Below are 112,032 nucleotides of genomic sequence, written 5' to 3'. Positions count from 1 at the left end.
CGTCAGCACATGCCCATGCGTGCCGGGGCTGAAGCGGAAACCATGCACGCTGCCTGCAGGCAACACGACATAGGCGGGGGGTACCAGCGCGAAACGCGCCCCATCCAATGTCACTTCGGCATGGCCCGCGCTAACGATAAGTACCTGAATACCGCGTTCGTGGCGATGGGGCGAAATTTCCCAATCATGCAGGCTGGAGCGCTCCGCAATCGTCTCAATATGCGCAAAACCGGCGGGAGACGGCGCATGGCTCTCGCCAAAGAGGCCATAGACGGGGATGGCGGGGGATGTTTTGCGCATGTCCGAAAAGTGCCAATAGAATGACCGACCCATCCCTTTTCGCAAAGACGGCCCGATGTCAATATCCCGGTCAATTGGCCTGATGATCAAATGTCGGCCAAGTGTGGAATATGGGAGATATGTCATGAAGACTCAGGTCGCCATTATTGGCGCCGGGCCTGCCGGTTTGTTGCTGGGCCATTTGCTGAAATCCGAAGGCGTCGATTGCGTGGTGCTGGAACGCCAGACCGGTGACTATGTGCTGGGCCGCATCCGCGCGGGCGTTTTGGAACAGATCACCGTGCAATTGATGGAGCGCCTTGGTCTGGACGGCCGCCTCAAGGCCGAGGGCCTCGTTGAGGAAGGCTTCAACCTAGCCGATGGCGAACGCCTGATCCGTATCGATGTCGCCAACCTGACGGGCAAAACCGTTGTGGTCTATGGTCAGACCGAGATCACCAAGGACCTGATGGATGCGGCCGCGCCGCGCGGGCTTGAGGTGATCTATCAGGCGGGTGACGTTGCGCTGCATGATATCGAATCCGATGCGCCTTATGTCACCTATACGAAGGATGGCGCGGATCATCGCATCGACGCCCGCTTCATCATCGGCTGCGACGGTTTCCACGGCCCCAGCCGCAAGGCGATTCCCGCCAGCGTTGCGCGGGAATATGAACGCGTCTATCCTTTCGGCTGGCTGGGCATTCTGGCCGATGTGCCGCCGTGCAACCACGAACTGATCTATGCCAACCACGAGCGCGGCTTTGCCCTTGCCTCGATGCGTTCGCACACGCGCAGCCGTTATTATGTCGACGTGCCGCTGACCGAAAAGATCGAGGATTGGTCGGACGATCGCATCTGGGACGAACTGGCAATCCGCCTTGGCCCGGATGCGGCGGCCAATATCACCCGCGGGCCGTCGATTGAAAAGTCCATCGCCCCGCTGCGGTCCTATGTGTTCGAGCCAATGCGCCATGGCAGCCTGTTGCTGTGCGGTGACGCGGCCCATATCGTGCCGCCGACCGGGGCCAAGGGGCTGAACCTTGCCGCATCCGACGTGCATTATGCGGCCGAGGCTTTGACGGCCTATTTCCGCCGCGCCGACAAGGATGCGGTGATCGGCTATTCGGCCAAAGCGCTGGCCCGCGTGTGGAAATCGGAACGTTTCAGCTGGACGCTGACCAAGCTGATGCACCGTTTCCCCGATGACGGGCCGTTCGAACGGGCGATGCAGGTGGCCGAACTGGACTATATCAGCACCAGCAAGGCGGCGCAGACCAGTATTGCCGAAAATTACGTCGGGCTGCCGGTCTGATGATGCTGGTGTAATGTCAGAGTGGGCGGGAGGGAAACCTTCCGCCCTTACAATTTCCAGTTGAAGTTGAGATTGGCATAGGTGCGGCTCGGTTGGGCCGCGCTGCCCGGACCAAGGCGCATGTCATAGCCGGTTTCCACCGACAGCGCCGAATTCTTGCCCAGCAGTTTGAGCCGCGCCACCGCCCCCGCATCGTGGCGCGCCGCCGGCGCAAAATCATCCAGCGTGCCCAGATCGCCCCGCGCCACCATGCCCAGCGCCAGCGCCGAATTGAGTTGATAGAACGCGCTGGAACTATAGCTGAAGCGCATGGGGTTCTGATTGATCAGCGATTTGTTGCCCTTTACGTCCACCTGAACATCGACCGGCCCGGACATGTGGCGCAGTTTCAGGTTGGCGGCCAAGTTGCGCGAATCGGCAAAACGCTGCTGAACAGCCACCGCAACCCGTTTGGCATTGCCCAGATCATATTTGCCCAGATCCTGAAACTTGACGCCCGGATCGGGGAACATGTTGTTTTTGCCATGCGACACGCCGTTGACGACGATATCGCGGCCATTGGCGGCCCCCGGCATCCAGCTTTCGACCGAAAATCCGGTATATTGTCCCGTGGCGGCAATGTTCATGGCCAAGGCCGTGTCCAGCATGCGCTCAACTTCGGGCGCCATCTCCTCGCCGATTTGGGCCGCCGTTTCGCCAGGCTCCAATTCCAGGCGCATATCCATCGTTTCGCGCAGAGCGACGGGCCATTCGATCAACGGGGACGGGACATCCACATCCTGCGCACACGCAGGCCCCGCGGCCAGAGCCACGCCAAGGCAAAGCGGAACGAGGGCAAGGTGATGATGCATCGTCATGTCAGTGCGGGGCCGTGAACAAAATCCAGACTTGGCCGCAGTATAGCGAATATTGGCGGCCATAATAGCCATGCGATGCTGGCTTTCCATGCAACTCATCCCTATTTCGACCGGGTTAGGAAAGAGAGAATCGCATGGCAACGCATAACACTCGCATGCTCATCATTGGTTCGGGGCCGGCCGGGCTGACCGCCGCCATCTATGGCGCGCGCGCCGGTTTGAACCCCATCGTGGTGCAGGGCCTGCAACCGGGCGGGCAATTGACGATCACCACCGATGTCGAAAACTATCCCGGTTTCCGTGAAGCGGTGCAGGGCCCCTGGCTGGTTCAGGAAATGCAGGCACAGGCCGAACATGTCGGCACGCGCATGATGTGGGACACGATTGTCGATATCGACTTGTCGGGCCCTCCGTTCCGCGCGATTGGCGATTCGGGCGATGTTTACGAAGGCGACACGCTGGTCATCTGCACCGGGGCGCAGGCCAAGTGGCTGGGCACCAAGGGCGAGCAGGAATTTTCGGGCAAGGGCGTTTCGGCCTGCGCCACCTGCGACGGTTTTTTCTATCGCGGCAAGAAGGTCGTGGTGATCGGCGGCGGCAATACGGCGGTCGAGGAAGCGCTGTACCTGACCAACCATTCGCAGGACGTGACGTTGATCCACCGCCGCGATTCCTTGCGCGCGGAAAAAATCCTCCAGGAGCGCCTGTTCGCCCATCCCAACATCAAGGTTCTGTGGAACAAGGAAGTTGAGGAATTCATCGGTGATGCCGCCATTGGCGGGGCGGGCCTGACGGGGCTTGCTTTGGTCGACACAGTGACGGGTGAAAAGTCGGTGGAACCGGCACAGGGCGCCTTTGTCGCCATCGGCCATGCACCGGCCACCGAATTGTTCAAGGGCAAGCTGGAACTGGACGACAGCGGCTATATCGTGGTCCAACCCGGCACGCCCAAGACCGCGATCCCTGGCGTGTTCGCGGCGGGCGACGTTATGGATCATACCTATCGTCAGGCCGTCACCGCGGCGGGTACGGGCTGCATGGCGGCGCTGGATGCGGAGCGCTTTGTCGGCGCGCTGGATTTTGCGGCGCAGGCCAAGGCGGACGCCTGATAAAAGAGGGGCGGCGGGATCAACCGCCGCCCTTTTTTTACGCCGCCTGCATCGCGGCGATGATGTGATCCATCAACCATTGCCTTGCATGGGGCTCGACAAAGGAATGGCTGGCCCCGTCGCATCGGGCAAGACGCGGATCTTTGCCATCCCACACCCCGGCAAAGGCTTGCGCGGTGGAATCATTGCCCGCCAGCAGCAGGTGGACCGGCCCATCAAAATTGGCCAACCCATCGCTCATTTGCCGCACCAGAGGCGCGGGCGGCGGGGCAGGGCGCGCCAAACGCAGCAGCGAGCCAAACAGGCTGCCTAGCGATACTTTGCCCGTCAGCAGGCGCATCACCGCATCGGTACTGAGCAGACGCTTTTTGTAATGCGCGCGCAGCGCCTGCACCGATGGCCCGGCGCTGTCTTCCTCAAACGTCCATGGGTTGGACAGGATCAACCCATCGACCCCCGCCCCGCCCGACAGCATCAGGGCGCTGGCCGCATCGCAATTGCCCAGCGCGATGATGCGCGTCATCGACGGCACGGCGGCGCGAAAGGCGGCAAGGGCGGCGGAAATATCGGGGGTGGAGGATTTGAAGCCGCCATTGGTCCCGGTGCTGTCGCCCACGCCGCGCCGGTCGAAACGGAACGCGGCATAGCCTTGGGCCACCACGCTCTCGGCAATCCGGGCGTGGCTGCCCCATGCGCCGGAACGGATTTCATTGCCGCCCGATACGATCAGCAATCCGGTCGTGGGCACGCCTTCAGGCATTTCGAGCGTGGCGCAAAGCATCGCCCCTTCGCAGGGGAAGGAAAGCATTTGGCGCGTCATGCCCATTCTCCCTGTGCCACGCCAACCGCGATCACAGCGGCCAGAGCATCGGCCTGTGACGCATCTTCGCCCGGTTCGGGGCGCATCCATAATCCGGGGCCGCCCAGCATATCCTGCGTGATGGTTTGCACATTGGGACGGGCATCCGCAACGATCCCACCAAATTCGCTCAGGAAATCAGGCCCCAGCCGGTATCCGGCCAGTTCCAGCCCCTTGACCCGCCCGTGTTCGAGCAGGCTGTCCTGTGTCTCACTGCGGCCCGCTTCGCGCGAGGCAAGGATGCGGGCGCGGAGCATCTGGCGCAACTGGCTGGCCCCGGCGAGGGGGGCGTAATGCCAGCCCGGAACATCGCGTGGCGCGGCAAGAGCGCCGCCGCGAATGGCCAGCATATGTGTTGCGCCGAAATGACGCGCCGCGCCTTCCATGGCGGCCTGCCAATCGCTGGGCGTTTGCTCCTCAAGCGGCAGGCCGCTTTCATTCAGACCCGGAAGATCGGGCAGAAAGCAGGCAATCCCGCTGGCGGATAAACGCCGCATCACCTCGACGGTGAAACGTCGCATCTTGTTGCCTTCGTCGAACAAGGCCGGGACGATCAGCAGGCGCGCCTTCTCGTCCCCGTCGGGCCTGTGCGTTAAGGCCCATTCCTGCACCGCGCCGCCGCCAGGCAGTGGGCAGGACCATTGTGCCATTTCCTGCAACATGTGTCCTTACATGGGTTATACCGCCTTGCGCCGCGCCGAAACGAATTCCAGCAACGAGCCATAGTCGGAGAGCATATCGCCATCGACATCTTCATCCTCGACGATGATGCCCAGACGATCCTCTATTTCGGTAAGCAGCCCGGCCACCGCCATCGAATCCAGTTCGGGCAAGTGGCCAAACAGGCCGGTTTGCGCTGTGAAAGCATCGGCCTGACCCGGCTTCAGCCCCAGAACATCACTCAGGATGGCGCGGAGCATTTGATCGGTATCGTTTTGCATAGGGATCCTACTGGGTGTTCCTGTTGGGTTGACGCAACATGCCCCGGTAGCCTCCTGCAAGGCCTGCCTCAAGCCTTGCCTTGCTAGCGCCAATTGGTTTCAAAATTCTCTAGGACGATCAGGCGCGGTTAAGGGCGCGGCGCAAAAGCGATTTTCCAATGGCTTTCCATTGGCCGATCCGCGCCGGATTATAGGCGGTGATGCGGTAACGCGGGCGCGATTCTTCCATCCAGTCGCGCTTATAGGGATCATCGCCCGTGCCGAAATCAACGGTATGGACGCGGTCGCCATCGATGACCCGTTCGAACAACGCCGCCGACAGGCTGGTTCCGGGCGAAATCACCTTGGCCGCCTCGACATAGGCCAGCTTGTGAATATAGGCGGCGGCGTTTTCAACCGTCCACATTTGCGCGGCGACCGGCTGGTTCAGGCCCTCGATCTCGCCATAGGCGACGCCCATGCGCAGGCGGCCCGCTTTGCCTTCCTCTTGCGCGAAATGGCGCAGCAGGGCGGGTGAACCTTCCTCCGGTTTCCAGCTTTGCGCATAGACCGTTTCGTAATCGTCCCACGCTTGGGCGGAGAAATCGTCGTAGAGGGTAATCGAAACCTTCTTCGCCTTGCGCTTTAACGTGGTGCGCAAGGGGCCGGGGCGCGAGGCCATATATTCGGCGTAGGTCCGCCCGTTGACCTTCAGGATATGGTTGGTGTCGCACTCCACCCGTTCGACGATCCAGCCCGCCCGCGACAGGGCCGCGCACAGCAGGCTGGCTTCGCCCCCTTCATCGGGCACAGGCCAAAGGGTGATCCGCCCCGCCTTTGCCCGCAGATCGCGCGTCAAAGCGGACAGCAGCGCCAGCCCATCGCCGCCCGCCGTCACGCGCGGCCGTACCGTAAAGGCGTACCAGTTCGACAATGGCCCCAGCCCATCCTCGCGCCGGGCCAGAGGCAGCACCGCCATCGCATCGCCATTACGTGCCACGGCCAGCAAGGGCTTCACCCCACCCAGTTGTTCGAGCGCGGTAAACCATTCCAGCCGATCAAACGGACCGGGAGCCTGCGGCGCGCGCAGCCAGTCGCAAAGCGCAATATCGCCTTGCAGTTCGTTAAGGTTAGCATGATAGCTGAGCCGGGTCACAAGCCTGTCCGAAGTCGGGAAAATCCATGGTCACGCACAGTCATTCGCTTGAAACCGCCCCTTTGCCGCTGGATCATCTGGCGATCCGGGGCAGGGGGGATGATCCTGCGCTGGTGCTGCGTGACGGTGTTCTTAGCTACAAGGCTTTAACAGAGCGTGTCGGTGCGATGGCATCGTGGCTGACGGGGCGGGCGCAAAAGGGCGACCGCATCGCCACATGGGCGGCCAAGGGTGAGCTGACTTGTCTGATGCCTCTGGCCGCGGCGCGGGCGGGCATGGTGCATGTGCCGATCAATCCCTTGCTCAAGCGGGCGCAGGTGGCGCATATTCTGGCCGACAGCGGCGCGGTGTTGTTGATCGCCACGCCCGCGCGGCTGGCCACACTGGAGCCGGGCGATGCGCCTTGCCCGGTGCTGGGCGAGAGCGAGGCGGTGGAGGAGAACAGGGCTTTTTCCCCCATGGCGCCGTCGCAGGCCGATCCCGATGAACTGGCCGCGATCCTTTATACCAGCGGTTCGACCGGGCGGCCCAAGGGGGTGATGCTGTCCCACGCCAATATGTGGCTGGGGGCGCAAAGCGTGGCGACCTATCTGGACCTGCGGCCCGATGATCGGGCGCTGGCCGTCCTGCCGCTCAGTTTCGATTATGGACAGAATCAGTTGCTCTCGCACTGGTATGCGGGTGGCAGTGCGGTGCCGCTGGATTACCTGATGCCGCGTGATGTGGTGAAGGCCATCGATCGGCATGATGTGACGACACTGGCCTGTGTTCCGCCGCTCTGGGTGCAATTGACCGAATTGGAATGGCCAACCCATGTGGCGGCCAAACTGCGGCGGCTGACCAACAGCGGGGGGGCGTTGACGGTCGATCTGGTGCATCGGCTGCGCGCAATTTTCCCCGATGCGCGCCTGTTTGCCATGTATGGCCTGACCGAGGCTTTCCGCTCGACCTTCCTTGATCCCGATTTGATCGACACCCATCCCACCAGCATGGGCAAGGCGATCCCGCATGCCGAAATCCTGGTTATCAATGATGAAGGCATGATTGCCGCCGATGATGAGGAAGGCGAGCTGGTGCATTGCGGCCCCTTGGTTGCACAGGGTTATTGGCAGGATGCGGCGCGCACCGCCGAACGTTACAAGCCTGCGCCCGCCGGTTCGGCCTATGGCGGCATGGCGGTGTGGAGCGGTGACCGCGTAAGGCGTGACCGCGATGGCCTGCTCTATTTCGTCGGACGCCGCGATGCGATGATCAAGACGGCGGGCAACCGTATCAGCCCGCAAGAGGTTGAAGACGCCGCCATTGCCACCGGATTGGTGGCCGAAGCGGTGGCCTTGGGCATTCCCGATGTGCGTTTGGGCCATGCGGTGCATTTGATCGTTCGCGCGGCGCCGGGTGCGGAAAACCCGGCGGAAGAATTGCCGCGCCGCCTCAAGGGCGATCTGCCCAATTTTATGCAGCCTTCGGTGATCCACTGGAAGGATGCCATGCCCATCAGCCCCAATGGAAAATTGGATCGCGCAGGATTGTATCAGGAAATGCTGGACTGGAAGATCGCCGTCGAATTGGAATCCTCGCGGGAGCATGACGCATGAAGCCTTTGGGGCCAATTCCGGCGGGCTTTGTGGCGCGCGATGGTATTCTGACGATTGATGGAGCCAAGGTCACCGAACTGGTGGCGCAAAGCGGGGGGGCGACGCCGCTGTTTGTCTATTCGGGCGCGATGTTGCGCGCGCGGGTGGCGGAATTGCGCGCGGCCATGCCCGAACGGCTGGCCATCCACTATGCGATGAAGGCCAATCCTTTTGCACCCGTATTGCGTTTGATGGGCGAATTGGTCGACGGGTTTGACATTGCCAGCGGCGGCGAATTGGGCATGGCGCTTAACGCCGGGCTGGACCCGTCGCGCATCAGCTTTGCCGGACCGGGCAAGCGCGACATGGAATTGCAGGCCGCCATCATGCGCGGCGTGACGCTCAACCTTGAATCCGAGGGCGAGGCGCAGCGGGCGCTCAATATTGCCGAAAGGATCGGTAAAACGCCCCGGCTGGCCATCCGTGTGAACCCTGATTTTGGCCTTGCGGGGTCGGGCATGAAAATGGGCGGCGGGGCCAAACCCTTTGGCATTGACGCCGAACGTGTGCCTGCCCTTGCCCGATTGATTGTCGAATCGGGGGCGGAGTGGCGCGGTTTTCACATCTTTGCCGGATCACAATCGCTCAATTCCGACGCTGTCATCGAAACGCAGGCGCAAACCATCGCTCTGGCCGCAAGGCTGGCAGAGGAAGCGGGCGTGGGGCTGCCGCATTGCAATCTGGGCGGGGGGATGGGCATTCCGTACTTCCCCGGCGACACGCCCGTTGATGCAAACCGGATTGGTGAGGCGCTGGGCCAACAGTTCGACAACTTGCCCGATGTTCTTGGCGAAACGCAATTCTGCGTGGAATTGGGCCGCTATCTGGTGGGCGAGGCGGGGGTTTACCTGACCCGTATCGTCGATCGCAAGATCAGCCATGGTGAGGTCTATCTGGTCACTGATGGCGGTTTGCATCACCAATTGGCGGCCAGCGGCAATTTCGGCACGGTCGTCCGCCGCAATTACCCCGTTGCCATCGCCACCCAATTCGGCCGCGAATCGGTCGAGGAGGCCAGCGTTGTGGGTTGCCTCTGCACCCCTCTGGATCGTTTGGCCGACAAGGCGGGCTTTCCCCATGCTGATGTGGGCGATCTGGTCGCGGTGTTCTGTGCGGGCGCCTATGGGGCCAGCGCCAGCCCTTCGGCCTTTCTGGGACAGGGGCCAGCGCGCGAGATGTTGCTATAGGTCTTGATACCTAGCATTTCCGGGGTTTGTTTTACCTCTTTGGCGATTATCCGCCTGAATTGTTTCCTGCCAAGTCTTGCCAAAGTTCTCGCAAGACTTGGCAAGAATCGGCGCTGTTAAGATATTTCCCACAATTGTCCCCTTCTGGGACCACTATCCAAAAAGCCCCGTATTCCCGCGGTTCGTGCCACAATGGCTAACCGGATCTTTACCCTTCTTGCCCATACCGCACCTTGAACTGCCGTACCTTCCATCAGGAATAGATCTTGTTGGGCAATCGGACGGCGCCGTCGAGGAAAAGGACCATGTCGAGCAAGAGTTTTGCAACGCTGCTTGGCGGAGCTGCGCTGGCCAGCGTCGCCATGGCGGGCTGCGCCGACGCCAGAACCGCCCCGCGTTTGCCCTCCGCCAATTTTGTGGCGCTTCAGGAAGGGCCGGGCGAGGATTACGTGATCGGCCCGATGGACGAGCTGACCGTGTTCGTCTGGCGCAACCCTGAGCTGGGCGCGCGCGTACAGGTCCGTCCCGACGGCCGTATCACCACGCCGCTGATCGCGGACCTGCCCGCCACGGGCAAGACGCCCAGCATGTTGGCGCAGGACATCCAGCTTCAGCTGAGCCAATATATTCAGGATCCGCTGGTCTCGGTCATCGTCAACCGCTTTGCGGGCACCTTTTCCGAACAGATCCGCATTGTTGGCGCCACCGGGCGCCCCGCCTCGATCCCCTATCGCGCGAACATGACCATCTTGGACGCGATGATTGCGGTGGGCGGCATGAATGAATTTGCCGCCGGCAACCGTTCGAAGCTCGTTCGCTTCGACAAGGCAACCGGCAAGCAGAAAGAATTTTCGCTGCGCCTTGGTGACCTTTTCAAGAAGGGTGACTCCAAGGCCAACGTGATGCTGATGCCGGGCGATGTGATCATCATCCCCGAAAGCATCTTCTAAGCAGGGGGCCGTCAGATGAATACGCTTCTGGAAGATTTCCGGGCTACGCTGCACAGTATCTGGCAACGTCGCTGGCTTGCGCTCGCTGTGGCGTGGGTGGTGTGCGTGCTGGGCTGGCTGGGCGTTTCGATGGTGCCCAACACCTACGAATCGCGCGCACGCATTTTCGTGCAGATTTACGATCCGCTGGCAACGCAGGTCGGCATCAATGACACCGACCGCAAGGCCGCCATCGACAAGGTGCGCGACTCGCTGACCGGCACGCTCAATCTGGAACGCGTGATCCGCTCGACCCGTCTGGGTGAGAGCATCACCACGCGCAAGCAGATGGACGGGGCCGTTGCGGGTCTGGGCAAGGCCATCAAGATCAACGCCGATCAGGACAATCTGTTCACGATCACCGCGCGTTCGGCCTCGATGCGCTTTTCCGATGGCGAAAACGCCCGCCTGTCGCGCGATATCGTCCAGAAGCTGATCGACATTTTCCGCGAGGAAAACCAGAACGGTGGTCAGGGCGAAATGAGGCAGACGCTTCAGTTCCTCGACCAGCAGCTGGCCAACCGTCAGGGTGAGCTTCAGGCCGCCGAACAGCGCCGTCTGGCCTTTGAATCACAGCATCCCGAACTGGCGCAGGGCGGCGTTTCGCTGATCCAGCGTCTGGAACAGAGCCGCGCCTCGATCCGTGGCCTGGACGCCGACATTGCCGCTGCGCAAAGCTCGCTTGCCGCCATTCAGGCCCAGGTGGCCAGCACGCCCCAGACCGTGGCCGTCAATGGCCCGACCGGCGGCCTGCGTGGTCAACTGGCTCAGGTTCAGTCGGATCTGGCGATGATGCGCGCACGCGGTCTGACCGAAAACCACCCCGACGTGATCACCGCCCGCAACCAGATCGTCTCGCTGCGCCAACAGGTGAAGGCGGAAGGCAATTCGGGCGCCGTATCGGGCACGCCGAACCCGGCCTATGCCTCGCTGGAATCGATCCGCGCCGAGCGGCAAGCCAACCTGCAATCGTTGCAGGCCCGCCGCGCCGCCGCCGAGGGGGAAATCGCCCAGATCACCTCGCAGCAGTTCACCAATCCCGAACTGATGCAGGAAGCCCAGAACATCAGCCGCGACTATGACGTGCTGAAAAGCCAGTATGACAAGATGCTGACCGACCGCGAAAACCTGCGCCTCAAGGGTCAGGTCGTCTCGGCCCGCGGCACGGCCAAGGTTGACGTTCTGGATCCGCCGGTTCTGCCGCGCGCGCCTGCTGCGCCCAATCGTCCGCTGCTGCTGATGATTGTTCTGGCCGGCGGCATTGTGGCCGGTATCGGTGTGGCTTTTGCCGCTGGCGAGCTGCAGTCGAGCTTCTCGACCACCAGCAAGCTGGAGCGTTCGACGGGGCTGCCGGTGCTGGGCGCCATTTCGCAAACGCTGACCGCCGAGGGCGCCGCGACCAAGGCTCGCCGCACCCGCAACTTCTATGCTGCATCGGTGGCGTTGGGCGGTGTGTTTGCCCTCTTGCTGGCGATGGAGTTCATCCAGCGCGGCACGATCGCCTGAGGAGGATGACATGAACGAACCTCTCAAGAATCAGGACTATCCGCAAAAGCCGGAAGACACGCACAGTTCGCTGATCCAGCGCGCCATGCAGGCCTTTGATCGCGGCCAGTTCGTACCGCCCTCGGGCCCGGCCGATCTGGTGCCGCCTTCGCTGACCCCGCAGGCTCCGGCCCCGCAGGCATACATGCCCCCGGTGCAGGCCCCGGTTCAGCCCGCAGCCCCGGTGAACCCGCAAGCGCCAGTAAGTCCGCAAGCCTATGCCCCGGCGCCCATCGTGGCCCCGGTGGCCCCGCCGCCCCAGTATGGCGCGCCGGTTTATGGCGAGCAGGCCCCGGCCTATGCCCCGCAACCGGCGGCACCCGCACCGGCATTCCACCGCATCAATCACCAGCGCCTTGCTCTGGAAGGTTTCGCGGTGCCCGGCGGCGCGGCCAATGCACAGGTCGAAGAATTCCGCATCGTCAAGCGCCAGCTCCTCGAACAGATCGAGGATCTGCGCCGTCAGGGTGCGGGCGTCGAGGCCCAGTCGATCCTGATCACCTCGGCTCTGCCCGAAGAAGGCAAGACTTTCGTGGCGATCAACCTTGCCATGTCGATTGCCGCGGAAAAGGATACTGAAGTCGTGCTGGTCGATCTCGACATGGCGCGTTCCTCCGTACTCTCGACGCTGGGGCTGCCCGGTGGTCCAGGGCTGGTCGACGCGATTGCCGACCCGCGCATCGATGTGCGCGATCTGGTGATCAAGACCGATCTGGGCGGGCTTTCGGTGCTGCCGGGCGGTCGTCCGACGGCCTCGGATTCCGAATATCTGGCCTCGGCCCGTGCAAAGGCGGTCATTGCCCGCCTGATCGAAGGCCATCCCAACCGCGTTGTCGTGTTCGATACGCCGCCGGTTCTGGCCGCCGCTCTGGCGGTCGAAGTGGCCAAGCTCTCGGCCCAGACCGTGCTGGTGGTAAAGGCGGAAAAGACTTCGGGCAGCTCGGTGCAGGACGCCGCCAGCCTGTTGTCGGCCGGCTGCCCCAATGTGCAGGCGCTGCTTAACGGGGTGCAATTCAGCCCCAGCGGCCGTCGCTTTGGCACCTATCACAACTATCGCGGGTAATTGATCATGCGGGCGATGGCTCATCAGATTTCTGTTCTGGCGCTGGGGGCGGTTCTTGCGGTTATGCCGCAGGCCGTCGCCGCCCAGCCTCGGCAGACCGCATCACAGACGCAAGGTCTCAATGATGCGGCGGCGCAGGCCATTGCCCCCAATCTTGGCGACAATACGGTGTTGACCACGGGCGACACCAACCGCGACAATGGCGCACAGGCCGTCATTCAACAGGACGAGGCGATCGGGGCCAATCCCTACACGCCCTTTTCCTATGACAATGACGTCACCTATACGCAGGCCGATGGGTTGCGCACCAATGCCACCAACCGCCGCGAAACGCCGGCCGACCGCGCAGGTCGCTATTACGGCGCGGCCTATAGCAGCGGCGATCTGGCGGCGGCGGCCTATTCGGACGATGATTACAATTCGACGCGCGGCAAAACCACGATGAAGCCACGCCGCCTTGGCGTGTTCGATCAGGGCACCGTGGACAAGCGCCGTCTGGCCATCCGCCCCTATATCGAGGCCGCACAGGTGGTTCAGGCCAATCTGGGTTCGCGCAGCGGGCTGGCGTATAATGACGATGTCGTCACCTATTCGACGATTGCCGCGGGTGCGGACGCCACGATCAACGGACGCAACAATCAGGGCGTAATTTCCGCTCGTTACGAGCGCCGCTTTACGTGGAACCGTAAAAGCAACACCGATGGCCTGACGGGTATCGCGCGCATGTCATCCTCGATCGTGCCCAATGCGCTGCGCGTCGATTATGGCGGCTTTGCCAACCGGACCTATGTTTCGGAAACCGGCGCGGCCTTTGGCACATCGGCGGTGGGGGCGGATTCGCTGACCCAGGTTTACTCGCTCTATGCCGGGCCGACGCTGGCCACGCAAAAGGGCGATGTGGCGATGACCGCGCATTATCACGCGGGCTACACCTCGCTCAATTCGCAAGGCAATGTGACCGCCAATGGCGCCACGGCCGGGGTCGACCGTCTGGACCATTCCACGGTGCAGGAAGGCCGTCTGGCCATCGGCAACCGTCCGGGTGAGGGGCTTCCCGTCGGGCTGGGCGCGGACGCGGGCATCTATCAGGAAGACGTCTCGAACCTGACCCAGCGGGTCAGCGACAAGCATGTGCGCGGGTCGATCACGATCCCGGTGACCGAAGACGTCTCGCTGGTGGGCGGCGCGGGTTACGAACATGTCCGCGTGTCGGCGCGCAATGCGAAATATGACAGTGCGGGCAATGTGATCGTCGATTCCAACGGCCGCTTTGTCACCGATTATTCCACGGGTCGTCAGATTGCCTTCGACACCGAAGGTCTGATCTGGGACGCGGGCGTCGTGTGGCGTCCCAGCCGTCGCACCAATGTCGAATTCCACGTCGGCGACCGTTATGGCCGGTTCGGCGGCTATGGCTTCATCAATTATCAGCCCGACGATCATTCCAGCTTCAATCTGGTGGTCTATCAGGGCGTGACGGGTTTTGGCGGTGCGCTGACCAATTCGCTCTTCAACCTGCCCACGCAATTTTCCACCGTGCGCGATGCGATCACCGGCAACCTGTCCAGCTGCGTTGCGGCGGCCACATCGGGCAATTGCCTTGCCGGGTCCATCGGCTCGGTCAATTCGACGGTCTATCGTGGCAACGGCTTCTCGGCGGGTTACTCGTTTGACCACAGCCGCCTGCGCGGCGGTATCGGCTTTGGCTATGAACGCCGCCAGTACATCACCGCGCCCAACACCATCCTGGCCAACATCAACGGCAAGGTGGACCAATATTACTGGGTCTCGACCTATCTGGGCTATCACGTGACGCCGCGTTCCACGTTTGGCGCCACGCTGGACGGGTACAAGTATGTCAGCGGCATCAACACCACGCAGGGTGACATCAACGCCGTTCGCGCGGTGGCCCTTTATCAATATTACCTTTCGCGCCATCTTACGACGACCGCATCACTGGCCATGGACGGGATCACCCGTGAAAAGGCCGCTGACCTGTGGAGTGCCTCGGCGGCACTTGGTATGCGTTACACTTTCTGATCCCACTGGGGAGAGCAAGAATGTTCGATAATTTCTATGGTTTCACCGGGCGTCCTTTTCAGCTCACTCCGGACCCGGCATTTTATTTTGAAAGCCTGACCCATCGCAAGGCTTTGTCCTATCTGGGCTATGGTCTGGCGCAGGGCGAAGGTTTCATCGTCATCACCGGCGAGGTGGGCGCGGGCAAATCGACGCTGGTGGCGCATCTGATGGCCACGATCGACCGCAACCGCCTGACTGCGGCGCAGATCGTCACCAGCCGTTTGGACAGCGGCGAACTGGTGCATGTCGTGGCGCAGGCCTTCGGGCTGAGCGTGCCGGGGCAGGACAAGGCGAGCGCATTGGGCGCGATTGAAAAGTTCCTGCATGATGAGGCGCGCGCGGGTCGCCGTTGCCTGTTGGTGGTGGACGAATCGCAGAACCTCGCGCTGGGCGCTCTCGAAGAATTGCGCATGCTCTCCAATTTCCAGTTGGGCAGCCATCCTCTGCTCCAGATCCTGTTGCTGGGTCAGCCGGAATTCCGTGAAAGCCTGCAAGGCCACCCCGGCCTTGAACAATTGCGCCAGCGCGTGATCGCGGCCCATCATCTCGACGCGATGGAGCCGGGCGAGATGGAGCCTTACATCATGCACCGCCTGCGTCTGGTGGGCTGGAATGGCAATCCGACCTTTGAACCGCGCGTGTTCGCCGAGTTGTACACCGCGACCGGGGGCGTGCCGCGCCGGATCAACCAGATCGTCAACCGCCTGCTGATCCTTGGTGCGGTGGAGCAGCGCCAGCATATCGATGGCGTGATGCTGGCACAGGTTCTGGCCGAACTGACCGCCGATGGCGGCTTGCAGATCGCGCCCGCACCGGCCCAGCCGGGCGAAGGCCTTGCCGTGGCGCAGGGCATGGCCCTGCCTACCACGCCGCAGGCACAGGCCCCCGCCCAATTCGCCGTCGAAGGCCTTTCGCACCTTCAGGCCGCATTGGCCCAGCGTGACAGCCAGATCGCCGAGTTGCAGCAGGCCGTGATCGAACTGGCCAATCAGGGCGACACGTCGGGGCTCGAAGGCGCGGATTCCGCGCACAAGGCCGCCATCGAGGTGATGCAGGAACGTCTGGCCAAGCTGGAAAGCCGTCTGGTCGAACAGGATCGCACGATCCGTCACACGCTGACCATGTTGATCGAATGGATCGAGCGGGACGAGGCACAGCGCGTCGCGGCATGACATCTCTGCCGCGCAGCGGTGGATAGGTACGCGGGCGTCAGCAGGAGATAGGAAAATGGTGGCTCAGGCGCCGCTGGTAAAGGCCAAGCTGCTCAACGGCTTTTCGGTCGATGTTGAGGATTGGTTTCAGGTTGGCGCCTTTGAAAAGGTGATCGATCCGGCCGACTGGGACGGTCTGGCCTGCCGGGTCGATGTCAACACCAACCGCCTTTTGGATATGTGCGAAGATCTGGGTGTGAAGGCGACGTTCTTCACGCTGGGCTGGGTGGCCAAACGCCACCCGGCGCTGATGCGCCGCATCGTCGAAAACGGGCATGAATTGGCCAGCCATGGTTGGGCCCATGCCCGCGTGTTCACGATGGATGCCGCCGGCTTTGCCGCCGACATTGGCGATGCGCGCAAGGCGTTGGAGGATGCCTCCGGCGCGCGCGTCATCGGCTATCGCGCGCCCAGTTTTTCCATCGACACCCGCACCCCATGGGCGCATGAAATCCTGGCAGAGCAGGGCTATCTCTATTCCAGCAGCGTGGCCCCGATTGCGCATGACCATTACGGTTGGCGCGAGGCGCCCCGATTTGCTTTCCGCCCGGTGGCGGGGGCCGATCTGATCGAAATTCCGGTCACCACGGTCGAGGCGATGGGGCGGCGCATGGCGGCGGGCGGCGGCGGTTTCTTCCGCGTATTGCCCTATGCGTTCAGCCAATGGGCAATGCGCCGCGTCAATGAACAGGACGAACGCCCGATCATTTTTTACTTTCACCCGTGGGAAGTGGACACCGACCAGCCCCGCGTTGCCCATGCCCCGCTGAAAAGTCGCCTGCGTCATTATACAAATATTGACGGGATGGAGGCTAAATTGCGGCGAATGCTCAAGGAATTCGCGTGGGGTCGTATGGATAACGTCGCAGCAACCGAAGGTCTGAGGGTGGTGGAGTTCGAGCGGTGAACGCGCCGTTCCGCGTGGACATGGACCTGCGGGTCGCTCTGGCCGATCTGAACGATCCACAAATGGCGCGCTCGGTCGAAGGCTTTGTCGCCGCTCACCCAGAAAGCACGCCCTTTCATCGGCCCGTCTGGTTGAATGCCGTGGCGCGCGGGACGGGCAATGACGCGCTGGCGCTGATCCTGACCCGCTGCGGCGAGGTGGAGGCCTATCTGCCGCTGACCCAGGTTCATTCGCCAATTTTTGGCCGCGTGCTGGCGTCCAGCGGTTTTGCCGTGGGCGGGGGCGTTCTGGCCGCGCCCGATGTCGATCCCGCGCCTTTGTTCGCCGCGGTGGAGGAATTGGCCCTGCGTCAATCCACGCCCTCGGTTGAACTGCGCGGCGGCCCTTTGCCCGAAACCCGCGCCGGATGGACGATCAAACGCGAAAGCCATTGCGGTTTCATCCGTCCTCTGGCCGATAGCGACGAGGCCGAATTGACCACCATCCCGCGCAAACAACGCGCCGAGGTGCGCAAAAGTCTGGCGGGCGAATTGACGGTGGAAACCGGGACCGGTCCCGCCGACCGCGACGCCCATTATGGCGTCTATGCGCAAAGCGTGCGCAATCTGGGCACGCCCGTTTTTCCGCGCGCTTTATTCGATGCGGTGCTGGACCTCTTTGGCGAGGATGCCGACATCCTGACCATCCGCCACGAAGGCGCGCCGGTGGCCAGCGTCCTTTCGGTCTATCACCATGGCGCGGTCATGCCCTATTGGGGCGGCGGCACGTGGGATGCGCGGCGGCTGCGGGCCAATGACCGCATGTATTACGAACTGATGCTGCACGCCCGTCGCCGGGGATGCACTCATTTCGATTTCGGGCGCAGCAAGACGAACAGCGGCGCCTATGATTTCAAACGCAACTGGGGTTTTGAGCCGCAGCCTTTGTCCTATGGCGTATGGACCGCGCCCGGCGCGCCCAAACGCGATGCGGACCCGACCAGCGCGACCCATTCGCGCCGGATCGACATGTGGAAAAAGCTGCCCTTGCCGGTCGCCAATCTGATCGGTCCGTGGATCGCAAGGGGGCTGGGATGAGCAACGAAATCCTGTTCCTGTCCCACCGCATCCCTTTTCCGCCCAATCGGGGGGACAAGATCCGCTCGCACCATATTTTGCGGCGTCTGGCCCGGATGGCGCCGGTGCATGTCGGGTGCTTTGCCGATGATCACGCCGATCTGGCCGAAGAGGTTGAACTGGCCTCGCTCTCGCATTCCTATCGGTTGGTGCGCCGGACAAAGCCGCTGGTGCTGGCCGGAATTCAGGCCATCAAGAAGCGCGAGCCGATCAGCCTGACGGCTTTTCGCGATGAAAATATGACGAAATACGTTCGTCAGACATTGGCGAGCGGGCGCATCGGCACGATCTATGTCTTTTCGGGCCAGATGGGCCAATATGTGCCCGACGACTTTACGGGCCGCGTCATCATGGATTTCGTCGATGTCGATTCGGCCAAATTCGAAGCCTATGCCGCCAAATCGCACGGGCCGATGGGCTGGGTCCACGGGCGCGAGGCACGCCTTCTGGCCGCAGAGGAAGCGCGTTTGGCCGCCATGGCCGATTACAGCCTGTTGATCAGCCGCGCCGAGGCGGACCTCTTTGCCCAGAGGTTAGGCGCATCGGCCCGTCATGCGCGGATCGAGGTTTTGGGCAATGGCATCGATTCCGATTACTTTGACCCGCTTCAGGTCGGCCCCGAATGCCAGTTGGCGGAAAAGGGCGGGCCGCGTCTGATCTTTACCGGACAGATGGATTATCATCCCAATGTGGCCGCCGTGATCCGCGTCGCGCGCCTTATTCTGCCGCTGGTTCAGGCGCGTCATCCGGAGGCGACGTTCCATATCGTCGGGCGCAACCCCACCGATGCGGTCAAGGCGTTGAATGCCATGGCGGGCGTCCGTGTCTGGGGCCGGGTGGATGATATTCGCCCATGGCTCAAGGCGGCCGATATGGCGCTGGTCCCGCTGGATATCGCGCGCGGGGTTCAGAACAAGGTGCTGGAGGCCATGGCGATGGAATTGCCTGTCGTGCTGACTTCGGCGGCGGCCAATGGCATTCACGCGGTGGCCGGGCACCATTTCGCCGTGGCCGACAGCGACGAGGCCTTGGCCGCACAAGTCAACCGATTGGCCGATACGCCGCATCTGGGCAAGGCGATGGGTATTGATGCACGCCGTCTGGTTGTGGAGCGCGCCAGTTGGCAAAGCACGCTGGCGCCTTTGTCCGCCATGCTGTCCCAGCCGCCGCGCCGGTGGCGCGATGCGGCGTGAGCCTTGCGGTACCTGAACTGACCCGACCGGCGCGCGCCATGCCTTTGGCGTGGCGTGAAGGGGTGATCCGTCTGGCCTGCCTCTGGGCGGGGCTGGTCGCGCTGTTCCGGGGCGATTGGGCGGCGATGGGGCATCAGTGGTGGGATTCCTCCACCTATAATCACATCCTGATGGTGCCGGCCATTCTGGTCTGGCTGGTGTCGCAGCGATTGCCTGATCTGTTCCGCCTGCCGGTGGCGCTGTGGCGGGGCGGGTTGTGGATGATGGGGGGGGCGCTGCTGCTCTGGGCGCTGGGGGCTTTGGCCGGTGTGGCGCAGGTGACGCAGATCGCCGCTGTTGCCATGCTGATCGCGGCGGTGCCTTTGATGCTGGGCGAAAGGGCGGCGCTGGGGCTGTTGTTTCCGCTGACCTATATGGGGTTTCTGGTGCCGTTTGGCGATGAAGCCATCCCCATGCTGCAAACCGTGACGGCCAAGATCACCATCGCCCTTGTCCATATCAGCGGGATCAAGGCGCAGATCGATGGCGTGTTCATCGCTACACCCGCCGGCCTGTTCGAAGTGGCCGAGGCATGTTCGGGCGTCAAATTTCTGGTCGCCATGATTGCCTTTGGCGCTCTGGCGGCACATGTCTGTTTCGTTTCGTGGGCGCGGCGCGCCGGGTTCATGGCCCTGTGCATAGTCGCGCCCATTCTGGCCAATGGTGTGCGGGCGTGGGGCACGGTCTATCTTGCGCAAATCTATGGCGCAGAGATTGCGGGCGGGGTCGATCATATCATCTATGGTTGGTTCTTCTTTGCTGCGGTAATTGCCGGGGTGATTGCGCTGGGCTGGCGGTTTTTTGACCGGGCGGCGGGCGCGCCTATGCTGGACGTGGATGCGGTCATGGCGCTGCGTCTGCCGCAATGGCGTGGGATCTCGGCCAAGGCTTGCTTTGGGGCGCTGGGGTTGATGGTGCTGGCGGCACAGGGTTGGGTGATGGCGGCGGACCGGCTTGCCGCGCCTTTGCCTGCACAGATTGCCCTGCCAGAGGTCGCCGGATGGCATCGGGTCGATTACGCCCCTCGCCATGTGTGGGAACCGCGCGCGGGCGGGGCCGATCATCGCCTGCTGGGCCGCTATGCCGATGCGCAGGGGCATGAGGTGGATGTGTTCTTCGCCCTCTATGCCGCGCAAGGTCCGGGCAAGAAGGCGGGCGGATTTGGCGAAGGGGCGCTGCGCCCGGATACGGGATGGTCGTGGCAATCGCCCGGGCCGGATGTGCCGGATGCGCGCAGCGACCGTTTGCTGGCGGGCGGGCCGACCGAGCGTTTGACGCAAACCAGTTACAAGACCGGTGATCTGGTAACGGGCAGCAATGCGCGCCTGAAACTGGCCAATATCGTGGATCGGTTGTTGTTGCGGCGGCGGGCAACCATGATGCTGATCCTGTCGGCCGAAGAAGGCGGGCCGTTCAAGGCCGCCGATTCCATCTCCGCTTTCCGCGCCAGTGCGGGGCCGATCGGTGATTGGATGGACGCGGTGGCACGGGGTTTGTAAGGCCCGGTCAAGAGTTGCAGGCAAAGTCGTTTAAGGGGTTCACATATGTGTGGTTTTGCCGGGATCTTTCATCTGGAAACCCCCAAGCCGGTTGATCCGGCTCGGGTGGAGCGGATGTGCGATGCCATTGCCCATCGCGGGCCGGATGGCTTTGGCGTGTGGACCGCGCCGGGCATAGGCATGGGCCATCGCCGCCTGTCCATCATCGACATTGCCGGTTCGCCCCAACCGATGGCGTCCACCGATGGGCGCGCGATGCTGTTGTTTAACGGCGAGATCTATAATTACCGCGAATTGCGCGCCGAACTGGCGGCGCAGGGGGCGGTTTTCCATACAGACGGCGACAGCGAGGTGATCCTTGCCGCCTATCAGCGTTGGGGCGCCGATTGCGTGTCGCGCCTGTCGGGCATGTTTGCCTTTGCCATCTATGATCTGGACCAGCGCTCGCTCTTGCTGGTGCGTGACCGGCTGGGGGTCAAACCGCTGTTTCTGGCCGAATTGTCGGATGGCAGTTTGATCTTTGGGTCGGAATTGAAGGCCTTGATGGCGCATCCGGCCCTGCGGCGCGAAGTGGATCCGCTGGCGGTCGAGGACTATCTGACCTGGGGTTATGTGCCCGATCATCGCTCGATGTTGCGCGGGGTTGAGAAATTGCCCGCCGGGCATCTGATGATCCTCAAGCATGGCGCGCCCAAGCCTGCGCCCCGGCAATGGTGGGATGTCAGTTTTGCCGAAAGGCGTAAGGGCAGCGCGGCGGACTTGTCGGCTGAACTGATCCATTTGATGCGCGATGCCGTGACCAGCCGGATGGTGGCCGATGTGCCCTTGGGGGCGTTTCTGTCGGGCGGAGTCGATTCCTCCTCGGTCGTCGCGCTGATGGCCGAGGCGAGTTCGTCGCCGGTCAAGACATGCTCGATCGGTTTTGACGTCAAGGCGCTGGACGAAAGCGACTATGCGCGACGGATTGCCGAGCAATTCGGCACCGATCATCAAAGCCGCATCGTATCGCCCAATGATTTCGAGGCGGTCGATCATCTGACCACCATGTTCGACGAACCCTTTGCGGACGCCAGCGCGCTGCCGACATGGCGCGTGTGCCAATTGGCGCGCGAAACGGTGACGGTGGCCCTGTCGGGTGACGGCGCGGACGAAGCCTTTGCCGGATACCGCCGCCATGTGTTTCAGCATGGCGAGGACCGGGTGAGGGGGATGATCCCCGATGGATTGCGCCGGGGCCTGTTCGGAACATTGGGCGGCATCTATCCCAAGGCGGATTGGGCGCCGCGTCCGCTGCGGGCGAAAACCACGCTGCTCAACCTCGCACGGTCGAGTGAGGAGGCCTATACCGACGCGGTCAGCGTGACGGGGCCTGCGTTGCGGGACCGGCTCTATACCGAGGAATATCGGCGTTTGCGGGGCGACTATCGGGCCGAGCAGGCGTTTCTGGACTGTATGGCGCGGGCACCGGCACGATCCGGGCTGGACCGGGCGCAATATGCAGATCTCAAATTCTGGCTGCCGGGCGACATCCTGACCAAGGTGGACCGGGCCAGCATGGCGGTCAGTCTGGAAGCGCGTGAGCCTTTGCTCGACCACCGATTGATCGAATTTGCCGCCAGCCTTCCGGAGAATCTGCGAGTCAAAGGTGGGCAGGGCAAGTGGCTGCTTAAAGATTCGATGCGGCGTTATCTGCCTGATGACATTCTGTTTCGGCCCAAACAGGGATTCGTTACCCCCATTGCGCAATGGTTGCGCGGACCACTTGCCGCAGAAGCGAGAAAAATTGCTGCACAAGCGAAAGATGGTGGAGGGGCGCTAGGGCGCACCGGATGGTTAAATCCCATTAACCTTCATGAAATAGCAGAAGCGCACATTTCCGGGGTTTCTGACCACTCAAGACTGTTGTGGCAGTTGTTGATGCTGGACAGGTCGCTTGTCCATCTGGGCATTGCCTGATACGCTCTGCTTTCGGAGCAAAGATTAACTAAAAACTTTTTGTTTCATTTTGAAACACCTTTCTGTAAAAAGGCTTTGCATTCCGTGGTTTAGCATGCCTAAACTTCGCCCGGTACTAGAGAGCGGTGAAAGACGAGGTTGCGCTTCGTTAACCGTGATCAGAAAGGGTCGTGACGACAATGGACCGGATGACCGGTGAAATGGGAAATTTGCCTCCTTACGGTGAAAGCGGAGGCAATCGTGGCATCTTCTTTCCCGAGGATCCCACGCAGGCAGCCCTAAATCGCCTGGCCGTTCCAGAGGCATTGACCGATCTGGAACAGCTTGACGTCTTGTATGACGATCAGGCCAGTACGATCTGGACCTTTATGAGCCCGACAGGACGCCCCAGCTTCACGCCCTCGCTGTTGCGGGATTTTGAAAGCTGGCAGGATCTGATTGCCGGCAATTTCGGCCCTGACAAGATCCCGCTGCGCTTTCTGGTTCTGGGCAGCCGGACGCCCGGCGTATTCGGGTTTGGCGGCGATCTGGAACTGTTTCAGGGCATGATCCGGTCACAGGACCGCGAAGGTCTGGCCGCTTATGGCCATCGCTGTGTTGCCATTCTGGATCGTAACCGTCGCGCACTCGAATTGCCCATCGTCACGATCGGGCTGGTGCAGGGGCAGGCGCTGGGCGGCGGTTTTGAGGCGGTGCTCTCGTTTGATTATCTGGTGGCGGAAAAGGGCGCGACCTTTGGTTTGCCAGAGGTGATGTTCGGCCTGTTCCCCGGCATGGGCGCCCATGCGATCCTGTCGCGCAAGCTGGGCACGGCTGCGGCACAGCGCATCATCCTGTCCAACCGCACCTATAGCGCCGAGGAAATGTATGATCTGGGCGTGGTGACGCATCTGGCCGAGCGGGGCGAGGGTGTGGCCTATGTTCAGGATTTCATCGCCAAGAATCAGCGTCGCCATGGCGGTCTGGTGGCCGCGCAAAAGGCGATCCGTCGCGCGGCACCTCTGGATCTTGCCGAATTGAACGACATCGTCGATCTGTGGGCAGAGGCCGCATTGGGTCTGTCGGAGAGCGATCTCAAGCTGATGTCGCGTCTGGCCGGGGCGCAGGCGCGCAACCATTCGGCGGCGGCCTGAATTGGGCGTTAGGGGGCGCTTATGCGGCGCCCCTTATTCTTCGGGCCTTATTCTTCGCCGTGGCCCTTGGCCATGTAATCCTGGCTCTGCATTTCGGTCAGTCGGCTGATCGTACGATCAAATTCAAAGCTGCCGGTGTCGGATTCCTTGTCGCCCGAATCATACAAACGGTCGAGAGGTGCGTCGGCGGTCACGAACAATTTGACCTTATGTTCGTACAGCGCGTCGATCAGCGTAACAAAGCGCGCCGCTTCGTTGCGGGTTTCCTTGCCTAGCCGGGGAATGCCGACCAGAATGACCGTATGATAGGCCCGCGCCACGGTCAGATAGTCTGACGCCCCGCGCGCCTCGCCACACAGCTTTTTAAAGCTGAATACGGCCACGCCCTTCAGGCTCTTGGGCACATGCAGCAGGCGCCCGCCGCCAACATCCAGATCCGCCGAGGGCACATTGCGCGCATCTTCTGGCGGAAAATCGGTCAGGCGGAAGAAAACTTCACGCACACGTTCGGTCGCCGGCAGGCCCAATGGGCTGTGCCAGCTGCGGATACCGGCCAGACGTTCCAGCCGGTAATCGACCGGACCATTTAGCGTCAGCACATCCAGCTCTCCCTCGATCAGCGCGATGAAGGGCAGGAAATGCTCACGATTGAGGCCGTTTTTGTACAATTCGGACGGAGCGCGGTTGCTAGTGGTGACGAGCGTCAAATTGTGATCGTGGATCAAGGCGGTGAACAACCGGCTCATGATCATCGCGTCGGCCGAATTGTTGACCACCATTTCGTCAAAGGCCAGCACGCGCAGGCCCTCAGCAATGCGGGTGGCGACCTGCGGGATGGGGTCGCCGGTTTCGCCCTGACGGACCTCGCGCATGATCGCGTGGACTTCCTGCATAAAGGCATGGAAATGCACGCGGCGCTTTTCGGTGATGTTCAGCGTGTCGTGGAACAGGTCCATCAGCATCGATTTGCCGCGCCCGACGCCGCCCCACATGTAAAGCCCGCGCGCGCGCGTCGGTTTGCGGCCCAGCAATCGTCCAAAGAAACCGCCACCGGCAGGCGCCGCTTCCAATTCCTGTTGCAGGACATTGAGTCGTTCCGCCGCGGCCGCCTGTTCCCGATCGACGCGCAATTCATGGGTATGGATGAGCGCGCGATAACGCTCGATCACAGTCGCAGGCTTGGCCATCGTAACGTCTTCAAACTTTCAATCGCAGGTGATGCGGGCCAGAATATCGCCGTCGCCATCAACCCGCGTGGTCAAGGGCATCGAGCGATAGATACCGCCTTCACGCTTCATTTCCGGGCCGGTGCCCTGCCAATGCAGTTTGCGGCCCGCGTCGGTCGTCTCTGCATAGGCGTAAAGCGGAATATCTTCAATCTGCGTCAATTTTTCCCCGGCGGGCGAGCGCAGATAGGAGCTTTCGCGCGGGTTGAAATAATACCAGCCCTGATCATGCAGCCCTTTATGGTCTGTATAGGCCAGAATGACGCGCAAGGGGCGCGAGCAGGCGTTCTGGACAAAGATCTGGCGGCGGGCCTGAGCCGACGCTTCCCCGGCCCCAAGGGCAAGGGAGGCGAGTGCGGCAGAGAAGGCAAGGGCATTACGAAACATTGCGATTTCCCGTGGATCAGGATTCTAAGGGGCGACCGTTTACCAATCGCTAACCCAGTCATACGGGGCGTTACAAGGGAATGCACGTAAAGTGGATGCAAAAAAGCGCCCCCAGTCGAGACTGGCGGCGCTTTCCTGATTCGCGTCAAGAGATCAGACGTGGCGTTCGGCCTGCATCTTCTTGATTTCGGCAATGGCGCGGGCGGGCGAAAGGCCCTTGGGGCACACATTGGCGCAGTTCATGATCGTGTGGCAACGATACAGGCGGAACGGATCTTCCAGTTCGTCCAGACGCTCACCCGTGAATTCGTCGCGGCTGTCGGCCAGCCAGCGATAGGCCTGAAGCAGGATCGCCGGGCCAAGGAACTTGTCGCTGTTCCACCAGTACGAAGGGCACGAGGTCGAGCAGCAGGCGCACAGAATGCACTCATACAGACCGTCGAGCTTTTCGCGCTGTTCGGGCGACTGCAGGCGTTCCTTGCCCGAAGGCGTGGTCGAAACGGTCTGAAGCCACGGACGGATCGAGGCATATTGCGCATAGAAATGCGTAAAGTCAGGGACGAGGTCCTTGATCACTTCCATATGCGGCAGCGGCGTGATGCGCACATTGCCCGAAAGATCTTCGATGGCCGTGGTGCAGGCAAGGCCATTGCGACCATTGATGTTCATCGCGCAGGAACCGCAAATGCCTTCACGGCACGAACGGCGGAACGTCAGCGTCGAGTCGACTTCGTTCTTGATCTTGAGCAGCGCGTCCAGCACCATCGGGCCGCATGCGTCGAGATCGATCTCGAACGTGTCATAACGCGGGTTTTCGCCGCTGTCGGGGTCGTAGCGGTACACGGTGAATTTCTTCACCTTGGCCGCGCCCTCTGCCTTATGGACGACGCCATTCTTGCTGATCTTGCTATTGGCGGGGAGGGAGAACTGGGCCATTTTCCGCTGCTTCCATCTCTGAACACGATTCTGTTAGGGGCTATGAGCCCCCGCTCCGTAGGGGCGCATAGCCCCCTGCTTGCCCGCCTGTCTAGTGTCTTGTGGGCCATGAGCAAGCATAGATTTTTGCACTGCGGCGAAAGTCGCAGACTCTGCCTCTCTTGACCACCCATCCCAAAAGCAAAAAGCCGGAGAGCGTTTGGGCTCTCCGGCTTGATGTCATCGGCAAGATGCTTTGGGCTTATTCGCCAAAAGTACGCTGCCACCAACCGCGACGCGGCGTTGCGGAACCTTCGTCGTCACCGCCAGCGGCAGCAGGTTCCGAAACCGGCTCTGCGGCAGGCGCTTCAACAGCGGTTTGCGCCACAGGAGCCTCAGCCACCGGGGCGTCGGCAGGAGCGGTCTCGACCTTCTTCTTGCGCACGCGCTTGGGCTTGGCCGGGGCTGCTTCTGCCGCAGCTTCCGTCGGAGCGGCTTCGGCAGGTGCTGCTTCCACCTTCTTCTTGCGCACGCGCTTGGGCTTGGCGGGGGCTTCTTCGGCCACCGCTTCGACCGGCGTTGCTTCTGCCGCCACGGCTTGCGCCGGCGCTGCTTCTGCGGTTTCCGCCGGCGCGGCCTTTTTGCGGCGTACGCGCTTGGGCTTGGCAGGCGCTTCTTCAGCGATCGCCTCGACCGGCGCGGCTTCAACGGGGGCTTCGGCCTTGGGGGCTTCGACCACCGGTTCGGCCACAGGGGCCACGTCAGCGGGCGCTTCAACCACAGGGGTCACTTCGGCGGGCGCATCTTCGTCGCCTGCTTCACCCTGTTCTTCGCTCACGCCTTCTTCGCCTTCACCGCGGTTGCGGCTGCGCCGACGCTTGCGACGACGACGCTTGCGCGGTCCTTCTTCGCCCGCTTCGACCGGAGCTTCGGCATCGCCTTCTTCACCCTCGTCGGCTTCTTCGCCTTCGCTGGTTTCGGCCTGACTTTCTTCGCCCGTGCCTTCTTCACGACGGTCACGACCACGGCCGCGGCGACGCTTGCGACGCTTGCGACGGGTTTCGGCGCTTTCGTTCGCGCCTTCGCCGCCGGTTTCGCCTTCGGCTTCCTCGGCTTCTTCCTCGATCTCGTCCTCGAAATCCTCTTCCGGCAGATCGTCAAGGTCTTCTTCAAGGATCAGCGGTTCGAACTTGGGCACGAATTCGTTGCGCGGACCCGACGAGACGACGCGCATCTTGGCGCCTTCATTCTCGCCTTCGGGGATCACTTCGACCACGACGCCGTAACGGTTTTCGATCTCGCCCAGATCAAGGCGCTTGGCATTGAGGACGTAAACCGCCGCTTCCTGGCTGGCGAAGAGCGTGATGACCGTGCCCTTGCCCTTGGCCGCTTCTTCCTCGATCAGGCGCAGCGCCGACAGGCCCGCCGAACCCGCCGTGCGGACCAGACCGGTGCCATCGCAATGCGGGCAAGAACGGGTCGTGGCTTCCAGAACGCCGGTGCGCAGACGCTGGCGGCTCATTTCCATCAGGCCGAAGCTGCTGATACGGCCGACCTGAATGCGGGCGCGGTCGTTTTTCAGCGCTTCCTTCATGGCCTTCTCGACCTTGCGGACGTTCGAGCCATATTCCATGTCGATGAAGTCGATCACGACCAGACCAGCCATGTCGCGCAGGCGCAACTGGCGGGCGATTTCGCGCGCGGCTTCAAGGTTGGTGGCCACCGCCGTCTGCTCGATGCCATGTTCCTTGGTGGAACGGCCCGAGTTGATGTCGATGGAAACCAGCGCTTCGGTCGGGTTGATGACGATATAGCCGCCCGACTTCAACTGAACCACCGGATCATACATCGCGGTCAACTGATCCTCGGCGCCAAAGCGCTGGAACAGGGGGACCGGATCGGCGTAATGCTTCACCCGGCGCGCATGGCTGGGCATCAGCAGTTTCATGAAGTCCCGCGCCGCGCGATAGCCATCGTCGCCCTCGACGATCACTTCTTCGATGTCGCGGTTATAGATGTCGCGGATGGCGCGCTTGATCAGGTCGCTGTCCGAATGGATCAGCGCAGGCGCCGCCGACTTCAGCGTGCTTTCGCGGATATCGTCCCACAGGCGGGCCAGATAGTCGAAGTCGCGCTTGATCTCGGTCTTGGTGCGCTGAAGCCCCGCCGTGCGCACGATGCAGCCCATGCTCTTGGGCAGGTCCATTTCGGCGATGATGGTCTTCAAACGCTTGCGGTCGGCAAAGCTGCTGATCTTGCGCGAAATGCCGCCGCCATGGCTGCTGTTCGGCATCAGCACGCAATAGCGACCGGCCAGCGAAAGGTAGGTGGTGAGAGCTGCGCCCTTGTTGCCGCGCTCTTCCTTCACGACCTGAACCAGCAGCACCTGGCGCCGATGGATCACGTCCTGAATCTTGTAACGGCGGCGCAAGGCCATGCGCTTGGCACGCAGCTCTTCGGCTTCCTTGGCGTGGGACGCGTTGCGGCCACCCTGACGACGGCCACGACGGCCACGGCGTTCACCGCCTTCTTCGGCGGCTTCTTCGGCGGCTTCTTCGGCTTCATGGTCGCCTTCGAAACCGTCTTCGACATGACCGGCCTCGATCGTGGCGACGCTGTTCTTTTCCGATGTGTCGACTTCGATCAGCGAGCCGGTTTCCTCGACGCTGCCGCCGGCGAAATCATCGGCCAGACCTTCGCCCAGTTCATCGTCGCCAACGAAATCTTCCTCTCCCTCGGCAACCGCGCGCAGGGCGGCTTCTTCCTCGGCATGGGCCGCTTCTTCGGCCAGCAAGGCCTCGCGGTCTTCCTTGGGGATCTGATAATAATCAGGGTGGATTTCGGAAAAAGCGAGGAAACCGTGACGGTTGCCCCCGAAATCGACAAAAGCGGCCTGAAGCGAGGGTTCTACTCGCGTGACCTTGGCCAGATAGATATTGCCCTTGATCTGCTTGTGATCAGCAGAATCAAAGTCGAATTCTTCAATACGGTTGCCCTTGAGCACCGCCACCCGGGTTTCTTCCGAGTGGCGCGCATCGATCAGCATGCGCGTTGACATTATGATTTCTCCGGCCGCGCAGGTCCGGCATCGGGTCATGGCCTGGGGTCGGTCCCTTTGGCGCATGGCCCGGCAATGGGGCGCGGCAATTGTGGTGGTGTTCGCGCGGCGGCTTGGCCATCGGCGCGAGGATCAACAGACCATTCGCGCAAGATGCGCGTCCGGCATGAGTGGAACGGCCATGGGGCAAAGGCCCGCTGGCGTTTTTCGTGTCTGCAAGGCAGAGGAGGCGCGGCTGTATGCTGCGCATGGCGATGGCTTTATGCTTTGCAAACAGGGTCTTGCCCTTTGCATAGCGCTTCGGAAATTGCGACCGGTTTGTCGTGAAGCGGTTTGCCATCGACGAGTCTTCCGCCCACACCGCAAAGCCGCCTTGCGGCTGCGGATTTTGGAACGGAACACAACTCATCATACCTGCATCAACCTGTACGTCCGGCATGAAAAAACAACCGGGGCCAAGGGCAGGTTTTGTCGCGCTTCCCTTTTGCTTGGCCCGGCCGGAATGGCGGGCGGCGATGCCTTGGGCGGGGTTTGCCTATGGGCCTGTTGGCGTTTGGGGCAAACCTTTGAAAAAGGCAGGGGCGCGGGGAATGTACTGCCCCCGGTCTTTCCCTGCTAGCACCCCTTGTCTTTCCGGGCAAGTTCCATGCGATGCGTGATTCTACGCTTTTTTCCGGGGACTGTGTCGATAAAGACATCGCCAACGCGGCGTTAACCCCATTGCGTGCATAAGGGGTCTCGCTTACCACAATCATGCTTTGGGGATGTCCCCAAGTCCGATGGACCCTGATGGACCCCGCCAACCGCGCCATGTCTGAAACCAATCCGACGCCTGTTGATCCGCCATCTGCTGATCTGCTGGTGCTGGACGAGGCAGAGCCGCGTTCGGATAATCAGCGCGGGCTTGGGCTGGGGCTTTTGATCTTCGCCTTGTTCGCGCCGCTGGCCTTGCTGGTGTCGATGCTGCTGATGGACCTGTGGATGGGCGCGCCGGGTTTTACGCGCGATTATGTCGTGCGTTTCGATTTGCCGCCTGCGGGCGCATTGGCTGCTTTGCCGCAGATTTCCGGGCCAAATGATCCGCATAGTCCGTTGGTTGTGATCGATGCCGGGCATGGCGGCCATGATCCGGGTGCGCATGGCGATCACCGCGATGAAAAGGATCTGACGCTTTCCCTCGCCTTGGCCTTGCGACAGCGCCTGCTGGATGTGGGAGGTATTCGTGTCGCATTGACCCGCGCCGATGATCGCTATCTCTTGCTGGAGGAACGGTCAGGCATCGCGCGGGCGATGAAGGCGGACCTGTTCCTCTCGATCCATGCTGACAGCGCCGACACGCCCGATGCGCATGGCGCCACCGTCTATACCCTGTCCGATCGTGGCAGCAGCCAAGAGGCCGAGCATCTGGCCGCGTCCGAAAATCGCGCCGATACGGTCAATGGCGTGTCGCTGGCCAACACCAGCAGTTCGGTTTCGGCCATTCTGGTCGATTTGTCGCAGCGCCATTCGGCGGAAATGTCGACCAATCTGGCGCGGCTCATCCTGCGTGAGGGTGAGGGGCGAATCGCTTTCCGCGACCGCGCCTTGCAATCGGCCGCCTTTGTCGTGCTGAAATCGCCCGACGTCCCCTCGGTCCTTTACGAGGCGGGGTATATTTCCAATACGGATGATGCCGCGCGCCTTGCCTCGCCCACTGGCCGTCGCGATTTTGCCGAGGCCACGGCGCAGGCCATCCGCGTTTACTTTGCCCGGGCGAGGGAAGCGTTGGCGCCAAGTCCAGCGCCTTAACCACTGGCAAAGCCGGGGTTGCCCGTGCTAGGGGCGCAAGTCTATGGCGCCCAGCGATCCTTCTCAGCCCGGTTCTGATCCGAACAATTCGCCCGATCAGAATGAAACTTTTCACCTGCGTATCCGTCGTCAGGCGGGCGGGGCATGGCGTCGATTGCTGGCGCCGGGACTGACGCGGTTCCGCGCCTGGTTTTCGGCGCGCTGGCAAAGCGGGCGGTTGTTCCGCATTGGCGCGCTGGCCGTGGGACTGCTGGTTGCCTTTTGGCTGCTGCTTTATGTGACGGTGCTGCGCACGCTGCCCTCGGCCGATACGCTGCTGACCTATCAGCCGCCTTTGCCGACGATGGTGCGCGGCAATGATGGCGGTATCGTCTATTCCTATGCCCGCGAACGGCGCGTCCAATTGCGTTATGTCGATTTTCCCAAGCAATTGGTGAATGCGTTCCTGTCGGCGGAAGACAAGAATTTCTTCAGCCATGGCGGGGTCGATTTCATCGGTCTTGGGCAGGCGGTTGTCGATTACGCGTTGAAATATGGCAGCGGTGAACGCGCCCGCGGCGGTTCGACCATCACGCAGCAGGTGGCCAAGAACATCCTGATTGGCGATGAATATTCGGTCAGCCGCAAGCTGAAGGAAATGATCGTCGCCTTCCGCATCGAGGGCGTGCTGAACAAGCAGCAGATCCTTGAGCTTTACCTCAACGAAATCCCGCTGGGCCGCCAGAGCTTTGGCGTACAGGCCGCCGCCCGCGCCTATTTTGGCAAGGACGTGGACAAGCTGGAACTGCACGAGGCCGCTTTCCTTGCCATCCTGCCCAAGGCGCCCGAAGTTTATGGCCGCGCCAAATTCGCCGAAAAGGCGATTGCGCGCCGCAACTGGGTGCTGGACCAGATGGTCAAGAATGGTGCGGTCGATGCCGGTGCCGCCGCCAATGCCAAGGCGCAGCCGTTGGGTCTGATCCAGCGCCGCGTGGAAACCTATGACCCCTCGGTCGGCTATTTCGTCGAGGAAGTGCGCCGCCAACTGATCGCCAAATATGGCGAGAACGCCGAAAACGGCCCCAACAGCGTCTATGCGGGCGGGCTGTGGGTGCGCACTTCGCTCGATTCCGAATTGCAGAAGGCGGCGCAGGAAGCCCTGCGCGGCGGCCTGCTGCGCTATTCGGCGGGCAAGGGTTGGCACGGGCCGATCGCCCATATCGAACTGGATCGCGACCATTGGCAGAGTCAGTTGATCGGGTTGAACAAATCGATTGCCTATAAGGACTGGCGCGTGGGCATCGTGCTGCGCCGGGGTGGCAATGGTCAGATCGGCTTTACCGACGGTTCGACCGCGGCTTTGACCGGATTGGTTGATCAGGTGCGCGTGGGCGATGTCATCACGGCGGCGCCTGCCGGGACGGGCGTCTATGCCTTGCGCATCCTGCCCGGTGTGGGCGGCGGCATGTTGGTGGAACAGCCCGGATCGGGCCGCGTTCTGGCCGTGGCCGGCGGGTTCGACGATGGGCTGGACAGTTTCAACCGCGCCACACAGGCCCAGCGCCAGCCGGGTTCGACCATCAAGCCCTTCGTCTATGCCACCGGCCTCGACAATGGCATGACGCCCGCTAGCATGGTCCCAGACCAGTCCTTCTGCGTCTATCAGGGCGCAAACCTTGGCGAAAAATGCTTCCGCAACTTTGACAGTCGCGGGGTTGGCGGCATTCACACGATGCGCTGGGGCCTTGAACAATCGCGCAACCTGATGACCGTGCACATCGCCAATGACGTGGGCATGGACAAGGTGGTCAAAACCTTTGCCACGATGGGCATCGGCAAATATCCGCCCTATTTCGGCTTTGCTCTGGGCGCAGGTGAAACCACCGTGGCGCAAATGGTCAATGCCTATGCCGCGCTGGCCGCGAACGGGGTTCAGCATCAGCAGACCTATGTGGACTTTATCCAGGACCGCAACGGCAAGGTGGTGTGGCGCGCCGATGAACGCGCCTGCAACGGTTGCAACATGCCCGATTGGGATGGCAAGCCCATGCCGCGCTTTGCCCCGCGCGGGCATCAGGTGATGGATGCCCGCACCGCCTATCAGACCGTCCACATGCTCGAAGGCGTGGTGCAGCGCGGTACGGCGGTGGTGCTGCGCGATCTGGGCCTGCCTTTGTTCGGCAAGACGGGGACCACGACCGGCCCCACCAATGTCTGGTTCATGGGCGGTTCGCCCAAGATCGTGGGCGGCGTCTATATCGGTTATGACCAGCCCAAATCGCTGGGTGGCTATGCGCAAGGGGGGACCTATGCCGCGCCGATCTTCAAGCAATTCGTGCAATTGACCAAGGCGCGTTGGGATCACACGCCCTTCGTCGCACCGCCGGGCATTCGCATGATGAAGATCAGCCGTTCCACCGGCCAGCGCGTGTTCGGCGGCACGCCCGGTGATGATCCCAAGGCCGAGGTCATCTGGGAAGCGTTCAAGCCCGAAACCGAGCCCCAGCGTGTGGGTCGTCAGGAGCAGGTCGCGGCCAAGCGCAGCGAGTTGCTCGACGCGATCCGGCGCGGGTTTGACGCTTTGGGTGGCCGCGTGTTCCAGCGCGGCGAGGGTGAGGATATGGTGGTGGAGCAGGGCGGGCCTGATTAAGCCCGCTGTTTATCCCATCCGCCCGGTGCGCAAGGCGCGGGCCCAACTGTCGCGGCCCATCGCCTCTGCGCGGCGGGCTGCGCTTTCATGGTCATAGGGCACGGCGTGGAGCGTCACCTCCCAGCGGCCATCGACCAACCTTGCGCTGAGATAGCGCGCATCGGGCGTGCCGGTTTCCACCACATGCCATGATGGCACGTCATCCTCATAGGCGGGCAGGCCGACGCTGCCCGCATTGGCGATCTGGCGACCATCGGGCAGGGCCACCACGCGTGGCATATGGGTGTGTCCGCATAGGGTCAGGGCATGCGCGCTGGCATGGGGCGCAATTTCCTCCAGCGTGGATTCACGCATCCGTCCGCCCTTTTGCCTTCGGTGGAGCCAGTAAGTATCGTCGCTTTGCGGCGTGGCATGGCACAAAAGGACATCCCCATCGGGCCATTCCATGCGCGGCGGCAGGGCGGCCATCCATGCGCGAATATCCTTGTCGATCACAGCATGGGCCGCCGCATCCGTCGGTCCCATTCTCGCCGGGTCCAGCGTCAGCAATTGCCGCTCATGATTGCCCGCCAAGGTGGGCCAGTCGAGCGCCATCAGCCTGTGCGCCGTTTCACGCGGCCATAGCGGCCCCGAAAGGCTGTCACCCAGATTGACCATCCGAGTGATACCCTGCGCGGCGATGTGGTCAATCACGGCCTCCAGCGCAGGCAGGTTGCCGTGAATGTCGGAAACGGCGGCAAATTCGATCATTTACCGCGCGCGCCAGGCGGCCTCGATCAATTGGGCGGCGGCGGTCATACCGGCCTGATTGGGATGATAGTTCACGCCGTCCAGCTTTGCCCGATCCGGCTTTGGTCCATTGACCCAAGGCGCCGCTCCGCAAATGCCATGATCGGCCGATGCGCGATCGAGCGCCACCGTGCGGGCAAAGGCGCGATAGGGGCGCACCGCAGCCTCGGTAATGGCGCTCAGATCGCGGGCGATGGGGCGGATCTGGGCGACGGCTTCATCGGTAAGGCCCGTGGCGGCGCAATTGCCGGAGGTGGGAAACAGCGTGAAATATTGCACCAGCAGAACGCGCGCCTTGGGCGCCCGCTGATGAATGGTGGCGATCATGCGGTCCATGTCGGCGGCCAGCTTCTGCTTCGCCTCGATCGTCAGCGGGGTGAAAGGTGTGCATGTTCCGCCGAAATAGCGGTTGCGCTCTTCATCGGACAGATTGGGGCACTGAAATTTGCCGATGGCGGTCATATAGCCCAGATCATTGCCGCCAATCGTCACCGTCACCAATTGCGTGTCGGCATCCAGCGCATCAACCTGCGCCGGGATTGGACCCCAAGCGCCCAGAATATGCGCGGTGGTCGCGCCGCTGCATGATACGTCCTTCAATTCCAGCCCGACCTTTTGCGCAAAGATATGCGCCGCATTGGTGGCCGAACGGGCACAGCGGTTGGGCGGTGTGTCGGCGCTTTGGCCAATGCCGGGGCCTGCGGCATAGGAGCTGCCCATGGCGACATAGGCGGCGCCCGCCATGGCCGGATGGGCGGCCGATGCGGAAAGGAGCGAAAGGGCGGCAAAGGCTGATTGTTTCATGGGCGCAGGGTTTGCCGATAATTGCGCCCTTGGCAAGACGGGTTGCCCATTTCGCAAATTGTATCGGCCGGTTCAGATTGCTGGACAGGGTGGAGCGTGTGCGACATTCTGTCGCGCCATGACCAACCTGCGTAACCTGTTCGCCCCTGCGCTTGCCGCTCTTGCCGTCGGCGCTTTGTTGTCCACCCCGGCCCATGCCGAACTGGCGGTGGGTGCTGCGGCGCCTGCCTTTGTCACGCAGGGAGCGAAGGCAGGGAAGCCCTTTACCTTCGACCTTAAAAAGGCGCTGAAGAAGGGGCCGGTGGTCGTCTATTTCTATCCCAAGGCTTTTACCAAAGGTTGCACTTTGGAAGCCCATGCCTTTGCCGAGGCGACCGATGATTTCGCCAAGGCCGGCGCGATGGTGATCGGCATGTCGGCGGATGATCTGCCCACGCTTGAAAAATTCTCGACGATGGAATGCCGCGACAAATTCCCGGTGGCGATTGCGGACGCGGCGATCATCAAGAATTATGACGTTCTGCTGACCCGTCCCGATCTGAACGCGACGATCACGAAGCGCACGTCCTATGTCATCGGCAAGGATGGCAAGATCAAGCTGTCCTTCACCGACATGGATTACAAGGATCACGTGTCCAAGACGCTGGCCACGGTTCAGGGGCTGGCAGCCAAGCGCTGATGGTTGGGGCCGGGCGGGTTTAACATCTGCCTGTCCGGCTTTCCCGAATTGGGACCGTTGCAAGGTGCAAATGGGCGAACGGCCCGTCGTCAGGCATCAGGGAATCGCGTCTTTTCAATGATGCGCGATGATAATGCCAATCGGCGATGGAGCAGGCCATGATGCATTCCGTTTTAAGCAACCTGACCTTGCGGGCCGCGGCGATTTCCTTGCTGATGCTGGCCCCCATGGTGGTGTCGGTCAAGATTTGACATCCCAGTGTTCGCGCCTTGGCAGGCAACCGTGGCGCGCGGCGCAAATGCGTTGAATATCGCAAGGGGCGACTGACGCTTTCCCTTTACTTTCGCCCCAATCCGGCTAACGCGCCGTGGTTTGGACATAAGCTAAGGGTATTGACGATGCGTGCCGAAGGGCAGGCCCATATTGACCGGATCGATGCAGCGCTGGCGCTGGTGCGCAAGTTTCTCGACTGGGAGCGTGCGCTGCGCCGCTTTGACGAGTTGAACGCGCGCGTCGAGGACCCGAAACTTTGGGACAATCCCAAGGAAGCCGAAAAGGTGATGAAGGAACGGCGCCGTCTGGAGGCTTCCATCGGCGCCGTGAATCAGATTTCGGCCGAGATGAAGGATGCCATCGAGTTCATTGAACTGGGCGAGATGGAGGATGATGAGGCCACCGTTCAGGAAGGTCTCTCGACTCTGGCGGCTTTGGCCGAACGCGCGGATCGCGACAAGGTGCAGGCGCTGTTGGCCGGTGAAGCCGACGGCATGGACACCTATATCGAAATCCACGCGGGCGCTGGCGGCACCGAATCTCAGGACTGGGCCTCGATGCTTTTGCGCATGTACACGCGTTGGGCCGAAAAGCGGGGCTTCAAGGTCGATCTGATCGAGTTTCAGGCGGGCGAAACGGCGGGCATCAAGAGCGCGACCATCCTGTGCAAGGGCGAGAACGCCTATGGCTATGCCAAGACCGAGAGCGGCGTCCACCGCCTGGTCCGCATCAGCCCCTATGACAGCAGCGCACGTCGCCATACCTCGTTCAGCTCGGTCTGGGTCTATCCGGTGATCGACGACAGCTTTACGATCGAGATCAATCCGGCGGATCTGAAGATCGACACCTACCGCGCATCGGGCGCAGGCGGGCAGCACGTGAACACGACCGACTCGGCGGTGCGAATCACCCACGTGCCAAGCGGCATCATCGTGGCCAGCCAGATCGACCGCAGTCAGCACAAGAACCGCGAAACCGCGATGAACATGCTGAAGGCGCGTTTGTACGAGGCCGAAATGCAGCGCCGCGAAGAAGCGGCCAATGCCGAACACGCTTCCAAGAGCGACATCGGCTGGGGCCATCAGATCCGCTCCTATGTTCTCCAGCCCTATCAGATGGTCAAGGATCTGCGCACCGGCCTGACCAGCCCGACGCCTGCCGATGTGCTGGACGGTGATGTGGACGCCTTCATGGCGGCCGCTCTGTCGCAGCGCGTGACGGGCGAAAAGGTCAATGTCGAGGACGTGGACTGATGTTCCCTGTGCTGGGGCGCCGGCATTTTATGGGTGGCGCTCTGGTCAGCGGTCTGTTGGGCGCGGCGCGGGCAGGGGCAGTTGTCATGCCCCCGCCGCATTGGTCTTTGATTGAGCTTGAACAGGAGCATGGCGGGCGTTTGGGCGTCTATGCGTGGTTTGCGGACCGTCCGGCCATCGCCTGGCGGGCTGATGAACGCTTTTCCTTTTGCTCCTCTTTCAAGCTGAGCCTTGCCGCTCTGATATTAAAGGGCGCAGAAACGGGCCATTGGCGCTTGGGCGAAAAACTTGCCTTTGGGCCAAAGGATCTGCTGCCTCACTCGCCCGCGCTTGAGGCGCATCTGAGCGAGGGGCAATTGTCGTTGGGGGAACTGGCGGAAGCTGCGCAGAAGTTTTCCGACAATGGCGCAACCAACCTGCTGCTCCGCCGTCTGGGCGGGCCGCAAAAAGTGACGGCCTTCTGGCGCGCGCTGGGTGATCGGGTCAGTCGGTTGGATGATTATGAAACCGCGCTCAACCGCGTGCCGCCCGGGACCTTGCGCAACACGACCAGTCCGCGCGCCATGGCAGGCAATGTCGTTGCGTTGATGAACCGGCGCGGGGTGATGGGGGCGAACTCGCGTGGCCTGTTGAAACAATGGATGCATGATACGGATACCGGGTTGAAACGGCTTCGCGCCGGATTACCTGTTGATTGGTGGGCTGGCGACAAGACGGGTACGGGCCTGCCTGATGATGTTCCGGGTTGTTATGTCGATTTGCTTTGGGCGGAACCGAAAGGTCGGGGCGCATTGGCCATCGCGGCTTTCTATCGGCCGGAAAAGCCGACGCCCAATGGAGATTCGCATGCCGAGGCCATATTGGCTAACGTTGCACATACCATTGTGTCGCAAGGAAAATGAGGCAGAATGCGTAGGGCCTATGTTGATTTTAGTCGCATGATGGCCCGAAAAGTTTATGAACAGTATTTGAACATTTGGAACATCCGGTCAGCCCCGATCGGATGTTCCGGGGCCGCAGACAAAGGGGGGGAGGGTGCTTCCTTTTCTGCGGTGTGTCGGGGTTTGTGGTGAAAGTATACGGCAATGGGTTTCAAGGGTTTGCAGCCGATCCTTTATGGTGGTCGTGAGGTTTGGCCGCTGGTAGAAGGCGGCAAGGGTGTGGCGGCGACCAACCATGCCAGTTCGGGCGCATGGGCGGCGGCCGGCGGCATCGGCACGGTCAGCGCCGTTAACGCCGACAGCTATGACCCCGAAGGCAAGATCATTCCGCAGGTCTATCATGAGCTGACCCGTCAGGGGCGCCATGAGGAACTGATCCGCTATGCCATTGATGGCGCAGTGGAACAGGTTAAGCGGGCCTATGATATTGCATCGGGTCGGGGCGCGATCAACATCAATGTGCTGTGGGAAATGGGCGGCGCACAGCAGGTTCTCGAAGGCGTGCTCGAACGCACCAAGGGGCTGGTGACGGGCGTGACCTGCGGCGCGGGGATGCCGTACAAGCTGTCGGAAATCGCGGCGCGTTTTAACGTGCATTACCTGCCGATCGTGTCGTCGGGGCGCGCTTTCCGCGCACTGTGGAAGCGGGCCTATCACAAGGTTGCCGAACTGATGGCGGCGGTGGTCTATGAAGACCCGTGGCTGGCCGGTGGACACAACGGCCTGTCGAACGCCGAAGACCCGACCAAGCCGCAGGATCCTTATCCCCGCGTTAAGCAACTTCGCGAAACCATGCGCGCCGAGGGCGTCTCTGACAGCGTCCCCATCGTGATGGCGGGCGGCGTCTGGTTCCTGCGCGAGTGGGAAAACTGGATCGATAATCCCGAACTGGGCGCGATTGTTTTCCAATTCGGCACGCGTCCGTTGCTGACCGAGGAAAGCCCGATCCCGCAGGCGTGGAAGGATCATCTGCGCACGCTGGAACCGGGCGACGTGCTGTTGCACAAATTCTCGCCGACCGGCTTCTATTCCTCGGCGGTCAAGAATCCGTTCCTGATGAGCCTTGTCGCGCGCAGCGACCGCCAGATCCCCTATTCCAAGGTGGAAGCGGGCGATCATACGGTGCAACTTGACGTTGGCGTCAAGGGCAAGAACTTCTGGGTCACGCCTTGCGATCGCGCCCGTGCGCATCAGTGGGTGAACGAGGGCTTTGTCGAAGCATTACGCACGCCGGATGACACGGTGATTTTCGTGACGCCGGCCGAGCGTCAGGAAATCCGCAAGGATCAGGCCGATTGCATGGGCTGTCTTTCGCATTGCGGTTTTTCCAGCTGGAAGGACCATGATGACTGGACGACGGGGCGCATGGCCGACCCGCGCAGCTTCTGCATTCAAAAGAGCCTGCAGAACATCGCCCATGGTGGCGACATCAATGAAAATCTGATGTTTGCGGGCCATGCGGCTTATCGGTTCAAGCAGGACCCGTTCTATTCGAACAATTTCACCCCGACGGTGAAGCAATTGGTGGATCGCATCCTGACCGGCGATTGATTCGGGAGAGGGGGAACCCCTTTTCGAAGAAATGGAAAGCCCGATCATGCCGCTGCGTGATCGGGCTTTTGCTTTATGGCGCGTAAACCAGATCTGTTGGTGCCAACCCGGCTTTGCGGCGTATAGAGTGTGCCCCGGCTTGCCGCATGTGGCGCAAGGGTACTATAGAAGAACCATGTTGCATAAATTCTGGAATAGGTTCGGGCGCGCTGTTGCATTGGCGGGTCTGGTAATTGCTGGGGCGTGGGGCGGCCCTGTGGGTGCCGAAACGCCGCAATTTCCCGCGTGGCGTTCGTTGCGCGATCCTGTTGTGAATATGCGCACCGGGCCGGGCGAAGATTATGCCATCCGTTTCATCTATCGTCGCCAGTTTTTGCCAATCAAGGTGCTGCGCCTTTATCAGGGATGGTATCTGGTCGAGGATCCGGATGGTTCGCGCGGCTGGATGATGATGCGCTTTCTGAACAAAACGCCGACAGCGCTGATTCGCGGCAAGGGGCCCGTGGAAATGCGTGCAGGGCCGGGCGCGGACGCGCAATTGCTGTGGAAGCTGGCGCCGGGTTTGGTCGGTCGTCTGGGGCCTTGCAAGGATGGATGGTGCCAGATGGACATTGACCGTCATGTCGGTTTCGTGCCGGAAGGACGTCTTTGGGGCGCAGGAAAACCGTAACAGGTTGAAGCTGTCCAGATGCAAAGAAACGCCCCAACCGTGAGGTCGGGGCGTTTCCTGTTTTTAGGCTTGGTTAGAAAGGCTTACACCAGTTCTACCGCAACCGCCGTGCCTTCGCCGCCGCCGATGCAGAGCGCAGCAACGCCTTTCTTCAGCCCGCGAGCCTTGAGCGCCGCGATCAGCGTGACGAGAATGCGCGCGCCCGAGCAGCCGATCGGGTGGCCCAGCGCGGTTGCGCCGCCATTGACGTTGACCTTGGCGTGATCGAGGCCAAGGTCATGGATCGCGAACATGGCGACGCAGGCAAAGGCTTCGTTGACTTCGAACAGGTCCACATCGGCCACGGTCCAGCCAGCCTTGTCCAGCGCCTTTTGAATGGCGCCGACCGGGGCGGTCGTGAACAGCTTGGGATCATGGGCGTGGGCGGCCACGGCCTTGACGATGGCGACGGGCTTGGCACCCTTGGCCTCGGCAGTGCTCTGACGGGTCAGGACCATCGCGGCCGCGCCGTCAGAAATCGACGAAGAGGAGGCCGCCGTGATCGTGCCGTCCTTGGCAAAGGCAGGCTTGAGGGCGGGGATTTTGTCGGGGCGGCCCTTGGCGGGGGCTTCGTCGGTGTCCACGACGACTTCGCCCGCACGGGTCTTGATCGTCACGGGTGCGATTTCGTCGACAAAGCGGCCTTCGGCCACCGCGGCCTTGGCGCGGGCCAGCGATTCGATCGAATAGGCGTCCATGCCTTCGCGTGTCAGGCCGTAATCATTGGCGGTGACCTGCGCAAAGCTGCCCATGGCGGCGCCTTCATAGGCGTCTTCCAAACCGTCGAGGAACATGTGGTCATAAGCCGTGTCATGACCGATGCGCGCGCCCGAGCGATGCTTTTTCAGCAGATAGGGGGCGTTGGTCATGCTTTCCATGCCGCCCGCGATCACGAAATCGACGCTGCCTGCGGCCAGAGCTTCGGAGGCCATGATGACCGTCTGCATGCCCGAACCGCAAACCTTGTTGACGGTGGTGGCCTGAACCGACTTGGGCAGGCCCGCCTTGATCACGGCCTGACGGGCAGGGGCCTGACCCAGACCAGCGGGAAGGACGCAGCCCATATAGGCCCGTTCGATGTCTTCGCCCGCAATACCTGCGCGTTCAACAGCGGCCTTGACGGCGGTGGCGCCAAGCTCGGTCGCGGACACTTCGGAGAGACTGCCCTGCATCGCGCCCATGGGGGTGCGGGCATAAGAAAGAATGACAATCGGATCAGCAGCGGAAATCTGTGCCATGTAACTAGGACCCTCCGGTGTAGCAGCGCGAGTGCGCCTGATGCGGAAAGACGGGCTTAGCGTCCTTCAATGAAGGCGCGATGACGCCTTGCCTCTTTGAGATAGTGCCGCACAGCAGCAAAGGCAATCAGGATAAGTGGATGAAGAATCGGCGTGCAAATACGCATTATTTGCGCTATTGCGAAGCACTTGCAGATATTTGGGCAGGTTCTTTTCGCTCCTGCACAGTTTGAGACGTTAGGAGGCTTGCGCACCCCGGAAAGGGGTACTAGGGCCGCCAAAGCTCAACTTTATCTGCGAGTCAGCTCTTGATCGACCTGTCGCACTACCTGTCGAACTACCTTCCCATCCTGATCTTTCTCGGGATCGCGCTTGGTTTGTCTTCGGCCTTCGTCATTTTGCCCATTCTTGTGTCGCGCCTTACGGGCTCGTACAAACCGGATGCTGACAAGCTTTCGGAATATGAATGCGGTTTCCCCGCCTTTGAAGAACCGCGCAGTCAGTTTGACGTGCGTTTCTATCTCGTGGCGATCCTCTTCATCATCTTCGATCTCGAAGCAGCTTTCCTGTTTCCCTGGGCCGTCAGCCTGAAGGAAACCGGCTGGGCTGGCTGGTTGACGATGATGGTGTTTCTTGCCGAACTCGTGATCGGCTTTGCCTATGCGTGGAAGAAGGGAGCGTTGGACTGGGAATGAGTACAAATCCCTCCTTTGAACCGATCATGGCGGCCAACGGCAAGTTGGTCGCCCCCGATCAGGGTTTCTTTAACGACCTGTCGAACGAAGTGTCCGACAAGGGTTTTCTGGTAACCAGCACCGAGGAACTCTTTCAGTGGGCGCGTACCGGCTCGCTGTGGTGGATGACCTTTGGCCTGGCTTGCTGTGCTGTGGAAATGATCCACGTCAATATGCCGCGATATGACATGGAGCGCTTTGGTGCTGCTCCGCGTGCATCCCCGCGTCAGTCGGACGTGATGATCGTGGCCGGCACGTTGTGCAACAAGATGGCCCCGGCGCTGCGCAAGGTCTATGACCAGATGTCGAACCCGAAGTACGTGATCTCGATGGGGTCGTGTGCGAATGGCGGTGGTTACTACCACTATTCCTATTCGGTGGTTCGCGGTTGTGACCGCATCGTTCCGGTCGACATTTATGTTCCCGGCTGCCCGCCGACCGCGGAAGCCTTGCTCTATGGCATCATGCAGTTGCAGCGGAAGATCCGCCGCGTCGGCACCATCGAGCGTTGAGGGAGGGACGAATGGCTGTTCTGCATTCCGCCCCCAAGTGGAGCTCGAACGAAGGCGTACTCGACACGCTGGTGGGCGCTCTTGCCCACCGCGTCGTTGCGTCCAAGGAAGAGCATGGCGAAATCGTCATTACCGTGGGCCGCAACCACGTTGAGGACGCGCTCAAGATCCTTCGCGATGAGCATGAATACCAGCAGTTGATGGAAATTGCCGGTGCCGACTATCCCAACCGCGATGAGCGGTTTGAAGTCGTCTACATGCTGCTCTCGGTGACGAAGAATCATCGCATTCTGGTCAAGACCACCACGGATGAAGTCGCGCCGGTTCCCACCGTCACGACGCTCTGGCCGGTGGCCGGCTGGTTGGAACGCGAAGTGTTCGACCTTTACGGCGTGGTCTTTGCCGGCAATGCGGACCTGCGCCGCATTCTGACCGACTATGGCTTTGAAGGGCATCCTTTCCGCAAGGATTTCCCGCTGACAGGCTATCAGGAACTGCGCTATTCGAACGAAGAAAAGCGCGTGGTTTATGAGCCGGTCCGTCTGGCCCAGGATCTGCGTCAGTTCGACTTCACCTCGCCGTGGGAAGGTTCGGATTACGTCCTTCCGGGCGACGAGAAAGCTGGGGAAGGCAAATGAGCGGTCTGATTCTTGAAGAATCGCCGACCACCGGCGATGAAATCATCACCAATTACACCATCAACTTCGGACCTCAGCACCCCGCCGCCCACGGCGTGTTGCGCATGGTCACTGAACTGGACGGTGAAATTGTCACGCGTATCGATCCGCATATCGGCCTGCTGCATCGCGGCACCGAAAAGCTGATCGAATACAAGACCTATCTGCAGGCGCTGCCCTATTTCGACCGGCTGGACTATTGTTCGCCGCTCGGCATGGAGCATTCCTATGTTCTGGCGGTGGAAAAGCTGCTGAATTTGGAAGTGCCCGAGCGCGCCAAGTGGCTGCGCACGATGTTTGCGGAAATCACGCGTATCTGCAACCACATGCTCAACATCGGTTCGCACGTCATGGACGTGGGGGCGATGACTCCGAACCTGTGGCTGTTCGAAATTCGCGAAGATTGCTTGAACTTCTTCGAGCGCGCTTCGGGTGCCCGTATGCACTCGGCATGGTTCCGCCCCGGCGGCGTCCATCAGGACGTGCCGCAGAAGCTGATCGACGACATCAGCGTCTGGCTCGACAAGCGTCTGCCCGAACTGTTCGAAGACGCGATGAGCCTTGTGTGCGACAACCGCATCTTCAAGCAGCGCAACGTCGATATCGCGACGGTGACCAAGGAAGACGCGCTGGCATGGGGCTTTTCCGGCCCGATGATCCGCGGCAGCGGCATTCCCTGGGATTTGCGCAAGTCGCAGCCCTATGATGCCTATGATCAGGTCGATTTCGAAGTGCCCGTGGGCACCCGCGGCGACTGCTATGATCGCTTCATGGTCCGCGTCGAAGAAGTCCGCCAGTCGGCTCTTATCATCCGCCAGTGCATCGAAAAAATGCCTGCCGGTCCGGTGCTGAGCAGCGACCGCAAGGTGGCCCCGCCCAAGCGCGCCGAGATGAAGCAGGACATGGAAAGCCTGATCCATCACTTTAAGCTTTACACCGAAGGCTTCCACGTTCCGGCGGGCGAAGTCTATGTGGCGACCGAAAGCCCCAAGGGCGAATTCGGCGTCTATCTGGTGTCGGACGGCTCGAACAAGCCCTATCGCTGCAAGATCCGCCCGACGGCGTTCAGCCATCTTCAGGCGATGGACTTCATGACCAAGGGCCACATGCTGCCCGATATCACCGCCATCCTTGGCGCGATGGATATCGTGTTCGGGGAGTGCGACCGGTGAGCCAGAGCAGCAATCATCTGGCAACCGCCGAGGCGATGATCGCGGCCTATAACGCGCAGGATGCCGATCTTTACGTGTCCTATATGACCGACGATGCCTGCGAAGCGGGTTATCGCGGCGCTGTGGTGCGTGAAGGCAAGGAAGGCACCCGCACGGGTCTGGCCGCCGCTTTCGCCAAGTGGCCGGAAAACCATGCCGAGATCCGCGAAAAGCAGGCCATCGGCAATTATGTGCTGTTCCGCGAATATGTCACGCGCGGCCCGGCCAGCGATGGTTCGGAACTGGTTGATCCGTTCGAAGTCATCGCCGTCTATTCGTTCGAGGGCGATAAATGCTCTCGCGTGGAGTTCATCCGCTAATGGCTGATCGTCATATCTATCCCGATAGCCCCGAGCTGCGCGCGCGTTGGGGCAATTTCGCGTGGACCGAGGCCAATGCGGCCAAGGCCAAGGAAATCGTCGCGCGTTACCCCGAAGGGCGTCAGCGTTCGGCCTCGATGCCGCTGCTCGATCTGGCGCAGCGTCAGGTGGGCGCGGAAACCGGCACGCAGGGCTGGTTGCCGATCCCGGTGATGGAATATGTCGCGAAATATCTCGACATGCCGATCATCCGCGTGGTCGAGGTCGCCACCTTCTATACCATGTATAATCTGGTTCCGGTCGGAAAGTTCCATGTGCAGGTTTGCGGCACCACGCCGTGTATGCTGCGTGGCTCGGACGATCTGATCTCGGTCTGCAAGGCCAAGAAGATGCCCACCGGCGGCGTTTCGGAAGATGGTCTCTGGACCTTCACCGAAGTCGAATGCATGGGCAATTGCTCGTCGGCGCCGATGGTGCAGATCAATGACGACAATTACGAAGACCTGACCGCTGAACGTTTCGAGGGCATTCTGGATGCTCTGGCGCGCGGTGAAAGCCCCAAGACGGGCACGCAGGAACCGGGTCGTCACACGGTTGAACCGGCCGGTGCGCTTTCTTCGTTGACCGCCATGGCCAACGAAAATCACGATTATCGCGGGGAGTGGTAAGACATGGCACTCGCTGACAAGGATCGCATCTTTACCAATCTCTACGGTTTTCAGCCGTGGAACCTGAGCGCGGCTCGTGCGCGTGGTGATTGGGACAACACCAAGGCGCTGCTCGAAAAGGGCCGCGACGCGATTATCCAGGAAATCAAGGATTCGGGCCTTCGCGGTCGTGGCGGTGCGGGTTTCCCCACCGGCATGAAGTGGTCCTTCATGCCCAAGGAAAGCAAGGACGGTCGTCCCAGCTTTCTGGTCATCAACGCCGACGAATCCGAACCCGGTTCGTGCAAGGACCGCGAAATCATCCGCCACGATCCGCACAAGCTGATCGAAGGCGCGCTGGTGGCCGGTTTCGCGATGGGGGCCCGTGCGGCCTACATCTATATTCGCGGCGAATATATCCGCGAAGCCGAAACGCTGTTTGCCGCTGTTGCCGAAGCCTATGACGCCGGGCTGGTGGGCAAGAACGCCAGCGGTTCGGGCTATGATTTCGACGTCTTCGTCCATCGCGGCGCGGGCGCCTATATCTGCGGCGAAGAAACCGCGATGATCGAATCGATCGAAGGCAAGAAGGGCCAGCCCCGTCTGAAGCCTCCTTTCCCCGCCGGTGCCGGCCTTTATGGCTGCCCGACCACGGTGAACAATGTCGAATCGATCGCGGTTGCTCCCACCATCCTGCGTCGCGGCGCGGGCTGGTTCGCTTCGTTCGGGCGTGAGAACAACAAGGGCACCAAGCTCTTTCAGATCTCGGGCCATGTGAACAAGCCTTGCGTGGTCGAAGAAGAAATGTCGATCCCGTTCAGCGAGCTGATCGAGAAGCATTGCGGCGGCATTCGTGGCGGCAAGGACAATCTGCTGGCGGTCATCCCCGGCGGTTCGTCGGTGCCGCTGGTGCCTGCCGAGCAGATCTGGGACGCGCCGATGGACTTTGACGGTCTGCGTGCGGTCGGTTCGGGTCTGGGCACGGCGGCGGTCATCGTCATGGACAAGTCGACCGACATCGTGCGCGCGATCAGCCGCCTTTCGTACTTCTACAAGCACGAAAGCTGCGGCCAGTGCACGCCGTGCCGCGAAGGCACCGGCTGGATGTGGCGCGTGATGGAGCGTCTGCGCAAGGGCGATGCCGATGTGCAGGAAATCGACATGCTCTGGAACGTTACCAAGCAGGTTGAAGGTCACACGATCTGCGCATTGGGTGACGCGGCGGCTTGGCCGATTCAGGGCCTGATCCGTCATTTCCGCCCCGAAATTGAGCGTCGCATTGCCGAAAAGGGCGGTGCGCTGCGGGAGGCCGCTGAGTAATGCCTAAGGTCAAAGTTGACGGCGTGGAACTGGAGGTGCCGGCCGGCGCCACTGTTCTGCAAGCCTGCGAAATGGCGGGGAAGGAAATTCCGCGCTTCTGTTATCACGAGCGTCTGAGCATTGCGGGAAATTGCCGCATGTGCCTGGTCGAGGTGAAGCCCGGGCCGCCCAAGCCGCAGGCTTCCTGCGCGCTTCCGGCCGCCGAAGGTCAGGAAATCCGCACCGACAGCGAGATGGTCAAGAAGGCGCGTGAAGGGGTGATGGAGTTTCTCCTCATCAACCACCCGCTTGATTGCCCGATCTGCGATCAGGGCGGCGAATGCGACCTTCAGGACCAGAGCGTGGCCTATGGCCGCGGTTCTTCGCGTTACCATGAGCACAAGCGCGCGGTGACCGAGAAGTATATGGGCCCGCTGATCAAGACGGTGATGACACGCTGCATCCAATGCACGCGCTGCGTCCGTTTCAGCGAGGAAATCGCGGGTGTGGATGAAATCGGCGCGTTGTATCGCGGCGAGAACATGCAGATCAGCACCTATCTGGAAAAGGCCTCGACGCACGAACTGTCGGCCAATGTGATCGATCTGTGCCCGGTCGGCGCTCTGACTTCGCGTCCTTACGCGTTCGAAGCCCGTCCTTGGGAATTGAAGAAGACGATCTCAATCGACGTTTCGGACGCGATTGGCTCGAACATTCGTGTCGACGCGCGTGGTCGCGAAGCCATGCGCATCCTGCCGCGCGTCAATGACGACGTGAACGAGGAATGGTTGTCCGACAAGGGCCGCTATATGGTCGATGGCCTGTCCAAGCGCCGTCTTGACCGTCCGTTCATCCGTCTCGATGGCAAGCTCAAGGCCGTGTCTTGGGATGAAGCGCTGGCCGCTGTCGCCAAGATTGCTCCGGGCAATTCGATTGCTGCGGTGGCGGGCGATCTGGTTGACGTTGAAACGATGTTTGCGGCCAAGAAGCTGCTGGCGGGCCTTGGTTCGTCGGTGCTCGAAGGGCGCCAGACGGGTCTGGCCTATGATTGCTCGAACTTGGCTGCGGTCAATTTCAACAGCACCATTGGCGGCATTGAAACGGCAGACGCCATCCTGATCGTGGGCAGCCACGTTCGTTGGGAAGCGGCCGTTCTGAATGCCCGTCTGCGTAAAGCGGTAAAGCATGGCGCCAAGGTGTTCATCATCGGCCCCGAATGGAATACGACCTATCCGGCCGAATTCCTGGGTTCGGACGCTGCGATCCTGAACAATCTGCCCGCGCATGTCTGGTCGGCTTTGCAGGGCGCCAAGCGCCCCGCGCTGATCATCGGCGGGGCAGGGCTGGCCAAGGGTGCGCTGGAAGCGGGCCTGTCGATCAGCGAGCAGCTCGGTCTGGTTCGCACGCTCGAAGACGGTTCGGTGTGGAACGGCTTCAACGTTCTGCACATGGCCGCGTCGCGCATGGGCGGCTTGATGCTGGGTTATGCACAGAAGGGCGGTATCAACGATGTCGCCGCTGCCAAGCCCAAGCTGCTGCTTTCGCTGGGCGCGGATGAGGTGGATTACACCAAATTCGCCGACAGCATGATCGTCTATGTCGGCCATCATGGCGACAAGGGCGCGCATGCCGCTGACGTGATCCTGCCGGCTTCGGCCTTCACCGAAAAGGCGGGTATTTACGTCAACACCGAAGGTCGCGTGCAATTTGCCGAAAAGGCTGTGTTCGCTCCGGGTGATGCTCGTGAAGACTGGGCGATCCTGCGCGCCATGGCTCAGGTTCTGAACGTCAATGTCGGCTTTGACAGCTTTGACGAATTGCGTTCGGCGCTGTTTGTCGAATATCCGGCGCTTACGGTTGATGGTGGTTTGGTCGAATTTGGCCCGCTGCCTGCCGGTGTTTCGGGTTCGGCTGCTGGCGAAATCGCCTATCCGATCAAGGATTTCTATCTGACCAACCCGATTGCACGGGCAAGTGAAACGCTTGCCAAGTGCTCGGCAGAATTGCTGAACGGGTCGCAACCCCAAGCGGAGGCTGCGGAATGACCGCCTTCTTCCAATCGCTTGGCCTGCCGTTTGAAGCGGCATGGCTGATTTCCACCATTGCGGGGATCCTGTTGATCGCGCTGCCGCTGATGCTCAGCGTCGCGATGATCATCTATGTCGACCGCAAGATCTGGGCAGCCATGGCGCTGCGTCGCGGCCCGAACGTTGTTGGTCCGCTGGGTCTGCTGCAGTCGTTTGCCGACGGTTTGAAGGTTTTCCTTCAGGAAACCATCGTTCCGACCGCTGCAAACAAGGGCATCTTCCTGATCGGCCCGGTGGTGACGTTCACCGTCACGCTGCTGGCTTGGGCGGTGATCCCGTTCAATTCGGGCGCGATCCTAGCCGACATCAACGTTGGCCTGCTCTATGTTCTGGCGATTTCGTCGCTGGGCGTTTACGGTACGATCATGGCCGGTTGGGCTTCGAACTCGAAGTATCCGTTCTTTTCGGCGATGCGCGCTTCGGCACAGATGATCTCCTATGAAGTCTCGATCGGCTTCATTCTGATCTGTGTTGTGCTGTGGGCGGGTTCGTTCAATTTGGGCACGATCGTTTCGGCGCAGAAGGGCCATGTGTTTGGCATTCTGAACGGCTTCGGTTTCAATCCCTTGCTGTTCCCGATGTGGGTGCTGTTCCTGATTTCAGGCATGGCCGAAACGCAGCGCGCTCCGTTCGACCTTTGCGAAGCAGAGTCGGAACTGGTCGCCGGTTATCAGACCGAATATTCCTCGATGGCTTTCGCGCTGTTCTGGCTCGGCGAATATGGCAACGTGCTCTTGATGTGCGCGCTTAATGCCACGCTGTTTTGCGGCGGTTATCTGCCGCCGCTGGATATTCCGGCGCTTTATGCCGTGCCGGGCGTGATCTGGCTGCTGCTCAAGATCTTCTTCTTCTTCTTTGTGTTCAGCTGGGTGAAGGCCACCGTGCCGCGCTATCGCTATGACCAGCTGATGCGTCTGGGCTGGAAAATCTTCCTGCCGCTCTCGCTGCTGTTCGTTTTCCTCGTCAGCGGTTACCTCATGGCTACGGGACATTTTGCATGAGCGTCGCCCATCTCATCAAGAGTTTTACCCTCTGGGAGTTTGTGAAGGCACACGCCTTGACCTTGAAGTATTTCTTCAAGGAAAAGGCGACCATCAACTATCCCTATGAGAAGAACCCGCTTTCGCCCCGTTTTCGCGGTGAACATGCGTTGCGTCGTTATCCCAATGGGGAAGAGCGCTGCATCGCGTGCAAATTGTGCGAGGCGATCTGCCCCGCGCAGGCGATCACGATCGAGGCCGAACCGCGCGATGACGGCAGCCGCCGCACGACGCGTTACGACATCGACATGACCAAGTGCATCTTCTGCGGCTTCTGCCAGGAAGCTTGCCCGGTCGATGCCATCGTCGAGGGGCCGAATTTCGAATACGCGACAGAAACGCGTGCCGAACTGCTCTATGACAAGAACAAGCTGTTGGCGAACGGGGACAAGTGGGAGCGTGCTATCGCCGCGAACCTTGAAGCCGACGCGCCCTACCGTTAAGGCGCGGGCCGGAGACAAGAGATGATCCAAACGCTTGCCTTTTATCTGTTCGCCGCGCTGGTGATCGCGTCGGCCGTGATGGTGATCACGGCGCGCAATCCCGTGCATTCCGTGCTCTGGCTGATTTTGGCCTTCTTCAACGCGGCCGGTCTGATGATCCTGATCGGCGCCGAATTCATCGCGATGCTTCTGGTCATCGTCTATGTCGGCGCGGTTGCGGTGCTGTTCCTGTTCGTGGTGATGATGCTCGACATCGACTTTGCCACGCTGCGGGCCGGTTTTGTGAAGAACTTCCCGCTGGGTCTGGCGATTGCCGGCATCCTGCTGGCCGAACTGCTTTTCGGTCTGGGCGCTCATTCGGCTGGTGGCCTTGTGCTGGGCACGCCCGATGCGGCGACGGCGCCGCTGGCCAATGTGCCTAATATTCAGGCGATCGGTGCGGTCCTTTACGGCCACTACCTGTTCCTGTTCGAAGCGGCCGGGGTTGTGCTGCTGGTTGCCATGATCGGCGCCATTGTACTTACCCACCGTCAGCGCAGCGATGTGCGTCCGCAGAACATCTCGGAACAGGTCAAGCGCCGTCCTGAAGATGCCACCATCAACACCCGTCCCGAAGTGGGCGGCGGCGTGAAGCTGTAAGGGGGCGGCCATGATCGGTATCGAACATTATATCGTTGTCAGCTCGATCCTCTTCGGGCTGGGCGTGCTGGGCATCGTGCTCAACCGCAAGAACATCATCATCGTGTTGATGGCCATCGAGCTCATTCTGCTCTCGGTGAACATCAACCTCGTGGCCTTCAGCGCCTTCCTGCATGACCTGGCCGGTCAGATCTTCGCGATGTTCGTGTTGACCGTGGCCGCAGGTGAAGCAGCCGTGGGCCTGGCCATCCTCGTGATCTACTTCCGCAGCCGCGGTACGATTGCGGTGGACGACGCCAACCGGATGAAGGGGTAAGACCTGTGCATTCGATCCTCTTCATTGTTTTTCTGCCGTTGCTGGCCTCGGCGATTGCCGGGCTTGGCAACAAGGCGCTGGGCAAGTTCCCGGCCAAGGTGGTGACGACGGGCGGGCTGCTGGCAGCCTGCGCCCTGTCGTGGCCGATCTTCATCAGCTTCCTGACAGGAAGCGCCGAACCCACCGTTGTTCCCGTGCTCAAGTGGGTGCAGTCGGGTGATCTCAGCTTTGACTGGGAACTGCGCGTCGATACGCTGACGGCGGTCATGCTTGTCGTGATCACCAGCGTTTCGGCTCTGGTTCACCTCTATAGCTGGGGCTATATGGACGAAGAGCCGGATCAGCCGCGCTTCTTCTCCTATCTCTCGCTCTTCACCTTCGCCATGCTCATGCTGGTGACCGCGAACAATCTGGTTCAGATGTTCTTCGGCTGGGAAGGCGTGGGTCTGGCTTCGTACCTGCTGATCGGTTTCTGGTTCCGCAAGCCTTCGGCCGGCGCGGCCGCGATCAAGGCTTTCGTGGTCAACCGCGTGGGCGACCTTGGCTTCATGCTGGGCATCTTCGGCGTGTTTCTGGTGTTCGGCACGGTGTCGATCCCCGAAATCCTCGCCAATGTCCCCAACCATGTCGGCAGCACCATCGGCTTCCTCGGCTATCGCTTTGATACGTTGACGATCCTGTCGATCCTGCTGTTCATCGGCGCGATGGGTAAATCGGCCCAGCTTGGTCTGCACACCTGGTTGCCGGACGCGATGGAAGGCCCGACGCCTGTGTCGGCGCTGATCCACGCGGCCACCATGGTGACCGCTGGCGTCTTCATGACCTGCCGCCTTTCGCCGCTGTTCTCGGCCAGCCCCGATGCGATGACCTTTGTCACCATCGTCGGCGCTGCCACCTGCTTCTTTGCCGCCACCATCGGCACGACGCAGTGGGACATCAAGCGCGTGATCGCCTATTCGACCTGTTCGCAGCTGGGCTATATGTTCTTTGCGGCTGGTTCGGGCGCTTTCGGTGCGGCCATGTTCCACCTGTTCACGCACGCTTTCTTCAAGGCTCTGCTGTTCCTTGGCGCCGGTTCGGTGATCCATGCGATGCATCACGAGCAGGACATGCGCTATTACGGTGCGCTGCGTAAGAAGATCCCGCTCACCTATTGGGCGATGATGGCCGGCACGCTGGCGATCACCGGCGTGGGTATCGTCGACGTCTTCGGTTTTGCAGGCTTCTATTCAAAGGACTCGATCCTTGAAGCGGCCTATGGCACTGGCACTGGCGTTGGACACTTTGCCTTCTTCATGGGCATCGTTGCGGCTCTTCTGACCTCGTTCTACTCGTGGCGTTTGGTGTTCCTGACCTTCTTCGGCAAGGCTCGCTGGTCGCAGTCGGAACACATCCAGCATGCCGTTCATGACGCGCATGGTCACGACGATCACGGCCATGGCCACGATCATGCTCATGACCATCACCACGCGCATGACGACGATGGCACCGCTGGTTATCACCCGCACGAAAGCCCGCTGGTCATGCTGCTGCCGCTCATCATCCTGAGCATCGGCGCGGTATTTGCCGGCTTCGTCTTCAGCCATGCCTTCATCTCTGAAGGTGAGGGTGAGTTCTGGAAGGGCAGCCTCGTGTTCTCCGAACACCTGATCCACCACATGCATGAAGTGCCTGTGTGGGTGAAATGGGCTCCGTTCGGCGTGATGGTGACCGGCCTGCTGGGCGCGATCTACGCTTACATCATCAACCCCGGCTTCCCCGCGGCCTTCGTCCGCGCGATCAAGCCGATCCACACCTTCGTTTACAACAAGTGGTTCTTTGACGAACTCTACAACTTCCTGTTCGTCCGTCCTGCCTTTGCGCTGGGTCGGATCTTCTGGAAGGCTGGCGATGTCGGCTTCATCGACCGCTTTGGCCCCAATGGCGCGGCCTGGGTTGTGGTTCAGGGCACGGGTCTGGCCCGTCGTCTCCAATCTGGTCTGCTCACCAGCTATGCGCTGTGGATGCTGATCGGCCTGGTGGCTGCGGTCAGCTGGGTTCTCACTCGATAAAGGCGGGCAGCGAAAAGGTTTTATGGCAATGACCGGTTTTCCCATCCTTTCGCTGATGCTGGCGGTGCCAGCGGTAGCGGCTGTGGCGGCTTTGTTCGCCTCAGCTGGCGCCGCGCGCACCATCGCGTTGGTGGCGACTTTGATCGATCTGGCCCTTGGCCTCGATCTTTGGGCCAATTACCAGATTGGCGGCCCGCAGTGGCAATTTGTCGAACATGCCGAAGTGTTCAGCGGTTTCAGCTGGTCGCTTGGCATTGACGGCATCGCTCTTGTTCTGATCGTCCTCTCGACCTTCCTCATGCCGATCTGCATCGGCGCCAGCTGGGAAGCGATCGAGAAGCGCGTGCCGGAATATATGGCGGCCTTCCTGTTCATGGAAACGCTGATGATCGGCGTTTTTGCGGCACAGGATCTGTTCCTTTTCTACATCCTGTTCGAGGCAGGCCTGATCCCGATGTATCTGATCATCGGCATCTGGGGCGGCGTGGATCGTATTTACGCCAGCTACAAGTTCTTCCTCTATACGCTGCTTGGCTCGGTGCTGATGCTGATCGCCATGCTGTGGATCGTGAACCTGACGGGCACGACCTATATTCCGACGCTGATGGAGTATAACTTCCCGGTTCAGGCTCAGTATCTGCTGTGGCTGGCCTTCTTCGCCTCGTTTGCGGTCAAGATGCCGATGTGGCCGGTTCACACCTGGCTGCCCGACGCGCACGTTCAGGCGCCGACCGCTGGTTCGGTTATTCTGGCGGGCGTGCTGCTCAAGATGGGTGGTTATGGCTTCATCCGCTTCAGCCTGCCCTTCTTCCCCGAAGCCAGCGCCTATTTCGCGCCGCTGGTATGGGGCCTCTCGATCGTGGCGGTGGTGTACACCTCGCTGGTCGCGCTGGTTCAGTCGGACATGAAGAAGCTGATCGCCTACTCGTCGGTTGCCCATATGGCGATTGTGACCTTGGGCCTGTTCGCTTTCAATCGTCAGGGCCTTGAAGGTTCGATGATTGTCATGCTGGCCCACGGTCTGGTTTCCGGCGCGCTGTTCCTTTGCGTCGGCGTGATCTATGACCGTCTTCACACTCGCGAAATCAACCGTTACGGCGGGCTTGCGATCAACATGCCCTATTATGCGCTGTTCTTCATGTTCTTCACGATGGCTTCGGTGGGTCTGCCCGCGACGGCCAACTTCGTGGGTGAATTCCTGTCGCTTCAGGGCATTTACAAGGCGTCGAGCTGGACCGCGCTGATCGCGGGTACGGGCATCATTCTGGGCGCTGCCTATATGCTCTACCTCTATCGCCGTGTGGCTTTTGGTGAGCAGAAGAATGCCGATGCCGCCGCTATGCCCGACCTGACGGTTCGCGAATATCTGCTGCTCACGCCGCTGGTGATCGCGACGCTGTGGATGGGCATCTATCCGGAAAGCTTCATCGCGCCGATCCGTGCCGACATTGCCCATCTGGATGCCCGCCTTGCCGCGGCCCGTCCGGCCGGTGATGCGCAGGTGACGCCGGGTCATCCGGTGGCTGGTGATGAACATCATGAAAACGCCGAACATGCCGGCGAAGGGAGTGAAAAGTAATGGACTGGGCAACTTCCCTTCGCCTGGTAGCTGGTGAGGAATTCCTCAGCGTATCCGGGCTGGTGCTCTTGCTGGTCTGCGCGTGGGCGGGTGACAAATCCGCCCGCCTGGTGACATGGCTTGCTGTTGCCGCTTTGGCGGTGGCTGGTGTGCTGGCGGCTCCGGCGCTTTGCGGCGGCGTCATGGGCGCAGAGGCTTCGGCTTTCTTTGGTCAGTATTCGGCAGACAGCTTCTCGGCTTTCGCCAAGCTGCTGATTTATGGCGCTGCTGGTGCATCGCTTCTGGTTGCGCCCGGCTTCTTTGAACGTCAGGGCGGCTATCGCGCTGAATATCCGGTGTTGGCGCTGTTTGCTGCACTGGGCATGGGGCTGATGGTTTCGGCGACCGACATGCTCACGCTCTATGTCGGTCTCGAAATGAACTCGCTGGCGGCTTATGTGCTGGCGGCCATGCTGCGCACAGATGACCGTTCGCCGGAAGCGGGCCTCAAGTACTTCGTGCTGGGTTCGTTGGCTTCGGGCATCCTGCTCTTCGGCATCAGCCTGACCTATGGCTTTGCGGGCAGCACGAGCTTTGACGCCATCCACACCGCGCTGGTGGGCAAGATGTCGACCGGTTCGCTGTTCGGTCTGGTGTTCATCCTTGTCGGTCTGTCGTTCAAGATCAGCGCTGTGCCGTTCCACATGTGGACGCCCGACGTTTATGAAGGCGCGCCGACCCCGGTAACCACCTTCTTCGCCACGGCTCCCAAGGTCGCGGCTCTGGCTCTGACCATGCGTGTCACGCTGTTTGCCTTTGGCATGCAGGCCGCCGCATGGCAGCAGATCGTTGTCGCCATTTCGCTGCTCTCGATCGTCGTGGGCGCCCTTGGCGCTATCGGTCAGGGCAACATCAAGCGCCTGATGGCCTATTCCTCGATCAACAACGTCGGCTTCATGCTGATCGGTCTGGCAGCCGCCACGCCGGGCGGCGCGTCCTCGATGCTGGTCTATCTGGCGATCTACGTTGCCATGTCGGTGGCGGGTTTCGTGGCGATCCTTTCGCTGCGTGATGCTGAAGGCAAGCCGGTTGAAGCGATTGCAGACCTTGCGGGTCTGTCGCGCAGCAAGCCGGGTCTGGCCTTCGTTCTGGCCATGGTGATGTTCAGCCTTGCCGGTATTCCGCCGCTGTTCGGTTTCTGGGGCAAGTTTGTGGTCTTCCAGTCGGCTGTGGCCGCCGGCATGATCCCGCTCGCCACGGTTGGTATCGCCGCTTCGGTGATCGGCGCGTTCTACTACCTCAAGGTCGTCAAGACGCTCTACTTCGATGAACCCGCCGACAAGGTGGTAGGCTCGATGGACGGCGTTCACGCGGTTCTGCTCTATGGCAGCGCCATCGTGATCTCGCCCGTGGGCTATCTCTTCACGGGTTGGCTGGGCGGCATTGCCCGTCAGGCCGCAGCGGCTCTGTTCCATGCGGCCTGAGAAGCTGTGCTTTGATTGAAGTTATCGGCCTGACCGGCTCGACCAATGCAGACCTTGCTAAAAGGCTGACTTCGGGCGAGCCGGTGGTTGAAGGGCAATGGTTGGTTGCCGATCGCCAGAATGCCGGACGTGGCCGTTTGGGTCGGGTCTGGAATGATGGTCTTGGCAATTTCATGGGCTCGACTGTGGTGCGGATCGATCCGCATCAGCCGCCTGCTCCCAGCCTCGCGCTGGTGGCAGGCCTTGCCGTTCAGGCCTGCGTCGCTGATCTTGTTCCACCCCCACGTGTGGCCTTGTTGAAATGGCCCAATGACGTGTTGATCGGGCCGGGGAAGGTGGCTGGTATTCTGCTCGAAGCGGTGGCGGGATGCGTGATAGTCGGGGTCGGGGTCAATCTTGCGTCGGCGCCCCAATTGGCGGATCGCGCTACGGTGGCTCTCAGCGACTTTGGACCAGCGCCGGATCGAGACGGTTTTGCCTTGGCTCTTTCTTCGCGATTTGCCGAGGAATTGAACCACTGGCGCCAGTTTGGCCTATCGGCTCTGGTCCAAAGGTGGCAGGCTACGGCGCATCCTTTGGGCACGCCTCTGGTGGTGCGCGATTCCATGGGGCAGGCCATCGCCGGGCAATTTTCGGGGCTGCGTGACGACGGGGCCTTGCAGCTTCGGCTTTCCAACGGCACGGTCCGGGTCATTCATGCAGGCGATGTCGAACTCGCCTGAAATATAACAAGCGGAGAGAGGCAGCATGTTGCTGGCCATTGATGTGGGCAATACCAATGTCGTCTTCGCGCTCTATGACGGGCGCGAGATGAAGACGCGTTGGCGTATCGCCACCGATCCGCGCCGCACGGCGGATGAATTCGCGGTCTGGTTGTTGCAGTTGATGGCGATTGAGGGGTTTGGCCGAGAGCAGATCTCGACCATGATCGTTTCGACCGTTGTGCCGCGGGCGCTGCATAACCTCCAAGTTTTGGCGACCAAATATTTCAACACCGAATTGCTGGTCGCCGGCGTTGGCAAGGCGGAATATGGCATTGATGTCGATGTCGACGCGCCCAAATCTTTGGGGGCGGACCGGGCGGTCAATGCCATTGGCGCGCATGAAAAATTCGAAGGCGATTTGATCGTTGTCGATTTCGGCACGGCCACGACCATCGACCATATTGACGCGCGCGGGGCCTATAAGGGCGGCATCATTGCGCCCGGCATCAATCTTTCGCTTGATGCGCTGGTGGGCAATACGGCCAAACTGCCGCGCATCGCGATTGCCGTGCCCGAAAGCGAAGGCGTGATCGGCACCAATACCGAAGACCAGATGCTGATCGGGGTCTATTGGGGCTATGTCGCGATGATCGAGGGATTGATCGCCCGTATGCGTGCCCAGATCGCACGCCCGGTGACCGTGGTGGCCACAGGCGGCCTTGCCGTGCTGTTTGACCGCCAACCGGGCCTGTTCGATGTGGTTGAACATGATTTGACACTTAACGGACTGGCGCTGCTCGCAGAGCGCGTCGCCGCACGATAAACGGAGAAGTACAATAGCGCGCAAGTCTGAAACGAAGGATCCGTTCACGCCCGGCAAGGAATTGCTGTTTTGCGCGCTGGGCGGATCGGGCGAGATTGGCATGAACGTCAATCTCTATGGCGCGCATGGCAAATGGTTGATGGTCGATCTGGGCATGACGTTCGCCGGAAATGAATATCCGGGCAGCGAACTGGTCTTTGCCGATCTGGCCTTCATCGAGGAACGCCGTGAGGATCTGGTCGGCATCGTGCTGACCCATGCGCACGAGGATCACATTGGCGCGGTGCCCTATTTCGCCGCCGACCTTGATGTTCCGCTTTATGCTACGCCTTTCACGGCGAAACTGGTGGCCTCCAAACTGGCCGAGGCGGGGATTGATCGGGACGTTGAACTCAATGTCATCGACCATTTTGACCAGTTTGAACTGGGGCCGTTTGGCATCCGCTATGTTCCGTTGGCGCATTCGATCGCCGAGGGTCATGCGCTGCTGATCGATACGCCTTATGGGCGCGTCTTTCACACGGGCGATTGGAAGTTGGACGATGAACCGATTATCGGAACGCCCGCGACGCCTGAACAATTGACCGCCATTGGCGACGAAGGCGTGTTGGCGCTGGTGTGTGACAGCACCAATGTGTTCAACCCTTCGCCTTCGGGCAGTGAGGGCGAAGTCGCCCGCGCGATGAAAGAGGAAGTCGCGCGCCACAAGGGCAAGCGCGTTCTGGTCACAACCTTTGCCAGCAATGTCGCGCGCCTGCACACACTGGGCGAGGTGGCCAAGGCAACCAATCGCCGCCTTTGCGTGTCGGGCCGTTCGCTGGATCGGATCATTCAGGCGGCCGAGGGTTGCGGCTATCTGGGCAAATTGCCCGATATTATTGATCCCGATACGGCGATGAGCCTGCCGCGTGGAGAAGTCCTGATTGTTGCCACCGGCGGGCAGGGCGAACCGCGTGCGGCGTTGGCCCGTATTGCCGAGGGCAACCATCCGATCAAATTGGAATCGGGCGACGTTGTCCTTTTCTCCAGCCGTCAGATCCCCGGCAATGAAATCGCCATCGGGCGCATTCAGAACCAGCTGGCGGGGGATGGGATTACTGTTGTCACCGACCGTCAGGCCGATATCCACGTTTCGGGCCACCCCGGTCGCCCGGAACTGGAGGCGATCTATGGTTGGCTGCGGCCCAAGATCCTGATGCCCGTGCATGGCGAAATGCGCCACATGCGCGAACAGGCCAAGGTGGGCAAGGAAGGCGGTATTCCGACGCAGGTGGTGCAGAAGAACGGCGATCTGGTCCGTCTGGCGCCGGGCCGTCCGGGTAAATTTGCCGAGGTGCCGCATGGCCGCCTCGTTCTGGATGGCGACATCATCGCGCCCGCCGATGGTGAGGCGGTGGTTATGCGTCGCCGACTGGCATGGCATGGCGTGTTGATGGTGGCGGTTTCGGGCCGGATGAAGCACCACGAATATGCCTGTCAGGTGGCCGGTCTGGGCTTGCCTCTGGTCGAGGATTACGACGCCTTTGTCGAGGAGGCGCAGAATGACGTGATCGAGGCTCTGGGCAAGCTGCGCGGGCCGGACAAGCGTAACGCCAGCGCGATCAGCGAAGCGGCTCGTCTGGCCGTGCGCCGTGCCGCCACGCGTTGGTGCGGCAAGAAGCCCCAGGTCAAGGTGATGCTGATGGTGGAGGGGCTGGAAGGGTGAAACCCGCCTCCATCCTTGCGATCTATTTGTTGTTTTGGGTCATTTCGGCCTTTTTGGTGCTGCCCTTTGGCCTGCGCACGCCCGACGAAACGGGCGATGACATGATCAAGGGGCAGGCCGCCAGTGCGCCGGTGAATTTCCGCCCCGGCCGCGTGGCGATCCGCGCGACGATTGTTTCCGCCGTCGCCTTTGCACTGTTTTATGCCAACTATGTTTACGATTGGGTGCGTATCGAGGATATCGCACCCTTTCAGGTTCCCGCATCGCTGGAACAGGATCGCTAAGCCCGCAGCCTTTCGATGGCCTGTGCGAGGGCCACATAGAGTTTGCCCATGTCGGACGACAGCAGCGTCACCGAAATGGCATGGCCATCGCGCGTTGACAGGACGTGGCGCAACATTGCTTCAAAATCATGGATATAGCGGTTGACCTGCGCCTGAAACGCGCCGTCATTTTCATAGAGGTTCAGCACCTGACGCGCATCGCCCGTGTCCATCAGACGCACCGCACGCCGCGTGAAAATTCCACGATCGCCGCGCAAATAGGATGCCCACGCCGTATCGGCCACTTCGCTATCCAGCGCGCGGGTGATGTCCACGGCATTGGATTGCAGCGTGTCGGTAATGATCGCCATCCGACGTGAGAAATCATTGTCCACCGGGTCTTCGGCCTTGTCACGGGCCTCGGCGATGCGGGTTTCGATATTGGCGATGACGGTTTCGACCTCGCGTAATTGATCGCGCAACTGGTGGGCAGCCTCGCGGCTGATGCCAAGGGCGTGGGATGCGGCCTGTTCCAGTTGGCCGGTGATCTCGCTGGCCTTCAGGCGCATGGCGCGTTCCAGCGCGATGCCGCTTTCGGTTGAAAGCTGATCGGCCAGAGCGGTTACTCGCGACGCGCCTTCGCTCTCGATAGAGCCAAGCATCTGCATAACCGTGCCGCCCAGAGTGCGGATCGCTTCGCCCAGTTCGCCCTTGGCGTCGCTGGCGATGCGCAGGGTTTCGCTTTCGACTTGAGTCAACTGCTCGCGCAACCCGCCAATGGCCACATCCTGCGCGCTCAAGGCATCACTCACGCCATGGGCCGCGCCATGGACCTGCACGATGCGCTGGGCCAGCATTTCGCCCTGTGCGCCCGCTTCGACCACGACATTGCGCAGCGTTTGCACGCGGGTTTCAAAATGCACCAGCCGTTCCTCGCTCTCATTAAGCGCAGGCTGCAAAGTTTCGCGGCTGTGGCGCGCGGAGGATTGGATGAGATCAAGCAGGCGAACACTCGTTTCGGTCAGCCGTTCCAGCCCCTTGTCGGTTTCACTCAGCCGGCGCTCAATGGCCTCAAGCCTTGTGTCCATGGCGCCCGAAACCGCAACATCGGCCATGGCAATCGCTTCAAGCCGCGCCTCGGCCTGCGCCAGACGCAGGCTCGATGCTTCGCTCATCACGCCCAGCTTGGCCGCGCGTTCGATGGCGGCGTCATGGCGTTGCGCCAGATCCTGATCGAGCCGCGCAAGGTCATTGGTGAGCCGCGCCGTCGCCGCCTGCCAGTCACCCAAAGCCACGGCTTCGTTTTCGCGCAGCGAACGGCCGATGATCGCGGCCTCGTCACGCATGGCCGACAGGCGTGCGCGCAGCGAGGTAAGGGCCTCGGCCTCATCCTGATCGAGCCGGGCGCGGGTGGCGGCAATTTCCTCACCCATCACCGATGCGCGGCGGCGCAGGGCATCATTGGCGTCCGCCTCATGCCGTTCCAGATCGAGCGAAAAGCCCGTTGAGCGTTGCTCCAGCGCCTCAAACCGCCCGGTGATGACGGCGTCCAACTGCTGTGTCCGGCCCTCCAGATTGCCCAGCGTCGCCTCGATCTTTTCGCGCAGAGAGCCGACCTGCTGCTCGCTCGACTGGGCAAAATCCTGAAGACGCCCAAGGCCGCTGACCATATCCTGAAGATGGGCGTGGGCGATGCGGCCCGCATTGCCGATATTGCTGGTCACATCCTTGGCGGCATTGCTGATGACGGGCAAATGGTCGCGCAATTGCTCCATATTGTTCAGTGCGGCGGTGCTGACGGTGCCGATGGTTTCGACCTGTGCGGCATTATCACGCACCAGCGTATCGATTTTCTGAGCGCTTTGTCCGATGCGGTCGACCGCGGTGCGCCCCAGCGAATCCAGTTCGCGCGTCTGTGCCGCCAGAAATTCGCGCGCCAGGCTCAATTCGCGGTTGAGCGAGGTCAGGCGCATCTCCAACGCTTCCGACTCCCGGCGTAGCGCGCTGGCGGCATCACCAAAACGCGAGGCCTCGCGGCGGCTCGACCGCTGAACGATCAGATAGACCAGCGCGATCAGCAAAACCGGCGTCGACCATTGCATGGTCAGCGCGCTCCATTCCGCCGGGCCGCGCGCGTTCATTAACGCGGGCGTCGCGCCCATGCCAAATACCACGCTCCACCCGGCAACAAGCAGCGACGCGATGGCAAGGGGCAGCCAGTCCGGCAGCTTGCGTCCGGGCGCTTCGGCATCATCGGCCCAACCCGCCTCCTCTTCGCCTCCGGTCATGGAGGGGAGGGGCATGCCCGCGTTATCCTCCGTGATCGAAGGGTGTTGGGGTTCAATGCTGAAGATGGGTGTTCCGCTCGCCATCCGCCCTTGATAGCATAAGCTGCGCGTGGGGAAACACTGCTTTAACTTCTGATGTGTAGTGTTTCCACATGGCTTATGAAGCAGGCGCTCTTGACGCAACCCTTGCCGCCGCTGCGGGCGATGATCCGGTCCTGATGCGTGAATTGCGCACCAGTTTCCATGAAAGCCTCGCGCGTCAGATCGACTTGCTCAAACGTGCGCGATGCGACGGCAATTGGGAAGTCGCCGCGATGCGTCTCAAAGGGCTGGCGGCCAGCTTTCAGGTCTGGCCGCTGATCGCTTTGGCCGATCAGGCATTGGATGGGGCGCCGGGCGATCCGGTGATTTTGCGCCAGCTACAGGCCTTTGTGGATGAATTTCCGCTGGGTTGATCCGGGGTACGTGCCCGAATCAATCGGGGTATGGGCGATGGTTCGCGTCTTGGCATAACGTTCAGGCTTCTTTACAACCTGCCCGGTCCTGCCAAATTGGCTTTGCCGGAGAATGTCTTGCGCGTTGCGCTTTTATCCCTGATCGCCCCTGTCGGCCCCGATGCCGGCGCGCAGGCTTCGGCCATGCCGCGCGGCATGATGCGGCTTGGCGGTCATACTCTTGCCCGACATCAATTGGCCATCGCGCTGTCGCTGGGTTGTGACCGGGTGATCGTGGTGGCCAATGGCGCGCTCGATGGCCTTTTGCCGTTGCAACATGCGGCGGAAAGCGCGGGGGCCTTGTTCCACCGCGTCACGGGCGCGCATGGCGTCATGGGTCTGGTCAGCGCGCAGGATGAGGTGATCGCGCTGGGCGACGGGGTTCTTGCATGGCCGGATCTGGCGCATGAATTGCTGGCCACGCCCGCCGTTTTGGTACAGCCGGTGGAACAGGGCGTCGCGGCGGGGTTTGAACGCCTCGATTTCAATTACGCCTCGGCCGGGGCGATGCGCTTTCCGGGCCGTCTGGTTGAACGGTTGGGTGAATTGCCCGGTGACGTTGAAACTTTCGCCTGTTTGCAAAGAATTGCGCTGCAAGGCGGCGTTCCGCAGCGCTCGGTTCCCGATGATGTGATTGCGCAGGGACGCTGGACCCTGCTGCATAATGAGCAAGAGGTTCAGGCCGTCGAACCGGGCTGGATCAGCCACCATCTGTTCGAGGATGGTTTGCGTTCGCCCTCCGAATGGCTTGCGGGTCAGGCTGTGCGTCTGGCTGGCCCGGCCTTGCTGGAGGCGGGGTCAGGCGGCACCGTCGTGGCAATGGCGGCGGGCGTTCTGGCGGCGCTGGGCATGGTGGCGGGCGGATTTGGCGCGATTACGCTGGGGCTGATGCTGGTTGCGGCGGCGTGGCTGGGTTTTGCCTGCGCATCGCTGTTTGGCCGGTTTGAGCGGCGCTCACTGCGCCTGCCGCGGCCGCGCGTGGCGCCGGTTGTCACCTATCGCTGGATTGTTGACGGCGTGCTGCTGGCCCTGCTGGGGCTGGCGCATGGGCAAAACGGCTATATCGCCGGGCTGTTTGCCCCGTTGATGTTGTTGGGGTTAATCCGACTGGTTCCGGTCCTTTTGCCGATTCGAATCGCGGCATGGATGGAGGATCGAGCCTTGTTCGCCCTGATGCTGGGTCTGCTGTCCATGCTGGATTGGTTGCGCAATGGCGTAGCGGTTTTCGCGGTTGCCTTGCTTTTATCCGGATTAATAATGGTAGGAAGACAAAATCGGCTAACGCCAGCTTAACTCCCTGTCATTTATGGTGGGCCTATGACTGATCGTATGTCTGACGCTCTGGGCCGGGATTCGAGTGAATCTTCGCTGCGCCTGCAACTGGCGCGGGGCGATGCTGTGGTCGGGTCGGTGGTGCCGGTCTTGCGGCATTTGCTGGTCTGCGGCGATCAGGGACTGTTTGGCGACGACGTGTTGGCGCGGCTGCGCGCGATGCTCGACGATCTGGCGAATCAGCTGGAGATGGGGGTTATTGACGCGGGCGGGCGCGGCGGAATTCTCGATTCGCTGATGGAACAATTGCCCGAAGTGCCGGGCCTGCTCTCGCATCTTCACGCCCTGGCGCTGGAATGGCAAATGACGCAGCGTCTGGCCGACCGGCTGGGTGTTGATCCGGTGGTTTCGCCTTTGTTACAGGCGCTTATTGCCTCGACAGAGGCGGAAACCTCGGCGCGGGCGATGAAATTGCTGGCCGCGCAGGCGCGCTTTGCGCAAAATCAGCGCCGGATGCAGTTGCCGCTGGGCGAATTGCCCGCCGAATTGCTTCATGGCGTTCTGGTCGCCCTTCATGTCGCTGCCGAGGATGATGGCGAGGCCGCATCGCGCGCTTCGGATGTCCTGCGCCAGAATTATGATGAGGCTTCGACCCGTTTGGGGCTTCTGGCGCGACTGGTCGCGGCGATGGGGCCGGGGTCGGTGGCGGCTTTGGCCTTGGCGCATGGCGGGGTGGCGATGTTTGCCTCGGCGCTGGCGCTGGCCGGTGATGGGGTGCGCGAATCGGTCCTGCTGTCGATGCGCGACGGACAGCAGGCCAGATTGGCCGTGGCCTTGCGCGCTGGCGGTGCAAAGCTCGGGGTGATCGAGGAGAATTTGCTGATCCTCCATCCGCAGACGATCCGCCCCGATGGCTTGTCGCGTTTGAGCGTTGAGCGCGCCGGTGAATTGCTGGTCGAAGCGGCGCAGGCTTTGGGGCGGCTTCCATGAGCGCGCCCGAGCGCATTCAGGTCGAAGCGCAAAGTGATGGCGAGGATCGGCTGCTGCGGGCGGACGAACCGCTTTCGGCGCTGCAAATGCGGTGCGGTGGGACGATCCCCGGCGCGATTGCCGTTCCCGAATTGCGCGAATTGGTCAGCAAAGCGCGCGGATTTGGCCTGAAACTGGCGCGGCCCATCATCGCGCAGGACGGTCAGGAAACCATTCGCGCATGGATCGAGGTAACGCCGCAGGAAGGCGGCTGCCTGATCATCCTTCGTCATTGGCAGGCCAGCAGCCTACCGCCGGAACCGGCCGATCTGGCCAACCGCCGCAAGTCCGAGATTGACCGGGCGCTGGCCGAATTGACGGCGCGTCTGGACCCGCATCAACGTTTGATGGCGGTCGAATCCTCGGCCAGCGATCTGGTGGAGGCCACCCATGCCATGCGCGCCGGGTTGGGCCGTCCCTGGACCGATTTCGTGCAATTGCCTGGCAGCGGATTGAAGCAGCCCCTCCATTGGCGCCTGCTGGACGGTGCCAGCGTTATTGTGCCGGGGTCGGCGCGGGGGTGGCGGGCCACAATCCTGCCCCAAACCGGGCCGGAGGGTGAGACGCTGGGTTTTGATCTGTGCCTGACCAGCGAACAGCCCTTGCCCCGCGTGGATGAGCCCGAGCAGGAGGTCGAAGCCCCTCCGGCCAAGGCAAGTTCCGTGATTGGCCGCGAATTGGCGCCGGTTCTGCGTCAACCTATTGCCCGGATCATCGCCAATGCCGAAACCATCCGCACGCGCCGGGCGGGGCCTCTGACCGAGGAATATGCCGGTTATGCGGGGGATATTGCTTCGGCCGGGCAACATCTTTTGACCTTGATCGAGGACCTGTCCGATATGGAGGTCATCGAGGCGGAAGGGTTTGCGCCGGCGGCGGACCGGATCGATCTGGCCGATGTTGCGCGGCGGGCGGCGGGTATTCTGGGCGTTCGCGCGCGGGAAAAAGGGATTGCCATCCACGCGCCGGACGAAGGTGCCTCATTACCGGCGGTCGGAGAGTTTCGTCGGGTGCTTCAGGTGCTTTTGAACCTGATTGGTAATGCCATTCGCTATAGCCCTGAAAATTCGTCGATCTCGCTGATCCTGACGGGCGGCGCGGGCGTGGCCCGGATCACAGTTGCCGATCAAGGGCCGGGCCTGTCGCCGCAGGATGCCGCTCGGGTTTTCGACAAATTCGAACGCCTTGGGCGCAGCGGTGATGGTGGGTCGGGGCTGGGCCTTTATATTTCGCGCCGCTTGGCCCGCGCCATGGGCGGGGAATTGAGTGTCGACAGCCATGCCGGGCAGGGCGCGCGGTTTGTGTTGACCTTGCCGGTTCAGGCGTAAGGATTGCCTCCTGCGGGCAAAGGGCGGGGGCCCTTTGCAATCCCGATAATGGGAGCAGTTTTGCTTTCTTATGACGTTAAATTTAAAGCCTGCGGCGCAGATAAAGGGCGCCGCAGGCTTTAAATATTGTGACGTTGCGTCGATCATTTCACGCCGAACCCGTGGCACAACGCAGACAGTAATGGGAGCGCGAGGGTCTAGACCCTCGCATCATTGCCTTCTTTCAAAACTCAACCCCAAAACAAAAACGCGGGAGAAGGTTTCCCTTCCCCCGCGTTCGTGAATGGTCGAGCCTTAAGGCTTAACGCTGGCCAACGGGCACGTAGTCGCGCTGCGTCGGGCCGGTGTAGAGCTGGCGGGGACGGCCGATCTTCTGGCTGGGATCTTCGATCATTTCGTTCCACTGAGCCACCCAGCCCACGGTGCGCGCCAGAGCGAACAGCACGGTGAACATGGTGGTGGGGAAGCCGATGGCCGACAGGATGATGCCCGAATAGAAGTCGACGTTCGGGAACAGCTTCTTTTCGACGAAGTAAGGATCGTTCAGCGCGATCTCTTCGAGGCGCAGAGCGGTTTCGAACAGCGGATCCTGCACGTTGAGTGCTTCGAACACTTCGCGCACGGTCTTCTGCATCACGGTCGCGCGCGGGTCGCGGTTCTTGTACACGCGGTGGCCAAAGCCCATCAGACGGAACGGGTCGTTCTTGTCCTTGGCGCGCTCGATATAGTGCGGGATCTTGTCCGGGGTACCGATTTCACGCAGCATGTTGAGGCATGCTTCGTTCGCGCCGCCATGGGCCGGGCCCCACAGGCAGGCGATACCGGCCGCAACGCAAGCGAACGGATTGGCGCCCGAGGACCCTGCAAGGCGCACGGTCGAGGTCGAAGCGTTCTGTTCGTGGTCGGCGTGCAGGATGAAGATGCGGTCCATTGCCTTTTCGACGGCGGGCACAACTTCATATTCTTCGGCCGGAACGCCAAAGGTCATGCGCAGGAAGTTGCCGGCATAGGACAGCTTGTTGTCGGGATAGACGAAAGGCTGACCCACCGAATACTTGTACGCCATGGCGGCGATGGTCGGGATCTTGGCGATCAGGCGGTGGGCCGAAATGCGGCGCTGCACCGGATCGGAGATGTCCGTCGAGTCATGATAGAAGGCCGAGAGCGCGCCGACCACGCCGACCATGATGGCCATCGGGTGCGCGTCGCGGCGGAAGCCCTTGAAGAAGCTCGACAGCTGTTCATGGACCATCGTGTGGCGCGTGATCGTGCGCGAGAACGTGTCAAGCTCGCTGGCGCTGGGCAGTTCGCCGTTCAGCAGCAGATAGCAAACTTCCATGAAGGACGACTGTTCGGCCAGCTGACCAATCGGATAACCGCGGTGCAGCAGCACACCTTCGTCGCCGTCGATATAGGTCAGCGCGCTTTCGCACGATGCCGTCGAAGTGAAGCCGGGGTCATAAGTGAATGCACCGGTCTGGGCATAAAGCTTGCGGATGTCGATGACATCCGGACCAACGCTGCCCTTCAGGATCGGAGATTCAACTTCCTTGCCCTCGACGATGAACTTTGCCGTATCACCCACCGCAACACTCCTTGTAGTATGCTTAGATTTTTGTGGTTTCCATTTGCTCCGCGATGCGCGCGAGGCTTTCCTCTCGCCCAAGTAGGATCAAAACATCGAAAATACCGGGAGACGTAGTTTGCCCGGTCAAAGCCGCGCGAAGCGGCTGGGCCAGTTTACCAAGACCAAGACCAAGCTCGCCGGCCAGTGATTTGACCGTGGCCTCCAGGGGCTCGATTGTCCAGTGCGTTTCCTGCAACAGCGTTGCGTGAATTTTCTGAAGAATCGAACGCGCGTCGTCGGTTAGCAGCGCGGCCGCCTTCTCCTCCAGCGCCAGCGGGCGCACGGTAAAGAGGAAGCGCGCACCAGCGGCCAATTCGTTAAGATCCTTGGCGCGAACCTTGAGCACGGGCATTGCCTGTGCCAGCAAATTCATCTCGACCGACAGGTCCGTGATGCGCGGCGCGACCAGCTGCGCCAGACGCGCATCATCGGCCTCGCGCAGGTAATGGCCGTTGAGATTGGCCAGCTTGGCAAAGTCGAAGCGCGAGGCGCCCTTGTTCACATCCTTGATGTCGAACCATTCGATGGCTTGGGCAATCGAGATGATTTCCTCATCCCCATGCCCCCAGCCAAGACGCATCAGATAGTTCAGCACCGCTTCGGGAAGCAGGCCCATTTCGTCACGATAGGCGTCCACGCCCAGCGCGCCGTGGCGCTTGGACAGCTTGGCCCCGTCCGCGCCATGGATCAGCGGGATATGGCCATATTCCGGGTCCGGCCATGCATGTCCTTGGCCACCTTCGATGGCATCCATTGCACGGATGATCACCAACTGGCGAAAGGCGTTGTTGATATGGTCATCGCCGCGGATCACATGGGTCACGCCCATATCGTGATCGTCCACCACCACGGCCAGCATATAGGTCGGCGTGCCGTCAGAGCGCAGAATGATGAAATCGTCCAGCTCAACGTTCTGAACCGTGATGCTGCCCTGAACCAGATCGTCGATCACGGTCGCGCCTTCACGCGGCGCCTTGATGCGCACCACATAGGGCAGATCGGCGGGCCACTGATCGGGCGTCGCGTCGCGCCAGGGCGACTGAATACGGAAGGGACGCTTTTCCGCCTGCGCCGCTTCGCGCATCGCGCTCAGCTCTTCCTGAGTCAGATAGCAGCGATAGGCGTAGCCCGCGTCCAGCAGCTTATGCGCCACCTCGGCATGGCGGGGCGAACGTTCGAACTGCATCACGGCGGGCTGATCGCCGTCCAGACCCAGCCAGCGCAGACCATCAAAGATCGCGTCAATGGCCGCATCGGTCGAACGCGCGCGGTCGGTATCCTCGATACGCAAAAGATATTGCCCGCCATTGGCGCGGGCATAAAGCCAGTTGAACAAAGCCGTGCGCGCGCCGCCAATATGCAGAAAACCTGTGGGCGAAGGCGCAAAACGAGTGACAACAGGGCGTTTGCCGGTGCTATTGCTGCCAGCCAACCCCGAACTTGTCATTCCCTTGTCCTTTCTGTCCTATAGGGCCCATGGTTCACGCGACCCAGAGCAACACCCAAACGGCCCAGCGTTCCGCCTCTTTCGGGGGGGATGGCGCTGCAACGCAACATGGCCCTTGGCGCAGCCGCGCGCGCTTGGCAAGTTTTGCTTTGGTCTTAGAGCAATTTCTGTTGCGGGCCGGATCGACGCTGGCGCCATGGCTGGCGGCGGGCATGGCCGGAGGCGTGGCGGCGTGGTTTGCGCTCTTTGGCCCGCTTCAATGGATATTGTTGATAGCAATATGTTTTTCCGTCGCGCTGTTTGCCGGCGTGTTGCTGGGGCCCAAGGGGCGATGGCCGTGTCTGGCCAAGGCGATGATGTCGATGGCCTTGGCCGTCGCCTTGGGTTGCGGGCTGGTTTGGGCCAAATCGACCTTGGTCGGTACGCCGGCGATTCCCGTGCCTATGGTCTTGAATATACGAGCCATTGTGGTGGAGCGTCAGGAATTGCCCGCCCAATCGCGGATTCGCCTGATCCTGGGGTTGCGTTTGCCGGGCGAAAAAAGGGCAATCAAGACGAGAATCACGCTGAAAACCGGCGATTCCGCTCCGGGAGCGGTGGAGGGGGCCTATGTGCAAATGCGGGCGAGGCTTGTTCCACCTGCGCCACCGCGTTTACCCGGAGGCTATGATTTTGCACGCGCGGCGTGGTTCAGCGGGTTGGCGGCAACGGGCAGCGCTCTTGGTCCGGTGACGGTCGAATCGGCCCCGCGCGCGCAGGGCCTGTCGCGGATGCGTCATGCGCTGGCCGCACATATCCGCGCCGTTTTACCCGGATCGGCGGGGGGCATGGCCGCAGCCTTTGCCAGTGGTGAGCGCGGAGGTATCACACCACAGGACGAGGCGGCCATGCGTGATGCGGGGCTGACCCATCTGCTCTCCGTTTCGGGCCTTCATGTCAGCGCCGTTGTCGCGGGGGCCTATTTTCTTGCGCTGCGTCTGCTGGCCCTCTGGCCATGGCTTGTTCTGCGGATTCGCTTGCCGATCGTGGCTAGTGGTGCAGGGGGATTGGCCGCGGTCGGATATACGTTGTTGACCGGGGCCGAGGTGCCGACGGTGCGGTCCTGTCTTGGTGCCTTGCTGGCTCTGGCGGCGATTGCGGCCGGGCGACAACCCTTTTCGATCCGTCTTTTGGCCGTGGCGGCGGCTTTTGTGATGCTGCTTTGGCCGGAAGCCGTTATCGGACCCAGCTTTCAGATGAGCTTTGGTTCGGTTCTGGCCATTGTGGCCCTGCATGAAGCGACCCCGGTTCGGGCCTTTCTTGCCCGGCGGGAAGAAGCCTGGGTGATCCGTTTGGGTCGGCACATTGCCATGTTGCTGATGACGGGCATGGTCATAGAATTGGCGCTGATGCCGGTCAGTTTCTATCACTTTCACCGCGCCGGGATCTATGGCTCGCTCGCCAATCTGGTTGCCATCCCGCTGACGACCTTTGTCACTATGCCTTTGATTGCCGCGGGTTTGGTCTTCGATATGATTGGCATGGGCGGGCCGTTCTGGGGCCTTTGCGGCTTGTCGCTGGATGGCCTGATTGGGCTTGCGCGATGGGTGGGCGCGCGGCCCGATGCCGTGACGCAATTGCCGGTCATGGCGGGGGGCACCTATGCTTTCATAGTGCTGGGCCTGTTATGGCTGGCGCTTTGGCGTGGGACTATTCGACTGCTGGGACTGGTGCCTGCGGTCCTTGGTTGCCTGTGGCTGGCATTATCAGCGCCGCCCGATGTCATGATCACGGGTGACGGACGTCAATTGGGATTGATCGATCCGCAAACCGGGCAATTGCTGGTAATGGGTCAAGGGCGTTCAAAATACATTTCGGATGCCATGCAGGAAGTGGCCGGGCTGTCTGGCGCTGTATTGCCGATTGAACAGTGGCGTGGCTCGACCTGCAATCAAAGCTTCTGTCGTGTCACGATCAGGCAAGGAGAGCGGGATTGGGCCATCCTTGCGGCGCGGGGGGAAGGCTTTGTTGACGAAGCGGCGATGGCCAAGGCTTGTGCGGCGGTCGATATTGTCGTCTCACGGGTGGCGTTACAGCCTTCGTGCCGCCCCCGTTTCCTGCGCGCGGATGAGGCGCTGCTCTATCGGACCGGCGGGATGGCGATCTATCTGAACCGACGGAAAATTGTCACTGTGGCGCAGGGGCAGGGGCAACATCCGTGGTGGCGCGCGCCTAGTCTAAAGCAGGATATGACGTCTAAAGCAGGATATGACGATAGGTGATGATTAGGAGAGGGCGTTACAACCCCCTCCCGATCAAGCAGGGTGCTTAATGATACCGGCGGAGCAAGCCGGCCAGCTTGCCTTGAACCTGCACTTCGCCGGGCTGATAATATTGCGGGTCATAGGCCGCATTGGCCGGGTCCAGGCGGACCAGACCGCGTTCGCGCCGCAGATATTTCAGCGTCGCTTCCTCGCCGCGTACAAGGGCGACGACAATCTCGCCTTCGCGCGCAATGTCGGTCTTGCGGATCAGTGCCAGATCGCCGTCCAAAATGCCCGCTTCGACCATGGAATCGCCCGAAACCTCAAGCGCGTAATGTTCGCCCGAACCCAGCAAGGCCGCCGGGACCGGCAGCATGGTCTGACCTTCCATTGCCTCGATCGGAACGCCGGCCGCGATGCGCCCATGCAGCGGGATTTCCACCACGTCATTGGCCGCGGCGGGCACGACAGGCTTGGGTGCCTCGACCACCTTCTTGGGCGGCGCAGCCTTGGCCGCGACCGGCGGGGTGACGTCTTCGGGCTGGCGCAACACTTCCAAAGCGCGGGCGCGGTTGGGCAGGCGGCGGATAAAACCGCGTTCCTCCAGAGCGGAGATCAGGCGATGCACCCCCGATTTCGACTTCAGATCGAGCGCTTCTTTCATTTCCTCAAAGCTGGGCGAAACGCCCGATTCCTCAAGGCTGGCTTGGATGAAGCGCAGCAATTCATGCTGTTTCCGGGTGAGCATTGTGACCTCCCAACGGGGGTGTTGCGTGAACAATTGCGGAACAATTACGCAACCATTGCCCTTACGTCAAGCGCTTCCGCCATTTCCGATCAAATGGATCTTCACCCTATCGCCGGCCGCCGCCGACGGTGCATTCGCCATATGTTCGATCAGGCAATTGCTGGCCGCCATCGCCGCCAGCGCAGAGGAATCGCGCATCGGTCGGGGCAGGACATTTTGGCCGTCCCACCATCCACGGATGAATTCGCGCCTGTCGGCCCCCGGACCCAGCGGTTCGCTCAATTGCGCCATCGCGGTCCTGGGCAAAGGATTGGCCGAACCCTGCATCGCGCGCAGCAGCGGCAGCAGGAACAAATGCGCGGTCACAAAGCTGGACACCGGATTGCCGGGCAGGCCGATCACGATCTGATGCCCGCGCGTCGCCACCAGCAGGGGTTTGCCGGGCCGGATCGCGACCTTCCAGAAATCGACCTGCGCGCCCCAATTCAGCAAGGCGGGCTGGATCAGGTCGTGATCGCCCACCGATGCGCCGCCGCTGGTGACAATCACATCAACATCGCCTGCACGCGCCAAGGCGGCGTCCAGCGCAGACAGATCATCGGCCACTGGTCCAAGGCGCAGGATGTCTCCGGCCACGCCTGATGCCATCGCCGCCAACATTGCGCCGTTGCTGGCGGGCAGGCGGTGGGGCGGGCAATCGAGGCCGGGCGCCACCAATTCATCCCCGCTGTCCAAAATGGCCAGACGCGGGCGGCGATGGACCGAAAGTTCTCCATGGCCCGCCGCGATGGCTAAGGCCATTTGCGCCGGCCCGATCCTTGTGCCTGCCGGCAAGACCTCGTCGCCATGGCTAAAGTCCAGCCCCTTGCGCCGGATATGCCGTCCTTCGGGTTGGGGCGGCGTTCCGGTCAGGGTCAGGCGGTCGCCGTCCCTTGCTGCGTCCTCCTGACACAGGACGATTCCGGCGCCATCGGGCACCATTGCGCCCGTGGAGATACGAATGGCCTGTCCGGGCTGAACGGTGCCGCCAAAGGGGTGCCCTGCCGCGCTTTCACCCACGACGGTCCACGGCCCGCCCAGATCGCCGGGGGCCAGAGCATAGCCATCCATGGCCGAAAGATCAGCCGCCGGTTGTGTCCGGCGGGCCAGCAGCGGCTGGGACAGGTAACGCCCTAGCGAGGCCTCAATTGGCACGGTTTTGGCGGCCGTCGGAGTGGCCAGAGCCAGAACTCGCGCCTGCGCCTCTTCAAGCGGCAAGGGCGCGCGCGTCATAGCTCTGCTTTCCAGTCGCCGGATTTGCCGCCCCGTTTTTCGATCAGGCGCACTTCTTCGATGACCATGCCTTTGTCGATCGCCTTGGCCATGTCGTAAATCGTCAGAAGGGCAAGCGAAGTGGCGGTCAAAGCCTCCATTTCAACCCCCGTCTTGCCGGTCAGGCTGGCCATGGCGGTGGCGCGGATCGCGCCTTCCTCGACGATGAAATCGACGGTCACGCTGTGCAGGGGCAAGGGATGGCAAAGCGGGATGAGATCGGCGGTTTTCTTGGCCGCCATGATCCCGGCGATGCGCGCAGCGGCCAGAACGTCGCCTTTGGGCACATTGCCATCGCGTATCGCGGCCAGCGCCGCCGCGTTCATGCGGATACGGCCAGAGGCAATCGCAATCCGCGCGGTCTCAGCCTTGGCGCCGACATCGACCATGCGGGCATGGCCTTGGGCATCGAGATGGGTCAATTCGCTCATGCTTCTCTCTTGCCAAAGCGGAGGCATCAGGCAACGAAGAAATGCGCAAACTGCGATAGAGTCATGCCAAGTTTTTGAGGGACCGAACAAATATGGCGGAAATTATTGCCCGGCATTTGATCTATGATGGATGGTATCGGTTTTTTCGGCTGGAATTGCGGATGCCTGACGGCATGATTTCCGAAAGGCATCTGATCGATAATGGACAGGCTGTCGCGGTTTTGCCTTATGACCGGGAACGCCGCGTGGTGATGTTGGTGACCCAGCCGCGCGCGGCGGTGCTGGATGCCGGGGTGGCGCCTCTGCTCGAAGCGATTGCGGGCGGGCTGGATGGGGCCGTGCCCGAAGCGCGCATTCACAAAGAAGCGATGGAGGAGGGCGGCGTTCGCCTATCCACGCTGGAACCGGTTTCCAATATCTGGCCCATCCCGCCGCTGTCGACGGAACGGGTCATGCTGTATCTGGCGCAATATACCGCCGCCGATCGCGTGGGCGATGGCGGGGGAGCAGAAGACGAGGATGAGCATATCAACGTCGTTGAGATTGGCCTCGACGCGTTGCGTGACATGGTGATGGACGGCACGCTGGAAGATGCCAAAACGCTGATCCTGGCACAGGCGCTGATGCTGCGTTATCCAGAGCTTTGGAGTTAAAGCCCGAGCAAGGCCTTCGTCGCCGCCGTCACGTCCTCTTGCCGCATCAGGCTTTCCCCCACAAGGAAGGTGCGCGCCCCGCAAGGGGCAAGGCGCAGCAGATCGGCATGGGTGTTGATCCCGCTTTCCGCCACCAGCAAGGTCCCCTCCGGCGCGAGAGCGGCGAGGCGCTCGGTCGTCGAAATGTCGGTTTTGAAGGTCTTGAGATTGCGGTTGTTGACCCCGATCAGGCGCGATTGGAGGTTGGCGGCGCGGGCCATTTCTTCCTCGTCATGCACCTCGACCAGAACCGACATCGACCGTTCGATGGCGGCGGCCTCGATTTCAAGCATTTGCGCGTCGGACAGGGCGGCGACGATGATCAGGATGGCGTCCGCACCGATGGCGCGGGCCTCGGCCACCTGCCACGGATCGACCATGAAATCCTTGCGCAGCACCGGCAGATCACAGGCCGCGCGCGCGGCAATCAGGTAATCCTCATGCCCCTGAAAATAGGGCGCGTCGGTCAGGATCGACAGACAGGCCGCCCCGCCCGCCTGATAGGCGCGAGCGTGAGCGGGCGGATCAAAATCGGCGCGGATCAAACCCTTGGAAGGGCTGGCCTTCTTGATTTCGGCAATCAGGGCGAAACCATCGGCGGCCTTTGCGCGCAGGGCAGCTTCAAACCCGCGCGTCGGTGTCTGCTCGCTCGCACGGGCATCCAGATCCGCGATGCTGGCCAAAGGCTTGCGCGCGGCGACTTCTTCACGCTTGGTGTCGCAGATTTCGGTCAATTTGTCGGTCATGAGCAAGCCTTGATCCAGCAATCGAGCAGGCCCTTGGCCAGCCCCTTGTCAATGGCCTCTGCGGCCTCTTCGGCGCCTTCGCGCCAGTCGTTCACTTCGCCCGCCACCATCAGCGCCCCGGCGGCATTCATCAGCACCGCATCGCGATAGGCGCCATGTTCGCCCATTAGCAAGCGGTCGAGCGCGGCGGCATTATAGGCCGGATCGCCCCCCTTGATCGCATCGACGGGATATTCCGGCAGGCCAGCATCGGCAGGCGTCACACGGCGCATGGCCACGGCGTCATGGCGCACATCGGCCACTTCATTGCCGCCCGCAAGGCTCAGTTCGTCGAGGCCCTCGTCGCCCGAAATGACAAAACTGCGCGCCGTGCCAAGGCGGCGGATCGCTTCGGCATAGATCGGGACATAGGCGGGGCGGGCGATGCCCACCAATTGGCGCTGAACATTGGCCGGATTGGCCAGCGGGCCCATCAGGTTAAAGATCGTGCGCGAGCCCAGTTTCCGCCGGATCGGCGCGATATGCTTGAGCGCGGGATGATGCGCCTGGGCAAAGAGAAAGGCGATGCCGATCTCGTTCAACGTCGTTTCCGCCCGCGCGCCGGCATTGGCCAGATTGAGGCCCAGCGCCTCAAGCGTATCGGCAGCGCCCGCCTTGGAGGATGCCGCGCGATTGCCATGCTTGGCCACCGGCACGCCGCAGGCCGCCACGACCAGCGACACCGCCGTCGAGACATTGAGCGTGTGATGCCCATCGCCCCCGGTGCCGCACACATCAATGGCCCCTTCGGGCGCATGGACCGCGATCATCCGTGACCGCATGGCGCGGGCCGCACCAGCTATTTCGCTCGCCGTTTCTCCGCGTGCCGACAGGGCAACGAGAAACGCCGCGATGTCCTCATCGCTGACTTTCTGATCCAGAATGGCGCCGAACAGGCTTTCCGATTCCGCCTCGCCAAAGGGTTGTGAGGTAACCTCCGGCAGGCCCGTCATGCAGGCCCCACCGCATCGGGAATACGGGCATCAATCCCGCAAACCTTCAGGAAATTGGCCAGCATCGCATGACCATGCTGGGTGGCGATGCTTTCGGGGTGGAATTGCACGCCATGGATCGGCAAGGACACATGGCGGAAACCCATGACATGCCCATCGTCGCTGCGCGCATTGACATGCAGGCAGGCCGGAATATCCGTCACGATCAGCGAGTGATAGCGCGTGGCGATAAAGGGCGAGGGGATGCCCTCGAACAGGCCGGTGTTGTCATGGGTGACGGGCGAAGTCTTGCCATGCATCAAACCGCCGCGCTGCACCGTGCCGCCGAAATATTGGCCGATGCTCTGATGGCCAAGGCATACGCCCAGCAAGGGCTTGCCCGCATCTGCCGCCGCGCCGACCAGATCGAGGCTGATCCCCGCTTCATTCGGCGTGCAGGGGCCGGGCGAGAGCAGGAAACCCGTTGCGCCGCTGTCGATGGCCTGCGCCGCGGTCATGGCGTCATTGCGCACCACCTCAACCTCTGCGCCCAGTTCCATGATGTAATGGACCAGATTCCAGGTGAAGCTGTCGTAATTGTCGATGACGAGAATCTTGCCTCTCATTGTCCAAACCCCGCTTCCTGCGCCACGCGCACCGCCTCACGGGCGGCGGCGAAAAGGGCGCCGGATTTATGTTCGCATTCGCGCTGTTCATAGACCGGATTGCTGTCGGCCACGATGCCCGCGCCCGCCTGTACGTGCAAGACGCCATCCTTGACGATGCCGGTGCGCAGCACGATGCAGCTGTCCAGATTGCCGTCCGGCCCGAAATAGCCCACGCCGCCCGCATAAGCGCCGCGGGTTTCCGGCTCCAGCCCCGCGATGATCTGGCCCGCGCGCACCTTGGGCGCGCCTGACACGGTGCCCGCCGGGAAACCGGCAAAGACCGCGTCAATCGCATCGGCGCGGTTCGTGTCCAATTCGCCCACCACGTTCGAGACGATATGCATCACATGGCTGTAACGCTCGATCGTATAGCTTTCGGTGACCTTGACCGTGCCCTTGGCGGCCACGCGGCCCACATCGTTGCGGCCAAGATCGAGCAGCATCAGATGTTCGGCTCGCTCCTTCTGGTCTTCCAGCAGGCTGATCTCATTGGCTTTGTCTTCAGCCGCAGTCTTGCCGCGCGGACGGGTGCCCGCGATGGGGCGGATCGTCACCTCACCGTCACGCACGCGCACCAGAATTTCCGGGCTGGACCCCACCACGGCAAAACCGGGCAGGTCGAGGAAATAGAGGAAGGGCGAGGGGTTCACCCGGCGCAAGGATCGATAGAGCGACAAAGGCGGCAGGGTAAACGGCGCGGTGAAACGCTGAGCCAGCACGACCTGAAAGATGTCGCCCGCCTCGATGAACTGCTTGGCGGCCTCGACCATGTTGCCATAATCGCCCGGCGCCATCACCGGGGTCGGCATCGGCATGGGCATGTCCGGCCCGGCGCGCACCGGTTCGGGCGCGGGCGCGGCCAGGGCGCGCAGCGCATCGTCGATCCGATCCTGCGCCACTTCCAACGCGGCTTCTGGCGCGCGGTCCGAGGGCCATACCGGGGCCACGGCAAACAATTCATCGCCCAGCCGGTCGAACACAAGGATCACCGTCGGGCGCACAAACAGCATGTCCGGCAATTCCAGCGCGCTTTGCGGCGCACGGGGCAGCTTTTCGACAAGGCCGAACGTCTCATAGCCGAAATAGCCCACGATGCAGGCCAGCGCAGGCGGCAGCGCGGCCGGTACATCCATCCGGCAGCTTTCCACCAGCGCGCGCAATTCATTGAGAGCATCACCCGCCAACGGCTCGAAAGCCTCGCGGTCGGTGGCCCATACACGGTTGATTTCAGCCGCATGGCCGGTGGCGCGGAACACCAGATCGGGGGCCAGACCCAGCAGGCTGTAACGCCCGCGAACCTCGCCGCCCTCGACCGATTCGAGCAGGAAATCGCCCCGCTCGCCCGCGAACAGCTTTACCGCCGCGCCCACGGGTGTTTCGGTGTCCGCAATGACGCGACGCCACACCAGCGCCGGATTCCCGCCAGACAGCAGGGAAAGGGCGGCGTCCCAGTTTTCTGGGCGATGGGTGTTGTCGGTCATGGGTCTTTCGCTTTTGTTATTGAACTTCAGTTGCCGCCGGCCAGTGTGGCGGCGACGGTCTTGATGGTGCTTTCGTTGCGCTCCACCTTGACTTCGGTGCGGATTGCGCGGCGCAGGCTTTCGCCTTGTTCGCGCGCGGCCAGATTGTTCAGCTCGCCCTTGACCTGTCCGATCAGCGGATCATTGGCGGCCACGGTACCCGGCGTGATGGTTTTAAGCTGGACCGCGATAAAGCCGCGATTGCCCGCAATCGGGATCAGCTTGGTCGTGCCCGGCGCCATGCCAAAGAACAGGGCGACGGCAGGCGGGATCTGACCACCGCGCGACATGATTTCCTCGCGGCCCATGTTGAGCGGCTGAACCGGGGGCAGGGCAACGCCCAGCTTGGCGACTTCGGCGCCCAACTCGCCACCCTTCTTGCCCGCGGCCAGCAGCTTCATGGCGGCGGCGCGGGCGGCAACGGCGCCCTTTTCAAGCTGGATGTCAGCCATCACCTGCGCGCCGATCTGGGCCAGCGGGGCAGGGGCGGCAGGGACGATCTTGGTCACGTCAAAGATCACAAAGCTCTTGCCCGCGACCAGTTCGGAAATCTGCGGCTGACCTTCATGCTCCATGCTAAAAGCAGCGGGCAGAATCGAGGCGAGGTCCGCCGGAAGGCCCGCGCCCGCAGGTGCCTTGGCCGTCAGCAATGGCGTTTCCGCCATGGTCACGCCCAATTCCTTGGCCGTGTCGGACAGCGCGCCGCCCTTGCCGAAATCATCATTGATCTTCTCGGTCAGCGCGGCCAGCGTTTCCTTGCGCTTTTCCTCGGTCAGGGTCGCGGCGATTTCGCCCTTCACCTGTTCCAGCGTCCGGGCGGGCTTGGCGTCAATCGCGTCGACACGCACCAGCGCCCAGCCAACCTGCCCCTTGACCGGGCCGACCGTGGCGCCTGCCTTGGCGGCATAAGCGGCTTCGGCAACAGCAGGGCCGCTCTTGATGGCCAGAGCATCCTTGCTGACCAGACCGAGCGAGGCAACGCTCAACCCCTTGGCCTTGGCGGCGGCTTCAAGGCTTTCGCCCTTGGCGGTGGCGGCGGCGATCTCCTTGGCCATGGCTTCGCCAATGACGATCACCTGCGACACCTTGCGCGTTTCGGTGGCGGCATATTGCGCGGCGTTCAATTTATAGCGGGTCGCGATTTCGGCATCGGTGGGGGCCGGAGCCTTCTGGACCGCCGATTCGTCGAAACGGGCGTAACGGATCATGCGCTGTTCGGGCACGGTATAGGCGGCCTTGTGGTTGTTGTACCACGCGGTCACTTCGGCCTGTGTCGGCAGACCCTTGGGCGCAAAGGCATTCGAGGGCAGCATGGCGACAAAGCCGGTGCGATGTTCTTTCAACAAGGCGGCATATTGCATGATCGCGCTTTGCGGCAGGGTCGCGCCGAATTGGGCCGGGGCCAACAGCTGACGCGACACCAGATCGCGCGCAAAGCTGTCGCGCACATCGGCGTCATTCATCTGGCGCTGGGCCAGAACCGAAAGATAGGCGTTCTGGTCAAACTTGCCGCCTGCGCCCTGAAACGCGGGGATCTTGGCCAGTTCGGAATCGATCAGGCGCTTGCCCGCGATCACGCCGATCTTGCGGCCAAAGGCCATCTGCGCCTCGCCATCGATCATCTGGTCCAGAACGACGTCCAATCCGCCTTCGGCCAGAAAGGTCTTCATCGTCATGCCGGGCTGCTGTTGGCGCGTGATTTCCACGGCCTGCTGCATCTGCTTGGTCAATTGCGCGGTGCCGATGGCCGTGCCGCCCACCTTGGCCACACGATCGCCGCCGGTGATGCTGCCCGAGCTGATCATGTTCGACACATCGCCCGCGGCAAAAGCCAGAGCCAGCATCACAATCAGCCCCAGAGCAGCGAACACGCCCACCGAGGAGTGGAAGAACTTGCGGAACATTTGCAGCATCAAATCAACCCGTCATCGCGGTGGCGCCCAAAAGGCGCGCGCCGTCAAAACTATCAGTCGGCGGCTTTAGGCGGCTTGGCCGCATCCCGCAAGCAGCGCATTGGGCCAAATTTTCGCAGGTCAGGCAGCGCTGTCTGTGGTGCGGCAATGTCGCGCCTGTGCGTTTTTGGTGGTTAACGTGCCCATGCCTTTTGACAAAAGCGGCTTCCTTGGCCTAGTCGCGCATACGCATGCTGGGGAAGCGTGGCCGGCGAACCTTTTGGGGTTTGCATGGGGTCACGCGCTTAGGAAGGACAAAGGGATCATGGCTTTGCGGCCCTATATCGTCGGCAACTGGAAGATGAACGGCCTGCGCGCCACTTTGGCCGAGGCCCGCGCGATTGATCGCGCTGCGGCCCGCTATCCGGCGGTGGATGTCGGCATCGCGCCGCCTTTTACGCTGGTCCACACGATGGCCGAAGAAGCCCAGGCAATGGCCGTGGGTGGTCAGGATGTCCACGCGAAGGCCAGCGGCGCCTATACCGGCGACATTTCGGCCGTGATGCTGGAGGATGCCGGTGCGCGCTTCACCATCGTCGGGCATAGCGAGCGGCGCAGCCTGCATGGCGAAAGCAATGCCGATGTTCAGGCCAAGGCCGTTGCCGCCCGCGCGGCGGGCCTTTCGGTGATCCTTTGCGTCGGGGAAACCGGAGCAGAGCGTGATGCCGGTCAGGCAGAATCGGTGGTGTCCGCCCAGCTTCACGGCTCGATGCCCGCAGGTGATGCCGAAGGGCTGGCCGTGGCCTATGAGCCGGTCTGGGCCATCGGCACGGGGCGCGTACCCTCGGTTGAGGATGTGGCCGCGATGCATCAGGCGATCCGCCGTGACCTGATCGCGATCTATGGCGAAGCGGGCAAGGGCGTTCGCATTCTCTATGGCGGTTCGGTCAATGCGGGCAATGCCTCGGAATTGCTGGCCGTTGCCGAGGTCGGCGGCGCTCTGGTCGGCGGGGCCAGTCTGACGGCAGAGAGCTTTTCGGCCATCATCTATGCCGCCGCCATGCTGGTCGAAGGCTAAATTTCGTCTATTCAGTTTTGGGGCAGGGGGGAAGCACCCCCTTGCAACTCATCGCTCTCGCGCCTAGATGCGCGCCATTCCATTCATGCGGTGACATGCCGATTGCGGTTGTCACCATGTCGAGAGTCGCGCTTCATGTTCATCTTCCTTATTGTGCTTCAGGCCATTGTCGCGGCCATGCTGGTCGTGGTGATCCTGATCCAGAAGTCGGAAGGCGGCGGGCTTGGCGTTGGCGGCAGCCCGTCGGGCTTTATGTCGGCGCGCGGTGCGGCCGATTTCATGACCCGCGCGACGGGCGTTCTGGCCGCGATTTTTGTTGGCCTCTCGATCGTTCTGGCGGCCATGGCCGTGGCCAGCGCGTCGAACCAGAAGGTCGACACCTCGCTCGATCGCACCGTTTCTGCGCCCGTCGCGGCCCCGGCGGCCCCTGCGGTGCCGGCTCCGGTCGATCCGTTGGCCGGCGCGGCCAAGAAGTAATTTTGTGGTATTGTGTCAGCTACCCTGCCGCATTCGCGGTGGGGTGGTTGGCGTTTGGGTATGACCGCCTGCTGCCGTTTTAACGCGGTATTGAACAGGACTGTGGATTGCCTATCGCTGGCGTGCATTGCGCGCTTGGATTGATGGTTCGAAAAAGGTAAGGCGCAAATCCCATGGCGCGGTATATTTTCATCACCGGCGGCGTGGTCTCCTCGCTGGGCAAGGGTTTGATGGCGGCTTCTTTGGCCGCCTTGTTGCAGGCGCGTGGCTTTAAGGTCCGCATCCGCAAGTTCGACCCCTATCTCAACGTCGACCCCGGCACCATGAGCCCGTATCAGCACGGTGAGGTCTTTGTGACTGACGACGGCGCTGAAACGGACCTCGATCTTGGGCATTATGAACGCTTTACGGGCGTTTCGGCGCGCAAGAGCGACAATATCACCTCTGGCCGGATCTATCAGACGATCATCGCCAAGGAGCGCCGCGGCGACTATTTGGGCGCCACGGTTCAGGTGATCCCGCATGTGACCGACGCGATCAAGGAATTCGCCCAGGCGGATACCGATGATCTCGATTTCGTGCTTTGCGAAATCGGCGGCACGGTGGGCGACATCGAAGGCCTGCCCTTCATCGAGGCGATTCGCCAGTTGCGCAACGAACTGGGCCGTGAGCAGACCTGCTTTGCCCACGTGACGCTGGTGCCCTACATTGCGGCGGCCGGTGAGCTGAAGACCAAGCCGACTCAGCACTCGGTGCGCGAACTGACGTCCTATGGCATTCAGCCCGACGTGCTGCTGTGCCGTTGCGAACAGGAATTGCCTGAGAACGAGCGCAGCAAGATCGCGCTCTTCTGTAACGTGCGCAAGGAGGCGGTGATCCCGGCCCTTGATGCGCCGAACATCTATGCCGTGCCGTTGCAATATCACGCCGAAGGGCTGGATAATGCGGTGCTGCATCACTTCGGCCTGACCGCGCCCGAGCCGGTCCTCGACCGCTGGCAGGCGCTGACCAAGACTTATGCCAACCCCGAGGGTGAAGTCACCATCGGCGTGGTGGGCAAATATGTCGTGTTGCAGGACGCCTATAAGTCGCTGAACGAAGCGCTGGTGCATGGCGGCATTGCGAACAAGGTCAAGGTCAATATCAAATGGATCGACGCCGAAATCTTTGAAAAGGATGAGGAAGAGATCGTCTCGACGCTCGAACCTCTGCACGGCATTCTGGTGCCCGGCGGTTTTGGCGAACGCGGCACCGAAGGCAAGATTTCGGCGGTGCGCTTTGCCCGTGAACGCAAGGTGCCCTTCTTCGGCATCTGCCTTGGCATGCAGATGGCCTGTATCGAAGGCGCGCGCAACACGGCGGGAATCGCCGATGCTTCCTCGACCGAATTTGGCGAAACGACCGACCCCGTTGTCGGCATTATCACCGAATGGATGAGCGAAGAGGGCCTTCAGACCCGTACCAGCGAAACCGATCTTGGCGGCACGATGCGCCTCGGCGCCTATGAAGCCAAGCTGGCCGGCAACAGCCATGTCGCGGCGATTTATGGCAGCGAGACGATCAGCGAACGTCACCGCCACCGCTACGAAGTCAACAGCCACTATCGCGAAGCTCTGGAACAGGGCGGTTTGGTGTTCTCGGGCATGTCGCCCGATGGCCTGCTGCCCGAAATCGTCGAGCGTCCCGATCATCCATGGTTCGTCGGCGTGCAGTTTCACCCCGAACTCAAGAGCCGTCCGTTCGAGCCGCATCCGCTGTTTGCCGGTTTCATCGGGGCTGCGCTGCGTCAGGCGCGGTTGGTTTAAGGGGCAAGGTGCCTCCGGCGGGCAAAGGGAATCGGTCCCTTTGCAATCCCATTATTGGGGCTTGATCTGAGATCTTGTGTTGAAATGATTAAAGCCTGCGGCGCATTTCGTTGGCGCCGCAGGCTTTAATTTTGCAAACGGCGCGTCCGACACACAATGCCGATCCCATGGCTCAACGAAGACAGTAATGAGAGCGCGAGGGACGAGTCCCTCGCATCTATCCTTCTACTCCGCCCTCGTCCAAATCCACGACCCGGACAAAACCATCACCCCCACCGGGATCAACACCCACGGCCAACCAGCGGTAAACGCCGTAATCCCCACCGACACCGCCATGGCCAACAGCGCGGCCTTCTTGGCCCGACGCGGGATCGCGCGCCGTTCACGCCATTGGCGCAGGGGCGGGCCATAGGTCGGATGATCGAGCAGGCGCTGTTCCCACGCGGGGTTCGAGCGGGCAAAGCAGAACAGCGCCAGCAACAGGAAAGGCACCGTGGGTAACAGGGGCAGGAAAGCCCCGACAATACCGAGGCCAACAAAGAACAGGCCGCCCGCTTGATAAAGGTGGCGGCGCATCCCCGATCAGCCCGCCGCGAGCCGCGATGCGTGATCCTTGATCAGCGCGATCATGTTGGGCACGCCTTGGGTCCGGTTGCTGGAAAGCTGGTTTTTCAGATCAAACGGCGCCAGAGCCTCGGCAATATCCATCGCGGCGACTTCATCGGCGGGCTTGCCCTGAACCGCCGACAACACCAGCGCGATGATGCCCTTGGTGATCGCCGCGTTCGAATCGGCCAGGAATTGCAGCCGGTCGCCCTGTTCCACCGGATAGACCCAGACGCTGGCCGAGCATCCGCGCACCAGCGTGGCGTCGGTCTTCAGCGCGTCGGGCATCGGGTCCAGTTCGCGGCCCAGTTCGATCAACAGGCGGTAACGTTCGTCGGCTTCGAGGAATTCATATTCCTCGGCAATATCGGAGAGGCTGCGCATGAATGCTGCGATAGCGCCCATGGGCCTTACAAATCAACCCCGGCGGCAATCGCTTCCAGCTTGCGCAGGCGTTCTTTCAGGTCGGCCATCTCGATCCGCTGGGTGGGCGAGGGCTGGGCCGGTTCCTCGGCCTTGGCCGCCAGATCAAGTTCGCGGTGTTTCAGGCCAAGCCATCCCGACCAGCCGCGCAACAGGGCGATGCTGATCATGGCAATGGCGGTCAGGGCGGAGGCCAGTTCGGGCAGGGTCAGGCTGTCCATGGTAAAGCTCCGGATTACTGGTGGCGCAGGGCTTCGATTTCGGCCGAAAGCTTGTCTGCGCTGCGGGTTTCAAGCGTGGATGAGGTGGCGATGCGTTCCAGCACGCGGATGCGTTCGCGCAATTGTTCGACCTCGTAATCACTTTCGGGCGCGCGGGGCGTGTCGGCAAACTGGATCGCGGCCATCTTGCGGCGATGGCGCAGGGTGATGGCGGTGATGGCGATGCCGGTCCACATCAACGGGGCGAGGTTGTGAAGAAAATCATGCAACATCGGTTCAAACCCTTCTATCGGCCCCGCTTATCGACGGAGCGATTCGATTTCATCGGCCAGATCGCGCGCCTTGCGGTCCTCGGTGGCGATGCGTTCCAAGACCTTGATGCGTTCGCGCAATTCTTCGACTTCGCTGCTCAGCCGCTGATTGCGGATGTCGGCTTCGGCATTGTCGGCATGTTCGATGATGGTCTGCTTGCCCTTGTCATCGATGGTCACGCGGCGCGCCCGGCCCGACCGGCTGTAAAGCCCGGCCTGAAACACTTTGGCGACCGACGTGATGATGACGATCAGAACAATGGCTTCCCAGAAATTCATGACACTGGCTCCGGCGAGAGATCAGTTGAGGGGATCGCGGCGGTAATCTTCGACGGCGCGGGTGTCGCGCAGGGCCTCGATCTGGGCGGCGACGTCATAGCCCTTGTCGGTGACGATGCGTTCCAGCACGCGGACCCGTTCTTCCAACTCGCGCGTTTTGGCGGCATATTGCGCGGCGCGTTCGGCGGTGTCATCGGCGGTGGCGCGGATCTGCATTTCGGCGATGCGCGTCTTGTGCTTGGTCCAGATCGCGACAATCGGGATCGAGAGCGCGACGATCGGGATCAGCGCGCCAATGGTGCCAGCAGACATGGAAATTCCCCCTGATGCTGCGGCTTAGCGCAGCTTTTCAATCTCTTCGGACAGGCGCGGATTAGAGGAGACGTAATAGTCCTCCACCGCGGCCAACCGGCGGTCCAGATCGCGGAACTTGGCGCGGACCTCGCGGGTGGTGCGGCCCGGCGATTGGCGCACCCCCTGCCAGAAGCGCTGTTCTTCGCGGTCGGTGTACAATTCGCGCGGCTTGTTCGGGGCCAGGAAACCGATACCGAAATAGACCAGCCAAGCGGTGCCCCCGCTCATGGAGAGCAGGATCAGCGTGGCGATCCGCACCCAAAGCACGTCAATTCCGGTGTAATCGGCAATCCCGGCGCAAACGCCCATGAACTTGCCATTGGCCTTGTCACGGTAAAAACGGGTGTGGATCGGGTTCATCGGATGCTCCTGTCGGAAGAGCGGGCGCGCATACGTTCAATTTCGCGCAGCGGCTGGTTGTCGATTTCGCGGTTGGGCCCAGAAAAACTGGATTGGGGTACGGCGGGGTGAAATTCGGGATGTTCCGATGCGACAAGGCGCTCGACCGTATCCATCCGTTCATCCAGCCGCCGGGCCAATTGATAGAGTTCCTCCAGCAAGGCTTCGTCATCGGTGGTCAGCGTTGCGGCGGTTTTCCATTTGGTGACGTAATGCAGGATCACCCAAGGCAGGCCGATGAACAGCGCGACCACGCAGGCAAGGCCCACGACATCTCCACTTTCCATGGCCTCAGCCCTCCTTGCGCAAAGCGCGCTTCATGGCTTCGAGTTCCTCGTCCACCTTGTCGCCAGAGGCGAGGGCGGCGATTTCGTCGGCCAGGCTGGGCTTGGCATTGTCAGCAAGGCCAAGGGCATCGGCGCGGCCTTCGGCATAATCGACGCGGCGCTCCAGCGCATCGAAACGCGCCATGGCTTCATCGACGCGCTCGCTGGCCAGCAAGGTGCGCAGCTTGACCCGGTTTTCCGCGCTTTCCAGACGGGCGGCAATCGCGGTCTGGCGGCTGCGGGCCTCGCGCAGGCGGGTTTGCAGCTTTTCAATGTCGGCTTCAAAGGCGCGCAGACTGTCGTCCAGCACCGCGACTTCCGACATCAACTGATCGGCCATGTCCGAGGCCTTGCGCTTTTCCACCAGCGCGGCGCGGGCCAGATCCTCGCGGTCCTTGGACAGGGCAAGCTGCGCCTTTTCGCCCCAATCGGCCTGAAGGCGGTCGAGCTTGGCGATATGGCGGCGCATTTCCTTCTGGTCGGCGATGGTGCGGGCGGCGGACGCGCGCACTTCGACCAGCGTTTCCTCCATTTCAAGGATGATCATGCGGATCATCTTGGAAGGATCCTCGGCCTTTTCCAGAAGATCGGAGAAATTGGCGGCGATAATGTCGCGGGTGCGGCTGAAAATGCCCATGCGGCTTGCTCCCGATGATGGATTGGATTGCAGTTTCTCGATTTCCCGTTCTAGCTTGCTGAAGCCTTTCGAGAAATCCTGAAGTGAAAAAAACCGGGCCGGAGGGGGAAGTGCCGCATCGCGCAGGGGCGTTGCGCGATCATCACCCGAAAAGCGGGTGAACTGGCCCTCCGGCCCGCCCTTCGCCAGACCCGTTTGGGGGTTGCGCATCGGTTGTGTCGGCGATGCGCCGATCATGCCGGGGGTGTCGGCATGAAAGTGTGGGTCGAGAGGCGAAAGTTCGGTCATGCCAAGGTTATTGCATGGGGCGTGCCAATTTGCGGAAAGCCCGATTTTTCCGGCATTATGTGATGGCGCGGATTGACGGATTTTGTGATTTTTGCCAACCTTCGGGAAATTTCACCAAGGATAGGCAAAGTCATGGCCCTGTCTCCTCAACACGCCCAGCGCGACACGCAATTCATTGGCCAATCGGGCGCTTTCCTTGATGCGGTGGAGCGCGCCAGTCGCGCCGCGCCCCTGCGTCGCCCGGTTTTGGTGATTGGTGAACGGGGTACGGGCAAGGAACTGATCGCGGAACGTCTCCACCGGCTGTCGATGCGTTGGGATGAGCCTTTGGTGACGCTCAATTGCGCGGCCATGCCCGAAACGCTGATCGAGGCGGAATTGTTCGGGCATGAGGCGGGGGCCTTTACCGGCGCGACGCGGGCGCGCGCAGGGCGGTTTGAGGAGGCGGATCGCGGTACTCTGTTCCTCGACGAATTGGGGACGCTGAGCATGGGGGCGCAGGAGCGCCTGCTGCGCGCGGTCGAATATGGCGAGGTGACGCGGATCGGGGCCTCGCGCCCGGTGCGGGTGGATGTGCGCATTGTCGCGGCCACCAACGAAGACCTGCCCCGCATGGCGCGTGAAGGGCGGTTTCGCGCTGATTTGCTCGACCGATTGAGTTTTGAGGTCATCACCCTGCCGCCATTGCGCGCGCGGGAAGGGGACATCCTGGTGCTGGCCGAATATTTCGGGCGGCGTATGGCCAGCGAGATGGGTTGGGACCGCTGGCCGGGATTCACCGCGGCGGCGGCGGCGGCGCTGGAGAAGTATCAGTGGCCCGGCAATGTCCGCGAATTGCGCAATGTGATCGAGCGCGCCGTCTATCGCAGCGATACGCCCGATGCGCCAATTGCCGATATCACCTTCGACCCCTTTGATTCGCCTTGGAAGCCGACGCAATCCCTGCGCGCTGCCGACAATGACGCGCCGCCCGCCGCGGTGATGGCTGGCGATCTGGCCGGGGTGTGTGACTTGCGCGGGGCGGTCGATGCCCATGAAAAGGCAATTGTCGAGGCCGCTCTTGCCCGCCACCGTTACAACCAGCGCCAGACCGCCAAGGCTCTGGGCGTGACCTATGACCAATTGCGGCACACCATGCGAAAGCATCACCTGCTTTGACTTGCGGGCTTTGACTTGCAGATGTCACCTTTGCGGGCTTAGGCTGTGGTTTCATTAAGAAAGGCGGGCGCATGGGCAAGGTGATCGCGGTTTACAGCATGAAGGGCGGGGTGGGGAAATCCTCGCTGGCGGTCAATCTGGCGCATGGCTTTGCGGTTTCCGGCAAGAGGACGCTGATCTGGGATATTGATGCGCAGGGGGCGGTGGCGTTCCTGTTGGGGCAGGCAGGTGCGGCGTCCAAGGCCAAGAAGATATTCGCCCGCGACGCTGATCCCGCCGATGCGATTGTACCGACGAATTGGCCCGAACTCGACCTGATCGCTGCGGACCTGTCGCTGCGCCATCTCGAAAGCGATCTGGCCGATGACAAGCCCAAGCGTTTGAAGAAGCTGCTGGAGAGCCTTTCGCCCGATTATGACCGGATCGTGGTGGATTGCCCGCCGGGTCTGGGCGGGATTTCGGACCAGATTTTCCGCGCCGCCGATCTGCTGGTGGTGCCTTTGTTGCCCGCGCCCTTGGCGATGCGCACGTTGGAGCAGGTGAAGGATCATCTGGCCGCCGAGCGCGGCGGCAAGGCGCCCGGCGTGTTGCCGGTTCTGTCCATGGTGGACCGGCGCAAGGCGATGCACCGCGAGATTGTCGAGGCCCATCCCGACTGGCCCGTGATTCCGCACGCCAGCGTGATCGAGCAGATGGGGCTGAAGCAGGCGCCTCTGGCCGAATTTGCGGGGCGCAGCGCGGCGATGCTGGCGGTGGACAATGTTCTGGCGCGGGCGGAACTGATGCTGGGCAGCGGGGTGTGGCTGACGCAGGCGACGGATGAGGGGTGGGTGCGGGGGTGAAATACGGGGAGCAGATTAGTGATGCCCCCGCAATGCTCTACGCGGCGATTTTGGGGCCATTGACCACGGCTACTTTGGTGATCGGGTGGTTCACGATTGCCGGTTGGGAGCATCTGCCGTTCGATCCGCAATTTACATTGGGATATTATATCGGCGCGGCTCTCAGTTTTGTAGTCGGCGTGGTTTGGTTTATCTTGATCGCAGGCCTTGTGGCTATGATCGGTTTGGTGATGTTTGGTCGCCCTGTAGCCAGTCGGGCCGGAGAGCGGCTTGTGACGCGTTGGTGGGCGCTGTTTGCCTTGATCTATGGCGCGATTGCAGGAGGTGTGCTCGCAGTCGTAGGCTTTAGGCTTTTGGGCTTCGATGGCGAGGCGCTCGCTTTAGGTGCGGTTTTCGGCGCTCCCTTCGGCGCTCCAACCGGCTTCTGGTTCTGGTTCTTCTACCGCCGCGTCCTCCTTGCCCGCGCCGCTCTTGAAAACGAACCCTAACCCACCCCCTTGCATTCCCCGCCAAACAGGCGTAATGGGCCGATCAATCCCGACATTGTGAAGCAAAGCGGGGCTGGCGCCGGAAGGGGCCGGCGCGAAACTGCTTTGCTACCTTGTCCTCATTACAGGAACTTACATGGCCAATATCGCGCGCATTACCGAGATTGTCGAACCCGAGGTGAAAGCCCTTGGCCTGGATCTTGTGCGCGTGATTCTGTTTGGCAAATCCGATGTGGGCGATGAAGAGCATACGCTCCAGATTATGGCCGAGCGCCCCGAAACCGGGCAATTGGTGATCGGCGATTGCGTCGCGCTCTCGCACCGCATTTCGGACAAGATTGACGCTCTGGAAGAAGCGGGCGAAACGCTGATCGAGGAGGCCTATCGCCTTGAGGTCAGCTCGCCCGGCATTGACCGCCCGCTGACCCGTCTCAAGGATTTCACCGCGTGGATCGGCCATGAGGCCAAAGTCAATCTGACCGTTCCCGTCGATGGCAATCGCAAAAGCGTGGTGGGTAATCTGATCGCTCTTGAAGGCGAGGTGATCACGCTGGAGGATAAAAAGTCCGGCCGCGTGTCCTTCCCCTTTGCCGATATTCATTCCGCCAAGCTGGTGCTGACTGATCGCCTGCTGGCTGCCTCTAAACCCATCGAACTTGACGAAGAATTCGACGAGATCGACGAAGAAACCGAAACGCAGGAAGACTGATTATGGCCAGTGCGATTTCCGCCAACCGCGCCGAACTGCTCGCGATTGCAACGGCTGTTGCCACCGAGAAGATGATCGACAAGGCGATCGTCATCGAGGCAATGGAAGAAGCGATCCAGAAGTCGGCCCGTAACCGCTATGGCGCCGAAAACGACATTCGCGCCAAGCTGGACCCGCGCACCGGCGATCTGCGCCTGTGGCGCGTGGTCGAAGTGGTCGAGCATGTCGATGACTATTTCAAGCAGGTGGATCTGAAGGCTGCTGAAAAGCTGCAGAAGGACGCCAAGATCGGTGACTTCATCGTCGACCCGCTGCCGCCGGTGGACCTTGGCCGCATTGACGCCCAGAGCGCCAAGCAGGTCATTTTCCAGAAGGTGCGCGATGCCGAGCGCGACCGTCAGTATGCCGAGTTCAAGGACCGCGCGGGCGAAATCGTCACGGGCGTGATCAAGTCGGTCGAGTTCGGCCATGTGATCGTCAACCTTGGTCGCGCCGAGGGCGTGATCCGCCGTGATCAGCAGATCCCGCGCGAAACCGCCCGCGTGGGCGAGCGTGTGCGTGCGCTGATCCTGAAGGTTGAGCGTCAGAACCGTGGTCCGCAGATTTTCCTGAGCCGCGCGCATCCCGATTTCATGAAGCGCCTGTTCGCGCAGGAAGTGCCTGAAATCTACGACAACATCATCGAGATCAAGGCCGCCGCCCGCGATCCCGGTTCGCGCGCCAAGATCGGCGTGATCAGTCGCGATTCGAGCATCGACCCGGTCGGCGCCTGCGTCGGCATGAAGGGCAGCCGCGTGCAGGCCGTCGTGCAGGAAATGCAGGGCGAAAAGATCGACATCATCCCCTGGAGCGAAGATACCGCCACTTTCGTGGTGAACGCTCTCCAGCCCGCGACTGTCAGCCGCGTGGTGATTGATGAAGAAGAAGGCCGCATCGAGGTTGTGGTTCCCGACGATCAGCTCTCGCTGGCCATCGGTCGCCGTGGCCAGAACGTGCGTCTGGCCAGCCAGTTGACTGGCCGTCAGATCGACATCATGACCGAGGCCGAGGCGAGCGAAAAGCGTCAGAAGGAATTCGCCGAAAAGTCCAAGCTGTTCGAAGAAGAGCTGGACGTCGACGAAACCCTCTCGCAGCTCTTGGTGGCCGAAGGCTTCAGCGAGCTGGAAGAAGTGGCCTATATCGAAATCGCCGAACTGGCGCAGATCGAAGGCTTTGACGAGGAACTGGCCGAAGAGCTGCAGAACCGCGCGCAGGAAGCGCTGGATCGCCGCGAAGAGGCCGCCCGTCAGGAACGTCGCGCTCTGGGCGTTGAAGATGCGCTGGCTGAACTGCCGCATCTCAACGAAGGCATGCTGGTGACGCTGGGCAAGGCGGGGATCAAGACGCTCGACGATCTGGCCGATCTGGCCACCGATGAGTTGATCGCCAAGAAGCGCGTCAATGACCAGCGCCGCCGCAATGACAAGCGCGACCGCGACGACAAGCGCGATGAAAAGCGCGAAGAAGTGAGCCGCGGCGGTGTGCTGGGCGAATATGGGCTGACCGAAGAGCAGGGCAATGAGATCATCATGGCCGCCCGTGCTCACTGGTTCACTGATGAGGAGGCCGCCGATGCGGATTCCTCGCAATGAACGCGTAAGCGCCGACATCGCTGACGCCGGGCCGGAAAGGAAATGCATCCTTTCCGGCGAGGTGGCCCCGCGCGATGCGCTGATCCGACTGGCGATTTCGCCCGAAGGACCGGATGGGGCCTGCTTTATCGCACCCGATGCTTTGGCCAAGGCGCCGGGGCGTGGGGCGTGGATCGGTGTGCGTAAGGACGAACTGACAAAGGCGATTGCCAAGGGTAAGCTGAAGGGCGCTCTGGCGCGGGCCTATAAGGGCGCGAAAATTGCCATTCCCGATGACCTGCCGGAAAAGATCGAAGCGGCGCTGACCCGCGCCTTCACCGATCGGCTGGGGCTGGAAATGCGCAGCGGGCGCTTGCTGGTAGGCTCTGATCGCATTGCTGAAAATGCGCGCATGGGGCGTGTCGTATGGCTGGCCCATGCGGCCGATGCGGGCGATGATGGCAATCGCAAGCTGGATCAGGCCTGGCGCGTAGGCAAGGAAACCGAAGGCAGTGGTGAAAAGGGTGACACCTTGCCACTGGACCGCGCGGCCCTGTCTGTGGCATTGGGCCGCGACAATGTCGTGCATCTGGCGTTGACCGACCGGGCATCGGCCGAAAGGCTTGCCCCCTTGCTCGCGCGCCTGAATCACTATCTTGCCGAAGATAATCAAGGCTTTGGCGGTAATTCCGCCGAACCGGACGCACATCATGATGACGCCGCCGACAGTGAGTCGCCGGCTGAGACGAATTGAGACTGAAGGGCTGTTTGAACCGATGACCGATAACAATGACAAACCGACACTGGGTCGCAAGCCGCTGGGGCTGAAGCGCTCGGTGGAAGCGGGCGAAGTCAAACAGACCTTCAGCCACGGCCGCACCAATAAGGTGGTGGTTGAAGTCAAGCGCCGCAAGGTGATCCCGGGCAAGCCGGGTGAGGGTGCCCCGCAGGCTGGTGAGGCCGCTCCGGCTCCTGCGCCTGCGCCCGCTCCTGTGGCACAGCCTGCGCGTCCGCCGCTGCCGCCTGTGCGCCCGGCGCCCGTGGCCGCAAGCCGCGAAACGCGTCAGGAAATGCAGGCTCGCCTGCTGCGCGAGGCCGAAGAAGCCCGTCTGGCCGCGACTGAGGCTGCGACCCGTCGTGAACAGGAAGAAAAGGCGCGCCAGATCGAAGAAGAGCGCCGCCGCGCCGAAGAAAACCGTCGCGCTGCCGAAGCCGCTGCGGCCCCTGCGCCTGCGCCCGTCGTGGAAGAAGCGCCCAAGGCTGTTGAAGCCGCGCCTGCGCCTGCCGCGCCCGTGGCAAAGCCGGTGGCCGAAGCCGCTCCTGCGCCGGCGGCCCCGGTGAAGGTCGAAGCGCCCAAGGCTGCTCCGGTTGAGGAAAAGCCCGCTGCGCCTGCGCCGCGCCGCTTTACGCCGGTTCAATCGGCGCCGACCCCGCCGCGTCGCCCCGAAGCGGCGGCGCCTGCGCCCAAGAAGCCTGCGCCCAGCCGTGGCAAGACCGCCGACGAACGTCGCGGCGGCAAGCTGACGGTGAACCGCGCGCTCAACGAGGACGAAGGCGCCCGCGCCCGTTCGCTGGCCGCGTTGAAGCGTGCCCGCGAAAAGGAACGCCGCGCCCACTTCGGCGGTCAGTATCAGCAGCGTGAAAAGCAGGTGCGCGACGTGATCGTGCCCGAAGCGATCACGGTGCAGGAACTGGCCAACCGTATGGCTGAAAAGGCCGCCGATCTGGTCAAGTCGCTGTTCAAGATGGGCATGGTGGTGACGCTTAATCACACCATCGATCAGGATACGGCGGAACTGCTGGTCGAAGAATTCGGCCACAACATCCAGCGCGTTTCGGAAAGCGACGTTGATATCGACTCGACCGTTGACGTCGATGCCGATGAAACGCTCAAGACCCGTCCGCCTGTCGTGGCGATCATGGGCCACGTTGACCATGGCAAGACCTCGCTGCTCGACGCTTTGCGTGGGACAGACGTGGTGCGCGGCGAAGCCGGCGGCATTACGCAGCATATCGGCGCCTATCAGATCAAGACCAAGGGCGGCGATCTCGTCACCTTCCTTGATACGCCGGGCCACGAAGCTTTCACCGAAATGCGTATGCGCGGCGCCAATGTCACCGACATCGTCATTCTGGTGGTTGCGGGCGATGACGGCCTGATGCCGCAGACGATCGAGGCGATCAACCACACCAAGGCGGCCGGCGTGCCGATGATCGTGGCGATCACCAAAAGCGACAAGCCCGAATTCAACCCGCAGAAGATCCGCGAACGTCTGCTCGAACATGAAATCATTGTCGAGCAGATGTCGGGTGACGTTCAGGACGTGGAAGTTTCGGCCAAGACCGGCGCGGGGCTTCAGGATCTGATCGACAAGATCCTGCTGCAGGCCGAATTGATGGAACTGCGCGCCAATCCGGACCGCGCGGCCGAAGCCACCGTGATCGAAGCCAAGCTGGACAAGGGCAAGGGGCCGCTGGCCACCGTGCTGATCAACCGTGGTACGCTCAAGGTTGGCGACATCTTCGTCGTCGGCACCCAGTCGGGCCGCGTGCGCGCCATGCTGGACGACAAGGGCCGTCAGGTGAAGCAGGCTCCGCCCGCGTTGCCGGTTGAGGTTCTGGGTCTGGGCGGTGTGCCGATGGCCGGGGATACGCTGACCGTTGTGGAAAGCGAAGCGCGTGCCCGTGAAGTGGCGGCCTTCCGTCAGGAACAGGCCACCGCCAAGCGCACCACCGCATCGCCGGCAAGCCTTGAAAACATGTTCTCGGCTCTGGCCGCCAAGCAGTCGGTGATCGAATATCCGATCGTCGTGAAGGCGGACGTGCAGGGTTCGGTCGAAGCTATCGTCAACGCGCTCAACCGCCTGTCGAATGACGAGATCAAGCTCAAGGTGCTGGCTTCGGGCGTCGGCGCCATCACGGAAAGCGACGTCAACCTGGCGGCGGCTTCGGGCGCGCCGATCGTGGGCTTCAACGTCCGTCCCAATGCCAAGGCGCGCGACATTGTCGAACGCTTCAAGGTGCGGATGAAGTATTTCGACGTGATCTATCACCTGACCGATGACATCGCCAAGGAAATGGCCGGCGTCTGGGGTCCGGAACGCATCGAAACCGTCGTCGGCCGCGCCGAGGTCAAGGAAGTGTTCCCCGCCGGCAAGCACAACAAGGCCGCTGGTCTGTTGGTTGTCGAAGGTTACATCAAGAAGGGCCTGCACACGCGTCTTACCCGCAACGACGTCATCGTTTCCAAGACCACCGTGGCCTCGCTGCGCCGGTTCAAGGACGACGTTGCCGAAGTACGCGCCGGTCTGGAATGCGGTGTCGTTCTGGAAGCAACCAACGATGTGAAGGCGGGCGATATGCTCGAAGTCTTCGAAGTCGAAATGCGCGAGCGTACGCTCTGATCCTTTGACGGATCGGCCCCGGAAACGGGGCGCAACGAAAAAGGGCGGCTTCCCGTGTGGGGAGCCGCCCTTTTTGCATGGCGGGCAGATTGGGAAAGGGACGGGCGGGGCCGTGATGACGCCGCCCGAATGGCCCTTAACGGATTGCGCCGGCAATCACGCTGGCCACGATGCCCGATGTGATGCCGATCAGCACGGCGTCATTGCCGCTGCGGACCCAGCGATAGCTGCGGGGCGGCGGGCCAAGGCGGCGATAGCGGTGATAATCGACAACGGCATAGTTTGGTGCGCGGCGACGGTCGAAGCGTTCGCCCTTGCGGAACTGAACGAATTGGGGGGCATTGCCGCGCCCCTGCGGGCCGTGGAACGCGGGGCCGCCACGGTTGTCGTGGCCGCGATCATAATGGCCGCCCGGTTGCGCCATGGCCGGAACCGCAGGAACCAGCAGGGCGGCGGCAATCGCCAGTGCGATAGGGGTCGTCATGGTTTTCCTCCTGTATGAAGCCGTGAAATCGTGATCAAATGATTACGAGGAGGAAACGCACGGGAGGCTGAACGGCCCCCGTTATTCTTGTGTTAAATTGTCGCAATTGTCTGTGATGATTACAAAAAAGCCCGCCTTGATCGCCAAGGCGGGCCGCAAGTTGATCGGGTCGAGGGTGAAGTGAATTAACGCATGGCGCCGACGATGACGCTGGCCACGATGCCGCTGGCGATACCCACCATCAGGGCGTCATTGCCGCTGCGGACCCAGTGATATCCGCGCGGCGGAGGGCGCAAACGGTCCCAGCGGCGATAGTCGTTGATCACGTAATAGTTGGGCGCGCGGCTTGCATAGAAGCGCTCACCGCGGCGGAATTGGCGCCAGCCCGGTTGGGGCGCCCAGCCGCCGCGGCTCCAGCCCGGACCGCGGTCGTGGCGCCAATCGCGGTCGTACCCGCCATGATGGCCCCGGTCCCAATGGCCCCGCCCGTGCCCATGACCATGACCGGGATCGGCCGCAGCGATCGTCGGGGCCAGCGCGAGGGCGCAAAGTGCCAGACTGATGATTTTACGCATGATATTCCTCCTTCCGGTTCCGTTCTGATGGACGAGATCAGATTTCGGAGCCGCTCAATGTGTAAGAAGTCATTGCCAAGCGATGCGTTCCATGGGCAAAGCGAATTTACGACAGGCCGGTTCGTTCCGGCGACAGAATATATGCCGGTGCAATCCGGCCAGAGAAATGACGGACATTATGGCACGCCACCAAACTTCCACTCCCGAAAACCGTTCGGTTCGCCTGCTCAAGGTTGGCGAACAGGTGCGGCATGTGATTTCCGATCTGTTGACGCGGCAGATGGTGCATGACGACGTGTTGACCGCCCATTCGGTCAGCGTGACCGAGGTTCGCATGAGCCCGGATCTGCGCCACGCGACGGTTTTTGTTAAGCCTCTGTTGGGCGTTCACGAGGATATCGTGCTTAAGGCGCTGCGCACGAATATCGCGTTTTTCCAAAAGGAAGTCGCGGGCAAGCTGAAGCTGAAATATGCGGCCAAGATCAAGTTTTTGCCCGACGAAAGCTTTGACGAGGCGACCCGCATCGACGCTTTGCTGTCCAGCCCGCTGGTGCGGCGCGATATCGAAGGTGGCGGCGAGTAAGCCTTACACGATGGCCAAGCTCTATTTTTACTATGCCAGCATGAATGCGGGCAAATCGACCACGCTGCTTCAGGCCGATTTCAATTATCGCGAGCGGGGCATGGCCACGATGCTGTGGACGGCGGCGTTGGACCATCGCGGGGGTGACAATGCGATTGAAAGCCGGATTGGCCTGCACGCCGATGCGCATCGCTTTGGCGCCCGGACGGACATTCATGGCGCGGTTATGGCGGCGCATGCCGAGTCGCCTTTGTCCTGCGTTCTGATCGATGAGGCGCAGTTCCTGTCCGCCGATCAAGTGTGGCAGGCGGCGCGGATTGCGGATGAGGGTGGGATTCCGGTCCTTTGCTATGGGTTGCGCACCGATTTTCAGGGTGAGTTGTTCCCCGGTTCGGCGGCCTTGCTGGGCATTGCCGATGCTTTGGTCGAATTGAAAGCGGTGTGCCATTGCGGGCGCAAGGCGACGATGAACCTGCGCGTCGATGCGTCGGGCCGGGCGGTCATCGAAGGGGCGCAGACCGAGATCGGGGGTAATGACCGCTATGTCGCGCTTTGCCGCCGTCATTTCGCAACGGCGCGGGGGATGTTCGCATGAGCGTCCATGGCTGGATCATTCTGGACAAGCCGCTGGAACTGGGCAGCACGCAGGCGGTCAGCGCGGTCAAGCGCAACCTGCGCGCGGCGGGCTATAACATGAAGCTGAAGGGCGGGATCAAGGTGGGCCATGGTGGCACGCTCGACCCGCTGGCCAGCGGAATTTTGCCGATTGCGCTGGGCGAGGCGACGAAATTGACGGGGCGGATGCTGGATGCGTCCAAGACCTATGATTTCACGGTCAAGTTCGGCGAGGAGACGGAAACGCTCGATCTTGAGGGCAAGGTGGTGGCGACCAGCGATGTGCGCCCCATCGCGGCGGAAATCGCGGCGGTGTTGCCCCAGTTCACCGGGCCGATTGAGCAGGTGCCGCCCGCCTATTCGGCGTTGATGATCGACGGGGTGCGCGCCTATGACCGCGCGCGCCGGGGTGAGGCGGTGGATATGCCCACTCGCGCCGTCACGATCCACGCGCTGGACTTGATTGATGCGGGAGAGGATTGGGCCACTCTGCGCGCCCATGTGTCCAAGGGCACCTATATCCGTTCGCTTGCCCGCGACATTTCCTTGGCGCTGGGCACGCGCGGGTCTGTGACGATGTTGCGGCGGCTGTCGGCGGGGCCTTTCACGCTGGAACACGCGATTTCGCTGGACTCCTTGAACGAAATCGGTCAGGGGGCGCCGCTTGAAACTAAACTTCTGCCGCTAGAGGCAGGGCTGGTCGACATCCCGGCTCTTTCCCTCACGCCCCAGCAGGCAGGAGCGGTCCGTCAGGGCCGCGTTCTTTTGGGGCAGCCCTATCCCGATGGGCTTTATCTGGCGCGGCTGGGCAATGTGCCTGTCGCGCTGATGATGCTTGAAGGGAGCTCGGCCAGAGTCGAGCGGGGGTTCAACTTTTCGGATGTCGCGGAGTAGAGATTATGACGATTACCGCTGAAAAGAAGCAGGAACTGATCGCTGACAACGCCCAGCACGCCGGCGACACCGGTTCGCCCGAAGTGCAGGTTGCGATCCTGACCACGCGCATTGTCAACCTCACCGAACACTTCAAGACCCACGCGAAGGACAACCACTCGCGTCGCGGTCTGCTTCAGCTGGTCAACAAGCGTCGCACGCTGCTGGCCTATCTGAAGAAGAAGGATGTGGCGCGTTACAACGCTCTCATCGCCAAGCTGGGCCTGCGCAAGTAAGCCAAGTTTGAGAAGCGCCCCCACGCGGGGCGCTTCGCTTATGTGGACAGGGCGGTTGCTGATGGATCAGCGCTGCCCTTTCTGCTATGCAGCGCCAGATTTGCACGACACGCCCCATCCGGGGCGGTTTGCATTTCAGGCGTATGATTGATTTTGGGGCTTTTTCCGCAATTCGGCGGAGGCCTTTGGGGCATGAACAAACAGCCCCGCACCGCACCGGGCGGCTATCCCGGCAGCAAATCCTGTGTGGCAATAGGGCCATGCGGGCTGAAGGATACAAGATGTTCGACGTTAAGACCGTATCGCTGGAGTGGGGCGGAAAGACCCTCACCCTCGAAACCGGCCGTATCGCCCGTCAGGCCGACGGCGCTGTTCTGGCCACTTATGGCGAAACCGTGGTGCTTTGCGCCGTGACCGCCGCCAAGTCGGTGAAGGAAGGCCAGGACTTTTTCCCGCTGACCGTTCACTATCAGGAAAAGTTTTCGGCTGCTGGCCGTATTCCCGGCGGCTTTTTTAAGCGCGAACGCGGCGCGACGGAAAAGGAAACGCTGGTTTCCCGCCTGATCGACCGTCCGGTCCGCCCGCTGTTCCCCGAAGGTTTCTATAACGAAATCAACGTCATTGCCCAAGTTCTGAGCTATGACGGCGAAACCGAACCCGATATCGTTGCGATGATCGCCGCTTCGGCTGCGCTGACCATCTCGGGCGTGCCTTTCATGGGCCCCATCGGCGCTGCACGCGTGGGCTTCAAGGATGGCGAATATCAGCTCAACCCCTCGATGGCGCAGGTGGCCGAAGGCCGTCTCGACCTCGTCGTGGCTGCCACCGGCAATGCCGTGATGATGGTCGAATCGGAAGCCAAGGAACTCTCGGAAGATGAGATGCTGGGCGCCGTGATGTTTGCGCATGACGAATGCCGCAAGGTGGTCAACGCCATCATCGATCTGGCCGAAAAGGCCGCCAAGGATCCTTGGGAAGTCGACCTGTCGGACAACACCGCCGACATGAAGGCCAAGCTCAAGAAGCTGGTGGGCAAGGATATTGCCGCTGCCTACAAGCTGACCGACAAGTCGGCCCGCTCGAACGCGCTCAATGAAGTGCGCGCCAAGGCCAAGGCCGCCTATGCCGACGAATCGCCCCAGACCCAGATGGTCGCCATCAAGGTGACCAAGAAGCTGGAAGCCGAAATCGTGCGCACCGCCATCCTCAAGGACGGCAAGCGTATCGACGGGCGCACCACCACGCAGATCCGCCCCATCGAATCGATGGTCGGCTTCCTGCCGCGCACCCATGGTTCGGCGCTGTTCACGCGTGGCGAAACGCAGTCGATCTGCACCACCACGCTGGGCACCAAGGACGCTGAACAGATGATCGACGGCCTTGACGGCCTGTCGTATCAGAACTTCATGCTGCACTATAACTTCCCCCCCTATTCGGTGGGTGAAGTGGGCCGCTTTGGCGCCCCCGGTCGCCGCGAAGTGGGCCATGGCAAGCTGGCATGGCGCGCTCTGCACCCCGTGCTGCCTTCGAAGGAAGACTTCCCCTACACGATCCGCGTTCTCTCGGACATCACCGAGTCGAACGGTTCGTCCTCGATGGCCACCGTCTGCGGCGGTTCGCTTTCGATGATGGACGCCGGTGTGCCGCTGGTGCGCCCGGTGTCGGGCATTGCCATGGGCCTGATCCTCGAAGGCGATGAATTCACCGTGCTGTCCGACATTCTGGGTGATGAAGATCACCTGGGCGACATGGACTTCAAGGTGGCCGGTACGTCTGAAGGCATTACCACGATGCAGATGGACATCAAGGTTGCCGGCATCACGCAGGAAATCATGGGCAAGGCTTTGGCTCAGGCCAAGGAAGGCCGCGCGCATATCCTGGGTGAAATGCTCAAGGCTCTGGGCGAAGCGCGCACCGAACTGTCGGCGCATGCTCCGCGCATCGAAACCATCAGCATCGACAAGTCGAAGATCCGTGACGTCATCGGCACGGGCGGCAAGGTGATCCGCGAAATCGTGGCCACCACCGGCGCCAAGGTCGACATTGATGATGAAGGCGTGATCAAGATCTCGTCGAGCGATCTGGGCCAGATCGAGGCCGCCAAGGCCTGGATTCTGGGCATTGTGGAAGAAGCCGAAGTCGGCAAGATCTACAAGGGCAAGGTCGTCAACATCGTCGATTTCGGCGCTTTCGTGAACTTCATGGGCGGCAAGGACGGTCTGGTCCACGTGTCGGAAATGAAGAACGAGCGCGTTGAAAAGCCGACCGACGTGGTGAAGGAAGGCCAGGAAGTCTTCGTCAAGGTTCTCGAAATCGATCCGCGCGGCAAGGTTCGCCTGTCGATGCGCGTTGTCGATCAGGAAACCGGCGGCGAACTGGAAGACACCCGTCCGCCCCGCGAGCCGCGCGAACCCCGCGCTGATCGTGGCGACCGTGGTGATCGTGGCGGCGACCGTCGTCCCCGCGGAGGCGACCGTGGTCCGCGTCGCGAAGGCGGCCGTGATGGTGGGCGCGATCGCGGCCCCCGTCGTGACCGTGAAGAAGGGGGCAACCCCGACCACATGCCGGCTTTCCTGAAGTCGGAAGATTGATCTGATACATGGGGGAGGGCGCCCTGCGCTCTCCCTTTTCAGGCCAAAGAAAAGGCCCGCCTCTGTCGCAAGAGGCGGGCCTTCTTCTTGGTGGGGCGACCAAGAAGCCTGTTTAACTCTTTTGGTGGCGCTTTGTGCGTTCATCTTCCGAAGGTTCGGCCACCATTACGCGGTTTCGCCCTTCGGCCTTGGCGCGGTACAGCGCCTTGTCGGCGGCGCGCAGGGCCGCGCGCGGGTCGGCAAAGGAAAAGACGTCGGCAATCCCGGCAGAGAAGGTGACCTTGCCAATGGGCATGTCGGTTGCCCGATTGACCATTCGCCGTTCGGCCAGCGCAGAGCGCGCGTCATCGAGCAATTCCCACGCCTGATGCAACGAACGGCCGCGCAGCAGGACGACAAATTCCTCGCCGCCATGGCGGGCGACGTGACAGCGATCATCGGAAATGCGGGTCAGGGCCGTCGCCACATTGCGCAACACGCGGTCGCCTGCTTCATGGCCATGTTCGTCGTTGATCCGCTTGAAATGGTCGATGTCGCAAAAGGCCACGGCCAATTGGTCTCCGGCATCGCGGGCGCTGGCAAATTCGCTGCTGAAACGGTGTTCAAAGGCGCGGCGATTGGGCAGGCCTGTCAGGTGGTCCTCTTCGGCGCTGCGGCGCGCCTGTTCAAGGCTGCGACGCAGGGCGCGGGTTTCCAGCAACGAACGCGCCATATCCTGTTCAAGGCTGGCGGTGCGATCCAGCATGGTGCGCGCGATAGAGACCAGTTCATGCACCAATTCGCCCGTATCGATGGGTTTGTTGGCGGGCTTCATTTCGACCAGCCCGTCAACATGCGCCGACAGGGCATCGCCATATTCGCTGGCGGCGGTTTTGGCCGCGCTGCTGGTGCGATCAAAGGCTTCGATGTTTGATTCAAGCCGGTTCATCAGCCGGTTAAGGAATTCGCTCTGATCCCCGCCATTTTCGCGCAACAGTTGCTCGATCCATTCCAGCGTCAGAGGCTCGCGCGCCTGCATCCGTTGGTCGATGCTGCGGACCATGGAACCATCGCCGCCGGTCAGGTAATTATGCGCCACGGTCAATGTCAGCGGGCTGATTTCCAGATCATGGGCCAGCAAAAAGTCGGCAATGTCAGTCAGTAGTTGCGTGCGCGCCAAACGGCGCGGATCACGCGTGACAACAGTTTCGGCGGCCTGTTCTTCTTCTGACGCGTCATCTTCCCGGCCGCTGCCCATCAGCCAGCCAATCAGGCCCTTTGCCGGGCGCCGTGCAAGGTTAGGATCGTGCGAAGTCATGGCCGGAGGTGTAACACCGGCCTATGGAAACCATATTGCCGGTTTGGACCGGATTTCTACGCAGATCGCGACTTAATGCTTGGCCTGTACGGGTTCGTCATGAAAAACCGTCGCGCCGGGGGGCAGTTTTGACCAATCGGCGGGGGTGACACAGCAATAGGCGCCGCTGCGATGGGCGATGCCTTGCAATATTGGGGGCAGGCGTTTGCAGCGCATCAGGATGCCATCGCTGTTATGCGCCGCCAGATAGGCCACGGGATCGGTAATCGACCCACGGAAATGGCGCGGCAGTACCGCCAGTTCATGATCGGGCATCACACTTTGCATATAGGCAAAATAGGTGATGTCATCGAGCAGCAGGTGTCGCGCATCACGCGGCATGGGCAGATTACATTGACGCGCGGCCCCCATGATATTGGCATAGGATGCGTGATAGCCGAAAACCGGCACCGACCAAGGGTGATAGGGCAGCCAGTCGCGGCGCCGGGCATCGTCAATAAGGCGTGGGCCATACAGGCCCGACACCAGCACAATGGACAGCAGCATCAACGGCCCGACAGCCAGCGCCAGCGTGCTGATCCAGCGACGCAGACCCTCCCATTTATGCGGGCTGGCCATGGCCAGAATGATCGCCAGCATCAGCAGCGGCAGGACGAAACTGGCCTCATAGACATTGCGGTCATATTGGCTGACGCACCAGATCGACACCGCGCCAAGCAACATCAGCGAAATGACAGGTTCGGGCGGAATTACCCGTTCCCGCCACATGACCCGCACCCCGCCGATAAAGCTGATGATCGCGGCCAGCAGAGCGGTGGCCCAGATAATGGTCATTCCGCCGCGCCAACCGTTCATCTCATCACGGCTGACCATATTGAGCGGCAGCCAGGATGACATCGGGTCAATCGCCGGGGCGGCGCGTTCGACATAGTGGTGAATCTTGTAATTCTGCAAGACTTTGAGGACCAGCCCGACCTTGCTGATCTTGCCCATGTCCAATTGGCCGGCCAGATTGTTCCGGGCATGCTGTTCGGCAATGATCGGGTCGGCGGGGCATTGCACGCGGTTGACCCAATATTGCCCCGCGCTGACCGTGGCACAGGCCAGCAGGATAATCGCCACGCCGCGCGCGAACAGGGCACGGCGGCCCCGGCTGGCAAAGATGATGCAGGCGGCAAAGGCGGGCACCACCAGCACGGCTTTGAAGTGATAGGACATGGCGATCAGCGCCAACGCCAGAATGGTCAGCGAGCGGCGCCATGCGGTGCCGGGGCTGGCGGTGGCGTTGGTGTAGGCGATGCCGTTAAAGGGCGCGAAAAGGTTGCCCGGCGATCGCCACCCCGCGCTGGCGATCAGGACCGCGGCGGTGGCGGCCAGAAAGATCGGCTGTTCCGGCCTGCTCCACACCAGCAGCAGCGGCATGACGCCCAAGCCCATCAGCGCCGAGGCAATAATGGCCAGCGTGTGCCGTTCATCATAGCTGCGCCCGATCTGTTTGACGAGGCGCAGGACCATGACGATAAACACGATGGCATAGGCCACGCCCGAAACGCGCACGAACATCGGATCGGGAAAGCGCGTGTTGAAAAAGGCCGAATACCAACGCACCGGCCACATGAAAAAGGGTGGCACGGCCAGCGTGTTCGGCCCGCAATTGTCCGAATAAAGCTTGTCCAGCCCGTCGAGCCACGCCCGTTCTTGAAGCCTCCACCCGATTTCATCGGTATAGACCGGCAAGAGCATGCCCGCGACCAGAGCGATCAACAGCCCGCCCACGACGGCGCGGCGCAAATTGGGGAACAATCTGGTGTGGTCAAAGGTCATGGAAGAAGCGGGCGCCCCGAAAAGATCAAATTCTGTGTGGCCACATGCAACAAGGCGCGCAAGCGGCGGATCATGCCACTTGCGCGCCTGTGTTTGTCAGCAAACGTTTAACGCACGCGCGGATTGCCAAACGGCAGCGGCGGCGGAGGGCGGCGATGTCCACGCGGCAATTGTGCCTGATAGGCGCGACCGCAATGTTCGACGCAATAGGGGAAGCCGGGGTTCACCTTTTCGCCGCAGAAATGGAAGTCCGGTTCGCCCGGATGCCCCATCGGCCAGCGGCAGATGCGATCGTTGAGATCGAGCAGGCTGGTCTTGTCGGCGATGTCCGCGCTGGGCTTTGCCGGCACAAGGCGGCGCGGCGGCGCGGGGGGAATGGGGGCCTGTTGTTCGCCCGGACCCTGACGCAGAAAGCCGCCGGGGCCGACCGAGACGATGCGCGGAGCGGGCGGAGCCGCCGGAGCATCACCCGAAGGCGCAGCAGGCGCGGCTGCAACCGGGGCGGGAGGCGCGGCCACAGGGGCAGCCGGGGCCGGACGCGGCGCAGGCGCGGGTGCCGACACGCGGGGCGCTGGCGGTTCAACCGGCGCGGGACGCGGCGTTGGCGCGGTTTGCACCGGGGCGGGCGTGGCCTCTTCGTGGCGATCATTCGACTTGACCGGGCTGGGGCGAGCCTTGAGCCCAAGACGGTGCGCCTTGCCGATGACGGCATTGCGGGACACGCCGCCCAGTTCTTCCGCGATCTGGCTGGCGGTGGAGCCGCCTTCCCACATGCGGGTCAGTTTGTCGATGCGTTCTTCGGTCCAGCTCATGCGTGCCTTGCTGCCTTTTGTCCTGATTCTTTCGCGCACCCCAATGTGGGGAGTGTGAAAGCGCGGTGCAAGTCTTGCCAGCCCGCGCGCTACCCGATAGTCGGGCAAGCATGGTCGATCAACCCCGCAATGCCGCCCAGACCGCCGCAATCGCCCATGATTCGTCGGTTCGTCCCCCTTTAAGGCAGTTTCCTGTTCAGGGAGAGCCTCTGATCCATGGCATCAACCGCCTGGGCTTGTGGACTCTCTATATGAAAGAGGTGCGCCGTTTCATCAAGGTCCAGACCCAGACTATCTGGGCGCCGGCGGTCACGACTTTGTTGTTTCTGGTGATATTCACGGTGGCGATGGGGCGTGGGGGGCGCATTGTGCTGGGCGTGAACTTTGCCACCTTTGTCGCGCCGGGCCTGATCATGATGGGTATGATGAACAATGCGTTCCAGAATGCCTCGTTCAGCTTTCTTGCGGGCAAAATTCAGGGGACGATCGTCGATTTCCTGACGCCGCCGCTTTCGACCGGCGAATTGATGGCCGGGATGATCGGCGGGGCGATGACGCGCGGCATTCTGGTCGGGTTGGCGCTGGCCGGGGCGATGCTGCTGTGGCCGGGTGTGACGTTGAGCGTGGCGCATCCGTGGGCGGTGGCGTGGTTCGGGTTGATGGGGACGATGCTTTTGTCGCTGATCGGGCTGTTGTCATCGGTTTGGGCGGAAAAGTTTGACCACAATGCGGCCGTCACCAATTTCGTGGTGCAACCCTTGGCGCTGTTGTCGGGGACGTTTTATGTGATCGACAACCTCTCGCCCGCGTTTCAGTCGGTCAGCCGGGTCAATCCGTTCTTCTATGTGATTTCCGGCTTTCGCTTCGGCTTTCTGGGGCAGAGTGACATTGGGGCGACCAATCAGGCGGTGCTGCATGGCGCATTGGGTCTGGCGGCATTGAACGTGGCTCTGGGCGTGCTGTGCTATATGGTGCTCAAGTCGGGGTGGAAGCTGAAGGGATAATCCTTCGCCAGCGCCGAATAGAAAAACCCGCCGGGATGAACTCTCGGCGGGTTTTTTATTGGTGATCGGGCTTAGTGGCTCAGGCCCGCCCTTAACCGATAGCGGGCGCCGTCAAACGGTTCGAACACCTGCGGCAGGGCGGGGTGTTCCACCGGATCGCCTTCTGTATCGCGCACAAGGTTCTGCTGGCTGACATAGGCGATATAGCTGTCCTCCTCGCTCTCGGCAAAGAGGTGGTAGAAAGGCTGGTCGCGGTCGGGTCGGACGTCCTGTGGAATGGATTCGTACCATTCCTCGCTGTTGGCAAACACCGGATCGATGTCGAAGATCACCCCGCGAAAATCGAAATCGCGGTGGCGTACAACATCGCCAATGGCAAAGCGGGCGCGTGCGGCACGAGGTACGTCGATCCGACGTCCGGCCTGGGGAGAGAAGAAACTCGTCCTGTCCATGATTGGAAATATAGGCGTGTTGCAGCGCAAAACAAGCGGCCCATCAGAAAATCCACAGGGATGTGAAATTAGGGCTTGGCAAGGTGTGATTCGTTGGCTAGAGGGCGGCTCCCGACCGGGACGAAGCCCTTGCGGTTTCATCCAAAACCTCTGCGGAGAGGTGGCAGAGTGGTCGAATGCACCGCACTCGAAATGCGGCATACTCGTGAGGGTATCCAGGGTTCGAATCCCTGCCTCTCCGCCACTACTTTCCAAACATGCTGATTTTGCTGGAAGGCTCGGTTTTCCGGGCTTTCTGCGTTTGATGCTGCTACAAAATCTGCTACAAAATCCCTGTCGAGAGGGAAGGGCTTTGCGTGGAGAAGGTGAAGGGGCATCGCTACCTGTATCGGCGCGAAGGCATGTTGTATTTTCGCCGTGCGGTGCCACCGGATGTCCGGCAGGCGTTTGACGGCGTGAGGGAAGTTTGGCTCTCGCTTGAAACCGGCGATGTGCGTGATGCGATCAAACCGCTGGCGGAAGAGGTCACCAAATTCAACAAGCGCCTGATTGCAGCGCGGCGCGTCAGATCACCCGATGCGGCTCCAGCACCGCCAGCCGTGCCCTTACGCATTGAGATCGAAGAGGCCGTTCGCGAGGTTCTGGCGGAGCGGTTGGCGCGGGAGCATACCGATTTTAGCCACCTTGAGGACGCAGTAGCCAAGGCAGCCGGGGACCAGCTTGCTGGCACACTGAGATACCAAGAGAAGTTCATCCGGAAGAGCCTCAAGCCCGGTTCCCACTTGGAGCCATCCCTTGCGACAGAATGGATGGCCGAGAGTTTGATTGAGCGGTTCCGGTGGGATTTGCCTAAGAGCCACCCGGAATATCGGTTTTTGCTGCGGTTCGTCGCGCAAAGTCAGCGGGAGGCGGCTCTACAAATCAGGGCCGACCTTAGGGGTAAGCCTCGGCAGGTCAATGACGTGCGCTTTGCGCCCGAACAATATCAACTGGATGCCGAACGGAAAGCGGCCCGCAATGTCGAAGGCAAACCAGTTGCCTTACTCGATCTGTTCGACGGCTATGCCGCCGAGCGCAAACCCGCCCCGGCGACCGTCAAGGCATACCGCCGTCAAGTCGAAGCCTTCATTGCTTTCATTGGCCATGACGATGCCCGGAAGATCACGTTTGAGGATGTGGTCAACTGGAAGCAGAATTTGCTCACGGTCCCCAATGCAGCGGGCAAGCTGCGGACGGCAAAGACGGTTGGCGAGACTTATCTGTCTGCCTTGAAGACCGCGTTGAAGTGGGGTGTTGAGAATGCCAAGCTCCCGGCCAATCCGGCGGAGCAGGTTCGCGTTCGTGCCCCGCGCCCTGTCAAGCTCCGCTCCAAGGCCCTTTCGGACAGTGAAGCCTTGATAATCCTGCGCGCCACCCTCACGCCGCCGCCAGCGCGGTTGTCGCCGGAAAGGGCCTTTGCTCGGCGGTGGGTTCCATGGTTGTGCGCCTATACCGGGGCGCGTGTGGATGAGATGGCCCAGCTACGCGCCGAGGATGTGCAAAAGCTGGATGGTGTCTGGACGGTGCGCATCACGCCAGAAGCCGGTGGTCAGAAGAGCAACGAGGCAAGGGTTGTGGCGCTGCACCCGCATCTGATCGAACAAGGTTTCGTCGCCGAAGTGGCCAAGCGCAAGGGAAGCCTATTCTACGATCCCAGCCGCCACCGTGGTGGCAGCGATGGCCATCGCCAAAGCAAGAAGGTCGGGCAGCACTTGGCCGAGTGGGTCCGGGATATGGGGATCGAGCAGGGTGTTGCGCCCAACCATGGCTGGCGGCACCGTTTCAAGACCTTGGCACGCAGGCATCGCTTGGACCCCACCATTGCCGACTACATCCAAGGGCACGTGCCGAGGACGGAGGGCGAGGGTTATGGGGACATTGAACCCGCGATGACATTCAGGGAGATCAAGCGCCTTCCGGCCTATAAGCTGTGATATTGCCTGCAACCCGTTGCAACTTGGCGCATGTTCACCGCCAGCTTAGACCGGCAATCCAAAGTAGCGCCGCAATGACTGGTGCGTGATAGGTGATACGGCGTAAACACCATGCGGGCTTACGCCGGTCCCATCAAAATCTCTGGCCACCAGCAGTTTGGCTTCCCTGTCGCCCGTGACGGCGCGGGTGCGCTTGCTGACGGCGGACTGGAATTGTTTCAGGTTGATCTCCGCATCGGTCAGCCAATGCGCATCGAAGATCGGCCCTTGTTCTGCAATGATCCGCATCCCCCGCGCCACTGTGGGCGACAGCCTCTCCATCCAGCGTTCGACCTGTTTGAACGTGATGTCGGTCAGATTGAGGATGGTCAGCCCGGCATACCATTCCGAAATGGGCGGGGCGGCAGGCACCGCCGAGATCGGCAGTCGTCCCATCTCGTCGCCCATCCGTCGCAAAATCTCGTTCCGGGTGGCTTCGCTGAAACTGGCGAGATCATCAGCGGTCAGAACGATTTGCATGGCTATACCTTTGGTGCAACGCGAGAAGTTGCCGTTCTGCCGCAGCATTGCTCAACATCGCGTAAATTTGCGTGCAACCCGTTGCAGCGGGCCAATGAAAGTTGATCGCCGTCGCCTTCCGACATAGACAGGCGTTGGCCCGCCTACTTGCGCCCACTGTTTGTGACCCGTAAAATAATCGACCATTTCGTAATTTAGGAAATTGCCCACCTGCCACTTAGGTTGAACGGCAGAGAGTTTTGGGACTACATCGACGCGCAGGGAGATAAACAAGGTTTAGCTGAGCAATCACCAGTCCGCGATCTCAGCAGATCATGCCGGTTGAGGATCGCTGCGTTTTTGAAATGCTCAGTGGCAGAGGCGCAAGTTGGCGGTAAACAGCCGGAAGCATAGCTAAGGGGTGAACAGAGATGCGAGTTTTGAGGCGGCAGCCACCAACTCCGGAGCAAATATACATCGTTCAACGTATACAGAACGGCGTGTCCCTAATCCGTGGTGCGGCAGGTAGCGGTAAAACCTCAACTGCATTGACTGCTCTCAGAGCAACCACAGGAGCTACGGTCAATCAACTACGCAATGTCGGAGAACTCCCCGCAAATATTCTCGTCCTCACCTATTATAATACTTTGAAAGGCTATATAACGGCTGTCGCCGAGGAGGAACTAGCTGATTATGCAGATGATGTTCGCCTCTTCATCATGACGTTCGATAAATGGGCATTTGCCACGCTCGGGTGGTCCGAAGCACTTCCGATTTCGAACATCGAGAGCGACCTGAGAGCGCGGGCTGCCGCTTTTCCCAGAGACACTAACTTCGTCGTTGATGAAGCGAACTACGTGATGGGGCGATTTCTGCCGACGGAGTTTGACAATTATTTGACTGCCCCAAGGACAGGCCGAGGAGCTTCGCCCCAAATGGGGGCAACGTTGCGTAAGCGCCTGCTTGATGAGGTAATTAGGCCGCACATTCAATGGAAGGCGCAGCACGGTAAGCGAGATTTTCACGACGTTGCACTAGCCATGGCCGACGCCAAGCCGGAAGTGCTCTATGACGTGGTCATCGTCGATGAGGCACAAGATCTCTCAGCAAACCAATTGCGTGCAATGCTCAATCACTGTACGCCTCCGATAGCGGCCGCCTTGTGGATGCCCATCCGGTGTGGATTTAGGCCCCGGTGCTAGCTCTGGTGTTAGCACTGGTGCGAAGGATCA

General features: G+C 61.5%; 105 protein-coding genes, 1 tRNA gene and 1 pseudogene (1 of these 107 only partly in view). 66 read left to right on the top strand and 41 right to left on the bottom strand.

Annotated elements, in window-relative coordinates; genetic code table 11:
* Positions 1-300 carry the beginning of a helix-turn-helix domain-containing protein gene (locus tag ACZ9HU_RS04160; protein WP_476102633.1) on the bottom strand. It extends 552 nt beyond the left edge of the window, so only the first 300 of its 852 coding nucleotides appear in the window; its start codon is at positions 298-300; its stop codon lies beyond the left edge, outside the window.
* A gap of 124 nt (positions 301-424) precedes the next feature.
* Here ACZ9HU_RS04160 and pobA point away from each other — a divergent pair, with 124 nt between their 5' ends.
* Positions 425-1,594, top strand: coding sequence for a 4-hydroxybenzoate 3-monooxygenase (pobA, locus tag ACZ9HU_RS04155; RefSeq protein WP_476102631.1), 1,170 nt, complete (start codon positions 425-427; stop codon positions 1,592-1,594).
* 47 nt (positions 1,595-1,641) lie between these two features.
* Here pobA and ACZ9HU_RS04150 read toward each other — a convergent pair whose 3' ends face one another.
* Positions 1,642-2,541 (bottom strand): hypothetical protein, encoded by a 900-nt coding sequence (locus tag ACZ9HU_RS04150; RefSeq protein ID WP_476102629.1) that lies wholly within the window; start codon positions 2,539-2,541, stop codon positions 1,642-1,644.
* Between the two features lie 44 nt (positions 2,542-2,585).
* Between ACZ9HU_RS04150 and trxB the strand changes: the two genes are divergently transcribed.
* The gene (gene trxB / locus ACZ9HU_RS04145) at positions 2,586-3,560 is read left to right on the top strand and encodes a thioredoxin-disulfide reductase (protein ID WP_476102627.1); all 975 of its coding nucleotides are present in this window, start codon (positions 2,586-2,588) and stop codon (positions 3,558-3,560) included.
* A 37-nt stretch (positions 3,561-3,597) separates the two neighbouring features.
* Here the strand turns inward: trxB and ACZ9HU_RS04140 are convergent, their stop codons facing one another.
* From ACZ9HU_RS04140 to ACZ9HU_RS04125, 4 genes are all read right to left on the bottom strand, one after another.
* A complete protein-coding gene (locus ACZ9HU_RS04140) occupies positions 3,598-4,380 on the bottom strand; it encodes a hydrolase 1, exosortase A system-associated (RefSeq protein ID WP_476102624.1) in 783 nt (260 codons plus the stop codon).
* Positions 4,377-5,069, bottom strand: coding sequence for a hypothetical protein (locus tag ACZ9HU_RS04135; protein WP_476102622.1), 693 nt, complete (start codon positions 5,067-5,069; stop codon positions 4,377-4,379). Before ACZ9HU_RS04135 ends, ACZ9HU_RS04140 begins: the two co-directional genes overlap by 4 nt.
* Positions 5,070-5,096: 27 nt before the next feature.
* On the bottom strand, positions 5,097-5,360 hold the full coding sequence (locus tag ACZ9HU_RS04130) for an acyl carrier protein (RefSeq protein ID WP_476102619.1): 264 nt from the start codon (positions 5,358-5,360) through the stop codon (positions 5,097-5,099).
* Positions 5,361-5,478: 118 nt separating this feature from the next.
* Positions 5,479-6,495, bottom strand: coding sequence for a GNAT family N-acetyltransferase (locus tag ACZ9HU_RS04125; protein WP_476102616.1), 1,017 nt, complete (start codon positions 6,493-6,495; stop codon positions 5,479-5,481).
* Between the two features lie 26 nt (positions 6,496-6,521).
* On the opposite strand from ACZ9HU_RS04125, the gene ACZ9HU_RS04120 reads away from it, so the two are divergent.
* The 13 genes from ACZ9HU_RS04120 to ACZ9HU_RS04060 all read left to right on the top strand — a co-directional run bounded on the left by ACZ9HU_RS04120 (position 6,522) and on the right by ACZ9HU_RS04060 (position 24,048).
* Complete coding sequence (locus tag ACZ9HU_RS04120; RefSeq protein ID WP_476102614.1) at positions 6,522-8,090, top strand: acyl-CoA ligase (AMP-forming), exosortase A system-associated; 1,569 nt, start codon at positions 6,522-6,524, stop codon at positions 8,088-8,090.
* Positions 8,087-9,316 carry a pyridoxal-dependent decarboxylase, exosortase A system-associated gene (locus tag ACZ9HU_RS04115; protein ID WP_476102612.1) on the top strand — a complete coding sequence of 410 codons (1,230 nt, stop codon included), beginning with the start codon at positions 8,087-8,089 and terminating at the stop codon, positions 9,314-9,316. Before ACZ9HU_RS04120 ends, ACZ9HU_RS04115 begins: the two co-directional genes overlap by 4 nt.
* Before the next feature lie 305 nt (positions 9,317-9,621).
* A complete protein-coding gene (locus tag ACZ9HU_RS04110) occupies positions 9,622-10,266 on the top strand; it encodes an XrtA/PEP-CTERM system exopolysaccharide export protein (protein WP_168602364.1) in 645 nt (214 codons plus the stop codon).
* A 15-nt stretch (positions 10,267-10,281) separates the two neighbouring features.
* Positions 10,282-11,811 (top strand): XrtA system polysaccharide chain length determinant, encoded by a 1,530-nt coding sequence (locus ACZ9HU_RS04105; protein WP_476102609.1) that lies wholly within the window; start codon positions 10,282-10,284, stop codon positions 11,809-11,811.
* 10 nt (positions 11,812-11,821) lie between these two features.
* A complete protein-coding gene (locus ACZ9HU_RS04100; RefSeq protein ID WP_476102607.1) occupies positions 11,822-12,913 on the top strand; it encodes a P-loop NTPase family protein in 1,092 nt (363 codons plus the stop codon).
* 15 nt (positions 12,914-12,928) lie between these two features.
* Positions 12,929-14,953: a preprotein translocase subunit YajC gene (locus tag ACZ9HU_RS04095; protein WP_476102605.1), complete on the top strand. Its 2,025-nt coding sequence runs from the start codon at positions 12,929-12,931 to the stop codon at positions 14,951-14,953.
* A 20-nt stretch (positions 14,954-14,973) separates the two neighbouring features.
* On the top strand, positions 14,974-16,167 hold the full coding sequence (locus tag ACZ9HU_RS04090; protein ID WP_476102603.1) for an XrtA/PEP-CTERM system-associated ATPase: 1,194 nt from the start codon (positions 14,974-14,976) through the stop codon (positions 16,165-16,167).
* Positions 16,168-16,222: 55 nt separating this feature from the next.
* Positions 16,223-17,113 (top strand): XrtA system polysaccharide deacetylase, encoded by an 891-nt coding sequence (locus ACZ9HU_RS04085; RefSeq protein WP_476102601.1) that lies wholly within the window; start codon positions 16,223-16,225, stop codon positions 17,111-17,113.
* The gene (locus ACZ9HU_RS04080) at positions 17,110-18,189 is read left to right on the top strand and encodes a FemAB family XrtA/PEP-CTERM system-associated protein (RefSeq protein ID WP_476102598.1); all 1,080 of its coding nucleotides are present in this window, start codon (positions 17,110-17,112) and stop codon (positions 18,187-18,189) included. Before ACZ9HU_RS04085 ends, ACZ9HU_RS04080 begins: the two co-directional genes overlap by 4 nt.
* Positions 18,186-19,421, top strand: a complete 1,236-nt coding sequence (locus ACZ9HU_RS04075) for a TIGR03087 family PEP-CTERM/XrtA system glycosyltransferase (RefSeq protein WP_476102596.1) — start codon at positions 18,186-18,188, stop codon at positions 19,419-19,421. Before ACZ9HU_RS04080 ends, ACZ9HU_RS04075 begins: the two co-directional genes overlap by 4 nt.
* Positions 19,349-20,959 (top strand): exosortase A, encoded by a 1,611-nt coding sequence (gene xrtA / locus ACZ9HU_RS04070; protein WP_476102595.1) that lies wholly within the window; start codon positions 19,349-19,351, stop codon positions 20,957-20,959. Before ACZ9HU_RS04075 ends, xrtA begins: the two co-directional genes overlap by 73 nt.
* A 45-nt stretch (positions 20,960-21,004) precedes the next feature.
* Positions 21,005-22,915: an XrtA/PEP-CTERM system amidotransferase gene (locus ACZ9HU_RS04065; protein ID WP_476102592.1), complete on the top strand. Its 1,911-nt coding sequence runs from the start codon at positions 21,005-21,007 to the stop codon at positions 22,913-22,915.
* Positions 22,916-23,094: 179 nt separating this feature from the next.
* A complete protein-coding gene (locus ACZ9HU_RS04060; RefSeq protein WP_476102589.1) occupies positions 23,095-24,048 on the top strand; it encodes a crotonase/enoyl-CoA hydratase family protein in 954 nt (317 codons plus the stop codon).
* 47 nt (positions 24,049-24,095) lie between these two features.
* Here the strand turns inward: ACZ9HU_RS04060 and zapE are convergent, their stop codons facing one another.
* From zapE to ACZ9HU_RS04040, 4 genes are all read right to left on the bottom strand, one after another.
* On the bottom strand, positions 24,096-25,235 hold the full coding sequence (zapE, locus tag ACZ9HU_RS04055) for a cell division protein ZapE (protein WP_476102587.1): 1,140 nt from the start codon (positions 25,233-25,235) through the stop codon (positions 24,096-24,098).
* Positions 25,236-25,253: 18 nt separating this feature from the next.
* The gene (locus ACZ9HU_RS04050) at positions 25,254-25,661 is read right to left on the bottom strand and encodes a hypothetical protein (RefSeq protein ID WP_476102585.1); all 408 of its coding nucleotides are present in this window, start codon (positions 25,659-25,661) and stop codon (positions 25,254-25,256) included.
* 153 nt (positions 25,662-25,814) lie between these two features.
* The gene (locus ACZ9HU_RS04045; RefSeq protein ID WP_476102583.1) at positions 25,815-26,597 is read right to left on the bottom strand and encodes a succinate dehydrogenase iron-sulfur subunit; all 783 of its coding nucleotides are present in this window, start codon (positions 26,595-26,597) and stop codon (positions 25,815-25,817) included.
* A gap of 241 nt (positions 26,598-26,838) precedes the next feature.
* Complete coding sequence (locus ACZ9HU_RS04040) at positions 26,839-29,634, bottom strand: Rne/Rng family ribonuclease (RefSeq protein WP_476102580.1); 2,796 nt, start codon at positions 29,632-29,634, stop codon at positions 26,839-26,841.
* Positions 29,635-30,423: 789 nt separating this feature from the next.
* On the opposite strand from ACZ9HU_RS04040, the gene ACZ9HU_RS04035 reads away from it, so the two are divergent.
* On the top strand, positions 30,424-31,422 hold the full coding sequence (locus ACZ9HU_RS04035) for an N-acetylmuramoyl-L-alanine amidase family protein (RefSeq protein WP_476102578.1): 999 nt from the start codon (positions 30,424-30,426) through the stop codon (positions 31,420-31,422).
* A gap of 43 nt (positions 31,423-31,465) precedes the next feature.
* Positions 31,466-34,051, top strand: a complete 2,586-nt coding sequence (locus tag ACZ9HU_RS04030) for a penicillin-binding protein 1A (RefSeq protein WP_476102576.1) — start codon at positions 31,466-31,468, stop codon at positions 34,049-34,051.
* Between the two features lie 9 nt (positions 34,052-34,060).
* Here the strand turns inward: ACZ9HU_RS04030 and ACZ9HU_RS04025 are convergent, their stop codons facing one another.
* A complete protein-coding gene (locus ACZ9HU_RS04025; RefSeq protein WP_476102574.1) occupies positions 34,061-34,801 on the bottom strand; it encodes a metallophosphoesterase family protein in 741 nt (246 codons plus the stop codon).
* Positions 34,802-35,644, bottom strand: a complete 843-nt coding sequence (locus ACZ9HU_RS04020) for an SGNH/GDSL hydrolase family protein (protein ID WP_476102572.1) — start codon at positions 35,642-35,644, stop codon at positions 34,802-34,804.
* Positions 35,645-35,762: 118 nt separating this feature from the next.
* Here ACZ9HU_RS04020 and ACZ9HU_RS04015 point away from each other — a divergent pair, with 118 nt between their 5' ends.
* From ACZ9HU_RS04015 to ACZ9HU_RS03995, 5 genes are all read left to right on the top strand, one after another.
* Complete coding sequence (locus ACZ9HU_RS04015; protein WP_476102570.1) at positions 35,763-36,323, top strand: peroxiredoxin; 561 nt, start codon at positions 35,763-35,765, stop codon at positions 36,321-36,323.
* A gap of 398 nt (positions 36,324-36,721) precedes the next feature.
* A complete protein-coding gene (prfB, locus tag ACZ9HU_RS04010; protein WP_476102568.1) occupies positions 36,722-37,849 on the top strand; it encodes a peptide chain release factor 2 in 1,128 nt (375 codons plus the stop codon).
* The gene (gene bla, locus ACZ9HU_RS04005; protein ID WP_476102566.1) at positions 37,849-38,751 is read left to right on the top strand and encodes a class A beta-lactamase; all 903 of its coding nucleotides are present in this window, start codon (positions 37,849-37,851) and stop codon (positions 38,749-38,751) included. The genes prfB and bla overlap by 1 nt, the downstream gene beginning before the upstream one ends.
* 183 nt (positions 38,752-38,934) lie before the next feature.
* Entirely contained in the window at positions 38,935-40,341 is a 1,407-nt protein-coding gene (locus ACZ9HU_RS04000) for an NAD(P)H-dependent flavin oxidoreductase (protein WP_476102564.1), read from the top strand.
* A 175-nt stretch (positions 40,342-40,516) separates the two neighbouring features.
* Positions 40,517-41,011 carry an SH3 domain-containing protein gene (locus ACZ9HU_RS03995; protein ID WP_476102562.1) on the top strand — a complete coding sequence of 165 codons (495 nt, stop codon included), beginning with the start codon at positions 40,517-40,519 and terminating at the stop codon, positions 41,009-41,011.
* Positions 41,012-41,094: 83 nt separating this feature from the next.
* On the opposite strand, the gene ACZ9HU_RS03990 is transcribed toward ACZ9HU_RS03995, so the two are convergent.
* Positions 41,095-42,288, bottom strand: coding sequence for a thiolase family protein (locus tag ACZ9HU_RS03990; protein WP_476102560.1), 1,194 nt, complete (start codon positions 42,286-42,288; stop codon positions 41,095-41,097).
* Positions 42,289-42,596: 308 nt separating this feature from the next.
* Here ACZ9HU_RS03990 and ACZ9HU_RS03985 point away from each other — a divergent pair, with 308 nt between their 5' ends.
* The 19 genes and pseudogenes from ACZ9HU_RS03985 to ACZ9HU_RS03895 all read left to right on the top strand — a co-directional run bounded on the left by ACZ9HU_RS03985 (position 42,597) and on the right by ACZ9HU_RS03895 (position 60,822).
* Positions 42,597-42,983: an NADH-quinone oxidoreductase subunit A gene (locus ACZ9HU_RS03985; protein WP_168602385.1), complete on the top strand. Its 387-nt coding sequence runs from the start codon at positions 42,597-42,599 to the stop codon at positions 42,981-42,983.
* Positions 42,980-43,534, top strand: a complete 555-nt coding sequence (locus ACZ9HU_RS03980) for a NuoB/complex I 20 kDa subunit family protein (protein WP_168602386.1) — start codon at positions 42,980-42,982, stop codon at positions 43,532-43,534. Before ACZ9HU_RS03985 ends, ACZ9HU_RS03980 begins: the two co-directional genes overlap by 4 nt.
* Positions 43,535-43,545: 11 nt before the next feature.
* Positions 43,546-44,157, top strand: a pseudogene (locus ACZ9HU_RS03975) (NADH-quinone oxidoreductase subunit C); the annotation flags it as partial.
* Positions 44,158-44,168: 11 nt separating this feature from the next.
* Positions 44,169-45,383: an NADH-quinone oxidoreductase subunit D gene (locus ACZ9HU_RS03970; RefSeq protein WP_476102556.1), complete on the top strand. Its 1,215-nt coding sequence runs from the start codon at positions 44,169-44,171 to the stop codon at positions 45,381-45,383.
* 35 nt (positions 45,384-45,418) lie between these two features.
* Positions 45,419-45,742: a nuclear transport factor 2 family protein gene (locus tag ACZ9HU_RS03965; protein WP_476103063.1), complete on the top strand. Its 324-nt coding sequence runs from the start codon at positions 45,419-45,421 to the stop codon at positions 45,740-45,742.
* Positions 45,742-46,410 carry an NADH-quinone oxidoreductase subunit NuoE gene (gene nuoE, locus ACZ9HU_RS03960; RefSeq protein ID WP_476102554.1) on the top strand — a complete coding sequence of 223 codons (669 nt, stop codon included), beginning with the start codon at positions 45,742-45,744 and terminating at the stop codon, positions 46,408-46,410. The genes ACZ9HU_RS03965 and nuoE overlap by 1 nt, the downstream gene beginning before the upstream one ends.
* A gap of 3 nt (positions 46,411-46,413) precedes the next feature.
* On the top strand, positions 46,414-47,709 hold the full coding sequence (gene nuoF / locus ACZ9HU_RS03955; RefSeq protein ID WP_476102552.1) for an NADH-quinone oxidoreductase subunit NuoF: 1,296 nt from the start codon (positions 46,414-46,416) through the stop codon (positions 47,707-47,709).
* Positions 47,709-49,733: an NADH-quinone oxidoreductase subunit NuoG gene (nuoG, locus tag ACZ9HU_RS03950; protein ID WP_476102550.1), complete on the top strand. Its 2,025-nt coding sequence runs from the start codon at positions 47,709-47,711 to the stop codon at positions 49,731-49,733. The genes nuoF and nuoG overlap by 1 nt, the downstream gene beginning before the upstream one ends.
* The gene (gene nuoH, locus ACZ9HU_RS03945) at positions 49,730-50,776 is read left to right on the top strand and encodes an NADH-quinone oxidoreductase subunit NuoH (RefSeq protein ID WP_476102548.1); all 1,047 of its coding nucleotides are present in this window, start codon (positions 49,730-49,732) and stop codon (positions 50,774-50,776) included. The genes nuoG and nuoH overlap by 4 nt, the downstream gene beginning before the upstream one ends.
* The gene (gene nuoI / locus ACZ9HU_RS03940; protein WP_168602393.1) at positions 50,773-51,258 is read left to right on the top strand and encodes an NADH-quinone oxidoreductase subunit NuoI; all 486 of its coding nucleotides are present in this window, start codon (positions 50,773-50,775) and stop codon (positions 51,256-51,258) included. The genes nuoH and nuoI overlap by 4 nt, the downstream gene beginning before the upstream one ends.
* A gap of 21 nt (positions 51,259-51,279) precedes the next feature.
* On the top strand, positions 51,280-51,897 hold the full coding sequence (locus tag ACZ9HU_RS03935; RefSeq protein ID WP_476102545.1) for an NADH-quinone oxidoreductase subunit J: 618 nt from the start codon (positions 51,280-51,282) through the stop codon (positions 51,895-51,897).
* A gap of 10 nt (positions 51,898-51,907) precedes the next feature.
* The gene (gene nuoK, locus ACZ9HU_RS03930) at positions 51,908-52,213 is read left to right on the top strand and encodes an NADH-quinone oxidoreductase subunit NuoK (RefSeq protein WP_168602395.1); all 306 of its coding nucleotides are present in this window, start codon (positions 51,908-51,910) and stop codon (positions 52,211-52,213) included.
* A 5-nt stretch (positions 52,214-52,218) separates the two neighbouring features.
* Entirely contained in the window at positions 52,219-54,264 is a 2,046-nt protein-coding gene (nuoL, locus tag ACZ9HU_RS03925) for an NADH-quinone oxidoreductase subunit L (protein WP_476102543.1), read from the top strand.
* 28 nt (positions 54,265-54,292) lie between these two features.
* Positions 54,293-55,843: an NADH-quinone oxidoreductase subunit M gene (locus tag ACZ9HU_RS03920; protein ID WP_476102541.1), complete on the top strand. Its 1,551-nt coding sequence runs from the start codon at positions 54,293-54,295 to the stop codon at positions 55,841-55,843.
* Positions 55,843-57,306, top strand: a complete 1,464-nt coding sequence (nuoN, locus tag ACZ9HU_RS03915; protein ID WP_476102539.1) for an NADH-quinone oxidoreductase subunit NuoN — start codon at positions 55,843-55,845, stop codon at positions 57,304-57,306. The genes ACZ9HU_RS03920 and nuoN overlap by 1 nt, the downstream gene beginning before the upstream one ends.
* A gap of 11 nt (positions 57,307-57,317) precedes the next feature.
* Positions 57,318-58,028, top strand: coding sequence for a biotin--[acetyl-CoA-carboxylase] ligase (locus ACZ9HU_RS03910; RefSeq protein WP_476102537.1), 711 nt, complete (start codon positions 57,318-57,320; stop codon positions 58,026-58,028).
* A 25-nt stretch (positions 58,029-58,053) separates the two neighbouring features.
* Positions 58,054-58,833 (top strand): type III pantothenate kinase, encoded by a 780-nt coding sequence (locus ACZ9HU_RS03905; protein ID WP_476102535.1) that lies wholly within the window; start codon positions 58,054-58,056, stop codon positions 58,831-58,833.
* Between the two features lie 100 nt (positions 58,834-58,933).
* Entirely contained in the window at positions 58,934-60,538 is a 1,605-nt protein-coding gene (locus ACZ9HU_RS03900; protein ID WP_476102533.1) for a ribonuclease J, read from the top strand.
* Positions 60,535-60,822 carry a DUF1467 family protein gene (locus tag ACZ9HU_RS03895; RefSeq protein ID WP_476102531.1) on the top strand — a complete coding sequence of 96 codons (288 nt, stop codon included), beginning with the start codon at positions 60,535-60,537 and terminating at the stop codon, positions 60,820-60,822. Before ACZ9HU_RS03900 ends, ACZ9HU_RS03895 begins: the two co-directional genes overlap by 4 nt.
* Here the strand turns inward: ACZ9HU_RS03895 and ACZ9HU_RS03890 are convergent.
* Positions 60,819-63,104, bottom strand: a complete 2,286-nt coding sequence (locus ACZ9HU_RS03890) for a coiled-coil domain-containing protein (RefSeq protein ID WP_476102529.1) — start codon at positions 63,102-63,104, stop codon at positions 60,819-60,821. The two genes, ACZ9HU_RS03895 and ACZ9HU_RS03890, sit on opposite strands and share 4 nt — an antisense overlap.
* Before the next feature lie 137 nt (positions 63,105-63,241).
* Here ACZ9HU_RS03890 and ACZ9HU_RS03885 point away from each other — a divergent pair, with 137 nt between their 5' ends.
* The 4 genes from ACZ9HU_RS03885 (at position 63,242) to ACZ9HU_RS03870 (ending at position 67,212) form a co-directional block, all read left to right on the top strand.
* Entirely contained in the window at positions 63,242-63,544 is a 303-nt protein-coding gene (locus tag ACZ9HU_RS03885; protein ID WP_476102527.1) for an Hpt domain-containing protein, read from the top strand.
* A 117-nt stretch (positions 63,545-63,661) separates the two neighbouring features.
* Entirely contained in the window at positions 63,662-64,876 is a 1,215-nt protein-coding gene (locus ACZ9HU_RS03880) for a hypothetical protein (protein WP_476102525.1), read from the top strand.
* Positions 64,877-64,900: 24 nt separating this feature from the next.
* Complete coding sequence (locus ACZ9HU_RS03875) at positions 64,901-65,845, top strand: hypothetical protein (RefSeq protein ID WP_476102523.1); 945 nt, start codon at positions 64,901-64,903, stop codon at positions 65,843-65,845.
* A complete protein-coding gene (locus ACZ9HU_RS03870; RefSeq protein ID WP_476102521.1) occupies positions 65,842-67,212 on the top strand; it encodes a sensor histidine kinase in 1,371 nt (456 codons plus the stop codon). The genes ACZ9HU_RS03875 and ACZ9HU_RS03870 overlap by 4 nt, the downstream gene beginning before the upstream one ends.
* A gap of 301 nt (positions 67,213-67,513) precedes the next feature.
* Here ACZ9HU_RS03870 and gltA read toward each other — a convergent pair whose 3' ends face one another.
* Both gltA and gltX read right to left on the bottom strand, forming a co-directional pair.
* Positions 67,514-68,797, bottom strand: a complete 1,284-nt coding sequence (gene gltA, locus ACZ9HU_RS03865) for a citrate synthase (RefSeq protein ID WP_476102519.1) — start codon at positions 68,795-68,797, stop codon at positions 67,514-67,516.
* Between the two features lie 22 nt (positions 68,798-68,819).
* Positions 68,820-70,286: a glutamate--tRNA ligase gene (gene gltX, locus ACZ9HU_RS03860; protein ID WP_476102517.1), complete on the bottom strand. Its 1,467-nt coding sequence runs from the start codon at positions 70,284-70,286 to the stop codon at positions 68,820-68,822.
* Between the two features lie 29 nt (positions 70,287-70,315).
* Between gltX and ACZ9HU_RS03855 the strand changes: the two genes are divergently transcribed.
* Entirely contained in the window at positions 70,316-72,547 is a 2,232-nt protein-coding gene (locus tag ACZ9HU_RS03855; RefSeq protein ID WP_476102515.1) for a ComEC/Rec2 family competence protein, read from the top strand.
* Between the two features lie 46 nt (positions 72,548-72,593).
* Here the strand turns inward: ACZ9HU_RS03855 and lexA are convergent, their stop codons facing one another.
* The 3 genes from lexA to moaC all read right to left on the bottom strand — a co-directional run bounded on the left by lexA (position 72,594) and on the right by moaC (position 75,019).
* A complete protein-coding gene (gene lexA / locus ACZ9HU_RS03850; protein ID WP_476102512.1) occupies positions 72,594-73,277 on the bottom strand; it encodes a transcriptional repressor LexA in 684 nt (227 codons plus the stop codon).
* Positions 73,278-73,343: 66 nt separating this feature from the next.
* A complete protein-coding gene (locus tag ACZ9HU_RS03845) occupies positions 73,344-74,549 on the bottom strand; it encodes a molybdopterin molybdotransferase MoeA (protein ID WP_476102510.1) in 1,206 nt (401 codons plus the stop codon).
* Positions 74,546-75,019: a cyclic pyranopterin monophosphate synthase MoaC gene (gene moaC, locus ACZ9HU_RS03840; RefSeq protein WP_476102507.1), complete on the bottom strand. Its 474-nt coding sequence runs from the start codon at positions 75,017-75,019 to the stop codon at positions 74,546-74,548. The genes ACZ9HU_RS03845 and moaC overlap by 4 nt, the downstream gene beginning before the upstream one ends.
* A gap of 92 nt (positions 75,020-75,111) precedes the next feature.
* Here moaC and ACZ9HU_RS03835 point away from each other — a divergent pair, with 92 nt between their 5' ends.
* A complete protein-coding gene (locus tag ACZ9HU_RS03835; protein WP_476102505.1) occupies positions 75,112-75,672 on the top strand; it encodes an ADP-ribose pyrophosphatase in 561 nt (186 codons plus the stop codon).
* Here ACZ9HU_RS03835 and trpC read toward each other — a convergent pair.
* The 5 genes from trpC to ACZ9HU_RS03810 are packed head-to-tail and all read right to left on the bottom strand — an operon-like array spanning position 75,669 to position 81,529.
* The gene (gene trpC, locus ACZ9HU_RS03830; protein WP_476102503.1) at positions 75,669-76,457 is read right to left on the bottom strand and encodes an indole-3-glycerol phosphate synthase TrpC; all 789 of its coding nucleotides are present in this window, start codon (positions 76,455-76,457) and stop codon (positions 75,669-75,671) included. The genes ACZ9HU_RS03835 and trpC overlap by 4 nt on opposite strands.
* Positions 76,454-77,449, bottom strand: a complete 996-nt coding sequence (trpD, locus tag ACZ9HU_RS03825; protein WP_476102501.1) for an anthranilate phosphoribosyltransferase — start codon at positions 77,447-77,449, stop codon at positions 76,454-76,456. The genes trpC and trpD overlap by 4 nt, the downstream gene beginning before the upstream one ends.
* Positions 77,446-78,054: an anthranilate synthase component II gene (locus tag ACZ9HU_RS03820; protein ID WP_476102499.1), complete on the bottom strand. Its 609-nt coding sequence runs from the start codon at positions 78,052-78,054 to the stop codon at positions 77,446-77,448. The genes trpD and ACZ9HU_RS03820 overlap by 4 nt, the downstream gene beginning before the upstream one ends.
* Positions 78,051-79,577: an anthranilate synthase component I family protein gene (locus tag ACZ9HU_RS03815; protein WP_476102497.1), complete on the bottom strand. Its 1,527-nt coding sequence runs from the start codon at positions 79,575-79,577 to the stop codon at positions 78,051-78,053. Before ACZ9HU_RS03815 ends, ACZ9HU_RS03820 begins: the two co-directional genes overlap by 4 nt.
* Before the next feature lie 26 nt (positions 79,578-79,603).
* Positions 79,604-81,529, bottom strand: a complete 1,926-nt coding sequence (locus tag ACZ9HU_RS03810; RefSeq protein WP_476102495.1) for a peptidyl-prolyl cis-trans isomerase — start codon at positions 81,527-81,529, stop codon at positions 79,604-79,606.
* 304 nt (positions 81,530-81,833) lie between these two features.
* Here ACZ9HU_RS03810 and tpiA point away from each other — a divergent pair, with 304 nt between their 5' ends.
* The 3 genes from tpiA to ACZ9HU_RS03795 all read left to right on the top strand — a co-directional run bounded on the left by tpiA (position 81,834) and on the right by ACZ9HU_RS03795 (position 84,868).
* On the top strand, positions 81,834-82,586 hold the full coding sequence (gene tpiA, locus ACZ9HU_RS03805) for a triose-phosphate isomerase (RefSeq protein ID WP_476102493.1): 753 nt from the start codon (positions 81,834-81,836) through the stop codon (positions 82,584-82,586).
* Positions 82,587-82,721: 135 nt separating this feature from the next.
* Entirely contained in the window at positions 82,722-83,063 is a 342-nt protein-coding gene (secG, locus tag ACZ9HU_RS03800; RefSeq protein WP_476102491.1) for a preprotein translocase subunit SecG, read from the top strand.
* A gap of 173 nt (positions 83,064-83,236) precedes the next feature.
* The gene (locus ACZ9HU_RS03795) at positions 83,237-84,868 is read left to right on the top strand and encodes a CTP synthase (protein WP_476102489.1); all 1,632 of its coding nucleotides are present in this window, start codon (positions 83,237-83,239) and stop codon (positions 84,866-84,868) included.
* Positions 84,869-85,093: 225 nt separating this feature from the next.
* Here ACZ9HU_RS03795 and ACZ9HU_RS03790 read toward each other — a convergent pair whose 3' ends face one another.
* The 10 genes from ACZ9HU_RS03790 to ACZ9HU_RS03745 form a co-directional block, all read right to left on the bottom strand.
* On the bottom strand, positions 85,094-85,444 hold the full coding sequence (locus tag ACZ9HU_RS03790) for a YbaN family protein (protein WP_476102487.1): 351 nt from the start codon (positions 85,442-85,444) through the stop codon (positions 85,094-85,096).
* A 6-nt stretch (positions 85,445-85,450) separates the two neighbouring features.
* Positions 85,451-85,858: a SufE family protein gene (locus tag ACZ9HU_RS03785; protein WP_172339248.1), complete on the bottom strand. Its 408-nt coding sequence runs from the start codon at positions 85,856-85,858 to the stop codon at positions 85,451-85,453.
* 26 nt (positions 85,859-85,884) lie between these two features.
* Positions 85,885-86,118 carry a hypothetical protein gene (locus tag ACZ9HU_RS03780; RefSeq protein WP_476102485.1) on the bottom strand — a complete coding sequence of 78 codons (234 nt, stop codon included), beginning with the start codon at positions 86,116-86,118 and terminating at the stop codon, positions 85,885-85,887.
* A 14-nt stretch (positions 86,119-86,132) separates the two neighbouring features.
* Entirely contained in the window at positions 86,133-86,390 is a 258-nt protein-coding gene (locus ACZ9HU_RS03775; protein ID WP_476102483.1) for a hypothetical protein, read from the bottom strand.
* A 27-nt stretch (positions 86,391-86,417) separates the two neighbouring features.
* Entirely contained in the window at positions 86,418-86,708 is a 291-nt protein-coding gene (locus tag ACZ9HU_RS03770; protein WP_476102480.1) for a hypothetical protein, read from the bottom strand.
* A gap of 21 nt (positions 86,709-86,729) precedes the next feature.
* Positions 86,730-87,020: a hypothetical protein gene (locus ACZ9HU_RS03765; RefSeq protein ID WP_476102478.1), complete on the bottom strand. Its 291-nt coding sequence runs from the start codon at positions 87,018-87,020 to the stop codon at positions 86,730-86,732.
* Between the two features lie 24 nt (positions 87,021-87,044).
* Positions 87,045-87,422, bottom strand: a complete 378-nt coding sequence (gene pspC, locus ACZ9HU_RS03760) for an envelope stress response membrane protein PspC (RefSeq protein ID WP_476102476.1) — start codon at positions 87,420-87,422, stop codon at positions 87,045-87,047.
* Complete coding sequence (pspB, locus tag ACZ9HU_RS03755) at positions 87,419-87,748, bottom strand: envelope stress response membrane protein PspB (RefSeq protein WP_476102474.1); 330 nt, start codon at positions 87,746-87,748, stop codon at positions 87,419-87,421. Before pspB ends, pspC begins: the two co-directional genes overlap by 4 nt.
* Before the next feature lie 4 nt (positions 87,749-87,752).
* On the bottom strand, positions 87,753-88,466 hold the full coding sequence (pspA, locus tag ACZ9HU_RS03750) for a phage shock protein PspA (RefSeq protein WP_476103061.1): 714 nt from the start codon (positions 88,464-88,466) through the stop codon (positions 87,753-87,755).
* Positions 88,467-88,708: 242 nt separating this feature from the next.
* Complete coding sequence (locus ACZ9HU_RS03745; protein WP_476102472.1) at positions 88,709-88,846, bottom strand: hypothetical protein; 138 nt, start codon at positions 88,844-88,846, stop codon at positions 88,709-88,711.
* On the opposite strand from ACZ9HU_RS03745, the gene pspF reads away from it, so the two are divergent.
* The 7 genes from pspF to infB all read left to right on the top strand — a co-directional run bounded on the left by pspF (position 88,845) and on the right by infB (position 96,923).
* On the top strand, positions 88,845-89,870 hold the full coding sequence (gene pspF / locus ACZ9HU_RS03740) for a phage shock protein operon transcriptional activator (protein WP_476102470.1): 1,026 nt from the start codon (positions 88,845-88,847) through the stop codon (positions 89,868-89,870). The two genes, ACZ9HU_RS03745 and pspF, sit on opposite strands and share 2 nt — an antisense overlap.
* A gap of 71 nt (positions 89,871-89,941) precedes the next feature.
* Positions 89,942-90,712: a ParA family protein gene (locus ACZ9HU_RS03735; RefSeq protein ID WP_476102467.1), complete on the top strand. Its 771-nt coding sequence runs from the start codon at positions 89,942-89,944 to the stop codon at positions 90,710-90,712.
* Positions 90,709-91,200 (top strand): hypothetical protein, encoded by a 492-nt coding sequence (locus ACZ9HU_RS03730; protein ID WP_476102464.1) that lies wholly within the window; start codon positions 90,709-90,711, stop codon positions 91,198-91,200. Before ACZ9HU_RS03735 ends, ACZ9HU_RS03730 begins: the two co-directional genes overlap by 4 nt.
* 136 nt (positions 91,201-91,336) lie before the next feature.
* Positions 91,337-91,909, top strand: coding sequence for a ribosome maturation protein RimP (gene rimP / locus ACZ9HU_RS03725; protein WP_476102462.1), 573 nt, complete (start codon positions 91,337-91,339; stop codon positions 91,907-91,909).
* A 2-nt stretch (positions 91,910-91,911) separates the two neighbouring features.
* Entirely contained in the window at positions 91,912-93,540 is a 1,629-nt protein-coding gene (nusA, locus tag ACZ9HU_RS03720; RefSeq protein ID WP_476102460.1) for a transcription termination factor NusA, read from the top strand.
* Entirely contained in the window at positions 93,521-94,273 is a 753-nt protein-coding gene (locus tag ACZ9HU_RS03715; protein ID WP_476102458.1) for a DUF448 domain-containing protein, read from the top strand. The genes nusA and ACZ9HU_RS03715 overlap by 20 nt, the downstream gene beginning before the upstream one ends.
* A gap of 22 nt (positions 94,274-94,295) precedes the next feature.
* Positions 94,296-96,923, top strand: a complete 2,628-nt coding sequence (gene infB / locus ACZ9HU_RS03710; RefSeq protein ID WP_476102456.1) for a translation initiation factor IF-2 — start codon at positions 94,296-94,298, stop codon at positions 96,921-96,923.
* 136 nt (positions 96,924-97,059) lie between these two features.
* Here the strand turns inward: infB and ACZ9HU_RS03705 are convergent, their stop codons facing one another.
* Both ACZ9HU_RS03705 and ACZ9HU_RS03700 read right to left on the bottom strand, forming a co-directional pair.
* Positions 97,060-97,407: an RcnB family protein gene (locus ACZ9HU_RS03705; RefSeq protein ID WP_476102453.1), complete on the bottom strand. Its 348-nt coding sequence runs from the start codon at positions 97,405-97,407 to the stop codon at positions 97,060-97,062.
* A gap of 185 nt (positions 97,408-97,592) precedes the next feature.
* On the bottom strand, positions 97,593-97,982 hold the full coding sequence (locus ACZ9HU_RS03700; RefSeq protein WP_476102451.1) for an RcnB family protein: 390 nt from the start codon (positions 97,980-97,982) through the stop codon (positions 97,593-97,595).
* 178 nt (positions 97,983-98,160) lie between these two features.
* On the opposite strand from ACZ9HU_RS03700, the gene rbfA reads away from it, so the two are divergent.
* The 5 genes from rbfA to pnp all read left to right on the top strand — a co-directional run bounded on the left by rbfA (position 98,161) and on the right by pnp (position 102,940).
* Entirely contained in the window at positions 98,161-98,565 is a 405-nt protein-coding gene (gene rbfA, locus ACZ9HU_RS03695; RefSeq protein WP_476102449.1) for a 30S ribosome-binding factor RbfA, read from the top strand.
* Between the two features lie 10 nt (positions 98,566-98,575).
* The gene (locus ACZ9HU_RS03690) at positions 98,576-99,160 is read left to right on the top strand and encodes a thymidine kinase (protein ID WP_476103059.1); all 585 of its coding nucleotides are present in this window, start codon (positions 98,576-98,578) and stop codon (positions 99,158-99,160) included.
* Entirely contained in the window at positions 99,157-100,074 is a 918-nt protein-coding gene (gene truB, locus ACZ9HU_RS03685) for a tRNA pseudouridine(55) synthase TruB (RefSeq protein ID WP_476102447.1), read from the top strand. Before ACZ9HU_RS03690 ends, truB begins: the two co-directional genes overlap by 4 nt.
* A 5-nt stretch (positions 100,075-100,079) precedes the next feature.
* Positions 100,080-100,349: a 30S ribosomal protein S15 gene (gene rpsO, locus ACZ9HU_RS03680; protein WP_168602441.1), complete on the top strand. Its 270-nt coding sequence runs from the start codon at positions 100,080-100,082 to the stop codon at positions 100,347-100,349.
* A gap of 281 nt (positions 100,350-100,630) precedes the next feature.
* The gene (gene pnp / locus ACZ9HU_RS03675; protein ID WP_476102442.1) at positions 100,631-102,940 is read left to right on the top strand and encodes a polyribonucleotide nucleotidyltransferase; all 2,310 of its coding nucleotides are present in this window, start codon (positions 100,631-100,633) and stop codon (positions 102,938-102,940) included.
* A 112-nt stretch (positions 102,941-103,052) separates the two neighbouring features.
* Here pnp and ACZ9HU_RS03670 read toward each other — a convergent pair whose 3' ends face one another.
* From ACZ9HU_RS03670 to ACZ9HU_RS03660, 3 genes are all read right to left on the bottom strand, one after another.
* Entirely contained in the window at positions 103,053-104,237 is a 1,185-nt protein-coding gene (locus ACZ9HU_RS03670; protein WP_476102439.1) for a GGDEF domain-containing protein, read from the bottom strand.
* Between the two features lie 72 nt (positions 104,238-104,309).
* Positions 104,310-106,061 (bottom strand): hypothetical protein, encoded by a 1,752-nt coding sequence (locus ACZ9HU_RS03665; RefSeq protein WP_476102436.1) that lies wholly within the window; start codon positions 106,059-106,061, stop codon positions 104,310-104,312.
* 107 nt (positions 106,062-106,168) lie between these two features.
* Positions 106,169-106,873 carry a GcrA family cell cycle regulator gene (locus ACZ9HU_RS03660; RefSeq protein ID WP_476102432.1) on the bottom strand — a complete coding sequence of 235 codons (705 nt, stop codon included), beginning with the start codon at positions 106,871-106,873 and terminating at the stop codon, positions 106,169-106,171.
* Positions 106,874-106,983: 110 nt separating this feature from the next.
* Between ACZ9HU_RS03660 and ACZ9HU_RS03655 the strand changes: the two genes are divergently transcribed.
* On the top strand, positions 106,984-107,877 hold the full coding sequence (locus ACZ9HU_RS03655; protein WP_476102430.1) for an ABC transporter permease: 894 nt from the start codon (positions 106,984-106,986) through the stop codon (positions 107,875-107,877).
* Positions 107,878-107,948: 71 nt separating this feature from the next.
* Here ACZ9HU_RS03655 and hspQ read toward each other — a convergent pair whose 3' ends face one another.
* Entirely contained in the window at positions 107,949-108,329 is a 381-nt protein-coding gene (gene hspQ, locus ACZ9HU_RS03650) for a heat shock protein HspQ (protein ID WP_476102428.1), read from the bottom strand.
* Positions 108,330-108,483: 154 nt separating this feature from the next.
* Between hspQ and ACZ9HU_RS03645 the strand changes: the two genes are divergently transcribed.
* Together ACZ9HU_RS03645 and ACZ9HU_RS03640 are read left to right on the top strand one after the other, a co-directional pair.
* Positions 108,484-108,573: transfer RNA gene (locus ACZ9HU_RS03645), tRNA-Ser, on the top strand.
* Positions 108,574-108,685: 112 nt separating this feature from the next.
* Positions 108,686-110,302, top strand: coding sequence for a DUF6538 domain-containing protein (locus ACZ9HU_RS03640; RefSeq protein WP_476102425.1), 1,617 nt, complete (start codon positions 108,686-108,688; stop codon positions 110,300-110,302).
* 45 nt (positions 110,303-110,347) lie between these two features.
* On the opposite strand, the gene ACZ9HU_RS03635 is transcribed toward ACZ9HU_RS03640, so the two are convergent.
* Entirely contained in the window at positions 110,348-110,821 is a 474-nt protein-coding gene (locus ACZ9HU_RS03635) for a hypothetical protein (RefSeq protein ID WP_476102422.1), read from the bottom strand.
* A 410-nt stretch (positions 110,822-111,231) separates the two neighbouring features.
* Here ACZ9HU_RS03635 and ACZ9HU_RS03630 point away from each other — a divergent pair, with 410 nt between their 5' ends.
* A complete protein-coding gene (locus ACZ9HU_RS03630; RefSeq protein WP_476102419.1) occupies positions 111,232-112,002 on the top strand; it encodes a hypothetical protein in 771 nt (256 codons plus the stop codon).
* Positions 112,003-112,032 lie beyond the last annotated feature (30 nt).

Source organism: Novosphingobium sp. Sphag1I, from assembly GCF_056279125.1.
Note: the sequence above shows the minus strand (reverse complement) of the source record. Positions and strands in the feature narration are given on the sequence as shown.

What these genes read in the sequence shown, in the direction of transcription:
- pobA (WP_476102631.1), top strand. Translation starts at nt 425, where the DNA reads ATGAAGACTCAGGTCGCCATTATTGGCGCCGGGCCTGCCGGTTTGTTG.
- ACZ9HU_RS04150 (WP_476102629.1), bottom strand. Translation starts at nt 2,541, where the DNA reads ATGGAAAGCCAGCATCGCATGGCTATTATGGCCGCCAATATTCGCTAT.
- trxB (WP_476102627.1), top strand. Translation starts at nt 2,586, where the DNA reads ATGGCAACGCATAACACTCGCATGCTCATCATTGGTTCGGGGCCGGCC.
- ACZ9HU_RS04140 (WP_476102624.1), bottom strand. Translation starts at nt 4,380, where the DNA reads ATGACGCGCCAAATGCTTTCCTTCCCCTGCGAAGGGGCGATGCTTTGC.
- ACZ9HU_RS04135 (WP_476102622.1), bottom strand. Translation starts at nt 5,069, where the DNA reads ATGGCACAATGGTCCTGCCCACTGCCTGGCGGCGGCGCGGTGCAGGAA.
- ACZ9HU_RS04130 (WP_476102619.1), bottom strand. Translation starts at nt 5,360, where the DNA reads ATGCAAAACGATACCGATCAAATGCTCCGCGCCATCCTGAGTGATGTT.
- ACZ9HU_RS04120 (WP_476102614.1), top strand. Translation starts at nt 6,522, where the DNA reads ATGGTCACGCACAGTCATTCGCTTGAAACCGCCCCTTTGCCGCTGGAT.
- ACZ9HU_RS04115 (WP_476102612.1), top strand. Translation starts at nt 8,087, where the DNA reads ATGAAGCCTTTGGGGCCAATTCCGGCGGGCTTTGTGGCGCGCGATGGT.
- ACZ9HU_RS04110 (WP_168602364.1), top strand. Translation starts at nt 9,622, where the DNA reads ATGTCGAGCAAGAGTTTTGCAACGCTGCTTGGCGGAGCTGCGCTGGCC.
- ACZ9HU_RS04105 (WP_476102609.1), top strand. Translation starts at nt 10,282, where the DNA reads ATGAATACGCTTCTGGAAGATTTCCGGGCTACGCTGCACAGTATCTGG.
- ACZ9HU_RS04100 (WP_476102607.1), top strand. Translation starts at nt 11,822, where the DNA reads ATGAACGAACCTCTCAAGAATCAGGACTATCCGCAAAAGCCGGAAGAC.
- ACZ9HU_RS04095 (WP_476102605.1), top strand. Translation starts at nt 12,929, where the DNA reads ATGGCTCATCAGATTTCTGTTCTGGCGCTGGGGGCGGTTCTTGCGGTT.
- ACZ9HU_RS04090 (WP_476102603.1), top strand. Translation starts at nt 14,974, where the DNA reads ATGTTCGATAATTTCTATGGTTTCACCGGGCGTCCTTTTCAGCTCACT.
- ACZ9HU_RS04085 (WP_476102601.1), top strand. Translation starts at nt 16,223, where the DNA reads ATGGTGGCTCAGGCGCCGCTGGTAAAGGCCAAGCTGCTCAACGGCTTT.
- ACZ9HU_RS04075 (WP_476102596.1), top strand. Translation starts at nt 18,186, where the DNA reads ATGAGCAACGAAATCCTGTTCCTGTCCCACCGCATCCCTTTTCCGCCC.
- ACZ9HU_RS04065 (WP_476102592.1), top strand. Translation starts at nt 21,005, where the DNA reads ATGTGTGGTTTTGCCGGGATCTTTCATCTGGAAACCCCCAAGCCGGTT.
- ACZ9HU_RS04060 (WP_476102589.1), top strand. Translation starts at nt 23,095, where the DNA reads ATGGACCGGATGACCGGTGAAATGGGAAATTTGCCTCCTTACGGTGAA.
- zapE (WP_476102587.1), bottom strand. Translation starts at nt 25,235, where the DNA reads ATGGCCAAGCCTGCGACTGTGATCGAGCGTTATCGCGCGCTCATCCAT.
- ACZ9HU_RS04050 (WP_476102585.1), bottom strand. Translation starts at nt 25,661, where the DNA reads ATGTTTCGTAATGCCCTTGCCTTCTCTGCCGCACTCGCCTCCCTTGCC.
- ACZ9HU_RS04045 (WP_476102583.1), bottom strand. Translation starts at nt 26,597, where the DNA reads ATGGCCCAGTTCTCCCTCCCCGCCAATAGCAAGATCAGCAAGAATGGC.
- ACZ9HU_RS04040 (WP_476102580.1), bottom strand. Translation starts at nt 29,634, where the DNA reads ATGTCAACGCGCATGCTGATCGATGCGCGCCACTCGGAAGAAACCCGG.
- ACZ9HU_RS04035 (WP_476102578.1), top strand. Translation starts at nt 30,424, where the DNA reads ATGGACCCCGCCAACCGCGCCATGTCTGAAACCAATCCGACGCCTGTT.
- ACZ9HU_RS04030 (WP_476102576.1), top strand. Translation starts at nt 31,466, where the DNA reads ATGGCGCCCAGCGATCCTTCTCAGCCCGGTTCTGATCCGAACAATTCG.
- ACZ9HU_RS04025 (WP_476102574.1), bottom strand. Translation starts at nt 34,801, where the DNA reads ATGATCGAATTTGCCGCCGTTTCCGACATTCACGGCAACCTGCCTGCG.
- ACZ9HU_RS04020 (WP_476102572.1), bottom strand. Translation starts at nt 35,644, where the DNA reads ATGAAACAATCAGCCTTTGCCGCCCTTTCGCTCCTTTCCGCATCGGCC.
- ACZ9HU_RS04015 (WP_476102570.1), top strand. Translation starts at nt 35,763, where the DNA reads ATGACCAACCTGCGTAACCTGTTCGCCCCTGCGCTTGCCGCTCTTGCC.
- prfB (WP_476102568.1), top strand. Translation starts at nt 36,722, where the DNA reads ATGCGTGCCGAAGGGCAGGCCCATATTGACCGGATCGATGCAGCGCTG.
- bla (WP_476102566.1), top strand. Translation starts at nt 37,849, where the DNA reads ATGTTCCCTGTGCTGGGGCGCCGGCATTTTATGGGTGGCGCTCTGGTC.
- ACZ9HU_RS04000 (WP_476102564.1), top strand. Translation starts at nt 38,935, where the DNA reads ATGGGTTTCAAGGGTTTGCAGCCGATCCTTTATGGTGGTCGTGAGGTT.
- ACZ9HU_RS03995 (WP_476102562.1), top strand. Translation starts at nt 40,517, where the DNA reads ATGTTGCATAAATTCTGGAATAGGTTCGGGCGCGCTGTTGCATTGGCG.
- ACZ9HU_RS03990 (WP_476102560.1), bottom strand. Translation starts at nt 42,288, where the DNA reads ATGGCACAGATTTCCGCTGCTGATCCGATTGTCATTCTTTCTTATGCC.
- ACZ9HU_RS03980 (WP_168602386.1), top strand. Translation starts at nt 42,980, where the DNA reads ATGAGTACAAATCCCTCCTTTGAACCGATCATGGCGGCCAACGGCAAG.
- ACZ9HU_RS03970 (WP_476102556.1), top strand. Translation starts at nt 44,169, where the DNA reads ATGAGCGGTCTGATTCTTGAAGAATCGCCGACCACCGGCGATGAAATC.
- ACZ9HU_RS03965 (WP_476103063.1), top strand. Translation starts at nt 45,419, where the DNA reads ATGATCGCGGCCTATAACGCGCAGGATGCCGATCTTTACGTGTCCTAT.
- nuoE (WP_476102554.1), top strand. Translation starts at nt 45,742, where the DNA reads ATGGCTGATCGTCATATCTATCCCGATAGCCCCGAGCTGCGCGCGCGT.
- nuoF (WP_476102552.1), top strand. Translation starts at nt 46,414, where the DNA reads ATGGCACTCGCTGACAAGGATCGCATCTTTACCAATCTCTACGGTTTT.
- nuoG (WP_476102550.1), top strand. Translation starts at nt 47,709, where the DNA reads ATGCCTAAGGTCAAAGTTGACGGCGTGGAACTGGAGGTGCCGGCCGGC.
- nuoH (WP_476102548.1), top strand. Translation starts at nt 49,730, where the DNA reads ATGACCGCCTTCTTCCAATCGCTTGGCCTGCCGTTTGAAGCGGCATGG.
- nuoI (WP_168602393.1), top strand. Translation starts at nt 50,773, where the DNA reads ATGAGCGTCGCCCATCTCATCAAGAGTTTTACCCTCTGGGAGTTTGTG.
- ACZ9HU_RS03935 (WP_476102545.1), top strand. Translation starts at nt 51,280, where the DNA reads ATGATCCAAACGCTTGCCTTTTATCTGTTCGCCGCGCTGGTGATCGCG.
- nuoK (WP_168602395.1), top strand. Translation starts at nt 51,908, where the DNA reads ATGATCGGTATCGAACATTATATCGTTGTCAGCTCGATCCTCTTCGGG.
- ACZ9HU_RS03920 (WP_476102541.1), top strand. Translation starts at nt 54,293, where the DNA reads ATGACCGGTTTTCCCATCCTTTCGCTGATGCTGGCGGTGCCAGCGGTA.
- nuoN (WP_476102539.1), top strand. Translation starts at nt 55,843, where the DNA reads ATGGACTGGGCAACTTCCCTTCGCCTGGTAGCTGGTGAGGAATTCCTC.
- ACZ9HU_RS03905 (WP_476102535.1), top strand. Translation starts at nt 58,054, where the DNA reads ATGTTGCTGGCCATTGATGTGGGCAATACCAATGTCGTCTTCGCGCTC.
- ACZ9HU_RS03900 (WP_476102533.1), top strand. Translation starts at nt 58,934, where the DNA reads ATGAACGTCAATCTCTATGGCGCGCATGGCAAATGGTTGATGGTCGAT.
- ACZ9HU_RS03890 (WP_476102529.1), bottom strand. Translation starts at nt 63,104, where the DNA reads ATGCCCCTCCCCTCCATGACCGGAGGCGAAGAGGAGGCGGGTTGGGCC.
- ACZ9HU_RS03885 (WP_476102527.1), top strand. Translation starts at nt 63,242, where the DNA reads ATGGCTTATGAAGCAGGCGCTCTTGACGCAACCCTTGCCGCCGCTGCG.
- ACZ9HU_RS03875 (WP_476102523.1), top strand. Translation starts at nt 64,901, where the DNA reads ATGACTGATCGTATGTCTGACGCTCTGGGCCGGGATTCGAGTGAATCT.
- ACZ9HU_RS03870 (WP_476102521.1), top strand. Translation starts at nt 65,842, where the DNA reads ATGAGCGCGCCCGAGCGCATTCAGGTCGAAGCGCAAAGTGATGGCGAG.
- gltX (WP_476102517.1), bottom strand. Translation starts at nt 70,286, where the DNA reads ATGACAAGTTCGGGGTTGGCTGGCAGCAATAGCACCGGCAAACGCCCT.
- ACZ9HU_RS03855 (WP_476102515.1), top strand. Translation starts at nt 70,316, where the DNA reads ATGGTTCACGCGACCCAGAGCAACACCCAAACGGCCCAGCGTTCCGCC.
- lexA (WP_476102512.1), bottom strand. Translation starts at nt 73,277, where the DNA reads ATGCTCACCCGGAAACAGCATGAATTGCTGCGCTTCATCCAAGCCAGC.
- ACZ9HU_RS03845 (WP_476102510.1), bottom strand. Translation starts at nt 74,549, where the DNA reads ATGACGCGCGCGCCCTTGCCGCTTGAAGAGGCGCAGGCGCGAGTTCTG.
- moaC (WP_476102507.1), bottom strand. Translation starts at nt 75,019, where the DNA reads ATGAGCGAATTGACCCATCTCGATGCCCAAGGCCATGCCCGCATGGTC.
- ACZ9HU_RS03835 (WP_476102505.1), top strand. Translation starts at nt 75,112, where the DNA reads ATGGCGGAAATTATTGCCCGGCATTTGATCTATGATGGATGGTATCGG.
- trpC (WP_476102503.1), bottom strand. Translation starts at nt 76,457, where the DNA reads ATGACCGACAAATTGACCGAAATCTGCGACACCAAGCGTGAAGAAGTC.
- trpD (WP_476102501.1), bottom strand. Translation starts at nt 77,449, where the DNA reads ATGACGGGCCTGCCGGAGGTTACCTCACAACCCTTTGGCGAGGCGGAA.
- ACZ9HU_RS03820 (WP_476102499.1), bottom strand. Translation starts at nt 78,054, where the DNA reads ATGAGAGGCAAGATTCTCGTCATCGACAATTACGACAGCTTCACCTGG.
- ACZ9HU_RS03815 (WP_476102497.1), bottom strand. Translation starts at nt 79,577, where the DNA reads ATGACCGACAACACCCATCGCCCAGAAAACTGGGACGCCGCCCTTTCC.
- ACZ9HU_RS03810 (WP_476102495.1), bottom strand. Translation starts at nt 81,529, where the DNA reads ATGCTGCAAATGTTCCGCAAGTTCTTCCACTCCTCGGTGGGCGTGTTC.
- tpiA (WP_476102493.1), top strand. Translation starts at nt 81,834, where the DNA reads ATGGCTTTGCGGCCCTATATCGTCGGCAACTGGAAGATGAACGGCCTG.
- secG (WP_476102491.1), top strand. Translation starts at nt 82,722, where the DNA reads ATGTTCATCTTCCTTATTGTGCTTCAGGCCATTGTCGCGGCCATGCTG.
- ACZ9HU_RS03795 (WP_476102489.1), top strand. Translation starts at nt 83,237, where the DNA reads ATGGCGCGGTATATTTTCATCACCGGCGGCGTGGTCTCCTCGCTGGGC.
- ACZ9HU_RS03790 (WP_476102487.1), bottom strand. Translation starts at nt 85,444, where the DNA reads ATGCGCCGCCACCTTTATCAAGCGGGCGGCCTGTTCTTTGTTGGCCTC.
- ACZ9HU_RS03785 (WP_172339248.1), bottom strand. Translation starts at nt 85,858, where the DNA reads ATGCGCAGCCTCTCCGATATTGCCGAGGAATATGAATTCCTCGAAGCC.
- ACZ9HU_RS03780 (WP_476102485.1), bottom strand. Translation starts at nt 86,118, where the DNA reads ATGGACAGCCTGACCCTGCCCGAACTGGCCTCCGCCCTGACCGCCATT.
- ACZ9HU_RS03775 (WP_476102483.1), bottom strand. Translation starts at nt 86,390, where the DNA reads ATGTTGCATGATTTTCTTCACAACCTCGCCCCGTTGATGTGGACCGGC.
- ACZ9HU_RS03770 (WP_476102480.1), bottom strand. Translation starts at nt 86,708, where the DNA reads ATGAATTTCTGGGAAGCCATTGTTCTGATCGTCATCATCACGTCGGTC.
- ACZ9HU_RS03765 (WP_476102478.1), bottom strand. Translation starts at nt 87,020, where the DNA reads ATGTCTGCTGGCACCATTGGCGCGCTGATCCCGATCGTCGCGCTCTCG.
- pspC (WP_476102476.1), bottom strand. Translation starts at nt 87,422, where the DNA reads ATGAACCCGATCCACACCCGTTTTTACCGTGACAAGGCCAATGGCAAG.
- pspB (WP_476102474.1), bottom strand. Translation starts at nt 87,748, where the DNA reads ATGGAAAGTGGAGATGTCGTGGGCCTTGCCTGCGTGGTCGCGCTGTTC.
- pspF (WP_476102470.1), top strand. Translation starts at nt 88,845, where the DNA reads ATGGCCCTGTCTCCTCAACACGCCCAGCGCGACACGCAATTCATTGGC.
- ACZ9HU_RS03745 (WP_476102472.1), bottom strand. Translation starts at nt 88,846, where the DNA reads ATGACTTTGCCTATCCTTGGTGAAATTTCCCGAAGGTTGGCAAAAATC.
- ACZ9HU_RS03735 (WP_476102467.1), top strand. Translation starts at nt 89,942, where the DNA reads ATGGGCAAGGTGATCGCGGTTTACAGCATGAAGGGCGGGGTGGGGAAA.
- rimP (WP_476102462.1), top strand. Translation starts at nt 91,337, where the DNA reads ATGGCCAATATCGCGCGCATTACCGAGATTGTCGAACCCGAGGTGAAA.
- nusA (WP_476102460.1), top strand. Translation starts at nt 91,912, where the DNA reads ATGGCCAGTGCGATTTCCGCCAACCGCGCCGAACTGCTCGCGATTGCA.
- ACZ9HU_RS03715 (WP_476102458.1), top strand. Translation starts at nt 93,521, where the DNA reads ATGCGGATTCCTCGCAATGAACGCGTAAGCGCCGACATCGCTGACGCC.
- infB (WP_476102456.1), top strand. Translation starts at nt 94,296, where the DNA reads ATGACCGATAACAATGACAAACCGACACTGGGTCGCAAGCCGCTGGGG.
- ACZ9HU_RS03705 (WP_476102453.1), bottom strand. Translation starts at nt 97,407, where the DNA reads ATGACGACCCCTATCGCACTGGCGATTGCCGCCGCCCTGCTGGTTCCT.
- ACZ9HU_RS03700 (WP_476102451.1), bottom strand. Translation starts at nt 97,982, where the DNA reads ATGCGTAAAATCATCAGTCTGGCACTTTGCGCCCTCGCGCTGGCCCCG.
- rbfA (WP_476102449.1), top strand. Translation starts at nt 98,161, where the DNA reads ATGGCACGCCACCAAACTTCCACTCCCGAAAACCGTTCGGTTCGCCTG.
- ACZ9HU_RS03690 (WP_476103059.1), top strand. Translation starts at nt 98,576, where the DNA reads ATGGCCAAGCTCTATTTTTACTATGCCAGCATGAATGCGGGCAAATCG.
- truB (WP_476102447.1), top strand. Translation starts at nt 99,157, where the DNA reads ATGAGCGTCCATGGCTGGATCATTCTGGACAAGCCGCTGGAACTGGGC.
- rpsO (WP_168602441.1), top strand. Translation starts at nt 100,080, where the DNA reads ATGACGATTACCGCTGAAAAGAAGCAGGAACTGATCGCTGACAACGCC.
- pnp (WP_476102442.1), top strand. Translation starts at nt 100,631, where the DNA reads ATGTTCGACGTTAAGACCGTATCGCTGGAGTGGGGCGGAAAGACCCTC.
- ACZ9HU_RS03670 (WP_476102439.1), bottom strand. Translation starts at nt 104,237, where the DNA reads ATGACTTCGCACGATCCTAACCTTGCACGGCGCCCGGCAAAGGGCCTG.
- ACZ9HU_RS03665 (WP_476102436.1), bottom strand. Translation starts at nt 106,061, where the DNA reads ATGACCTTTGACCACACCAGATTGTTCCCCAATTTGCGCCGCGCCGTC.
- ACZ9HU_RS03660 (WP_476102432.1), bottom strand. Translation starts at nt 106,873, where the DNA reads ATGAGCTGGACCGAAGAACGCATCGACAAACTGACCCGCATGTGGGAA.
- ACZ9HU_RS03655 (WP_476102430.1), top strand. Translation starts at nt 106,984, where the DNA reads ATGGTCGATCAACCCCGCAATGCCGCCCAGACCGCCGCAATCGCCCAT.
- hspQ (WP_476102428.1), bottom strand. Translation starts at nt 108,329, where the DNA reads ATGGACAGGACGAGTTTCTTCTCTCCCCAGGCCGGACGTCGGATCGAC.
- ACZ9HU_RS03635 (WP_476102422.1), bottom strand. Translation starts at nt 110,821, where the DNA reads ATGCAAATCGTTCTGACCGCTGATGATCTCGCCAGTTTCAGCGAAGCC.
- ACZ9HU_RS03630 (WP_476102419.1), top strand. Translation starts at nt 111,232, where the DNA reads ATGCGAGTTTTGAGGCGGCAGCCACCAACTCCGGAGCAAATATACATC.